This is a genomic window from Pseudomonas sivasensis, from assembly GCF_052938085.1.
Map to the genome: position 1 here is coordinate 1 of NZ_CP176442.1, position 112180 is coordinate 112180.

The 112180-nt window shown below is 60.4% G+C and carries 105 protein-coding genes and 3 pseudogenes (1 of these 108 cut by a window edge); 62 read left to right on the forward strand and 46 right to left on the reverse strand.

From position 1 onward, the window contains the following. Positions 1–205 precede the first annotated feature (205 nt). The 12 genes from tagH to tagQ all read left to right on the forward strand — a co-directional run bounded on the left by tagH (position 206) and on the right by tagQ (position 17193). On the forward strand, positions 206–1537 hold the full coding sequence (tagH, locus tag ACKZ62_RS00005; protein WP_447096183.1) for a type VI secretion system-associated FHA domain protein TagH: 1332 nt from the start codon (positions 206–208) through the stop codon (positions 1535–1537). Between the two features lie 57 nt (positions 1538–1594). After that, positions 1595–2104, forward strand: a complete 510-nt coding sequence (gene tssJ / locus ACKZ62_RS00010) for a type VI secretion system lipoprotein TssJ (RefSeq protein ID WP_122681905.1) — start codon at positions 1595–1597, stop codon at positions 2102–2104. 18 nt (positions 2105–2122) lie between these two features. Next, positions 2123–3457 (forward strand): type VI secretion system baseplate subunit TssK, encoded by a 1335-nt coding sequence (tssK, locus tag ACKZ62_RS00015; protein WP_095185217.1) that lies wholly within the window; start codon positions 2123–2125, stop codon positions 3455–3457. A gap of 6 nt (positions 3458–3463) precedes the next feature. Continuing rightward, the gene (locus ACKZ62_RS00020) at positions 3464–4753 is read left to right on the forward strand and encodes a DotU family type VI secretion system protein (protein ID WP_447096184.1); all 1290 of its coding nucleotides are present in this window, start codon (positions 3464–3466) and stop codon (positions 4751–4753) included. Next, positions 4750–8250, forward strand: a complete 3501-nt coding sequence (gene tssM / locus ACKZ62_RS00025; RefSeq protein WP_032884431.1) for a type VI secretion system membrane subunit TssM — start codon at positions 4750–4752, stop codon at positions 8248–8250. The genes ACKZ62_RS00020 and tssM overlap by 4 nt, the downstream gene beginning before the upstream one ends. Then, the gene (gene tagF / locus ACKZ62_RS00030; protein WP_095185215.1) at positions 8247–8900 is read left to right on the forward strand and encodes a type VI secretion system-associated protein TagF; all 654 of its coding nucleotides are present in this window, start codon (positions 8247–8249) and stop codon (positions 8898–8900) included. Before tssM ends, tagF begins: the two co-directional genes overlap by 4 nt. Then, positions 8901–9620: a PP2C family protein-serine/threonine phosphatase gene (locus ACKZ62_RS00035; RefSeq protein ID WP_032884427.1), complete on the forward strand. Its 720-nt coding sequence runs from the start codon at positions 8901–8903 to the stop codon at positions 9618–9620. Next, positions 9617–12589, forward strand: coding sequence for a serine/threonine-protein kinase (locus ACKZ62_RS00040; RefSeq protein ID WP_447096185.1), 2973 nt, complete (start codon positions 9617–9619; stop codon positions 12587–12589). The genes ACKZ62_RS00035 and ACKZ62_RS00040 overlap by 4 nt, the downstream gene beginning before the upstream one ends. After that, positions 12589–13293, forward strand: coding sequence for an ABC transporter ATP-binding protein (locus ACKZ62_RS00045; protein ID WP_032884425.1), 705 nt, complete (start codon positions 12589–12591; stop codon positions 13291–13293). The genes ACKZ62_RS00040 and ACKZ62_RS00045 overlap by 1 nt, the downstream gene beginning before the upstream one ends. Then, positions 13293–14477: an ABC transporter permease family protein gene (locus ACKZ62_RS00050; RefSeq protein ID WP_447096186.1), complete on the forward strand. Its 1185-nt coding sequence runs from the start codon at positions 13293–13295 to the stop codon at positions 14475–14477. The genes ACKZ62_RS00045 and ACKZ62_RS00050 overlap by 1 nt, the downstream gene beginning before the upstream one ends. Next, positions 14470–16182, forward strand: a complete 1713-nt coding sequence (locus ACKZ62_RS00055) for a formylglycine-generating enzyme family protein (RefSeq protein WP_032884423.1) — start codon at positions 14470–14472, stop codon at positions 16180–16182. The genes ACKZ62_RS00050 and ACKZ62_RS00055 overlap by 8 nt, the downstream gene beginning before the upstream one ends. A gap of 84 nt (positions 16183–16266) precedes the next feature. Continuing rightward, positions 16267–17193 (forward strand): type VI secretion system-associated lipoprotein TagQ, encoded by a 927-nt coding sequence (gene tagQ, locus ACKZ62_RS00060; RefSeq protein WP_032884422.1) that lies wholly within the window; start codon positions 16267–16269, stop codon positions 17191–17193. A 70-nt stretch (positions 17194–17263) separates the two neighbouring features. On the opposite strand, the gene ACKZ62_RS00065 is transcribed toward tagQ, so the two are convergent. Beyond that, positions 17264–18109: a hypothetical protein gene (locus tag ACKZ62_RS00065; protein WP_095185212.1), complete on the reverse strand. Its 846-nt coding sequence runs from the start codon at positions 18107–18109 to the stop codon at positions 17264–17266. Between the two features lie 300 nt (positions 18110–18409). Here ACKZ62_RS00065 and ACKZ62_RS00070 point away from each other — a divergent pair, with 300 nt between their 5' ends. Beyond that, a complete protein-coding gene (locus ACKZ62_RS00070) occupies positions 18410–18784 on the forward strand; it encodes a hypothetical protein (RefSeq protein ID WP_003195530.1) in 375 nt (124 codons plus the stop codon). Positions 18785–18860: 76 nt separating this feature from the next. Here ACKZ62_RS00070 and ACKZ62_RS00075 read toward each other — a convergent pair whose 3' ends face one another. The 6 genes from ACKZ62_RS00075 to exbB form a co-directional block, all read right to left on the reverse strand. Beyond that, complete coding sequence (locus ACKZ62_RS00075) at positions 18861–20261, reverse strand: aminoacyl-tRNA deacylase and HDOD domain-containing protein (protein ID WP_032884419.1); 1401 nt, start codon at positions 20259–20261, stop codon at positions 18861–18863. A gap of 77 nt (positions 20262–20338) precedes the next feature. After that, positions 20339–22414 carry an ATP-dependent DNA helicase RecG gene (gene recG / locus ACKZ62_RS00080; RefSeq protein ID WP_032884418.1) on the reverse strand — a complete coding sequence of 692 codons (2076 nt, stop codon included), beginning with the start codon at positions 22412–22414 and terminating at the stop codon, positions 20339–20341. Positions 22415–22422: 8 nt separating this feature from the next. Continuing rightward, positions 22423–23343 carry a hydrogen peroxide-inducible genes activator gene (locus tag ACKZ62_RS00085; protein ID WP_003213305.1) on the reverse strand — a complete coding sequence of 307 codons (921 nt, stop codon included), beginning with the start codon at positions 23341–23343 and terminating at the stop codon, positions 22423–22425. Between the two features lie 139 nt (positions 23344–23482). After that, the gene (locus ACKZ62_RS00090) at positions 23483–24232 is read right to left on the reverse strand and encodes a TonB family protein (protein ID WP_032884417.1); all 750 of its coding nucleotides are present in this window, start codon (positions 24230–24232) and stop codon (positions 23483–23485) included. After that, positions 24229–24654 (reverse strand): TonB system transport protein ExbD, encoded by a 426-nt coding sequence (gene exbD / locus ACKZ62_RS00095; protein ID WP_032884416.1) that lies wholly within the window; start codon positions 24652–24654, stop codon positions 24229–24231. The genes ACKZ62_RS00090 and exbD overlap by 4 nt, the downstream gene beginning before the upstream one ends. Before the next feature lie 6 nt (positions 24655–24660). After that, positions 24661–25629, reverse strand: a complete 969-nt coding sequence (exbB, locus tag ACKZ62_RS00100; protein ID WP_032884415.1) for a tonB-system energizer ExbB — start codon at positions 25627–25629, stop codon at positions 24661–24663. Between the two features lie 189 nt (positions 25630–25818). Between exbB and ACKZ62_RS00105 the strand changes: the two genes are divergently transcribed. After that, entirely contained in the window at positions 25819–26670 is an 852-nt protein-coding gene (locus tag ACKZ62_RS00105; RefSeq protein ID WP_095185210.1) for an SDR family oxidoreductase, read from the forward strand. 26 nt (positions 26671–26696) lie between these two features. Here ACKZ62_RS00105 and ACKZ62_RS00110 read toward each other — a convergent pair whose 3' ends face one another. From ACKZ62_RS00110 to ACKZ62_RS00140, 7 genes are all read right to left on the reverse strand, one after another. Further along, entirely contained in the window at positions 26697–27419 is a 723-nt protein-coding gene (locus ACKZ62_RS00110) for a hypothetical protein (protein ID WP_447096187.1), read from the reverse strand. 77 nt (positions 27420–27496) lie between these two features. Beyond that, positions 27497–28237, reverse strand: a complete 741-nt coding sequence (locus tag ACKZ62_RS00115) for a hypothetical protein (RefSeq protein WP_099601755.1) — start codon at positions 28235–28237, stop codon at positions 27497–27499. Positions 28238–28293: 56 nt separating this feature from the next. Then, positions 28294–28674 carry a deaminase RidA gene (locus tag ACKZ62_RS00120; protein WP_003176922.1) on the reverse strand — a complete coding sequence of 127 codons (381 nt, stop codon included), beginning with the start codon at positions 28672–28674 and terminating at the stop codon, positions 28294–28296. 40 nt (positions 28675–28714) lie between these two features. Beyond that, entirely contained in the window at positions 28715–30820 is a 2106-nt protein-coding gene (gene spoT / locus ACKZ62_RS00125) for a bifunctional GTP diphosphokinase/guanosine-3',5'-bis pyrophosphate 3'-pyrophosphohydrolase (protein ID WP_032884411.1), read from the reverse strand. Positions 30821–30880: 60 nt separating this feature from the next. After that, positions 30881–31144: a DNA-directed RNA polymerase subunit omega gene (rpoZ, locus tag ACKZ62_RS00130; protein ID WP_017735757.1), complete on the reverse strand. Its 264-nt coding sequence runs from the start codon at positions 31142–31144 to the stop codon at positions 30881–30883. 167 nt (positions 31145–31311) lie between these two features. Next, on the reverse strand, positions 31312–31932 hold the full coding sequence (gene gmk, locus ACKZ62_RS00135) for a guanylate kinase (RefSeq protein WP_032884410.1): 621 nt from the start codon (positions 31930–31932) through the stop codon (positions 31312–31314). A 10-nt stretch (positions 31933–31942) separates the two neighbouring features. Continuing rightward, positions 31943–32806 carry a YicC/YloC family endoribonuclease gene (locus ACKZ62_RS00140; RefSeq protein WP_095185208.1) on the reverse strand — a complete coding sequence of 288 codons (864 nt, stop codon included), beginning with the start codon at positions 32804–32806 and terminating at the stop codon, positions 31943–31945. Between the two features lie 216 nt (positions 32807–33022). On the opposite strand from ACKZ62_RS00140, the gene rph reads away from it, so the two are divergent. Together rph and ACKZ62_RS00150 are read left to right on the forward strand one after the other, a co-directional pair. Further along, complete coding sequence (rph, locus tag ACKZ62_RS00145) at positions 33023–33745, forward strand: ribonuclease PH (protein ID WP_017735760.1); 723 nt, start codon at positions 33023–33025, stop codon at positions 33743–33745. A gap of 22 nt (positions 33746–33767) precedes the next feature. Continuing rightward, positions 33768–34136, forward strand: a complete 369-nt coding sequence (locus ACKZ62_RS00150) for a DUF4870 domain-containing protein (RefSeq protein WP_032884406.1) — start codon at positions 33768–33770, stop codon at positions 34134–34136. 58 nt (positions 34137–34194) lie between these two features. On the opposite strand, the gene ACKZ62_RS00155 is transcribed toward ACKZ62_RS00150, so the two are convergent. Then, positions 34195–34974 (reverse strand): catabolite repression control protein Crc, encoded by a 780-nt coding sequence (locus tag ACKZ62_RS00155; RefSeq protein WP_003195493.1) that lies wholly within the window; start codon positions 34972–34974, stop codon positions 34195–34197. Positions 34975–35056: 82 nt separating this feature from the next. Here ACKZ62_RS00155 and pyrE point away from each other — a divergent pair, with 82 nt between their 5' ends. Continuing rightward, complete coding sequence (gene pyrE / locus ACKZ62_RS00160; RefSeq protein WP_027608288.1) at positions 35057–35704, forward strand: orotate phosphoribosyltransferase; 648 nt, start codon at positions 35057–35059, stop codon at positions 35702–35704. Positions 35705–35766: 62 nt separating this feature from the next. Here the strand turns inward: pyrE and argB are convergent, their stop codons facing one another. The 4 genes and pseudogenes from argB to coaBC form a co-directional block, all read right to left on the reverse strand. Next, the gene (gene argB, locus ACKZ62_RS00165; protein ID WP_017735763.1) at positions 35767–36672 is read right to left on the reverse strand and encodes an acetylglutamate kinase; all 906 of its coding nucleotides are present in this window, start codon (positions 36670–36672) and stop codon (positions 35767–35769) included. Positions 36673–36691: 19 nt separating this feature from the next. Next, a pseudogene (locus tag ACKZ62_RS00170) lies at positions 36692–38113 on the reverse strand (phosphomannomutase/phosphoglucomutase); the annotation flags it as partial. A 240-nt stretch (positions 38114–38353) separates the two neighbouring features. Further along, the gene (gene dut / locus ACKZ62_RS00175) at positions 38354–38809 is read right to left on the reverse strand and encodes a dUTP diphosphatase (protein ID WP_447096188.1); all 456 of its coding nucleotides are present in this window, start codon (positions 38807–38809) and stop codon (positions 38354–38356) included. 5 nt (positions 38810–38814) lie between these two features. Continuing rightward, a complete protein-coding gene (coaBC, locus tag ACKZ62_RS00180; RefSeq protein ID WP_016970585.1) occupies positions 38815–40023 on the reverse strand; it encodes a bifunctional phosphopantothenoylcysteine decarboxylase/phosphopantothenate--cysteine ligase CoaBC in 1209 nt (402 codons plus the stop codon). 143 nt (positions 40024–40166) lie between these two features. Between coaBC and radC the strand changes: the two genes are divergently transcribed. Continuing rightward, the gene (gene radC, locus ACKZ62_RS00185; protein WP_032884400.1) at positions 40167–40841 is read left to right on the forward strand and encodes a RadC family protein; all 675 of its coding nucleotides are present in this window, start codon (positions 40167–40169) and stop codon (positions 40839–40841) included. A 27-nt stretch (positions 40842–40868) separates the two neighbouring features. Here the strand turns inward: radC and ACKZ62_RS00190 are convergent, their stop codons facing one another. Then, positions 40869–42461: an ABC transporter substrate-binding protein gene (locus tag ACKZ62_RS00190; protein ID WP_447096189.1), complete on the reverse strand. Its 1593-nt coding sequence runs from the start codon at positions 42459–42461 to the stop codon at positions 40869–40871. A gap of 458 nt (positions 42462–42919) precedes the next feature. On the opposite strand from ACKZ62_RS00190, the gene rpmB reads away from it, so the two are divergent. Continuing rightward, positions 42920–43153, forward strand: a complete 234-nt coding sequence (gene rpmB / locus ACKZ62_RS00195) for a 50S ribosomal protein L28 (protein WP_003176907.1) — start codon at positions 42920–42922, stop codon at positions 43151–43153. A gap of 11 nt (positions 43154–43164) precedes the next feature. Continuing rightward, complete coding sequence (gene rpmG / locus ACKZ62_RS00200; RefSeq protein ID WP_003176906.1) at positions 43165–43320, forward strand: 50S ribosomal protein L33; 156 nt, start codon at positions 43165–43167, stop codon at positions 43318–43320. A 72-nt stretch (positions 43321–43392) separates the two neighbouring features. On the opposite strand, the gene ACKZ62_RS00205 is transcribed toward rpmG, so the two are convergent. Beyond that, complete coding sequence (locus ACKZ62_RS00205) at positions 43393–43755, reverse strand: cupin domain-containing protein (RefSeq protein WP_032884397.1); 363 nt, start codon at positions 43753–43755, stop codon at positions 43393–43395. A 230-nt stretch (positions 43756–43985) separates the two neighbouring features. Between ACKZ62_RS00205 and ACKZ62_RS00210 the strand changes: the two genes are divergently transcribed. Together ACKZ62_RS00210 and ACKZ62_RS00215 are read left to right on the forward strand one after the other, a co-directional pair. Beyond that, positions 43986–45479: an aldehyde dehydrogenase gene (locus ACKZ62_RS00210; protein ID WP_032884395.1), complete on the forward strand. Its 1494-nt coding sequence runs from the start codon at positions 43986–43988 to the stop codon at positions 45477–45479. 151 nt (positions 45480–45630) lie between these two features. Then, positions 45631–46773: an MFS transporter gene (locus ACKZ62_RS00215; RefSeq protein ID WP_095185205.1), complete on the forward strand. Its 1143-nt coding sequence runs from the start codon at positions 45631–45633 to the stop codon at positions 46771–46773. 63 nt (positions 46774–46836) lie between these two features. On the opposite strand, the gene ACKZ62_RS00220 is transcribed toward ACKZ62_RS00215, so the two are convergent. Then, positions 46837–48402: a phospholipase D family protein gene (locus tag ACKZ62_RS00220; RefSeq protein ID WP_447096190.1), complete on the reverse strand. Its 1566-nt coding sequence runs from the start codon at positions 48400–48402 to the stop codon at positions 46837–46839. Positions 48403–48464: 62 nt separating this feature from the next. Next, positions 48465–49889, reverse strand: a complete 1425-nt coding sequence (locus ACKZ62_RS00225; protein ID WP_032884391.1) for an aminotransferase-like domain-containing protein — start codon at positions 49887–49889, stop codon at positions 48465–48467. Between the two features lie 166 nt (positions 49890–50055). Between ACKZ62_RS00225 and ACKZ62_RS00230 the strand changes: the two genes are divergently transcribed. Continuing rightward, the gene (locus ACKZ62_RS00230) at positions 50056–50280 is read left to right on the forward strand and encodes a YjiS-like domain-containing protein (RefSeq protein WP_122681917.1); all 225 of its coding nucleotides are present in this window, start codon (positions 50056–50058) and stop codon (positions 50278–50280) included. Here ACKZ62_RS00230 and ACKZ62_RS00235 read toward each other — a convergent pair whose 3' ends face one another. Further along, positions 50281–51573, reverse strand: coding sequence for an NAD(P)/FAD-dependent oxidoreductase (locus tag ACKZ62_RS00235; RefSeq protein WP_447096191.1), 1293 nt, complete (start codon positions 51571–51573; stop codon positions 50281–50283). Between the two features lie 115 nt (positions 51574–51688). Between ACKZ62_RS00235 and ACKZ62_RS00240 the strand changes: the two genes are divergently transcribed. Beyond that, positions 51689–52042: a YkgJ family cysteine cluster protein gene (locus tag ACKZ62_RS00240; protein ID WP_032884386.1), complete on the forward strand. Its 354-nt coding sequence runs from the start codon at positions 51689–51691 to the stop codon at positions 52040–52042. A gap of 28 nt (positions 52043–52070) precedes the next feature. Here ACKZ62_RS00240 and ACKZ62_RS00245 read toward each other — a convergent pair whose 3' ends face one another. Continuing rightward, positions 52071–52559, reverse strand: coding sequence for an Lrp/AsnC ligand binding domain-containing protein (locus ACKZ62_RS00245; RefSeq protein ID WP_003176896.1), 489 nt, complete (start codon positions 52557–52559; stop codon positions 52071–52073). A gap of 156 nt (positions 52560–52715) precedes the next feature. On the opposite strand from ACKZ62_RS00245, the gene dadA reads away from it, so the two are divergent. The 6 genes from dadA (at position 52716) to ACKZ62_RS00275 (ending at position 58816) form a co-directional block, all read left to right on the forward strand. After that, positions 52716–54017, forward strand: a complete 1302-nt coding sequence (dadA, locus tag ACKZ62_RS00250) for a D-amino acid dehydrogenase (RefSeq protein WP_032884384.1) — start codon at positions 52716–52718, stop codon at positions 54015–54017. Then, positions 53989–54342, forward strand: a complete 354-nt coding sequence (locus ACKZ62_RS00255; protein ID WP_017135862.1) for a RidA family protein — start codon at positions 53989–53991, stop codon at positions 54340–54342. Before dadA ends, ACKZ62_RS00255 begins: the two co-directional genes overlap by 29 nt. 80 nt (positions 54343–54422) lie before the next feature. Then, positions 54423–55496: an alanine racemase gene (alr, locus tag ACKZ62_RS00260; RefSeq protein WP_447096192.1), complete on the forward strand. Its 1074-nt coding sequence runs from the start codon at positions 54423–54425 to the stop codon at positions 55494–55496. A gap of 116 nt (positions 55497–55612) precedes the next feature. Further along, the gene (locus tag ACKZ62_RS00265) at positions 55613–56161 is read left to right on the forward strand and encodes a cupin domain-containing protein (RefSeq protein WP_003176893.1); all 549 of its coding nucleotides are present in this window, start codon (positions 55613–55615) and stop codon (positions 56159–56161) included. 181 nt (positions 56162–56342) lie between these two features. Next, entirely contained in the window at positions 56343–56756 is a 414-nt protein-coding gene (locus tag ACKZ62_RS00270) for a c-type cytochrome (RefSeq protein WP_032884380.1), read from the forward strand. A 137-nt stretch (positions 56757–56893) separates the two neighbouring features. Next, a complete protein-coding gene (locus ACKZ62_RS00275) occupies positions 56894–58816 on the forward strand; it encodes an acetyl-CoA hydrolase/transferase C-terminal domain-containing protein (protein WP_447096193.1) in 1923 nt (640 codons plus the stop codon). A 126-nt stretch (positions 58817–58942) separates the two neighbouring features. On the opposite strand, the gene ACKZ62_RS00280 is transcribed toward ACKZ62_RS00275, so the two are convergent. After that, positions 58943–59512: a xanthine phosphoribosyltransferase gene (locus ACKZ62_RS00280; RefSeq protein ID WP_003176890.1), complete on the reverse strand. Its 570-nt coding sequence runs from the start codon at positions 59510–59512 to the stop codon at positions 58943–58945. Positions 59513–59570: 58 nt separating this feature from the next. Further along, on the reverse strand, positions 59571–61580 hold the full coding sequence (gene rep / locus ACKZ62_RS00285) for a DNA helicase Rep (RefSeq protein ID WP_095185200.1): 2010 nt from the start codon (positions 61578–61580) through the stop codon (positions 59571–59573). A gap of 267 nt (positions 61581–61847) precedes the next feature. Between rep and ACKZ62_RS00290 the strand changes: the two genes are divergently transcribed. Further along, positions 61848–63521, forward strand: coding sequence for a putative bifunctional diguanylate cyclase/phosphodiesterase (locus ACKZ62_RS00290; RefSeq protein ID WP_032884377.1), 1674 nt, complete (start codon positions 61848–61850; stop codon positions 63519–63521). On the opposite strand, the gene ACKZ62_RS00295 is transcribed toward ACKZ62_RS00290, so the two are convergent. After that, positions 63518–64930: a NorM family multidrug efflux MATE transporter gene (locus ACKZ62_RS00295; RefSeq protein ID WP_447096194.1), complete on the reverse strand. Its 1413-nt coding sequence runs from the start codon at positions 64928–64930 to the stop codon at positions 63518–63520. The genes ACKZ62_RS00290 and ACKZ62_RS00295 overlap by 4 nt on opposite strands. 152 nt (positions 64931–65082) lie before the next feature. On the opposite strand from ACKZ62_RS00295, the gene ACKZ62_RS00300 reads away from it, so the two are divergent. Together ACKZ62_RS00300 and ACKZ62_RS00305 are read left to right on the forward strand one after the other, a co-directional pair. Continuing rightward, positions 65083–66003, forward strand: a complete 921-nt coding sequence (locus tag ACKZ62_RS00300; protein WP_032884375.1) for a LysR substrate-binding domain-containing protein — start codon at positions 65083–65085, stop codon at positions 66001–66003. A gap of 177 nt (positions 66004–66180) precedes the next feature. After that, on the forward strand, positions 66181–68157 hold the full coding sequence (locus tag ACKZ62_RS00305) for a methyl-accepting chemotaxis protein (protein WP_099601749.1): 1977 nt from the start codon (positions 66181–66183) through the stop codon (positions 68155–68157). A 3-nt stretch (positions 68158–68160) separates the two neighbouring features. Here the strand turns inward: ACKZ62_RS00305 and ACKZ62_RS00310 are convergent, their stop codons facing one another. Beyond that, positions 68161–69657 (reverse strand): YifB family Mg chelatase-like AAA ATPase, encoded by a 1497-nt coding sequence (locus ACKZ62_RS00310; protein WP_447096195.1) that lies wholly within the window; start codon positions 69655–69657, stop codon positions 68161–68163. A gap of 225 nt (positions 69658–69882) precedes the next feature. Beyond that, positions 69883–70143: an accessory factor UbiK family protein gene (locus tag ACKZ62_RS00315; RefSeq protein ID WP_095185195.1), complete on the reverse strand. Its 261-nt coding sequence runs from the start codon at positions 70141–70143 to the stop codon at positions 69883–69885. A 421-nt stretch (positions 70144–70564) separates the two neighbouring features. On the opposite strand from ACKZ62_RS00315, the gene glnK reads away from it, so the two are divergent. The 4 genes from glnK to sutA all read left to right on the forward strand — a co-directional run bounded on the left by glnK (position 70565) and on the right by sutA (position 73341). Then, a complete protein-coding gene (gene glnK, locus ACKZ62_RS00320) occupies positions 70565–70903 on the forward strand; it encodes a P-II family nitrogen regulator (protein ID WP_002555808.1) in 339 nt (112 codons plus the stop codon). A 34-nt stretch (positions 70904–70937) separates the two neighbouring features. Next, positions 70938–72275 (forward strand): ammonium transporter, encoded by a 1338-nt coding sequence (locus ACKZ62_RS00325; protein WP_032884369.1) that lies wholly within the window; start codon positions 70938–70940, stop codon positions 72273–72275. 211 nt (positions 72276–72486) lie between these two features. Next, positions 72487–72912 carry a secondary thiamine-phosphate synthase enzyme YjbQ gene (locus ACKZ62_RS00330; protein WP_032884368.1) on the forward strand — a complete coding sequence of 142 codons (426 nt, stop codon included), beginning with the start codon at positions 72487–72489 and terminating at the stop codon, positions 72910–72912. 102 nt (positions 72913–73014) lie between these two features. Further along, positions 73015–73341, forward strand: coding sequence for a dormancy-specific transcriptional regulator SutA (gene sutA, locus ACKZ62_RS00335; RefSeq protein WP_032884367.1), 327 nt, complete (start codon positions 73015–73017; stop codon positions 73339–73341). A gap of 106 nt (positions 73342–73447) precedes the next feature. Here sutA and ACKZ62_RS00340 read toward each other — a convergent pair whose 3' ends face one another. From ACKZ62_RS00340 to lptM, 6 genes are read right to left on the reverse strand one after another with little or no spacing between them, the layout of a single operon-like run. Next, positions 73448–74143 carry an HAD family hydrolase gene (locus tag ACKZ62_RS00340; protein WP_032884366.1) on the reverse strand — a complete coding sequence of 232 codons (696 nt, stop codon included), beginning with the start codon at positions 74141–74143 and terminating at the stop codon, positions 73448–73450. Then, positions 74140–75039, reverse strand: a complete 900-nt coding sequence (xerC, locus tag ACKZ62_RS00345) for a tyrosine recombinase XerC (RefSeq protein WP_032884365.1) — start codon at positions 75037–75039, stop codon at positions 74140–74142. Before xerC ends, ACKZ62_RS00340 begins: the two co-directional genes overlap by 4 nt. 2 nt (positions 75040–75041) lie before the next feature. Further along, entirely contained in the window at positions 75042–75758 is a 717-nt protein-coding gene (locus ACKZ62_RS00350; protein WP_032884363.1) for a DUF484 family protein, read from the reverse strand. A gap of 13 nt (positions 75759–75771) precedes the next feature. Further along, the gene (gene dapF / locus ACKZ62_RS00355; RefSeq protein WP_032884362.1) at positions 75772–76602 is read right to left on the reverse strand and encodes a diaminopimelate epimerase; all 831 of its coding nucleotides are present in this window, start codon (positions 76600–76602) and stop codon (positions 75772–75774) included. Positions 76603–76605: 3 nt separating this feature from the next. Then, positions 76606–77853 carry a diaminopimelate decarboxylase gene (lysA, locus tag ACKZ62_RS00360; protein WP_447096196.1) on the reverse strand — a complete coding sequence of 416 codons (1248 nt, stop codon included), beginning with the start codon at positions 77851–77853 and terminating at the stop codon, positions 76606–76608. 9 nt (positions 77854–77862) lie between these two features. Continuing rightward, the gene (gene lptM, locus ACKZ62_RS00365; protein ID WP_010207449.1) at positions 77863–78033 is read right to left on the reverse strand and encodes an LPS translocon maturation chaperone LptM; all 171 of its coding nucleotides are present in this window, start codon (positions 78031–78033) and stop codon (positions 77863–77865) included. A 238-nt stretch (positions 78034–78271) separates the two neighbouring features. On the opposite strand from lptM, the gene cyaY reads away from it, so the two are divergent. From cyaY to rnk, 3 genes are all read left to right on the forward strand, one after another. Then, a complete protein-coding gene (cyaY, locus tag ACKZ62_RS00370; RefSeq protein ID WP_032884360.1) occupies positions 78272–78604 on the forward strand; it encodes an iron donor protein CyaY in 333 nt (110 codons plus the stop codon). 2 nt (positions 78605–78606) lie between these two features. Next, positions 78607–78825, forward strand: a complete 219-nt coding sequence (locus tag ACKZ62_RS00375; RefSeq protein ID WP_081797581.1) for a DUF1289 domain-containing protein — start codon at positions 78607–78609, stop codon at positions 78823–78825. 131 nt (positions 78826–78956) lie between these two features. Further along, complete coding sequence (rnk, locus tag ACKZ62_RS00380; RefSeq protein WP_447096197.1) at positions 78957–79370, forward strand: nucleoside diphosphate kinase regulator; 414 nt, start codon at positions 78957–78959, stop codon at positions 79368–79370. Here the strand turns inward: rnk and ACKZ62_RS00385 are convergent. The 3 genes from ACKZ62_RS00385 to ACKZ62_RS00395 all read right to left on the reverse strand — a co-directional run bounded on the left by ACKZ62_RS00385 (position 79367) and on the right by ACKZ62_RS00395 (position 83010). Continuing rightward, on the reverse strand, positions 79367–82207 hold the full coding sequence (locus tag ACKZ62_RS00385; RefSeq protein WP_447096198.1) for a class I adenylate cyclase: 2841 nt from the start codon (positions 82205–82207) through the stop codon (positions 79367–79369). The two genes, rnk and ACKZ62_RS00385, sit on opposite strands and share 4 nt — an antisense overlap. 168 nt (positions 82208–82375) lie before the next feature. Continuing rightward, entirely contained in the window at positions 82376–82630 is a 255-nt protein-coding gene (locus ACKZ62_RS00390; protein WP_003195403.1) for a TIGR02647 family protein, read from the reverse strand. 95 nt (positions 82631–82725) lie between these two features. Further along, a complete protein-coding gene (locus tag ACKZ62_RS00395) occupies positions 82726–83010 on the reverse strand; it encodes a hypothetical protein (protein WP_032884356.1) in 285 nt (94 codons plus the stop codon). A 125-nt stretch (positions 83011–83135) separates the two neighbouring features. Between ACKZ62_RS00395 and ACKZ62_RS00400 the strand changes: the two genes are divergently transcribed. Beyond that, entirely contained in the window at positions 83136–83795 is a 660-nt protein-coding gene (locus ACKZ62_RS00400; protein ID WP_095185191.1) for a glutathione S-transferase family protein, read from the forward strand. Positions 83796–83831: 36 nt separating this feature from the next. Here the strand turns inward: ACKZ62_RS00400 and argH are convergent, their stop codons facing one another. Continuing rightward, positions 83832–85226, reverse strand: a complete 1395-nt coding sequence (gene argH, locus ACKZ62_RS00405; protein WP_032884354.1) for an argininosuccinate lyase — start codon at positions 85224–85226, stop codon at positions 83832–83834. A gap of 390 nt (positions 85227–85616) precedes the next feature. Here argH and ACKZ62_RS00410 point away from each other — a divergent pair. The 8 genes and pseudogenes from ACKZ62_RS00410 to ACKZ62_RS00445 all read left to right on the forward strand — a co-directional run. Further along, a pseudogene (locus ACKZ62_RS00410) lies at positions 85617–85733 on the forward strand (sensor histidine kinase); the annotation flags it as partial. Further along, positions 85730–86476, forward strand: coding sequence for a LytR/AlgR family response regulator transcription factor (locus tag ACKZ62_RS00415; protein ID WP_032884353.1), 747 nt, complete (start codon positions 85730–85732; stop codon positions 86474–86476). The pseudogene ACKZ62_RS00410 and the gene ACKZ62_RS00415, both read left to right, overlap by 4 nt. 138 nt (positions 86477–86614) lie before the next feature. Further along, a complete protein-coding gene (gene hemC / locus ACKZ62_RS00420; protein ID WP_447096199.1) occupies positions 86615–87556 on the forward strand; it encodes a hydroxymethylbilane synthase in 942 nt (313 codons plus the stop codon). Next, positions 87553–88314, forward strand: coding sequence for a uroporphyrinogen-III synthase (locus ACKZ62_RS00425; RefSeq protein ID WP_122756246.1), 762 nt, complete (start codon positions 87553–87555; stop codon positions 88312–88314). The genes hemC and ACKZ62_RS00425 overlap by 4 nt, the downstream gene beginning before the upstream one ends. Positions 88315–88332: 18 nt before the next feature. Beyond that, positions 88333–89448 carry a uroporphyrinogen-III C-methyltransferase gene (locus ACKZ62_RS00430; protein WP_447096200.1) on the forward strand — a complete coding sequence of 372 codons (1116 nt, stop codon included), beginning with the start codon at positions 88333–88335 and terminating at the stop codon, positions 89446–89448. A 5-nt stretch (positions 89449–89453) separates the two neighbouring features. Beyond that, a complete protein-coding gene (locus ACKZ62_RS00435) occupies positions 89454–90695 on the forward strand; it encodes a heme biosynthesis protein HemY (RefSeq protein ID WP_447096201.1) in 1242 nt (413 codons plus the stop codon). A 237-nt stretch (positions 90696–90932) separates the two neighbouring features. Continuing rightward, a complete protein-coding gene (locus tag ACKZ62_RS00440; protein WP_095185188.1) occupies positions 90933–91454 on the forward strand; it encodes a disulfide bond formation protein B in 522 nt (173 codons plus the stop codon). Positions 91455–91667: 213 nt separating this feature from the next. After that, positions 91668–92126 (forward strand): Rsd/AlgQ family anti-sigma factor, encoded by a 459-nt coding sequence (locus ACKZ62_RS00445; RefSeq protein WP_032884346.1) that lies wholly within the window; start codon positions 91668–91670, stop codon positions 92124–92126. Positions 92127–92180: 54 nt separating this feature from the next. On the opposite strand, the gene ACKZ62_RS00450 is transcribed toward ACKZ62_RS00445, so the two are convergent. Next, positions 92181–92858, reverse strand: a complete 678-nt coding sequence (locus ACKZ62_RS00450) for an FKBP-type peptidyl-prolyl cis-trans isomerase (protein WP_447096202.1) — start codon at positions 92856–92858, stop codon at positions 92181–92183. Positions 92859–93050: 192 nt separating this feature from the next. Here ACKZ62_RS00450 and ACKZ62_RS00455 point away from each other — a divergent pair, with 192 nt between their 5' ends. Next, positions 93051–94178 (forward strand): AlgP family protein, encoded by a 1128-nt coding sequence (locus ACKZ62_RS00455; protein ID WP_179179755.1) that lies wholly within the window; start codon positions 93051–93053, stop codon positions 94176–94178. Here ACKZ62_RS00455 and ACKZ62_RS00460 read toward each other — a convergent pair. After that, complete coding sequence (locus ACKZ62_RS00460; protein WP_447096203.1) at positions 94175–94642, reverse strand: TIGR02444 family protein; 468 nt, start codon at positions 94640–94642, stop codon at positions 94175–94177. The two genes, ACKZ62_RS00455 and ACKZ62_RS00460, sit on opposite strands and share 4 nt — an antisense overlap. A gap of 50 nt (positions 94643–94692) precedes the next feature. On the opposite strand from ACKZ62_RS00460, the gene ACKZ62_RS00465 reads away from it, so the two are divergent. The 3 genes from ACKZ62_RS00465 to ACKZ62_RS00475 all read left to right on the forward strand — a co-directional run bounded on the left by ACKZ62_RS00465 (position 94693) and on the right by ACKZ62_RS00475 (position 97899). Beyond that, positions 94693–96603 (forward strand): ATP-binding cassette domain-containing protein, encoded by a 1911-nt coding sequence (locus ACKZ62_RS00465; protein ID WP_032884341.1) that lies wholly within the window; start codon positions 94693–94695, stop codon positions 96601–96603. Continuing rightward, on the forward strand, positions 96603–97175 hold the full coding sequence (locus tag ACKZ62_RS00470; protein ID WP_032884339.1) for a mechanosensitive ion channel family protein: 573 nt from the start codon (positions 96603–96605) through the stop codon (positions 97173–97175). The genes ACKZ62_RS00465 and ACKZ62_RS00470 overlap by 1 nt, the downstream gene beginning before the upstream one ends. A gap of 91 nt (positions 97176–97266) precedes the next feature. Continuing rightward, positions 97267–97899, forward strand: a complete 633-nt coding sequence (locus tag ACKZ62_RS00475) for a LysE family transporter (protein WP_032884337.1) — start codon at positions 97267–97269, stop codon at positions 97897–97899. Positions 97900–98042: 143 nt separating this feature from the next. Here the strand turns inward: ACKZ62_RS00475 and ACKZ62_RS00480 are convergent. After that, a pseudogene (locus ACKZ62_RS00480) lies at positions 98043–98340 on the reverse strand (penicillin-binding protein activator LpoB); the annotation flags it as partial. A gap of 218 nt (positions 98341–98558) precedes the next feature. On the opposite strand from ACKZ62_RS00480, the gene ACKZ62_RS00485 reads away from it, so the two are divergent. Next, a complete protein-coding gene (locus tag ACKZ62_RS00485) occupies positions 98559–100454 on the forward strand; it encodes a cytochrome c/FTR1 family iron permease (RefSeq protein WP_032884334.1) in 1896 nt (631 codons plus the stop codon). Positions 100455–100456: 2 nt separating this feature from the next. Continuing rightward, positions 100457–100912, forward strand: a complete 456-nt coding sequence (locus ACKZ62_RS00490; protein WP_032884331.1) for a YaiI/YqxD family protein — start codon at positions 100457–100459, stop codon at positions 100910–100912. 58 nt (positions 100913–100970) lie between these two features. Here the strand turns inward: ACKZ62_RS00490 and elbB are convergent, their stop codons facing one another. Next, positions 100971–101636, reverse strand: coding sequence for an isoprenoid biosynthesis glyoxalase ElbB (elbB, locus tag ACKZ62_RS00495; protein WP_447096204.1), 666 nt, complete (start codon positions 101634–101636; stop codon positions 100971–100973). Positions 101637–101752: 116 nt separating this feature from the next. Here elbB and ACKZ62_RS00500 point away from each other — a divergent pair, with 116 nt between their 5' ends. Next, on the forward strand, positions 101753–102988 hold the full coding sequence (locus tag ACKZ62_RS00500; protein WP_447096205.1) for a sterol desaturase family protein: 1236 nt from the start codon (positions 101753–101755) through the stop codon (positions 102986–102988). Here ACKZ62_RS00500 and ACKZ62_RS00505 read toward each other — a convergent pair. Next, a complete protein-coding gene (locus tag ACKZ62_RS00505) occupies positions 102969–103604 on the reverse strand; it encodes a DedA family protein (protein WP_032884326.1) in 636 nt (211 codons plus the stop codon). The genes ACKZ62_RS00500 and ACKZ62_RS00505 overlap by 20 nt on opposite strands. Before the next feature lie 207 nt (positions 103605–103811). Here ACKZ62_RS00505 and hemB point away from each other — a divergent pair, with 207 nt between their 5' ends. Both hemB and ppk1 read left to right on the forward strand, forming a co-directional pair. Beyond that, a complete protein-coding gene (hemB, locus tag ACKZ62_RS00510) occupies positions 103812–104825 on the forward strand; it encodes a porphobilinogen synthase (RefSeq protein WP_447096206.1) in 1014 nt (337 codons plus the stop codon). 18 nt (positions 104826–104843) lie between these two features. Then, a complete protein-coding gene (gene ppk1, locus ACKZ62_RS00515) occupies positions 104844–107066 on the forward strand; it encodes a polyphosphate kinase 1 (RefSeq protein WP_095185182.1) in 2223 nt (740 codons plus the stop codon). Positions 107067–107193: 127 nt separating this feature from the next. Here ppk1 and ppx read toward each other — a convergent pair whose 3' ends face one another. Next, the gene (gene ppx / locus ACKZ62_RS00520) at positions 107194–108696 is read right to left on the reverse strand and encodes an exopolyphosphatase (RefSeq protein ID WP_032884523.1); all 1503 of its coding nucleotides are present in this window, start codon (positions 108694–108696) and stop codon (positions 107194–107196) included. A gap of 504 nt (positions 108697–109200) precedes the next feature. Between ppx and ACKZ62_RS00525 the strand changes: the two genes are divergently transcribed. The 4 genes from ACKZ62_RS00525 to ACKZ62_RS00540 form a co-directional block, all read left to right on the forward strand. After that, complete coding sequence (locus ACKZ62_RS00525) at positions 109201–109845, forward strand: DUF1120 domain-containing protein (protein ID WP_447096207.1); 645 nt, start codon at positions 109201–109203, stop codon at positions 109843–109845. Between the two features lie 63 nt (positions 109846–109908). Then, complete coding sequence (locus tag ACKZ62_RS00530; RefSeq protein ID WP_447096208.1) at positions 109909–110631, forward strand: DUF1120 domain-containing protein; 723 nt, start codon at positions 109909–109911, stop codon at positions 110629–110631. A 98-nt stretch (positions 110632–110729) separates the two neighbouring features. Continuing rightward, complete coding sequence (locus ACKZ62_RS00535; protein WP_081797568.1) at positions 110730–111446, forward strand: fimbria/pilus chaperone family protein; 717 nt, start codon at positions 110730–110732, stop codon at positions 111444–111446. 117 nt (positions 111447–111563) lie between these two features. Continuing rightward, positions 111564–112180 carry the 5' end (the start) of a fimbria/pilus outer membrane usher protein gene (locus ACKZ62_RS00540; RefSeq protein ID WP_447096983.1) on the forward strand. It continues 1777 nt past the right edge of the window, so only the first 617 of its 2394 coding nucleotides appear in the window; its start codon is at positions 111564–111566; the stop codon falls past the right edge of the window.

Consider the following 112180-nt stretch of genomic DNA (forward strand, 5'->3'; position numbering starts at 1 on the left):
CAGATGTGCGGTGCTTAACAACCTGCGCGACTGGTGGGTCGAACGGCGCACCGGGACAGGATTTTTGTCATAGAGCCCAGTTAAGATCAGCGATCATGCTGGCATCGGCCGGTTGTAGACGGTCGGAGGCACGATCTGATGGGGAACTCGCGGGATTCTCTGTCCCGTGAATCGCTCGCGCGCGAAGTATCAGCAAGGAGGCAAGATGTCGCTGTGTTTGACTATCACTAGTTATCACAAGATTACCCCAGGGCAGTGCGCCGAAAAGTCCATGAACCAGGGCTCGATGGCGATCGGCCGCAGTTCGGATAATGACTGGGTATTGCCTGATCCTGAGCGGCTGGTGTCTTCACAACATTGCGTAATTCAATACAAAGATGGCCGTTATTATTTAACCGATAACAGCACAAACGGTGTGGAGTTGGTTAACGCCGGTGTTCGCATGCGCCGGGGTAATAGCGAGCTGCTCCAAAATGGCGAGCTGATCCGCATCGGCGATTACGAGATTCAAGCGCGTATCGACTTCAACGTTCAGGTCGCCGATAGCCAGCCGTTTGCCGGTGAATCGCCGAACAGCTTTGAAGCGCTGATGGGGGCCGTGGTGAACGCTCCGGTGGCGACCCCTGTGATCGCGCCGCAGTTTCAGGGTGCCTCGTCGATGGACACCCTGCCGGACCTGTTCGACTTCCTCAGCCCCACCGCCGTGCCGCCGCCGACCGTGCCGGACCACGTGCCCTGCGAACAACACGACTTCCGTCCGCCGACACCTGTGGCTGTACCGGTGGTCGAAGCGCCCCCAGTGTCGGGCTCGGTGATTCCTGAAGACTGGGACTTGTTCGGCGACGCGCCAGCGCCGTTGGTCAGCGCGCCGCCACCCCCACCTCCAAACGCGCCGATCATCCCGCCGCCACCCGTGGTCGAGCCTATGCTCCCCGTGGCCGACAGCCAACAACCCGACCTCTTGCAAGCCTTCCTGCGCGGCGCTGGCCTCGACCAGTTGCGTCTGGACAACGCCCAAGCAGAAGCCCAGATGGAAAGCATCGGCCGCAGCTACCGGCTGATGGTCGAAGGCTTGATCGATGTGTTGCGCGCACGCGCCAGCCTCAAGGGCGAATTCCGCATGCAGCAGACGATGATCCAGCCTGCTGAAAACAATCCGTTGAAATTTGCCCCGAATGCCGAGGAAGCGTTACTGCTTTTGCTTCGTCATGGAAACCAAGCGTTTATGGCGCCGGACCTTGCCGTGCGGGACAGTTTCGACGACTTGCGTGCCCATCAGTTGGCCGTGATGGCCGGGGTGGAAGCCGCAATCAAACACCTGCTCACGCGCTTCGAACCGGCTCAGCTGGAGGAACGCATGGGCAAGCCCGGCGGGCTGTCGAGCATTTTCAACGGCTCGCGCCAGGCCCAGTACTGGCAGCAGTTCACCGAGCTCTACAGCAATATTTCCCGCGAGGCCCAGGAAGACTTCCAGGACCTGTTCGGCCGCGAATTCAGCCGAGCCTACGAAGAACACAGCGCACGACAGCGTCGCTAATCGCCGCGCCGCAACAATGGATCAACGGATAGCTAAGTACGTCATTGAGGACGCAGGATGATTCCCAGGTTTTTACTCGCAGTCGCCACCGCGCTGCTGCTGACGGCGTGTGCCAATGACGCCGTCAAACCCGAAGCGGCGGCCGAGGAGCAAGCGGATACCGCTGCGGTCGAGTTGCACTTCCACGCGATTTCCGGGCTTAACCCCGGCCCCAACGGCCAGGCCGCGCCGGTTCGGGTGCGCATTTTCGAGCTGAAAAACGCCGCCACCTTCGGCCGCTCCGACTACTTCGCCCTGGCGGACCGCGCCCAATCTACCCTCGGCCTGGACCTGCTGGACCAAGACGAAGTGATGGTCCAGCCCGGCCAACAACTGAGTATCCAGCGCGATCTCGACCCGTCCACGCGCCAGATCGGCTTGCTGGTGGGTTACCGCGAGTTGGACCGCGCGCAATGGCGCACGGTGATCAACGTGCCGGCGCGCCAGTACACCGAATACCAGATCAGCCTCGATGTGCGTGCCGTGCGCGCCGACGTCGTGGTTTCCCCATCCAGCCCTGCCCAATAACAAGCAATCGGAGCCCCCATGTCCTGGAACAATCGCGTGGTCTGGTCGGAAGGCATGTTCATCGGAACGCAGCACTTTCAGCAGCATGACCGTTACCTGGAAAACCTGATCGACGCCCGCAGCCGCCCGTTGGCCGCTGGTGCCTGGGGCTTTTCCGAGTTGCTGATCGACCAGGGCCTGCTGGCCCAGGGCAAGCTGGCCATCGTCTCGGCGCGTGGCCTTTTGCCCGACGGCACGCCGTTCAATATCCCCCAGGACGACCTGGCACCAAGCCCGCTGAACATCGACGACAACTTGCGCGATGGCCTGGTCTACCTGGCCTTGCCGCTCAAACGCGCGGGTGCGCGGGACACGGTTGACGAAGGTGAAGCGCTGGAAGCCGCACGTTACGTGAGCCAGGTGCGCGAAGTGCGCGACGACAACGCCCCGTTTGAAAACCGCGCGCCCGTGGCCGTGGGTTCCCGTGCCCTGCGCCTGCTCACTGCCCAGGATGGCATCAGCGATTACGCCGCCATCGGCCTGGTGCGTATCAAGGAAAAACGTGCAGACCGCGCCCTGGTGCTCGACGACACCTACATCCCTCCGGTACTGGACGTGGCCGCGAGCAAGCCGCTGACCGCGTTTCGCAGCGAACTGCTGGGCCTGTTGCACCAGCGCGGCGAAGCCCTGGCCGGCCGCGTGGTCGCCTCGGGCGCCGGTGGTGCGTCGGAGATTGCTGACTTCATGCTGCTGCAATTGGTCAACCGCGCCCAGCCGCTTATCCAGCATTTCAGCCAGTTGAGCCCACTGCATCCGGAGCGCTTCTTCAGCGAACTGGTGAGCCTGGCCGGTGAGTTCTCGACCTTTTCCACCTCGGGTCGTCGTCCCCAGGAATACCCGCAGTACCAGCACGATGACTTGGCCCTGAGCTACGCCCCGGTGATGGCGGCTCTGCGTGAAGCGCTGTCGATGTTGATCGATAGCAAAGCCACACCGATCCCGATTGTCGAGAAAGCCTACGGCATCCACGTGGCGATGCTCGCCGACAAAACCCTGCTCGACAACGCCAGTTTCATCCTGGTGGTGCGTGCCGATGTGCCTGGCGAAACCCTGCGCGGCCGCTTCGGCCAGCAGAGCAAGGTCGGCGCGGTGGAGCACATCCGCGACATGGTCAACCTGCAACTGCCGGGCATTGGCCTGGTGCCGTTGCCGGTGGCGCCGCGCCAACTGCCGTACCACGCGGGCAGCACTTATTACGAGCTGGACCGGGGCAGTGAGCATTGGCAGCAACTAAGCAACTCCGGCGGCTTTGCCTTCCATATCGCCGGGCAGTTCCCGGGCTTGAACTTGGCCTTCTGGGCGATCCGAGGATAATCCGCGATGCATCCCAATGATGACGACCGCACCCAGTTCATGCCCCGCCCAGGTGGCCGCGCGCCTGAACCTGTGCGCGCAGAGCCGGCTCCGCTGTCGATGCCGGCAGCACCGATGCTCACCGGCAAAAGCCAGGGCCTCAACTCGCTGGAAAGCGCCGCCGGCCCGCTGCTGGCTTTGCTGACGCGCCTGCGCAACACCATCGCCCACCCCGCGCCAGCTAGCCTGCGTGCGCAGTTGCTGGCCTACCTGCGTCAGTTCGAAGAGCGCGCCGAAGCCGCCGGCGTGGCGCGCAACGAAGTGCTGCTGGCCCGTTATGCGCTGTGTACCGCCCTTGATGAAGCCGTATTGAGCACGCCATGGGGCAGCACCAGCGATTGGGGTAAGCAAAGCCTGCTGATCACTGTGCACAACGAAGCCTGGGGCGGCGAAAAAGTCTTCCAGTTGCTCGACCACTGCCTGCAAAGCCCACGGGAACGTCTGTACCTGCTGGAGCTGTTGTACCTGTGCATGTGCCTGGGTTTCGAAGGCCGCTACCGCGTGATGAACGACGGTCGCAGCCAGTTGGAAGCCCTGCGCGAGCGCACCGCTGCGGCGATTCGCAGTGCTCGTGGCGAGCATGAGCGCGAGCTGTCGCCGCACTGGCGTGGGGTGACCGTGGCCCGTGATCGCCTGGCGCAATTTATGCCGCCGTGGATCGCCGTAGCCATTGGCGTGGCGCTGTTGTTGGCGTTGCTGTTCACCTTGCGCATGCTCCTGGCGTCGCAGGCGGAGCCGGTGTTCAAGAATATCCATGCCCTTGGCGAGATCCCGGTGCAGGCCATCGACCGTCCGGTGGCGCAGCCTAAAGTCATCGAGCGGCCGCGTTTGGCGGGGTTCCTGGCTGAAGACATCAAGGCCGGTCGCGTTGCCGTTGAAGATAAAGTCGACCGTTCCGTGGTCACCATTCGTGGCGATGAACTGTTCGCATCGGCCAGCTCCAGCATTGTCGATGACTACCAGCCGCTGATGCTGCGCATCGCCGATGCCATTCGCAAAGTGAAGGGCCAGGTGCGCGTGACCGGCCACAGCGACAATCGTCCGATTGCCACGCTGCGCTTCCCGTCCAACTGGGCGCTGTCCGAAGCACGGGCCAAGTCGGTGCTGGAAATCCTCGCGGCCAAGACTGGCCAAGCGGATCGCTTCAGTGCCGAGGGCAGAAGCGACACCGAGCCGTTGGCCACCAACAGCACAGCCGAAGGCCGCGCCCGCAATCGTCGGGTTGAAATCACCGTATTGGCGGAGGGCGTCGAGTGAAGGCGTTTTTCAGTTTTATGATTCGCTGGGTGATCCCGCTGCTTGGCCTGATTGCCTTGAGCCTGATCATCTGGTTTGTCGGGCCGTTGCTCGACGTGCTGATGCCGGAAGGGCGCCGTTGGGCGCTGATTATCCTGGTGTTCGCGGTGTGGATCGCCTACCGCGTGTTCCGCATCATCCAGGCGCGGCGCCAAGCGGCCGAAGTGATGCGCAGCCTGGCTGCCGAAACCCCGGCCGACCCCAACAGCGTGGCCACTGCCGAAGAGCTCACCACCCTGCGCCAGCGCATGGACGAAGCCCTGGCGCTGCTGAAAAAAGCCAAGCTCGGCGGTGACGAGCGCCGCAATCTCTATGAGCTGCCGTGGTACGTGATCATCGGCCCGCCGGGTTCGGGCAAGACCACCGCGCTGGTCAATTCCGGTTTGCACTTCCCGTTGGCTGCGCAGTTGGGCGCCGGTGCGGTGCGTGGCGTCGGCGGTACGCGCAACTGCGATTGGTGGTTCACCGATCAAGCAGTATTGCTCGACACCGCTGGCCGCTACACCACTCAGGACAGCAACTCCACGGTGGATAAAGCCGCGTGGCTGGGCTTCCTTGACCTGCTGAAAAAGCAGCGTTCACGCCGCCCCATCGACGGCGCGTTTATCGCCATCAGCCTCTCGGATTTGCTGCTCGGCACTGATGCCGAGCGCGCTGCCCATGCGGCCGCGATTCGCCTGCGCATCCAGGAGCTGTACACCCAATTGGGCGTGCGTTTCCCGATCTACCTGATGCTGACCAAGCTCGACCTGGTGCCGGGTTTCATGGAGTACTTCGACAACCTGAGCAAGGAAGAGCGCGCCCAGGTGTGGGGCATGACCTTTGCCCTGGACGACGGTAAAAACAGCGCCAGCCCTCTGGCCCATCTGCAAAGCGAATTCGCGGGTCTGGAGCAACGCCTCAATGAGCGTTTGGTTGAGCGTCTGCAACAGGAGCGCGACCCGGCGCGGCGCGACCTGATCTACGGCTTCCCGCAGCAGTTCGGCGCGTTGAAGGATTGCCTGCAAAGCTTCCTCGAAGGCGTGTTCAAACCCAACGCCTTTGAAGAGCGCGTGTTGCTGCGCGGTGTGTATTTCACCAGCGGTACCCAAGAAGGCAGCCCGATTGACCGACTGATCGGCGCCATGGCCCAGAGCATGAACCTGGACCGCCAGCACCTGGCACGGCAGAGCGGCACCGGGCGCAGTTACTTCATCGAAAAACTCTTCACCGCGGTGGCGTTTGCCGAGCGTGGCTTGGTGGGGGTGAACCCGAAGGTCGAGCGGCGGCGCAAGTGGATTGCGCGCGGCGTGCTAGCGGCCACCGTGGCGTTGGTGGTGGTGGTCAGCGGCCTGTGGTGGGTGAGTTATCGCGCCAACCAGGCGTATATCGCCCAGGTCGACCAAAAGGTCGCGCCGTTGGGCCAGACCGTGCAGAACCTAAGCCCGGCGCAGCGTGAAGTCCTCGCCGTACTGCCGTTGCTCAACGCGGTGAAGAACCTCGCGGGCGACTCGCCGAGCTGGTCCGAAGGTCTTGGCTTGTATCAGGGCGACATGCTCGAAGCCGAATCCGCCAGCGTGTACCGCAAGTTGTTGATCGCGGTCTTCGCGCCACGCTTGGTGACGCGCATCGAGGAGCAGCTGCACGGCGGTGGCAATTCCGATTTCCTCTACGAAGGCCTCAAGGCCTACCTGATGCTCGCCGACAGCGAGCATTACGACCCGGACTTCATCAAGGCCTGGATCGCCCTCGATTGGGACCGCAACCTGCCGCGCGACCTGCCGGCCGATCAGCGCCAGGCGCTGACCGGGCACTTGCAGGCGCTGTTTGATCGTCACCCTCCGAGCGCACGCCTCGATCCGCGCTTGATTGATGACCTGCGTCGCCAGTTGCAACAGCTGCCGGTGGCCCAGCGCGTCTACGACCGGGTCAAACGCCAGAAACTGCCTGAAGGCATCCCGGACTTCCGTATCAACGAAGCCGCCGGCCGCGATGCCGCGCTGGTGTTCAGCCGTAAAAGCGGCAAGCCGTTGGGCGAGCCGTTGAGTGGTTTTTTCACCGCCAAGGGCTATCGCCAGGCATTCCTGCTGAGCAGCCTGAACCAGACCGGCACCTTGGCTGAAGAGCAGTGGGTGTTGGGCCGCGAGCAGGCCGATCAGCAGAACGTGGTCAGCCTCGCCGCCGATGTGCGTCGCCTGTACTTCCAGGACTACCAGCGCCAGTGGGATGCCTTGCTCGCCGACATCGACTTTGTGCCGATCACCAGCGTGGCCCAGGCGGCCGATGTCCTGCGGGTAATTTCCGGGCCGACTTCACCGCTGAAAAAGCTGCTGGTGGCGGTGGCCAAGGAAACCGATCTGCAAACTGAAGAACGCCAATTGGCCGCCAAAGGCGTGCCGGTGGAAGGCGGCGTCGACAAGCTCAAGGAGCGCCTCGGCAGCCTGCTCGGCCAGGAGCAACCGACGGCCAATGCGCCGGCGGCAGCGGATGATCCAGTCACCGCGCACTTTGCCGAACTCAACAGCATCGTCAGTAAAAATGAAGGCGAGCCAGCCGCTATTGATGGCTTGTTGTCGGACATGAACGCGCTGTATGTGCAGGTCAGCGCCATGGTCGGTGCCAGTGGCGACGCGTTGCTCGGTGAGGCGAAGAACCAGGCGGCGGCTGCTGCCACGCGGGTCAGCCTGAACGCCGAACGCCAGCCGCCGTTGGTGCAGGGCATGGTCAAGTCGGTGGTCAACTCCACCACCAACAGCATGATGGGCGGGGTGCGTAACCAACTAAACGCGGCATGGGTCAGCGAAGTGGTCAACGTGTATCGCCAGTCCCTGGCGGGGCGTTATCCGATGTCGCCGGGCAGTGCGCGGGACGCCACGCTGGATGACTTCGGGCAGTTCTTTGGTGTGGGCGGGGTGATGGATAACTACTTCCGCAAATACCTGCAGCCGTATGTGGACACGTCTGCGCAGACTTGGCGCTGGCAGCCGGGCGCGGCGCAGAAGCTGGGGATCTCGCCGGGTGTGCTGCAAACCTTCCAGCGCGCCGCGACAATCCGCGATGCGTTTTTCCGCTCCGGGGGCACGCAGCCCATCGTCCGTTTCGAACTCAAACCGGTGTCGATGGACCCGACCATCACCCAGTTCCTGCTCGATCTCGACGGCCAGCAACTGAGCTACGACCACGGTCCAAGCCGCCCGGTGGCGATGCAATGGCCGAACCCTGGCAGCATTGGCGTGGTGCGCATTTCCATCATGCCGCCATCGGCCAGCGGCCGTTCGGGCGTAACACTTGACGGCCCATGGGCGTGGTTCCGCCTGTTGGAGCAATCGGACCTCACCGCTGGCAACTCGCCGGACCGCTTCAACCTGCGGCTGCGGGTCGACGGCGCGAGCATCGCCTACGAGTTGCGCGCCAACAGTGCTTTCAACCCGTTCAAGAGCCGCGTGCTCAGTGGCTTCAGCCTGCCGGAGCGGCTATGACGACACTGGGTTTCTACGGCAAGTTGGCCAGTCGCGGGGATTTTGTCAGCCGCGCCTTGCCCCAGAGTTTTGTCGGTCCGTGGGACAGTTGGCTGGCCGCGGGTTTGCTGGCCAGCCAGAACAGCCTGGGCGGTGATTGGCTCAACGTTTACCTGGTCAGTCCGCTTTGGCGTTTTGTACTGGCGCCGGGCGTGTGCGGGCCGGATGCGGCGGCGGGTGTGGTGATGCCGAGTATCGATCGGGTCGGGCGCTATTTTCCGTTGGCGGTGGTGGCCTTGCTTGATCACGACACCAATCCCGCCTCACTGGTAGGCGGGCCGGACACGTGGTTCGAGCATGCCGAAGAGCTCTTGCTCAGCACGCTGGACACCGGCGCGACCTTTGAAAGCTTCAACGATGGCCTCGATACCCTCGGCTTTCCAGCCAGTGAGCCGCGCGCGGTCGATAGCCGTTTCGCGGGCCTGCAAAGGGTGTCCGCCACCGTGCCCCATGGGCGCATGACCGCGCTCGCCGAACAGGCCTGCGAAGGCGCAAGCCTGTGGTGGGGCCGAGGCTCGGAACGTATTTCCCCTGGTTTATTACGGTGTCAGGGCTTGCCTGCCGCCGGTGATTTTGCGCAGTTTTTGCTCGGACAAGAAGGTGTGGTGTAGATGGGGGCGACGTACAAATCCGCGAGCAAAAGCCATGTGGGCATGGTGCGCCAAGTTAACGAAGACGCGTGCCTGGACCTGCCGGAAAACCGCCTGTGGGTGGTGGCCGATGGCATGGGCGGGCATGCGGCAGGGGACTATGTCAGCAGCCTGATCGTCGACAGCCTGCGCAGTGTGCCGTTGGGCCGCTCCCTGGACGAATACTCCGCGGCCCTGCGCAATGACCTGATCCGCATCAACGCCGCCGTGCGCGAAGAAACCGCCAATCGTGGCGTGACCATGATGGGCAGCACCGTGGTCGTACTCGCCACGCGTGGCTTGCGCGGTGTATGCCTGTGGGCTGGTGACAGTCGCCTGTACCGCCTGCGCGATGGCGTGCTCGAAGGTATTTCCCGCGACCACAGCTACGTGCAAGACCTGCAAGACAGCGGCCTGCTCAGCGAAGCCGACGCTCGCGTGCATCCGCGCGCCAATATCGTCACTCGCGCCATTGGCGTGGAAGCCCAGCTTGAAGTGGCGGTGGTCGACCTGTTGATCGCCCCCGGCGACAGCTACCTGCTGTGCAGCGATGGCCTGAACAAGACCGTCGAAGACCATGAAATTCGCGAAGTGCTCAGCCACGACGCGCCGGATGAAATCGTGCGCAGCCTGGTGCACCTGGGGCTCAATCGCGGCGCGCCGGACAACATCACCGCCATCGTTGTGAAGGTATCGGCATGAACATTGTGATTCCTGGCTACGACATCGAAGGCGAGATCGGCGAAGGCGCCATGGCCAGCGTGTACCTGGCGACCCAGCGCTCGCTGGAGCGCAAGGTGGCATTGAAGGTGATGGCGGCGGCATTGGCAGCCGACCCGAGCTTCTGCGAGCGCTTTCTGCGCGAGGGCAAGACCCTGGCGCGCCTGTCGCACCCGCATACGGTGACCATCCATGACATCGGCAATGTCGGTGAGCTGTATTACATGGCCATGGAGTTCCTGCCCAACGGTACGCTCAAGGAGCGTATCGCCGCGGGTATGACGCCGGAACAGGGCGTGACATTGATCCGCCAGATCGCTTCGGCGCTGGGGTATGCCCACGCTCAAGGATTGGTACACCGGGACGTCAAGCCGGCGAACATCCTGTTCCGCGCTGACGGTACGGCGGTGCTCTCGGACTTTGGCATCGCCAAGTCCCTGGACGACCGCACCCAGTTCACCCAGGCCGGTTTCGCCGTCGGTACGCCGAGCTACATGAGCCCGGAACAGGCGCGGGGCCAGGAGATCGACGGGCGCGCCGACCTGTATGCGTTGGGCGTGGTGCTCTATGAAATTCTCGTCGGCAAGCTGCCGTATAGCGGCACCGACGCGCTCTCCACCGCGCTGGCGCACCTGACCGAACCGTTGCCGGAATTGCCGGTGCACCACGGTCGTTATCAGGGCGTGTTGCGTAAGTTGTTGGCAAAGGATCCGGCCGAGCGGTTCCCGGATGCAGCGGCGTTGCTGCTGGCGCTGGACCAACTGCCGGCGGATTCGCCGGAAGCCACGCTGGTTCGACCACTGCCGATCCCGGTGAGTTTTGACCTGGCGGGTATCACGCCGGAGTCCATCGAAATTCCGACAGCCAAACCCGAGCCAGTGCGCCAACCGGTGGTGCCGCCGACGCAGCACAGCGAGCAGCGTCGGGGGCCTGTGTTGGCGCTGGCAGCAGTGGCTGTGGCGGTTGCCCTGGCGATTGGCGGCGCTTCCTATTGGTGGCTGAGTGGCGATGATGAACCGGCCAAACCATCGGCCGCCGTAGTCCCCGCAGCAACACCCCCAGCAACACCTGCAGCGGCAGTGGTTGAGGCGGATGGCGGTCAACGTCCGCTGTTGATGGCGGGCAAGAAAACCCTGTTCCAGCGCGTCCTCAGCAAGCCGGGCGCGAAGCTTTCGGATGAGGCAGGCAGCGCGGCTGGCAAGGCGCTGCCGGCGTTCTCGGTGCTTTACGTGTACCAACGCAAAGACATTGAGGGGCAACCGTGGGTACGCGTCGGCACCGCCACCGATGGGCGCAGCGACGGTTGGTTGCCGGCCTCGCAAGTCAGCGACTGGAAACAAAGCCTGGTGCTCAAGTTCACCGAGCGCTCGGGCCGTGCGCCGGTGATGTTCCTGCGGCAATCGGGGGAAGTGGAAAAGCTGCTCGCCGACCCGGCCGCCGCCCAGAGCGCGCTGGCCAAAGCGCAGAAAAACAGCGAAGACAACGGGCAAATTCTTGCCCTGGAACCGACGGCCAGCGCCGTGCCGCAGAACCAGTTTTACCTGTTGCCGATCTTTGACTCCAAAGAGAGCTTCGACGAAAACGGTCAGCCGGTGCAGTTGCTCAATGTCGCTTCCATCGACCCCGGCAGCAGCGCCGTGGCCAAGCCCGCCACGCCGGTGATCAACGCCAATGCCGATGCCTTCCGCACTGCGGTGGTGCTGGTAGTGGATACCACCGTGTCGATGCAGCCGTATATCGACCAGATCCGTGACGTGGTTCATGAGCTGCAAACCCGCATCGCCGAACGCGGCGAACTCGATAGCGTCAGCTTCGGCATGGTCGGTTTTCGCAGCAGCATCAAGAAAACCCCTGGCCTGGAATACGTGGCCAAAACCCTGATCAGCCTCGACCAGGGGCGTGATCCACAACGCTTCCTCGACATGGCGCGGCAAGTCAAAGCGTCCAGCGTTTCCAGCCATTCGTTCAACGAAGACGCGTTTGCCGGGGTGATGCAGGCTGTGGACGGCATGGACTGGTCTGGTTATGGCGGGCGCATCATTCTGCTGGTCACCGATGCTGGCGCGCTGCGCAAGAACGACCCATTCGCCGCCACCCAGATGAACGAAGCCGAAGTGCGCCAGGCCGCGCTGGGCAAGCAGATCAAGATTTACGCTCTGCACCTGCGCACCGACGCCGGCAAGAAAACCCACGCTGGCGCCGAGAGCCAGTACCGCATCCTCACCGCCGACGCCAACCCGCAGATCGGCGACTTGTACACACCGGTGCCCGGTGGTGATGTGCGTAAGTTGGGTGAGCGTGTCGACGAGATCGGCAGCGTGTTCGCCAACCTGGTGCATCAAGTGCGCAGCAACACGCCGCAACCGGTCCCGCTGCTCAGTTCGGCACCGACCTTGGCGGATAAATCTGCCGCCGTTGGTTACGCCATGCACATGGACTTCCTCGGCCGCAAAACCGCGAGCCAGGCGCCGCAGCTGGTTAGCGCCTGGACTGCCGATCGCGACCTGACCAACCCGGCGCTGCCGGCGTTCCAGGTGTGCGTGATGCTGACCAAGTTGCAGCTCAACGATTTGCAGCAGTCGCTGAAACTGATCGTCGACGCGGCGCGCAAGACCCAGACGTCACCCAAGGATTTCTTCCAGGAAATCGCCAGCGCCTCTGCCTACATGAGCCGCGACCCGCAAGCCCTGCGCAAGGGCGGCAACTTGGCCGATGGCGGCATTCTCGGCGAATACCTGGAAGGCCTGCCGTACCGCAGCAAATCGCTGAACATGACCCAGGACTTGTGGTTGTCATTGAGCGTGGCCGAGCAGGAAGACTTTATCGACGAGCTGGATTCGAAAATCCGCCTCTACGAAACCTTCCATAACGACGTGGCCAACTGGGTCCGTTTCGGCGATGCCGAGCCGGGCGATGCGTTGTACCGCGTGCCGTTGTCGACGCTGCCGTAATGCTGACCCTGAGCGCGGTGCACAAGAGCCGGGGCGTCGGTAGCCAGCGCTATAGCCTGGTGATCCCGGCGCTGGCGCTGCGCGCGGGTGAGCAAGTGGCGATCGTTGGGCCCAGCGGTTGCGGCAAGAGCACCTTGCTGGATTTGCTGGCGTTGGTCCTGGCGCCGGATCAGGTGGGGCACTTCGAATTTAATGCGATCGACATTGGCAGTCTGTGGCGTGCGGATCAGCAATCGCGGCTGGCGCAGTTGCGCAGCCAGCACTTGGGCTACGTGCTGCAAACCGGTGGCCTGCTTGGCTTTCTCGATGTGCGCGGCAACATCGCCCTGTCCCGGCAACTGCTGGGCTTGAAAGACGATGGCAGTGTGGCGCGCCTGGCCGAGCAGTTGGAAATCAGTGACCAGTTGGCGAAGAAACCCTCGGCGCTGTCGGTGGGCCAGCGCCAGCGCGTGAGCTGCGCCCGAGCCCTGGCCCATGCACCGCAACTGGTGCTGGCGGATGAGCCGACCGCGTCCCTTGATCCGTTGAATGCCGAGCGGGTGATGCACGCCCTGTTGGCCCAGGCCCATGAGCACCGCGCCGCCTGTGTGATCGCCACCCATGACGAACCTCTGGCCCGTGCCAGTGGCTTGCAGATTAGGCGTATCAGTTGCCGCCGCGATGCTGACGGTGGCGTCACCGCCACCCTTGGGGAGGCGTGCTGATGCGCATCCCCTTGATCGCTTCCCTGGCCTGGCAGGATTACCGCAACGACGCGTGGCTGTCGGCCTGTTCGGTGCTGGCATTGGTGGCGGTGATCGCGCCGTTGCTGGTGTTATTCGGCCTGAAATTTGGACTGGTTAGCAGTTTGACCGAACGTTTACAGACCGACCCCGCCACCCGTGAAATTATTCCGTTGGGCGGTGGTCGATTCAGCAGCGCATTGATTGAGCAGCTTGCCCAGCGCCCCGATGTGGCGTTTGCCATACCGCGTACGCGGCAGATTGCGGCGACGGCGCAGGTGGGCGCGCTGACGTTGGAGATGCTGCCGACAGCGCCGGGTGATCCGTTGTTGGGTGCGCTGGTGCTACCGCATGGCCTTAACCAGATCGTGCTGAGCCACACCGCTGCCGAGAAGCTTGCAGCGCGGCCTGGGGATCTATTGGAAACCCGCTTTGCCCGCCAGGTGGCAGGACGTGTCGAGGAGCAGCGCACAAAGGTACAGGTGGTTGCGGTACTGCCGCTGGAAGCCTTCGCGCGGGACGCTTTGTTCGCCGATCTGGCCCTGCTGGAAGCGGCGGAAGATTACCGCGATGGTCGCGCCGTCACGGCGTTGGGATGGACGGGCGAAGAGGTGGCGGTGGGTGAACAGCGGGTGTACCCGGCGTTTCGCCTGTACGCGCGCAATCTCACTGATGTAGAAACCCTGCGGGTGTATTTCGCTGGGCAGAACGTGTTGGTATCGACCCAGGCGAACACCATCGCCCAGGTGCAGTCGTTGAGCCGCAACCTGTCGATCGTATTCTGGGTCATCGCCGGGCTGGCGTTGGCGGGGGCGTTTGCGGCGATCTTCGCTGGGGCATTGGCTGCCGTGGCGCGCAAGCGACGGGAATTGTCAGTGCTGCGCCTGTTGGGGTTTTCCACCGGCGGGTTGTTGTTGTTTGTAGTGGTGCAGGCGCTGTATAGCGCAGGGTTTGCGGCCGTGCTCAGCGCCGGGCTGTATGGCTTGGCCGAAGCAGCGTTGAACAAATTATTTGCGCAGGTGCCGGGCGAGTACGCCAGTCATCTGCTGGCGCGTCATTACGGCATGGCCCTGGTTGCAGTCCTCGGCGCCAGCGCCGTGGCGGCGGCGTGTGGTGGCTGGCGAGTGGCGCGTATCCAGGCTTCTGAAGGAATCAGAGATGTATAAGTTACTGGGCGCCGTCGTGGCGCTGAGCCTGGCCTCGATGGCCTGGGCCGATGAAGCAAGCGATAAACTGGACAACCCCAAACCGTTGCCGGATGACGTGAGCCTGCCGCTGCCATGCGAGGGCAACATGGTGTTCCGCTACGCCTACGTACTGGCCCAAGGCACGCTGGATGACCGCGAAATCAGCCTCGGCTACCCCTTCGCCGAAGGCGAGGCCGGTTACCAGCAGTCGTTTATTTCCGGCTATCGCCGCGACTTTATCAACGGCCAGTTCACCCTCAAGGATTTGCCGAAAGACTGGAACAAAGTCATCGCGCCGTTGATGCCGAAGACAGACGCCAAGACCCCACTCAAGCCGATGCTGTACTTCATCGGCAAGTACGAAGTGACCGCTCGCCAATACGCCCAAGTGATGGCCCAGGCGCAGTCCCTGGCCAGTGGCGAGCCGGCGCCGGCCTGCGATGCGCCGACCGGTATGGCCGGGCGTTTGCCCAAGGTGAAACTGTCGCGGTTTGAGGCCGAGCGGTTCTCTGCGGTGTACAGCGCCTGGCTGATGAAGTACCACCGCGACTTGCTACCGGTGAGCGGGCGCGGTTCGTCGGCGGAAGACGGCGGCCTTGGCTTTGTGCGCTTGCCCACTGAAGTGGAGTGGGAGTTTGCCGCACGCGGTGGCCAGGCGGTGAGCCGTCAGGATCTGGAGGGGCGTCTGTTTCCTCGTCGCACTGAAGGCAGCGAAAGCGATGGCCCTCTGGGTGATTACGCCGTGTTCAACCAAGTCGCCGGCGGTACTGGCCAGGCGGCGCGTCTGATGCCCATTGGCACCAAATTACCCAACCCAATTGGCATGTTCGACGTGATCGGCAACGCGGCGGAAATGGTCCAGGAGTCTTTCCAATTGGTCCATGCCGGTCGACGCCAGGGCACTTACGGCGGCTTTGTGGTCAAGGGCGGCAACTACCTGGAAGGCGAGGGCACGCTGTTCACCGGCATGCGCCGCGAATACCCGCTTTTCGCCGCCGACGGCACCGAGCAAAGCAATGAAACCACCGGTTTCCGCGTGGCGATTGGTGCGTTGTCGGCCCCGCGTTCACGTTACAAGGAGTTGTTTGCGCAGTGGCAAAAGGAAGGGCGCCTGGCCGCGCTGACCGACGCCATCGATGACGCCCAAGACCCGACCAAACGCCTGGACAGCATCATCGCCGCCAGCGTCGACCCCAAGCTGCAAGCCGAATTGGGGCTGGTCAACGAAGAGCTCAAGCGCAACGTCTCGCTGATCGCCCAGCAACGCGAAGAAGCGGCGGGCAACCTGATTCAGTCGGCTGCATTGGTGGCTGAGACCATCAGCAACTACAACATCCGCCTGGCCAACCTGCAGAAGAGCCGCCAACAGTCTCTGGACAATAAGGATGAGGCCAGCGCGAAGCTGTTTGATATGGCCATTGCCAACGGCCGTAGCGCCCTCGACGGCGCGGTCGCGATTTACATCGATAACTTGGCGACGGGCACGCGCTACACCGATGCGGTGATCCAGGCGCAGTTTCAAAGGATCAAGGAAGAGTTGGATCGCAAGCCAGTGCTCGGCAAGAGCCTGGTGACGCGCGCGACACTGTTCGTCCGCCATGTCGGCAACTACCGCAAACAACAGCGGGCTGACCCGGCGACGATCTTGAAGGAATTGCTCGCAGCGAGCGGTCAGCGGTCTTGATCGTTGGCTGTATAGCGAGCTTGGAAGGGACTCAGGCGGCAGTTGCCGCGCTGGGCAAGTCAAACTTAGAAGAGAACACAACCTATGCTTTTTTCCCGTAAGGCGGTTTCCAAGCGTCACCTGTTGCTGATTGCCGCTGGCTTCAGCACCGTGCTGACAGGCTGCGCCACATCGCCGGCCTCCAAGGTGGCGTCCAGCACCAAGGTCGAGTACTACCCCAACTGCTACGAGCCGGTGCAGCACTTGCGCGCCACCGATTCGAACATGACCAAGTCGGTTGTCACCGGCGCGGCCATCGGCGCGGCCGGCGGTGCACTGCTGGGCGCCCTGACCGGTGACTCCGAAAAGCGCGGCCGTAATGCTGCCATTGGCGCAGCGGGCGGCGCCCTCGCCGGCGGCGCGGCGGGTTACTACACCGAGCGTCAGAAGCAGATCGCCGACGACAACCAGCGCATTGCTTCGTATGCGGCTGACGTAAACAAAAGCGCCTCCGACATCGACCGCAGCACCGCGTATGCCAAAGCGTCGCAACAGTGCTATCAGAGCGCGTTCACCAAGCTGGTGGCTGACCGTAAGGCCAAGACCGTCAACGACACCGAAGGCCGCAAGCGCCTGGCGGAAATCGTCTCGGGCTTGAAGGAGTCCAATGACCTGATCGTTGCAGTCAACGGCAAGGCCAGCGAAGACCTGAACAACTACACCCAGGCTTATGAGAAAGACCTGCAGCAGGTTGGCGTACAGCGTGCCGACGTGGTCACCGTGGCCCAGGCCGATTCAAAACCCGTTGTGACACCGGGCAAGAAGAAAGGTACAGGCACTAAACCGCCGAAGAAGCCGCCTCTTCCAACCGTCCCAACAGAAGCAGTGAGCACCGAAAAAACCTTCCAGACTGCCCAGACCAAGCAAGATGAGAGCAAGAAGGTCGCCAGCGCCGGTAAAGCGCAGATCGAAGGCACTTGCCGCGATCCAAACCTGGCCGACTGGGCGCCGGTGCCTTGCCCTAACGTTTAAGGGCGGCGCGTTGTCCTGACGCATTAACGCCAGTCGATAGTGGAATGATCGGCTGGCGGTTTTTGTGTATCTATGAGGCCGTCGGGGTCAGCCCGGCGATATCAAATTTGCCGTTTTCAAATTGGACAGTGGGTTGGCCGGGAACGAGAGCCTTGAAGCTCAGTTGGCCGCTCAGTCTTTGCGAGTCGGCATCGTACGTGTAAGTGACGGTTCCTTCGGTAGCCCGGTGTACGCCCGCAAATAATAACGTCGCAATCGCTGATTCCCCATTTTCGTTGTTGGTAATTGGCAGTGACGTTTCCCCTAGTTTTGATTTTGGAATGTGCAGGTAAACCCGCTTGTCGCCGTGCTTGTCAGTCACCGCGAGCACTTCGAGAAAGTGCGGGTGATTTTTAGGCTCTACAAACTGCATGCTCAGGATAGTTGAGTCAAAGGTATAGCCATCCGGGTCGACGGTGCCGCGCAGATACCCCTTAGTGTCTGTATCAAGTGATTGGCTGAATGTGACCTCACCCTCGGTTAACTCGGCTTCCTCACCACCAGACCCTACGCTTTTTACGGTGCAATCAAAGCTACCCTCGACCTGCTGCAACGATGCGTTCTCCTTGAGTCTGAATTCACCGGAAATGTCTTGGTAATAGTTCAGCAAGTTTGTATCCGGCGGAAGATAGATCAGGCCGACGATGTTTCCCGCTTGACCATCAAGCGTATAAGTACCCGGCGTGGCACCCAGGGCGACTTTCACGTCGAGGGAATAAATACGAAAGGGTGAAAAGGCATTCTGACTGGCATAAATCACCATATAGTTGTCTTTTACCGTAGCCCTGGTGATTTGTGAGACAAATTGATGAGTAGCACCGGACTGTGTGATTTTGACCCTTACTTGTCCCGCTCGAGTTGTTGTATTAGTTGTCATGCTGGCGCGCTCCTTTATACAGACTCTCTAAGGTTTAGTACTGGGCCAGACTAGTGCGCGTGCAGATCAGGGGATACTGTGATCCTTCACAGGTAATTAGAGTTTTTTTGAATACATGGTATTCGGGAATGGAATCAACGCGATATTGGCCGAGCGGACTTTAGAGGCTGAATTTAGACTGTTCAGTCATTGCGTGGCAGTAATAAAACGCAAGGAGGTGAACTAAAAAGCGATAGTGGCGTTCCCCAAAAGAATCGCTAAACTGCGCGAGCCGTTCACCTTTGCGAGGTCTGTGAGTTTATGAAATTTCGTCTTCTCCTCTGGGTGCTGGGCCTGATGATGGGCAAAGCCAGCCGGACCAATCCCGCCTTCCAGCAACAGTTGGGTGATAAAGACCTGGCGTTCCAGTTGCAGACCCTCGACGGCAAGGTTGCCCGTCACTTCATCGTCAAAGACCAACGTATTACCAGCCGCTCAGGGGTTCATCCTGCGCCGGCGTTCGCCATTGCGTTTAAAGATGCCGCGTACGGCTTCGCCACGATGCAGGCGAAGAACAAGCAACTGGCGTTCATGACGGGGATTCAGGACAAGTCGATCCAGATCAAGGGCAACCCGGCGCTGGTGATCTGGTTCCAGGGGTTGACCAAGTATTTGAAGCCGAAGAAAAAGAAGTAGGCGTTCAGGGAAACCAAGTTGGATTCATCGGGGGCAAGTCGCACCGCCCCCGATAGCTATCTGAGAGGCGACAGATTCAGTTTTGAGTGAACTGGGACGCCAACTCACGCAACAGCACTTCTGCATCCAGCACCTTGCTCACCACTTCTTCAGCCTTGTCACGGCTCAACCCCAGGCGCTCCAGCAACGCATCCGGGATCGCCTCATCCGGCCCAGAACCAATCCCTCGGCTGCGCAACAGGCGCACAGCCAGGCAAACCAGATTCGGGTATTCGGCATATTGGCCGTCGTAGGTTGGGTCGTGCTGAAAGCGCAGGGCGGTGGACAGTTCGTCCGGCATGTCCCAGTAGCGCATCAACCAGGCACCGATCTGCTCGCGACTGATGCCCAGCAAATGTTGCTCCACGTAGCTGTGGCACAGATGCGGGTTGACCTCCAGGTGGCGGCAGATCAGCGAGAAGTGCGGCGGGAACACGTGGGCCAACAGCAGGTAACCGAAGTTATGCAGCAGGCCGGCCAGGTAGGTCAGGCCTGCTTCCGGGCGCTGTGCGCGGGGCATGGCGCGGGTCAGGCCTTCGATCACGGCGGCGGTGTAGATCGACTGGTGCCAGTACGGCGTGGCCTGGTGAGGGTGGTCTTTGGGCAGGCTCAAGGTCTTGCCGAGGGCCAAGCCCAGTGCCAGGTTGATCACCAGATCGAAACCCAGTACGCGCACGATGGCGTCCTCTACTGAACGGATCTTGCCGGGCGACGCGTAGTACGGTGACGCGGCCCAACTGACCACTTGGGCCGCCAAGGCCGGGTCGGTCTCGACCACGCCGGTGATGTCGTCGATGGTGGCGTTAGGGTCGACGCGCAGCTTGATGATCTTCTGCGCGGTGTCAGCCAGTGGTGGAATCTCGATGGTCGCTTCCAGGCGCTGCTGGATACGGCGAGCGGTGAACGCCTGCATCGCCTGGGTGATTTCCTCACGGTCATCATTGGGGCGGTCGAGGTTCGGTCGGATATTACTCAGCGGCTCGCCGAAGTTTGCGGCGCTGGCTTTGGTGAGCATGGTCTTGAACGCATCGCTGGCGATCTCCAGCAGCAGCCCTGGCTCGCCCGAATGCACCAGCAGGCTCGGCTCGTCGAGCAGGCTGCCTTCGTACAGGCACGGCGAGCTGGTGAGTGCCGGCAGGCCTGGCAGCAGGCTCAGCTCATGCTTGTCCAGCATACGCTTGACGCGATCCGGCGACACCGCGATGAGGCGGCGACCGGTGAGTTCGGCGAGGCGGTTGAGGTCGAGCAACTGGTTTTGGGGGAACAGCACCATCAGTGCACCCACCGCATCTTCCAGCAGCACAGCCTGCACCTTTTGCGCAGGATTCAGGCCAGGGTGTTCAGCAACTTCCGTGTAGGGGATGGCGAGCTTTGCGAGCAGAGCCCGGATGACCGGTGGGGCGGTCAGCGGGGCTGTGGCGAGGGCAACTTCTGACATGGCCTGATCCAATTTCTTACAGTCATCGGAGTATAACCAGCTTGATACATTTGTAGGTCGCTTAAGTGAGTCAGGCGTCACACTTGGCCGTATTGCTGCCCATGGCGTAGCCAGCGATCCAACAGCGGGCTGACGTGATCCGGCCAGCGCTCCATCAGGGCCTGTGCCGCATCGCGCACGGCGGGCAGCAGGTCGGCGTCGCGCATGAGGTCGGCGACTTTGAATTGCAGCAGGCCGGTCTGGCGGGTGCCGAGCATTTCGCCGGGACCGCGCAGTTCGAGGTCTTTTTCGGCAATGACGAACCCGTCGTTGGTCTCGCGCATGATGCCCAGACGCTGGCGACCGATCTGCGACAGCGGCGGGTGATACAGCAGCACGCAGTGGCTGGCCGCGCTGCCCCGGCCGACGCGGCCGCGCAGTTGGTGCAGTTGCGCCAGGCCCAGGCGCTCGGGGTTTTCGATGATCATCAGGCTGGCGTTGGGCACGTCCACACCGACTTCGATCACCGTGGTGGCCACCAGCAGTTGCAGGTTGCCGGCCTTGAAGTCGGCCATCACGGCGGCTTTTTCGGCGGGCTTCATGCGCCCGTGGATCAGCCCGACCTTGAGTTCGCCGAGGGCACTGGTGAGGTCTTCATAGGTGGTCTCGGCGGCCTGGCAGGTCAGTTCTTCAGACTCTTCGATCAGCGTGCACACCCAGTAAGCCTGGCGCCCTTCGGCACAGGCGCCGCGTACCCGTTCGATCACTTCGACACGCCGGGTATCGGTGACCAGCACGGTGTTGACCGGGGTGCGGCCGGGCGGCAGTTCGTCGAGGATCGAGGTGTCGAGGTCGGCGTAGGCACTCATGGCCAGCGTGCGCGGGATCGGCGTGGCGGTCATGATCAACTGGTGCGGGTTCATGCGACCGCCCACGCCTTTCTGGCGCAAGGCCAGGCGCTGCTGCACGCCGAAGCGGTGTTGTTCGTCGATGATCACCAGGGCCAGGTTCTTGAACTTCACCTCCTCCTGGAACAGCGCATGGGTGCCCACCACCATCGGGGCGCCGCCGGCGATCTGCTCCAGTGCCGCTGCGCGGTTCTTGCCCTTGAGCTTGCCCGCCAGCCACGCGACTTCCAGGCCCAAGGGTTCGAGCCAGCGCTTGAAGGTGATGAAGTGCTGCTCGGCGAGAATCTCGGTGGGTGCCATCAGCGCCACTTGGTAACCGGCTTCCAGCGCCTGCAAGGCGGCGAGGGCGGCGACCACTGTCTTGCCTGCACCCACGTCACCCTGAATCAACCGGAGCATGGGTTCTTTTTGGCTGAGGTCGTAGGCGATTTCATTGCCTACACGTTGCTGGGCACCGGTCGGCGCGAAGCCAAGATTGGCCAGGTATTGCGCAGGCAGGCGCGTGGCCTTGGGCATCGCTGGGGCGCGCAGGGAACGCATGCTTTCGCGCAGGCGCTGCTGGGACAGTTGATGAGTGAGCAGTTCTTCGAAGGCCAGGCGGTGCTGGGCCCAGTGGTGACCCAGGGCCAACTCGTCGACGTCGGCGTCGGCCGGCGGGTGATGCAGGTAGCGAATTGCGTCGTCCAGCGGCGCCAGTTGGTAGTCGCGAGCCAGCTCCAGTGGGAGCCAGTCGGGCAGGCTTTTCGGGCCGAGCATGGTCAGGGTCTGCGTGCACAGTTGGCGCAGGCGTTGCTGGGTCAGGCCTTCGGTGAGCGGGTAGATCGGCGTGAGGGTGGTGTCCACCGGAGGCGGTTCGTCGCCGGTGATCGCGCGGTATTCCGGATGGTAAATCTCCAGGCCCGAGGCACCGGGTCGCGCCTCGCCATAGCAGCGCACGCGTGTGCCGCGTTTGAGGCCTTCCTTCTGCGCGTTGCTGAAATGGTAGAAGCGCAGGCTCAGACCGCCGGTGCCGTCCTGCAGGCGCACGACCAGGCTGCGGCGCTTGCCCATGACCACGTCGGCCCCGCTGACGGTGCCTTCCACGACAGCGTCTTGCCCTGGGCGCAACTGGCCGATGGGCACCACGCGGGTGCGGTCCTGATACCGCAAGGGCAGGTGGAACAATACGTCCTGGAGGTTTTCCAGCCCGACCTTGGCCAGCTTCTCGGCCATGGCTTCACCGACACCCTTGAGTGCCGTCACCGACACCTGCGACAGCTCAGTCATACGGCTACTTAGCTCGCAGCAGGCGGCTTGGCCACCGAACACAGGCGGATCGAGTCGGCGAGGATCTCAATGGCTTTAGGCCGTGGGAAGCTGGCACGCCAGGCGATTGCCACGGTGCGGAAGGGCACCGGAGGTGTGAGCGGGCGTACTGCAATAACGCCGGGGGCGTAGTGATGGCTATCCACCGCTGACAGCGGCAGGATCGAAATGCCCAGGCCGGAAGCGACCATATGGCGAATGGTTTCCAGGGAGCTGGATTCCACGGTGGTGTGCTTGGCGCCGTCGTTGCCTTTGGTCAGCGTCGGGCAGGCTTCCAGCACTTGGTCGCGGAAGCAGTGGCCCTCGCCAAGCAGCAGCAGGCTCTTGTCATTGAGCAGGCCGGCGTCGATGGTGTCTTTCTGCGTCCACGGGTGGGAGGCGGGCATCAGCACGTAGAACGGCTCGTCGTAGAGCGGCAGCGTGAGCACGTCGGCCTCGTTGAACGGCAGGGCGATGATGATCGCGTCCAGCTCGCCGTTGCGCAGTTTGTCGCGCAGCACGTGGGTGAAGTTTTCTTCGATATACAGCGGCATCTGCGGGGCGACGCGGTGCAGTTGCGGGATCAGGTGCGGGAACAGGTACGGGCCGACGGTGTAGATGGCGCCGACTTTCAGCGGAGCGGTCAGCTGGTTCTTACCGGCCTGGGCCAGCTCGCGAATGCTTTGCGCTTGTTCCAGGACTTTCTGGGCCTGGGCAACGATGCCCTCGCCCACAGGGGTAAGGCGCACGGCGCTTTTGCTGCGCTCGAAAATCAGCACACCGAGTTCGTCTTCAAGCTTTTTCACGCCCACCGACAACGTCGGCTGGCTGACGTGGCAACGCTCGGCCGCATGGCCGAAGTGCTGCTCTTGGGCGAGGGTAACGATGTAGCGTAATTCTGTAAGAGTCATAGCAGGCGTCCATGAAGTTGCGGGCCAAGCATACCGGCTGCAATCGATAGACGCACGTTATCAGAAGTTTGTTGGGGATTGAGCGGAGGATTTTGCTGTTTGCTGAGAATGGCAAGGGTTGCCCCTTGCCACAGTCATATCAGCGGCGACGCTTTTCGATGTTGTACACGAATGGTGCAACGATCTCGACACTGCCGCTTTTCACCATGTCGGCCGGTGGCTTGGGCAGCGGTTGGGCACGACGGATCATGTCCAGGGTTGCACGGTCCAGGTCAGCGTTGCCGGAACGGCCCACCAACTCGTAGGACAGCACGTTGCCTTCGGCATCGACCACGAAGCGCAAGCGGTTCAGGCCTTCCTTGCCACGGGCCTGGGCACCTGGCGGGTACTTTTTGTACTTCTGCAAATGCGCCAGCAGGGTGCCTTCCCAAGAGGCCTTGGCTGCAAGCTGCTGCGGCGACGGGCCTGGAGCCGGCTGCGCCGATTTTTCGGCCGGCGCTTTGGTCGGCGGAGCATCGCTCGGCGGATCCTCGGAAGGTTTCTCCTTGGGTGGCTCGATCTTTTTCTCTACCGGCTTGGGCGGCTGAGGTTTGGGCTTGGGCTTGACTGGCTTGGGCACCTGGATCGTCGGCTTGGGTGCCTCGGCCAGTTTCGGCAAAGGCAACTCTTCCACCGGTGCGGGCGGTTGCGGTGGCGTGACCACTTTCGGTGGAGCCGGTGGCGGCGGTGCTGGCATCGGCGCCAGGTCAATGACCATGGCGGCCGGCGGCAGCTGCACAGTGCGCGGCGCCGACCAATGGAGCGCGATAGCAATCGCGACGGCGTGCACGCCCAGCACGACGGCAAGGCTGGTGCCATAACGCGTCAGTTTGTGGCGCGTCGTGATCATTTCTTGGCTGCCGTCTCAAGTCCGACCAAGCCTACCTTGAGGTAGCCGGCTGCCCGCAGGGCATCCATCACGCTCATCAGGTCGCCGTAGTCCACGCCCTTGTCGGCCTGGAAGAAGATCGTCGTGTCTTTCTTGCCTTGGGTCTTGGCGTCGAGGACCTGGCCCAAGGTTTCAGCTTTGACTTCTTCTTCGCCCAGGAACAGGCGTTGGTCCGCCTTGACGCTGAGAAACACCGGTTTCTCGGGCCGCGGCGCAGGCTTGGCGCTGGACGCGGGCAGGTCGACCTTGATATCCACGGTGGCCAAGGGAGCGGCCACCATGAAGATGATCAGCAGTACCAGCATTACGTCGATAAACGGCGTGACGTTGATTTCGTGGTTCTCGACGAGTTCATCGTCGCCTTGATTCAAATGCAGGCCCATGGCCGATTACCCCACTTTCACCATGTGCGGTTGCGAGCTGCGCTCGGTAGGCAGGTGATCGAGGTCGCGGCTGACCAGCAGCAGGACTTCTGCCGACGCGTCGGATACCTGGGCTTTATAGCCGGCAATCGAACGGGCGAAGACGTTGTAGATCACCACCGCAGGAATTGCAGCAACCAGGCCCAGGGCGGTTGCCAGCAGCGCTTCGGCGATGCCGGGGGCAACGACGGCGAGGTTGGTGGTCTGGGTTTTAGCGATGCCGATAAAGCTGTTCATGATGCCCCACACGGTACCGAACAGACCGACGAACGGCGCGGTGGAACCGATGGTGGCGAGTACGCCGGTGCCGCTGCTCATGTTACGGCCGCAGGCTGCTACCAGTCGCTCCAGGCGGAACGCCACGCGCTCTTTGATGCCTTCCTTTTCACGGGTGTTGGCCGACAGGCGCATTTCTTCCAGTGCGTCATGCACTAAGGTATTGGCCAGGGTGCCCTTTTTGGTCGCGCTCTCGCTGGCTTCCTTGAGGGTAGTGGCCTTTTTCAGGTGGACGATTTCAGTACGCAGACGGCGCTTGGCACCCAGCAACTCGAAGCCTTTGGCGATCCAGATGGTCCACGTGATGATCGAAGCGATGGCCAGACCGATCATCACGGCCTTCACCACGACGTCTGCGTTCTGGTACATGCCCCACGGCGACAGGTCATGGGCCATGCCCAGAGTGTTGTCTTCTTCCAGCACGACGCCAGTTTCGTCGGTGGCGGCTGGGGCAGCAGCCTGGGCTGGATCGGTGGCGGCTGGAGCGGCCGGGGCAGCAGCGTTTTGCTCGACGGCCGCCGGCGTGGCTGGGGCGTTGGCATCAGCGAATGCGGCGGTCGGCGCCAGCAGCACGCTGAACAGCATCGCAGCAATCGCGCGCCAGGCGCGGGACGGGCTGTGAAGCTTGGTTGGCGAAGCGGGGGTGGTATTACGTGTCATGCTGGCCGGACCTGAGAAGAAAAAATGAGTGATCGTCCTACCAGACCCTAGGCGGCCGAGGACAAATGGGCGGTCATTATTGCAAGTAATTCTTGTTAACAAAAGTAATACAGTAACTTTATTTGTGCTTTTTCTGGCCGCTGGTCAGCCGAGAAGGCTAACCTAGACCTTTGAGAATGGAGTTTTGTGATGTCTGCACCTTCTGTTGTGATTGCCGGATGCGGCGATGTGGGTGGTCGCCTGGCTAGCCAATTGCTGGCCTCGGAATGGGAGGTTTATGGCCTGCGACGCGACATTTCGCGTTTGCCCAACGGCGTGATCGGCATTGCCGGCGACCTCTTCAACAAGGATTGCCCCGACACCTGGCCCATTGGCGGGGTGGATTACCTGGTGTATTGCGCTGCCGCGACGGATCACGATGAGGCCGGTTATCGCGCGGCCTACGTGCAAGGATTGCAGCATGTGTTGGAGTGGCTAAAAGATTACGGTCAGGAACCCAAGCATTTGTTGTTTGTATCCAGCAGTAGCGTATACGGGCAACTGAATGGCGAGTGGGTCGACGAAACCTCTGAAACCAAGGCGAAGGGCTATTCCGGGCAGGTCATGCTGGAGGCCGAACAGGTCGCACTCAATAGCGGCATTCCTGCGAGCATTGTGCGTCTGACCGGCATTTACGGTCCGGGCCGCGAGTGGCTTCTGACCCAGGTACGCCAGGGTTATCGCGTGGCGATCGATCCACCTTTATATGGCAACCGCATTCACGCGGACGACGCGGCGGGTTTGCTGGCCTTCTTGTTGCGCCATGTGGAGCAGGGTGGTTCGCTGGATAAAATCTATATCGGCGTCGACGATGCGCCGGCTCCCTTGGCCGAGGTGGTGGCCTGGTTGCGTGACTACCTGGGCGTAACGGAGTGGTCCGAGGACGCCAGCGTGCGGCGTGCTGGTAGCAAGCAATGCAGCAATGCTCGCATCAAAGCGCTGGGTTGGGTGCCGACGTATCCGAGCTATCGAGAAGGGTATGCGGCCATTCTAAAAGGCTGAAGCCCCTCCCCACCGTTGGATCTGTGTTATTGCTGTTCTAGCAGCCATTGGCGCGGGCCGGGCGTGAACGTGGGTATTTCGTCGCTTTGCGCGCCGTTGATTGCCTGGAGGATTTCCATCTGCTTGCCCTTGCGCACGAAGATCCAGGTATTACCGACGTCTCCATTGGTCAGGAAAAGGGTGTTATTGCCTGCGCCTTGGGAGGCGCAGTCACCGTCCAGGCATAGTTCGTATCTGTCCGTTTTTGCAAGCCCTGAGACCTGGCCATCCGCGGTGAACGTTACAGTTTCACCTGTTCCTGGCCCCTCGATGATGCGCCATTTTCCACCCATGTAAGCGGCGTTCAGGGCCCTCCTGAAAGTGCTGCCCCACCTTTCTTCGGTTTTAGCGGTGTCGATAGGGCGGCTGAACACCTGTTCCTTCATATGCTCTTTGCCCAGTTGGATGAGCTGTTTGCCGTCGAGGCGCAGTGCGTCACTGCTATAGCCGCCATAGTCGACGGTCCAGGCGTCAGGGGATGTTTGCAACAGGTTGCCTTCGGCCATTTCGAAGCCGCTGCTCACCTGCGCCTTGCCGGCGTGGATATCGATATTCCATTCCAGATTTGAGCCCTGAGTGTTCAGCGGTTGGCTCAACGCAGCGGCATCAAGGATTGTCTGGTTGATCCAGATGCCGCTGATATCCGTTTTCGGCGACGTATGGGTGCATCCGCCAAGCAGTAGCAGGCCGAAGGTAAGCAATGCGCGCATGGAGCCATCTCTGAGGGTAAGAAACCGTGGCGCAGGCTAAAGAAAAAGGAGCCTTTGGGCTCCTTTGTTCTGTATCACTATTTTTCCAGCAACCACTGACGTGGCCCAGGCGTAAACGAAGGCACCTCATCGGTCTGTGCAGTGTTGATCGCCTGGAAAATTTCCAGCTGTTTGCCTTTGCGGGCAAAAATCCATGGGTTACCCACGCCGTTCAGTTGCAGCCACATGCTGTCGTAGCCGCCGCTCATGGATGCGCAATCACCTGCCAGGCACAGTGAGTACCGATCGACGCCCGGTAAGCCGGCGACTTTGCCGTCAGACTGGAATTGCACCGTGGCCCCGCTGCCGAAGCCGTCGGTGATCTTCCAGTCGCCGCCCATATAGGCCGCATACAGCGCACGTTCGAAGTTCGCGCCCAGCGGCGCGCCTTCCGGGGCTGGATCTTTGGCGCGAGCAAACAGCTGTTCGGGCTCATTGTCGTTCGCCACTTGCAGCAGTTGTTTGCCTTTGCGCTTGAGCTCAGTGGCGGAGCTGCCGTAGAAATCCACGCTCCAGGCGCCGGATTGCTCGCCGAGCAGCTTGCCTTCGGCAACCTCAAAACCGTTGTAGTAGCGCGCCTGCGCCGCCTTGGAGTTGACCTCCCACTCGAGGTTCGGGCCAAAGCTCTGCAGTGCTTCGCGCAAAGGGCCGCCTTTGGCTGCCGCATCGATGGCGACCTGGTTGATCCAGGTGCCGCTCACATCCAGGTCGGCCGGGTTGCTGGCGCAGCCGCCGAGCATCAGGGCGAGCAACGAAGTGGCTACAAGCGCTTTGCGCATCATGAAATCCTTTTAAAACGAAGTCGGCGCGGCCTGTGAGGGCTGCGCCGGGTGTTTTACTCGATGACCAGAATCGCGTCCATCTCAACCTGCGCGCCCTTTGGCAGAGCAGCAACGCCGATGGCGGCGCGGGCTGGGTAAGGCTGTTCGAAGTACTTGCCCATGATCTCGTTGACCTTGGCGAAATGGCTCAGGTCGGTAAGAAAGATGTTCAGCTTGACGATGTCCTTGAACGAACCGCCGGCAGCTTCGGCGACGGACTTGAGGTTCTCGAAAACTTGCACGGTCTGTGCTTCGAAGCCTTCCACCAGTTCCATGGTCTTCGGGTCCAGAGGGATCTGGCCGGACATGTAGACAGTGTTGCCCGCCTTGATTGCCTGGGAGTAAGTACCGATGGCGGCCGGGGCCTTGTCGCTGGTGATAACAGTCTTGGTCATGAATGACTCCTTGTAATGGGGCGATGACTTATCTGAACAGCTATGCGCGCATACGGGTGATGCGGATCACGCCGGTCAAGGCACGCAGCTTCTTGATCACGCGGGCCAGGTGCACGCGGTCGTGCACGCTGACCACCAGTTGGACAACGCTGATGCGACCATCGCGTTCGTCCATGCTGATTTTCTCGATATTGCCGTCGGCCGCGTTGACGCTGCTGGCCAGCAAGGCGATCAGGCCGCGCTGGTGTTCCAGCTCCACCCGCAGCTCAACGTTGAATTCGCCGGTGACATCCTTGGCCCACGAGAGCTGGATGCATTTTTCCGGGTTGTGGCGTATTTCGGTGATGTTGCGGCAGTTGTCCAGGTGCACGACCATGCCTTTGCCTGCGGAAAGGTGGCCGACAATAGGGTCGCCCGGGATCGGCGTGCAGCACTTGGCGTAGCTGAGTACCAGGCCCTCGGTGCCGCGAATTGCCAGTGGGCCTTCGGGGCTTGGCAACTGCTCGCCTTCGCCAAGCAGGCGGCGGGCGACCACGTAAGCCATGCGGTTGCCCAGGCCGATATCTTCCAGTAAGTCTTCGACGGTTTCCTGGCGATACTCGTGGAGCATCGCTTGCACACGCTCCTGCGGGATCTTATCCAGAGCGCTGTCGAAACCGTTGAGCACCTTGTTCAGTAGGCGTTCGCCGAGGCTGATGGACTCGGAGCGGCGCTGCAGTTTGAGGGCGTGACGGATGTGCGTACGTGCCTTGCCGGTGACCACGAAGTTGAGCCACGCCGGGTTCGGGCGTGCGCCAGGCGCGCTGACAATCTCCACGGTTGAGCCGCTTTGCAGCGGCTCGGACAGTGGAGCCAGGCGACGGTTGATCCGGCAGGCGATGCAGCTGTTGCCCACGTCGGTATGCACCGCGTAAGCGAAGTCGACCGCCGTGGAGCCTTTGGGCAGCTCCATGATCCGGCCTTTGGGCGTGAACACGTAGACCTCGTCCGGGAACAGGTCAATCTTCACGCTTTCAATAAATTCCAGGGAGTTGCCAGCACGTTGCTGCATTTCCAGCACGCCTTTGACCCATTGGCGGGCGCGGGCATGGGTGCCTTTTGGCTGCTCGTCGCCACTGGACTTGTACAGCCAGTGGGCGGCGATGCCGTTGTTGGCCATCTCTTCCATTTCTCGGGTGCGGATCTGGATTTCTATCGGCACGCCATGCATACCGAACAGCGTGGTATGCAGTGACTGATAGCCGTTGGCCTTGGGAATCGCGATGTAGTCCTTGAAGCGGCCCGGCAGGGGTTTGTACAAATTATGTACAGCGCCCAGCACGCGGTAACAGGTATCAACCTTGTCGACGATGATCCGGAACGCGTACACGTCCATTATCTCGTTGAAGGCCCGACGCTTGCCGCGCATCTTCTTGTAGATGCCGTAGATGTGCTTCTGCCGCCCGCTGACTTCGCCCTCGATTTCGTCGATCGCCAGGCAATGGCTTAGCGACTCTTCGATCTTGTTGACGATTTCCTTGCGATTGCCACGGGCACGCTTGACCGCTTGGTAGATGCGCGCCGAACGCATCGGGTGCATGGCCTTGAAGCCGAGGTCTTCGAACTCGATACGAATGGCGTGCATGCCCAGCCGGTTGGCGATGGGCGCATAGATTTCCAGGGTTTCCTTGGCGATGCGCCGACGTTTTTCGCCGGACAGCACTTCCAGCGTGCGCATGTTGTGCAGCCGGTCGGCCAGCTTGACCAAGATCACCCGGATGTCCCGGGCCATGGCCATGGCCATCTTCTGGAAGTTTTCCGCCTGGGCTTCAGCCTTGGTTTCGAAGTTCATCTGGGTCAGTTTGCTGACCCCGTCGACCAGTTCGGCCACGGTTTCGCCAAATTGCGCACTGAGCGCTTCCTTGGCAATACCGGTGTCTTCGATCACGTCATGCAGCATCGCGGCCATCAGGCTCTGATGGTCCATGTGCATGTCGGCCAGGATATTCGCCACCGCAAGAGGATGGGTGACGTACGCCTCACCGCTTCGGCGGCGTTGGCCGTCGTGGGCTTGTTCGGCGTAGAAATACGCTCGGCGGACCAGGTTAACCTGGTCGGGGCCGAGGTAGGTCGATAAGCGATCGGCGAGGGCGTCTATGCTCGGCAAAGTGTGAACTCCTGCCGAAGGCTGTGACTCCGCGCCGTGCTACGTCGACCAGGCATAGGCTTAGACGGCCTCGTTGGACTCGTCCTCGAACGCTGCAAACAGCGGTTCGTCTTCAACGATCTCAGCGTTGGCGATGAACTCGTAGCTCATCAGGCCTTCAGCGATTTCACGCAGGGCTACAACGGTAGGTTTGTCGTTTTCCCACTGGACCAGGGGCTCTTTGCCGCCAGTGGCCAGTTGACGGGCACGCTTGGTAGAGAGCATGACCAGCTCAAAGCGGTTTGCCACGTGGTCTAGGCAGTCTTCAACGGTTACGCGGGCCATGATATTCCTCGGAGCGAATGCAAGATGCGCGCTGCCCGGTTGGGCGAGCGGACTGAGCAGTTTAAAAAATCACCAGCGTTTAGGGAAGCGCTGATTTTTCGCAGGCCCTCGCAAAACCGCTACAAGGGCCAATGTAAAGCCCTTACAGCCGTTTTGGGAAGACCCAATCAGCCAAGCAGTTCGGCCAGTAATTTGCCGAAACGCTGCTGTTGACGCTTTTGCTGGAGCTGATTCGTGCGGAAAATCGCCTTCAGGTCGTCCAGTGCGTGGGAAAAATCGTCGTTAATGATCAGGTAGTCGTAGTCGACGTAGTGACTCATTTCACTGACGGCTTCACGCATGCGGCCTTCGATGATCTCGTCACTGTCCTGACCACGATTGGTCAGGCGCTGATGCAAGGCTTCGAGCGACGGCGGCAGGATGAAGATCGAGCGTGCCTTGGGCATCAGCTGGCGAACTTGCTCGGCGCCCTGCCAGTCGATTTCCAGGATCAGGTCGTGGCCTTCGTCCAAGGTCTGCTGCAGGTGGCTCTGCGAAGTGCCATAGAGGTTGCCGAACACTTCGGCACGCTCCAAGAAGTCGCCGTGCTCAATCATTTTGACGAACTCGGTACGCTCGACGAAGTGGTAGTGCACGCCGTTCACCTCGCCCGGGCGCATGGCACGGGTGGTGTGGGAGACCGAGATGCGAATCTGCTCGTCAGCGTCGGTCAGGGCCTTGACCAGGCTGCTCTTGCCCGCGCCCGAAGGGGCGGAAATGATGTAAAGGGTGCCGGTGCTGTGGGTCATGTAGGTTGCCTTACTCAATATTCTGTACTTGTTCGCGCATTTGCTCGATCAACACTTTGAGGTTGACGGCAGCCGTTGTGCTGCGCGGGTCAAATGCCTTGGAGCCGAGTGTATTGGCTTCGCGGTTGAGTTCCTGCATCAGGAAGTCCAGGCGCCGACCGGCGGCGCCGCCGGATTTGAGCACGCGACGCACTTCGAGGATGTGGGTGCTCAAGCGGTCCAGCTCTTCGGCGACGTCGCTCTTTTGGGCCAGCAGGACCATTTCCTGCTCCAGGCGCGTCGGGTCGAGGTCGGCCTTCATGTCGGTGAAGCGGTCGAGAACCTTCTGACGTTGGGTGGCGAGCATCTGCGGCACCAGCTCGCGCAAGATGACCACGTCTGCTTCGATCGAAGTCAGGCGCTCGTTGATCAGGCGTGCCAGTTCGGCACCTTCGCGTTCGCGGCCGGCCTTGAGCTCCTTCAAGCCCTGATTAAACAGGGCGAGGGCTTCGGCATTGAGGGCTTGCGGATCGGAGGCGTCGGCCACCAGCACCCCGGGCCAAGCCAGCACTTCCAGAGGGTTCAGCGCTGCGGGCTGCTTGATCAGGCCGGCGATGGTTTCGGCGGCAGCGACCAGTTGCGCGGCGCGCTCGCGGTCTACCTGCAGCGGCTTGCCGGTGGTTTCTTCGGTAAAGCGCAGGGTGCATTCCAGCTTGCCGCGGGAGATGCCCTGGCGCAGTGCCTCACGCACGGCGCCTTCGAGGTCGCGGAAGGATTCCGGCAGGCGCAGGTGCGGCTCCAGGTAGCGGCTGTTGACCGAGCGCAGTTCCCAGCTCAGGGTGCCTTGGGCGCCTGCTTTTTCGACGCGGGCGAAGGCGGTCATGCTGTGCACCATGGAGGTACCTCGCGATGCAGTCCCGCAAACACGGGCTGATGGGTAAATTGAAGCCGACAGGCTGCGAAGGCGCAGGATTGTAGCGCAGTGGGGCGAGTGCGCCCAAACAATGGGCGATAGGCTGACCATTCGTAACCAGATTTTTAGAAGTGCCCCGAATCGGCTCGCGGCTCTATAATGCTCGGCAGTTTTTCGTCCTCAGTACAGGTATCCCCTATGAAACGTCCAAGTGGTCGCGTTGCCGATCAGCTCCGCTCGATCCGCATCACCCGCAACTACACCAAACACGCCGAGGGATCTGTACTGGTCGAGTTTGGCGATACCAAGGTTATCTGCACCGTCAGCGTTGAAAATGGCGTGCCGCGTTTCCTTAAAGGCCAGGGCCAGGGTTGGTTGACCGCCGAATACGGCATGCTGCCGCGCGCCACCGGTGAACGTAACCAGCGTGAAGCCAGCCGTGGCAAGCAAGGCGGCCGCACCCTGGAAATCCAGCGCCTGATCGGTCGCTCCCTGCGTGCAGCCCTGGACATGTCCAAGCTGGGCGACGTGACCCTTTACGTCGACTGCGACGTGATCCAGGCCGATGGCGGCACCCGCACTGCATCCATCACTGGCGCGATGGTGGCCTTGGTCGACGCACTGAAAGTGATCAAGAAACGTGGCGGCCTGAAAGGCGGCGACCCGCTCAAGCAAATGATTGCCGCTGTATCGGTGGGTATGTACCAGGGCGAGCCTGTGCTGGACCTGGACTATCTGGAAGATTCGGCTGCCGAGACTGACCTGAACGTCGTGATGACCAGCACCGGTGGTTTCATCGAAGTGCAGGGCACCGCTGAAGGCGCGCCATTCCAGCCGGCCGAGCTGAACGCCATGCTGGCCCTAGCCCAGAAAGGCATGACCGAGATCTTCGAACTGCAGAACGCCGCACTGGCTGACTAAGCCGACTTCAAGGAGAAGCGCCATGAGTGACAGTCAATTGCCGGTTCCGGCACCGACCAAGGAAGTTCGCCAATGGGCGATGTTGTGTCACTTCGCGGCGTTTCTGGGGTTGGTATTCCCCTTTGGCAGCCTGTTGGGGCCGTTGATCGTGTGGCAGATCAAGAAGGATATGGACCCGCTTATCGATGATCAGGGCAAGGAAGCCCTGAATTTCCAGATCACAGTGGCCATCGCCTGGCTGGTCTGCATGGTGCTGGGGTTTGTGGTGATCGGCTTTGTGTTGATGCTGGTGCTCGTGGTTGCGGCGCTGGTGCTGACGATCATTGGCGGCGTTAAAGCCAACAACGGCACAGCCTACCGATACCCATGGACCTGGCGTTTGGTCAAATAGTGATCGCCCACAAAAAAACCGACAGCGATGTCGGTTTTTTTGTGCTTGGAGAAAGACCTTAGATGGTCAGTGTCCAGTCGTAGTCCACGATCAGCGGCGCGTGCTGCGAGAAACGCGGTTGGCGCGGCAAACGTGCACTGCGTACGAACCGGCGCAGACCTGGGGTCAGCAACTGGTAGTCGAAGCGCCAGCCCAGGTTGAGCATTTCAGCCTGTTCATTGTCTGGCCACCAGCTGTACTGGTCGCCTTCGCGGCTGACTTCACGAAGGGCATCCACATAGCCCATGTTGCCGACAATCTCGTCCATCCAGGCCCGTTCCGGCGCCAGGAAACCTGGGGATTGCTGGCTGTCGCGCCAGTTCTTGATATCCAGCTTTTGTTGCGCCACGTACAGCGAGCCACAGTAAATGTACTCGCGACGTTTACGCCGCTGTTTATCCAGATAACGGGCGAAATCGTCCATTAGCTTGAACTTCTGGTTCAAGTCTTCATCGCCGTTCTGCCCCGAAGGAAGCAGCAAGGTCGCGATGCTGACCTTGTCGAAATCGGCTTGCAGGTAGCGCCCGTAGCGGTCGGCTGTCTCGAAGCCGAGGCCGCTGATGACCGCCTTGGGTTGCAACCGCGAGTACAAAGCCACGCCACCTTGGGTGGGCACTTCGGCATCGCAGGCATAAAGGAAGTAGCCATCCAGTTGGAAGGCTGGGTCGTCCAGTTCAAAGGCGGAGGCGCGGGTGTCCTGCAGGCAGATGACGTCGGCATTCTGAGCTTGCAGCCAACTGAGCAAACCACGCTCGACTGCAGCCTGAATACCATTAACGTTCACACTGATGATCCGCATAAATGGCCCCAAAAATCGCGTGCGTGTATGATACACGCCGTCTACCTAATTAGCTAAATCCGTGGTATCTGAGGCTTTTTTCATGCAGGCGTATCAACGCGATTTCATTCGTTTTGCCATCGATCGCGGGGTTTTGCGCTTCGGTGAGTTCACCCTCAAGTCCGGGCGCACCAGTCCGTACTTCTTCAATGCGGGCTTGTTCAACTCGGGTTCGGCCCTGGCTCAGTTGGGGCGTTTCTACGCGGCAGCCATTGTTGAAAGCGGTATTTCCTTCGACGTGCTGTTTGGCCCGGCCTACAAGGGTATCCCCCTGGCAGCTGCAACAGCCGTGGCCCTGGCGGAACACCATGGGCGCGATCTGCCATGGTGCTTCAACCGCAAGGAAGCCAAGGCTCATGGCGAAGGCGGCAGCCTGGTGGGCGCGCCGCTGACCGGCGACGTGCTGATCATTGACGACGTAATCACCGCCGGCACCGCCATCCGTGAAGTGATGCAGATTATCGCTTCCCAAGACGGCGCCAAGGCTGCTGGCGTGCTGATCGCGCTGAACCGCCAGGAGCGCGGCAACGGTGAGTTGTCGGCGATCCAGGAAGTGGAGCGTGATTTCGGTATTCCGGTGGTAAGCATCGTTTCGTTGAACCAGGTGTTGCAGTTCCTGGAAGATGATCCGCAGCTCAAGCAGCACTTGCCGGCAGTTAAGGCGTATCGCGAGCAGTTCGGCGTTCAGTAATCGCCGAACCATAAAAAAGCCCCGCTCAACCAAGTTGAGCGGGGCTTTTTGTTTTCAGCGTTTTAAGGGCGCTTGCGGTTGCTGATCAGCGTACCCACACCTGTATCGGTAAAGATTTCCAGCAGGATTGCATTCGGTACACGGCCATCAAGGATCAGCGAGCTGCCAACGCCGCCTTGCACTGCTTCCAGCGCGCAACGGATCTTCGGCAGCATGCCGCCGTAGATGGTGCCGTCGGCGATCAGTTCGTCCACCTGTTGAGTGGTCAAGCCGGTCAGCACCTTGCCTTCCTTGTCCATCAGGCCGGCGATGTTAGTCAGCAGCATCAGCTTTTCAGCCTTCAGCGCCTCGGCGACCTTGCCGGCGACGAGGTCGGCGTTGATGTTGTAGGACTCACCGTTCGCACCCACGCCGATCGGCGCGATCACCGGGATGAAGTCACCCTTGACCAGCAGGTTCAGCAGGTCGGTGTTGATGCCGATCACTTCGCCTACCTGGCCGATATCGATGATTTCCGGCTGGGTCATTTCCGGCGTCTGACGGGTAACGGTCAGTTTTTTCGCGCGGATCAGCTCGGCGTCCTTGCCGGTCAGGCCGATGGCGCTGCCGCCGTGGCGGTTGATCAGGTTGACGATGTCTTTGTTCACCTGGCCGCCGAGGACCATCTCCACCACGTCCATGGTCTGCGCGTCAGTGACACGCATGCCATCGATGAAGTGACTCTCGATCGACAAGCGCTTGAGCAGGTCGCCGATCTGCGGGCCGCCACCGTGCACCACCACAGGGTTGATCCCCACGGCTTTCATCAACACGATGTCGCGGGCAAAGCCGGTTTTCAGCTCTTCGCTTTCCATGGCATTGCCGCCGTACTTGATCACCAGCGTCTTGCCGACGTAGCGTCGAATGTAAGGCAGCGCTTCGGACAGGACCTTGGCGGTGTTGGCAGCGGCTTCGCGTTCGAGGGTCATTCAGGGCTCCGGTAAAAAATCAGAACGGTAATTGGAGATCAGGGGCAACACGTTTCAACTGGGCGTGGAACACGTCCTTGATGCGCTGCAACTCAGCCTCGGTATCCGCCTCGAAACGCAGCACCAGCACCGGTGTGGTGTTGGACGCGCGAACCAGGCCCCAGCCTTTGGCGTAATCGACTCGCACACCATCAATGGTGGTCAGGTTGGCGCCTTCGCCCCATTGCGCGTCGTGCAGTGCGTCAATGATGCTGAATTTGCTCTCCTCGGTCACATGGATATTGATCTCTGGCGTAGAAATATCATTCGGGAAGGTCTGAAACAGCTCTTCGGCAGTGGATTTTTCCTTGCTGAGGATCTCCAGCAGACGAGCGGCGCTGTAGATACCGTCGTCAAAACCGAACCAGCGCTCTTTGAAGAACACGTGACCGCTCATTTCACCGGCCAACAGCGCGCCGGTTTCCTTCATTTTCTTTTTGATCAACGAGTGACCGGTCTTCCACATTAGCGGGCGGCCGCCGTATTCCTTGATCAGCGGCGTGAGGCGGCGGGTGCACTTCACGTCGAAGATGATTTCGGCGTTGGGATTGCGCGCCACTACGTCACGTGCGAACAGCATCAGCAGGCGGTCGGGGAATACGATCTCGCCGGTCTCGGTCACCACACCTACGCGGTCACCGTCACCGTCGAAGGCCAGGCCGACATCGGCGCCGGTTTCCTTGACCTTGGCGATCAGGTCCACCAGATTTTCTGGCTTGCCTGGATCCGGGTGGTGGTTGGGGAAGTTGCCGTCAACCTCGCAGAACAACGGGATTACTTCGCAGTTCAGGGCTTCGAGCAGTTGCGGCGCGATCACACCGGCCGCGCCGTTGCCGCAGTCCACTACCACTTTGAGGCGGCGGGCGAGCTTGACGTCGCGGGTGATTTCGTCGGAGTAGCGCTGCAGGATGTCGACTTTGGTGATGCTGCCTTTGCCGCTGGTCAGGTCGTTGGTTTTCAGGCGGGTATGCAAGGCCTGGATCTGTTCGTTAGCCAGGGTGTCGCCAGCGATGACGATCTTGAAACCGTTGTAATCCGATGGGTTATGGCTGCCAGTGAGCATCACCCCGGACTTGCCGGCCAGGACGTTGGCGGCGTAGTACAGAGCTGGCGTTGGTACCAGGCCGACGTCGCTGACATGGCAGCCGGCGTCTGCCAGGCCCTGGATCAGTTGCTCCACCAACTCCGGGCCGGACAAACGACCGTCACGGCCGACCGATACGTTGGGTTCATCCTGAGCCAGGCTCTGGGCGCCGATGGCGCGGCCGATCCAGTAGGCCGTTTCGGCAGTCAGGGTCTTGGGCACCACGCCACGGATGTCATAGGCGCGAAAGATGCTGTCGGGGAATGTCGGGGCTACTCGGGCTGCGGTACTCATCGCGGGGGGAAACTCCATCTGAAGGGGGCAAGGCTGGCCTTAAAGTGGCTGACCGGCAGGCTCAAACTGAAGGGTATGACGGTGTTTTCGGCAGAGAGTTCGTGGTGCAAAAATGCCATCGGCGTTTGGAAGTCAGGCTTATTTCTGCGTAATACGTTGATTTAGCTAGGGAAATCTCGCTGATAAATTCCGCGCATTCTTCATCCTGAAAAGCCATGCGGTGGCGTCTGGCCGGGCAAAAGCACCCGGCCACGTTCAGCTTAGTCAGAGACTGCCTGAATGCCCAAAGCCGCCTGCACCACGTTGGGTTTCGTCGAATTCCTGCACCAGTTCGAGGTGCGCCTGTACCACCGGCACAAGAACAAGCTGGGCAATGCGCTCGCCGACCACGATGTTGAATGCGGTTTGGCCGCGGTTCCAGCACGACACCATCAACTCGCCTTGGTAGTCCGAGTCGATCAGGCCTACCAGGTTGCCCAGCACGATGCCGTGTTTGTGGCCCAGGCCGGAGCGCGGCAGGATCAGTGCAGCCAGACCAGGGTCGCCCACGTAGATCGACAGGCCGGTAGGGATCAGGACGGTCTGTCCCGGCTCAAGCAGGGTGTCTTGCTTGAGCATGGCACGCAGGTCCAGGCCGGCAGAGCCTGGGGTGGCGTAGGCCGGCAGTGGGAATTCGGTGCCGATGCGTGGGTCGAGGATCTTGGCTTGCAAAGCGTGCATGGAAATTAAACCTGGTTCAGCCGTTGGGCGATAAAAGAGATCAGTTGGCGGGCAATCTTGCCCTTGCTGGTCTGGGCGAAAAGGGTCGCGTGCAGGTCGCGGTCAATCACGCTGCAGGCGTTTTCCTCGCTGTTGAAGCCGATGCTCGGGTTGGCGACATCATTGGCAACGATCAGGTCGAGGTTTTTGTCTTTCAATTTGCGTGCGGCGTAGTCCAGCAGATGCTCGGTCTCGGCGGCGAAGCCGACGCTGAACGGGCGGTCAGGACGTGTGGCGATGGTGGCCAGGATGTCCGGGTTGCGCACCATTTGCAGGAGCAGGCCGTCGCCGCTTGTAGGGTCTTTCTTGAGCTTTTGCGGGGCGACGACTTCCGGGCGGTAGTCCGCAACCGCTGCCGAGGCGATAAAAAGGTCGCAGGGAATAGCCGCTTCGCAGGCCGCGAGCATGTCTCGGGCGCTGACTACATCGATTCGCGTGACGCGATCAGGGGTCGGTAGATGTACCGGTCCGGTGATCAGCGTGACGCGGGCGCCTGCCTCGACCGCGGCTTCTGCCAGCGCAAAGCCCATTTTTCCTGAGCTATGGTTGGTGATGTAACGCACCGGGTCGATGTTTTCCTGGGTCGGGCCGGCGGTGATCAACACGTGCTTGCCGGTCAGGGCCAAGTGCTGGAAGCACTCGGCGGCACACAGGGCCAGGTCGGTGGCTTCGAGCATGCGGCCCATGCCCACGTCGCCACATGCCTGGCTGCCCGATGCCGGGCCGAACACCTTGAGGCCACGGCTTTGCAGGAGTTGGGTGTTGGCCTGGGTGGCCGGATCGCGCCACATGGCCTGGTTCATAGCGGGGGCAATGGCGACGGTGGCGTCGGTGGCCAGTACCAAGGTAGTCAGCAGGTCATCGGCGATACCTTGGGCCAGGCGGGCGATCAGGTCGGCAGTGGCCGGGGCGATCAGCACCAGGTCGGCCCATTTGGCCAGTTCGATGTGGCCCATGGCGGCTTCGGCCGCCGGGTCCAGCAGGTCCAGGTGAACCGGGTGGCCGGACAGGGCCTGCATGGTCAGGGGTGTGATGAACTCGCTCCCGCCACGGGTCATGACCACGCGCACTTCGGCACCTTGGTCCAGGAGCCTGCGAACCAACTCTGCGCTCTTGTAGGCGGCAATGCCGCCGCCGACGCCGAGAACGATGCGTTTCCGATACAGACGCTGCATTGGTTTGCCTTTCCAGTTCAGTGAAGCCAGTTCAGTGGTGCGTGCGATCTCCCCTCCCCAGGTGAAATCGCACGCAAAAAAGAGGGGCTACGATAACACAGCGTCTGCCCCGCAACAGCGGCGCACATGTACAGGGAGGTGGGATGAGTATTCGTGATTGGCCGGCGGCAGAGCGGCCCAGGGAGAAGCTTTTGGCGTGGGGCGCGGCGAGTCTGTCGGATGCTGAACTGCTGGCAATCTTCCTGCGCACCGGTGTCGCAGGTCGGAGCGCGGTGGACCTGGCGCGCCATCTGCTGGCGCAATTTGGCGGCTTACGCCCGCTGCTGGAAGCAAGCCAGGCGCTGTTCAATCAGCAACTGGGCTTGGGGCCGGCGAAGTTTGCCCAGTTGCAGGCGGTACTAGAGATGTCCCGGCGGCATATGGCCGAACAGTTGCGCAATGAATCGGCACTGGAAAGTCCGGAAGTCGTGCGGGGATACCTCAAGGCGCTGTTGCGTCATGAGCCCCACGAGATCTTTGGCTGCCTGTTTCTCGATTCAAAGCATCGGGTGTTGGGCTTCGAGGCGTTATCCGAGGGCACCATCGACGCTGCTGTGGTGTACCCCCGGCAAGTGGTCAAGCGCGCGTTGGCTTACAACGCGGCGGCGTTGATCCTTTGTCATAACCATCCTTCGGGAAGCGTGGAGCCGAGTGCAGCTGATCGAAAATTGACCAAAGTCCTGCAAAAAGCGCTGGAGATGGTGGATGTGCGGGTGCTGGATCACATCATCGTGGGAGATGGTGATCCGTTATCGATGGCGGAATACGGATGGATGTAACCCCACCCTTTCAGGTGGGGTTACGGTTCAGGGCTTGACGCTGACCTTCGAGAAATCCTGGCGCCCGAACGGACTTACTTGATAGCCGTCGACACTCTTGCGCGCGAGGGCGAACGCCGTCGGATGCGCCAGCGGCAGCCACAGCGCCTGCTGCTGGATTTGCGCCTGGGCCTGTTGATACAGCTTGCTGCGCACCCCTTGCTCGCTGGTGGTTTTGCCGGCACTGATCAGTTTGTCCAGCGCCGGGTCGCAGTAGCGAGCGAAGTTGGTGCCTGACTTCACTGCTGCGCAGGAAAACTGCGGGGTCAGGAAGTTATCCGGGTCACCGTTGTCGCCGGCCCAGCCCATGAACAGCAGGTCATGCTCGCCGGCTTTGGCGCGGCGAATCAGTTCGCCCCATTCGATCACTCGGATCTCGGCCTGGATGCCGACTTTGGCCAGGTCGGCTTGCAGCAATTGCGCGCCGAGGTTTGGGTTAGGGTTCAGCAGGCTGCCAGTGGGACGTGTCCAGATGGTGGTCTTGAAGCCGTCCTTGAGCCCCGCGCGATTCAGCAGGGCCTTGGCCTTAGCGAGGTCCTGTGGATAACCCGGCAAGTCCTTGGCGTAGCTCCAGGTGTTGGGAGGATAAGGGCCGTTGGCGGCTTCGGCGGTGCCTTCAAATACGGCTTTGAGGTAGCTGGCCTTATCGAAGGCCAGGTTGATCGCTTGACGTACTTCGGGTTTATCCAGGGGAGGGTGCTGGCTGTTGATCGCCACGAATGCAGTCATGAATGCAGCGGTCTTTTCCACCTTGAGGGCTGGGTCTTTCTCTGCCTCGCCTACATCCAGGGGTTTGGGCGACAGGGCGATCTGGCACTCATCGCGGTGTAGCTTCTGCAGGCGCACGTTGGCATCCGGCGTGATGGCGAAGATCAAGTTATCCACAGCCGGTTTGCCGCCGAAGTAGTCCGGGTTGGCTTTGTAACGAACCACAGCGTCTTTCTGGAAACGGCTGAAAATGAACGGGCCGGTACCAATCGGTTGGCTGTTGAGTTTCTCCGGCGTGCCGGCCTTGAGCAACTTGTCGGCGTATTCGGCCGAGTAAATCGAGGCGAAGCCCATGCTCAGGGCTGCGAGGAAAGTGGAGTCGGCATGATCCAGAGTGAAGCGCACCGTCAGCGGGTCGAGGGCATCGATCTTCTTGACCAGTGTTGGCAGTTGCAGAGACTGGGCGTGAGGGAAGCCGCTTTGGGCGATCTTGTGCCACGGGTTGGCCGGGTCGAGCATGCGTTCAAAGCTGAAGCGCACGTCTTCGGCGGTCAGGCTGCGGCTTGGGGTGAAATACTCGGTGCGGTGGAACTTCACATCCGGGTGCAGCTTGAAGGTGTAGGTCAGGCCGTCCGGCGACACTTCCCAGCTGTCCGCCAGACTTGGCACCAGCTTGCCGCTGGCGGCATCGAAGTCCACCAGGCGGTTCATCAGTACGTCGGCGGAGGCGTTGGTGGTGGTCAGCGAGTTGTATTGCACCACATCAAACCCTTCAGGGCTGGCCTCGGTGCACACGCTCAGGTTGGTGGCGGCAGAGGCCAGCGGCGCGATAAAGAGAGGGGCAAGCAACAGCGGTAGGGCAGCGAGGCGCATATTCGGTTTCCTTTGCAGATCGAAGGCCCATCTGCGAGTGCAGTCTGGAAAAGTCCTACCGTAGTGCTCTGATTGATAAATGACTAGCCCATTTTTGCCTGTGCTTTTGGCTCAAATGCTGTTTTGATGGCGCCTCAGATTGTTTCGCCGTGCACTTTACGGTGCGTGCGGGCGCTGAAAATCATTCTGTGCGACGAGCGGTCGGCTGTTGTATCGGCCCCTCCTGGCAACGGTTCAGGCGTCAATGGTCGAGATTTACTCCGGTAAAAACGCACTCGCTGTTGTTGCACCAAGGTCTTTCTGGTATAAAGCAGCGCTCTTTTCTAGGGGCCCGGTTCCTTCGCTTGTAGGTGTAGCCGGTAAGACCCTAAAGAAACGCGGCGCCTGGCGCCAAATGACTGAGAGATTAAGCGGCCAACCCATGCCGGGTTGGGCATGTGGTTTTAGAGGGCTGAGGCATGTCGAGAGTCTGTCAAGTTACCGGTAAGGGTCCGGTGACTGGGAATAACATTTCCCACGCAAATAACAAAACCCGTCGTCGTTTCCTGCCGAACCTGCAGCATCACCGCTTCTGGGTTGAAGAAGAGAAACGTTTTGTTCGCCTGCGTGTATCTGCTAAAGGCATGCGTATCATCGACAAGCGTGGCATCACTGTCGTGCTGGCCGAAATCCGTGCCGCTGGCAAGATCTAAGGAGCTCTATCATGCGTGAATTGATTCGAATGATCTCTAGCGCCGGTACTGGTCACTTCTACACTACCGACAAGAACAAGCGTACTACCCCGGACAAGCTCGAAAAGAAAATGTTCGACCCGCGCGTTCGCAAGCACGTGATCTACAAAGAAGGCAAAATCAAGTAATTGATTTTCTTCCTTGTGAAAAAAAGCCCGTCTCTCACGAGTCGGGCTTTTTTTTGCGTGGAATTTGGTTGATCAGGTCTTCTGTTCAAACACCACGTAGATCTTGCGGCATGGTTCCAGTACTTCCCAGGTGCCGCTGAAGCCAGCAGGAATCACAAAGCGGTCGCCGGCGCGCAAGGTCTTGGCATTTCCCTCGGCGTCGCGCAGCACGGACACACCCTGCACGATTTCGCAGTACTCATGCTCGGTGTAGCTGACCGTCCACTGCCCGACATCACCTTCCCAGACCCCGGCGCTCATCTGGCCGCATGGGCTGTTGTAGTGGTTGTAGACCGTTTGTTCGGGATCGCCCTTGAGGATTTTTTCGGCGGCAGGGCGATAGCGGTCGGGGGCGGTGGTGGCTTGGCTGAAGTCGACGATGTCCTGGATGCTCATGTGCGTGTCCCGTCTGGCCTGGGGTTGAAGTGCCCAAAGTCTATGTTTATTAAAATGAACATCGCAAGGGCGTTTACCCGCGTTATGTCAAATATATTGAAACATCCCCAGCCGCTGGTTTAGGGTGGCAGCTGCCTTTGAGCCGAATAGTTGGTTGGCGGGCAAGCATTCTTTGAGGCTGCCGGGGGACATCGCCTGGCCCTTGTATTCAATAAGAGGAGGACACTCGCATGACCACCCTGACCCGTGCCGATTGGGAACAACGTGCCAAGGATCTGAAGATCGAAGGCCGCGCCTACATCAATGGCGAGTACACCGACGCTGCTTCCGGCGACACCTTCGAATGCATCAGCCCGGTCGATGGCCGTCTGTTGGCCACTGTCGCCAGCTGTGACGCCGCCGACGCCCAGAGCGCAGTGGAAAATGCCCGCGCCACCTTCAATTCCGGTGTCTGGTCGCGCCTTGCGCCGGCCAAACGCAAAGCCACCATGATCCGTTTCGCTGCGCTGCTCAAGGCCAATGCCGAAGAGCTGGCACTGCTTGAAACCCTGGACATGGGCAAGCCAATCAGCGATTCCCTGAACATTGACGTACCCGGCGCGGCGAATGCCCTGAGCTGGAGCGGCGAGGCCATCGACAAGATCTATGACGAAGTCGCCGCCACGCCGCACGATCAACTGGGCCTGGTGACCCGCGAGCCGGTCGGCGTGGTTGGCGCCATTGTGCCGTGGAACTTTCCGCTGATGATGGCGTGCTGGAAACTCGGCCCGGCGCTGTCCACCGGTAACTCGGTGATCCTCAAGCCTTCCGAAAAATCTCCCCTGACGGCCATCCGCATCGCGGCCCTGGCTGTTGAGGCCGGTATTCCGAAAGGCGTTTTCAACGTGCTGCCGGGCTACGGCCACACCGTCGGAAATGCCCTGGCGCTGCACATGGACGTCGACACGCTGGTATTCACCGGTTCGACCAAGATCGCCAAGCAACTGTTGATCCGCTCCGGCGAGTCGAACATGAAGCGCGTATGGCTGGAAGCTGGCGGCAAGAGCCCTAATATCGTGTTCGCCGATGCGCCGGACCTGCAAGCTGCCGCCAACTCCGCAGCCAGCGCCATTGCCTTCAACCAGGGCGAAGTCTGTACCGCGGGTTCGCGCTTGCTGGTGGAGCGCTCGATCAAAGATACATTTCTGCCGCTGGTTATCGAGGCCCTCAAGGCCTGGAAACCTGGCAACCCGCTGGACCCGGCGACTACCGTCGGCGCGGTGGTGGATACCCAGCAGATGAACACCGTGCTGTCTTACATCGAAGCGGGTCACACCGATGGCGCCAAACTGGTGGCCGGTGGTAAGCGCATCCTGGAGGAAACCGGCGGTACCTACGTGGAGCCAACGATTTTCGATGGTGTGACCAACGCCATGAAGATCGCCCAGGAAGAGATCTTCGGCCCAGTCCTGTCGGTAATTACGTTCGACAGCGCCGAAGAGGCTATCAAGATCGCCAACGACACGGTGTATGGTCTGGCCGCAGCCGTGTGGACTGCTGATATTTCCAAAGCGCACCTGACCGCCAAGGCCCTGCGCGCCGGCAGCGTGTGGGTCAACCAATACGACGGCGGTGATATGACCGCGCCGTTCGGTGGCTTCAAGCAGTCGGGTAATGGTCGCGACAAGTCGCTGCACGCGTTCGACAAATACACCGAGCTGAAGTCGACCTGGATCAAGCTCTAAGCAACACCGCAGGCCAAATGTGGGAGGGGGGTTGCCCCCCGATAGCCGTGTGTCAGGCACTAAAAGTGCCCAATGATTCACCGCGATCGGGGGCAATCCCCCTCCCACACTGCTTTGTGTGTCCTCAAGAATTATCCACAGGAGTGTGGCAATGCGTTGGGCGACCTATTTCGCCGTGTTGGCCTCGGTACTCAGTGTCGGTCTGGCCCTGGGGGTGAGCATGCCGCTGGTGTCCCTGCGCCTGGAAGGCTGGGGTTACGGCAGTTTCGCCATTGGCGTGATGGCCGCCATGCCGGCCTTCGGTGTATTGCTCGGTGCCAAGGTCTCCAGTCGGCTGGCCTCCTGGCTCGGCACTGCCAACCTGATGCGCCTGTGCCTGTGGGCCGGGGCTGTGTCCATCGGTTTGCTGGCGATTCTGCCCAGTTACCCCGTATGGCTGGTGCTGCGGCTGATGATCGGGGTGATTCTGACCATTGTGTTTATCCTCGGCGAAAGCTGGATCAACCAACTGGTGGTGGAGCAGTGGCGCGGCCGCCTGGTGGCGTTATATGGCTGCAGTTATGCCCTGAGCCAGCTCTCGGGCCCACTGCTGCTGGGCCTGATTGGCACCGACCATGACTACGGCTTCTGGGTCGGCGTTGGCCTGTTGCTGGTGGCGCCGCTGTTGCTGCTGGGACGCTCAGGTGCGCCCACCGCTGACTCGTTCAGCGTGACCTTCGCTGACCTGTGGCGCTTTTGTAAGAGCCTGCCGGCGATTGCCTGGGCGGTGGCGCTGTTCGCCGCGTTCGAGGCAATGATCCTGACGCTGCTGCCGGTGTATTGCCTGCAACAGGGTTTTACTGCCGAGATCGCCTTGGCGATGGTCAGCACAGTGGTGGTCGGCGATGCGCTGCTGCAATTGCCCATCGGTGCGCTGGCCGACTACCTGCCTCGACGTACGCTGTTTCTGAGCTGCGCGGTGCTGTTACTGGCGTCCAGCCTGGCGATTCCGTTGACGTTGCACACGCTGTTGATCTGGCCGATATGGGTAGTGTTCGGCGCCAGTGCTGGCGGGTTGTTTACCCTCTCGTTGATCCTGATTGGCGAGCGCTATCGTGACGATGCGCTGGTGCGCGCCAATGCCCATATCGCTCAGTTGTGGGGCATCGGGTGCCTGGTCGGCCCGCTGGTGGCCGGTGCGGGCAGCCAGTGGATCAACGGGCATGCGCTGCCGCTGTTAATGGCAGCCGGGGCGTTGGGGTTGGTGGTGCTGTTGCTGCGCCAGGGCGCATTCGGTACCGCACAGCCAGCCTGATTTGAAAGGCGATCGAATGTGGAAGGGGGGCAAGCCCTCTCCCGCATTCGATCTTCATTGTGCTTAGAGCATGCGTTCCAGGCCGACCGAAGTGGCAAACCAGGCATTGAAGCGCCGCCACCAACTGCCAGGTTCGCGGGTCAGGGTGTGCCGTTGGCCGTTATCTTCGGTCACCCACACCACGTTGCCGTCCTGCAGTTTCGCCTCATAACTCAAGGCGGGCGCCATGCCTTGCAGCGCGAGTTTGCGCACGTGTTCCGCCAGTTCGGGGCTGTCCACCAGGACACCGACTTCGGTGTTCCACAGCACAGAGCGTGGGTCGAAGTTGAACGAGCCGATAAACGATTTCGTCCGATCAAAGATCATTGCCTTGCTGTGCAGGCTGGAATCCGAACCTCGGAAGGTGCCCCGGCGAAACAAGTGCGGGCCGCTGCCACCCCCGTCGCCCGGTTGGCGGCGCAGTTCATAGAGTTTGACTCCGTGCTCCAGCAGCGCCTTGCGATACGGCGCATAGCCACCGTGCACCGCCGGCACGTCGGTGGCTTCAAGGGAGTTGGTCAGCAGGCTCACGGACACACCCGCGTCGGCGCGCCCCGTTAGGTACACCAGTCCTGGCTGCCCCGGTACGAAGTACGCCGAGATCATTATCAGCTCTTGGTTGACACCCTCCAGCTCCGGCGCCAGCTGGGTGGTCAGCAGCAGGCGTGGGTCTGGGTCGGCCTTGGACAGCACCTTGCTCGGCGCGTCCCACAATGCCTGATTCCAGGCCCAGATCAGCTCGCGACGCCAGATGTCCATGCGCGGTTGGGTCTGGTAGGCGCGCAGGCGGTTGTACAGCGCGTGATTCTGCTGGCGCGACTCGGCCAACGACGCCTCCAGGCGCACGCGCGCGACGGCCAGGTCGCCTTTGGAGGGGCTGTTTGAGACGAAGTCGTCGATGGGTTTGCTCAGCGCGCTGTTCCAGTACTGATCGAAACTGTGCCCGAGCTGCTCGGCCACCGGCCCGACGCTGAGCATGTCGATATCGGTGAAGTTCAGATTGGGCTCGGCGTCGAAATACTCATCCCCCAGATTTCGCCCGCCGACGATGGCCACGCTGTTGTCCGCCAGCCACAACTTGTTGTGCATGCGCCGGTGTTGCAGCGACAGGTCGAACAGGCGACCCATGGCCCGCGTCACACCCGTGCTGCGCCCCAGGTGCAGGGGGTTGAACAGGCGAATTTCGATCTTGGGGTGGGCGGCGAGGGTGGCGATGATTTGGTCGAGGCCGTCGCTGGTGGTGTCGTCCAGCAGGATGCGCACGCGCACGCCACGGTCGGCGGCTTTGAGCAGTTCATCTACCAGCATGCGCGTACTGATGCCATCGTGGACGATGTAGTACTGCAGATCGAGGCTGGTCTGGGCGTTACGGATCAGCTCGGCGCGGGCCATGAAGGCTTCGCTGCTGTTGGGCAGCAGGCGGAAACCGGAGCGCCCTTGGTAAGGCGCGGCCTGGGCCTGGATCGAGCGGCCGAACGACGACTGTGCAGCCGGCAGTGCGTCGCTGGGGATGCGCTCAGTGCTCACCGTGGCGCAGCCACCCAGGCTCAGTGCTCCCAGCAGGAAAAGCGGTAAAAGCCGTCGAATCATCAAGGGAGGCGCTTCCAGATCAGAGCAGTTGTTGGCATATGACGGCAATTTCCCGCGAAAGGTCAGTCGGTCGACTCGGCCAACATCTTTATCGCGGCGGCACCGACCTTGCGTACCGCTTCTTCAATCTGCGGGGTTGGTTTAGCACCGTAGTTCATGCGCAGGCAGTTGCGGTACTTGCCCGACGCAGAAAAGATACTGCCTACCGCAATCTGTACACCCTGTTCCACCAGCACCCGGTTGAGCTTGAGGGTATCGAAGCCTTCCGGCAATTCCACCCAGAGCATGAAGCTGCCTTGGGGACGGCTGGCGCGGGTGCCCGCCGGGAAATAGCGGCTGACCCAATCGAGCATCAAGTCGCGATTACGCTGGTATTGAGTGCGCATCCGCCGCAAATGAGGTTCGAAATGCCCGCCCTTGAGAAATTCGGCAATCGCGATCTGCGGTTGGGTCGCGGTGGAGCCGGTGCTGATGTATTTCATGTGCAGTACCCGCTCAAGGTAGCGCCCCGGTGCTACCCAGCCAATACGCAGGCCCGGCGCGAGGGTTTTCGAGAAGGAGCTGCAGAGCAGCACTCGGCCGTCTTCGTCGAAGGATTTGATAGTGCGCGGGCGCGGGTAGCTGTAGGCCAATTCGCCATAGACGTCGTCTTCGATGATTGCCACGTCAAAGCGTTGGGCCAGGGTCAGCAGTGCGCGTTTGCGTGCCTCCGGCATGATGTAGCCTAAGGGGTTATTGCAGTTGGGGGTCAACTGGATGACCTTGATCGGCCACTGCTCCAAGGCTAGTTCCAGTGCTTCAAGGCTGATGCCGGTGATGGGGTCGGTGGGAATCTCCAAGGCTTTCATGCCCAGCCCCTTGAGGGTCTGCATGGCGCCGTGAAAGCTCGGCGAGTCCACCGCGACGATATCGCCAGGATCACAGATAGCGTGGATGCTGGCGGACAGCGCCTCATGGCAGCCAGTGGTGATTACGATGTCTTCGGCGGTCAGTTGGCAGCCTGAATCCAATGACAGCCGTGCGATTTGCTCACGTAATTCCATACAGCCGAGGATGTTGTCGTAGTACAGCCCGGGCAGATCCTGACGCCGGCTTACGCGCGCGAGGCTGCGCAACAAGGGCTTCAGGGTGGGCGACAATACATCCGGCATGCCCCGGCCCATCTGTATGACGTCTTTGCGTGGCACGGCGCGAATCAGTTCCAGCACTTGGTCCCACTGAGAGATTTCCACCGGCCGCTGTGCTGGCCGGCCCACCTCCGGTAATGCTGGCAGCTCGCGGCCGACGGGTACAAAGTAGCCGGACTTGGGCTTGGGCATCGCCAGACCGTTGTCTTCCAGCACGCGATAAGCCTGTTGCACGGTGCTCAGGCTGACCCCGTGTTCCACGCTCAAGGCCCGTACAGATGGCAATCGATCACCGGGGCGATAGAAGCCCTGTTCGATACGAGTGCCCAGCAATTCGGCGAGGTTGACATAGAGGGTCATGACGGTCGCTCCCAATGGACCAGTACAGATAGGGGGAAAATACAGGATTCAGCCGCTCAGAGGCAGTGTCTGTATGGATTTAATAAAGGTGGGTTGAATCTGTAATGGTTTTTGCCGATCGCCCATTCTTGTCACTCAAGGCAACACGCCACTGAGGGGCAACAAAATGAACGGCATGAGCGATGTGAGGCTGGCATTACACAGTCAGGAACTGGAAGCAGGGCAGCAGCGGGCACTGTCTGTGCTGACGAGTAACCGCTGGAGCCTGTTCTGGCATCGTCGCCATACCCGCAAGGCCCTGCTGACGCTGACCTGCGAGCAATTGCAGGATATCGGGCTGACTGTCGAACAGGCACGCCAGGAAGGCTTGAAGCCTTTCTGGCGCGGTTGATCACACCAGCTCTTTGAGGCGGTGCCAGAGCATCCCCAGCGCCAGAAGCGGCGAGCGCAGGTGCTTGCCGCCGGGGAAGGTGATGTGCGGCACCTTTGCGAACAGATCGAAACGCCCTTGCTGCTGGCCGCTGATGGCTTCGGCCAGCAGCTTGCCTGCCAGGTGCGTGGCGTTTAGGCCATGGCCCGCGTAGGCCTGGGCGTAATACACGTTGGGTTGATCCGCCAACCGGCCGATCTGCGGCAAGCGATTGGCGCCGATGCCGATCATGCCGCCCCACTGATAGTCGATTTTTGCGTCGGCCAACTGTGGGAATACCTGTAGCATTTTCGGTCGCATGTAGGCGCTGATGTCCTGGGGATCACGACCGGAGTAGTGGCACGCCCCCCCGAACAGCAGGCGACGGTCGGCGGACAGGCGGAAGTAGTCCACCGTCACTCGTTGGTCGCACACCGCCATGTTTTGCGGCAACAGGCTGGCGGCCTGAGCTTCGCTCAAAGGTTCGGTGGCGATGATGTAGCTTCCGGCGGGCAGCACTTTGCCGCTCAGGTGCGGGTTGAGGCCGTTGAGGTAGGCGTTGCAGGCCAGCACCAGAGTCTTGGCACGCACATGGCCGTGGGCGGTGTGCACCTTGACCTCGGGGCCGTAGTCGATGCGCGTCACTTCGGACTGCTCAAACAACTGCACGCCCAACCCCTGTGCGGCGGCCGCTTCGCCGAGCGCCAGGTTCAGCGGGTGCAGGTGGCCTGAACCCATGTCGATCATGCCGCCCACATAGCGGTCGGAACCGATCACACTGCCCATCTCGGCGGCTTGCAGCAGGCGCACCTCATGGCGATAGCCCAGGCTGCGCAGTTCTTCGGCGTCTTCGGCCAGGCCGTGCAGGTCACGAGGCCTGTTGGCAAGGTCGCAGTAGCCCCACGTAAGGTCGCAGGGGATCTGGTAGCGCTCGACACGCTCGCGCACGATCTCCACAGCCTCCAAGCCCATCAACTTCATCTCGCGCACGCCATCGGCGCCGATCACGTTGGTGAACTGGTCCAGGCCGTGGCCGACGCCGCGAATCAGTTGCCCGCCATTACGCCCGCTGGCGCCCCAGGCGATCTTGCGCGCTTCCAGCAACACCACGCGCAAGCCGCGCTCGGCCAGTTCCAGGGCGGTGTTTAGCCCGGAAAACCCCCCACCGATAACACACACGTCGGCAGTCACTTCGCCTGTCAACGCCGGGTAATCGGGTTGCGGCACGCTGCTGGCGGCGTAGTAGGAAGCGGTGTGCCGGGCGCTGGCGATCATGGGCAGAATCCCTGTTTGGAAAATTTGACGCAGGATACAACGGTCGGACGAAGCTGTCTGCGCAGGGCGTTTTGCGTCAGAATCCACGCCTATTTGCCGTTCGGTACGTGTTTCGATGAGTTGCAACAGTCAGAAAGTCAGCGCATTGCGCCGTCAGATTCCTTCGTTCGAGTGCGTCCCCGGTTGTCACGACTGCTGTGGGCCGGTGACCACATCGCCCGAGGAAATGTCGCGCCTGCCGCGTAAGACCGCCGCCGAGCAGGACGCGGCCATGGACGAACTGAACTGCGTGCACCTAGGGCCCAACGGCTGCACGGTGTATGACGAACGGCCGCTGATCTGCCGGTTGTTCGGTACCACCTCGACCTTGCCGTGCCCTAATGGGCGGCGGCCGGTGGAGCTGATTCATCCTCGGGTGGAGAAGCAAATCCATGAGTACATGGCGAGCACCCGGCAAGTACTCGTCTAGTGGGTGAGCTCGATCAAAATTGCGTCGGTTAGTCAGGAATCGGCAGGTTCAGGCTCTCTTTCACCTCCTCCATCACGATATAGCTCTTGGACTCCCGCACATGGGGCAGCTTGAGCAGAATGTCCCCCAGCAATTTGCGGTACGACGCCATCTCGGAAATCCGCGCTTTCACCAGGTAATCGAAGTCGCCGGACACCAGGTGGCATTCCAGCACATGGGGCAGTTTCAGTACGGCGCGGCGGAACTCTTCAAAGGTGTCGCCGGATTTGTAATCGAGGCTGATCTCGACAAATACCAGCAAACTGCCCTTCAAATGCTGGGGATTGAGCCGCGCGTTATAGCCCATGATGATCCCTTCACGCTCCAGCCGGCGGACCCGTTCGGTGCATGGCGTGGTCGACAACCCGACCTTTTCCCCCAGCTCTGTGAACGAGATACGCCCGTCGGTCTGCAGGATGCGCAGAATGTTGCGGTCGATCTTGTCCAGTTCCCGTTTGGTCTGGGTGTTGGTACGCATAGGGGATACGCCTCTGTGAAAAGGGTTTTTGCCGAGAATTGTCGCCAAATATAGGCATTTATATAGTGAAATGCACTGGTGATTGCTTTTTATACTGCGCCCATCATTGCTCGAATAACACACGTCAGCGGCTAAGCCCGCGATGAGGATATAAAAATGCGCGTTCTGGTCTTGGGTAGCGGCGTCATTGGTGTGACCAGTGCCTACTATTTGGCTCGGGCTGGCTTTGAAGTCGTTGTGGTCGACCGTCAGCCCGCTGCTGCCATGGAAACCAGTTTCGCCAACGCCGGCCAAGTGTCCCCAGGCTACGCTTCGCCATGGGCCGCGCCAGGTGTGCCGCTCAAGGCCATCAAATGGCTGCTGCAACGCCACGCACCGCTGGCGATCAAGGCCACGGCCGATATCGATCAATACCTGTGGATGGCGCAGATGCTGCGCAACTGCACCGCCAGCCGTTATGCGGTGAACAAGGAGCGCATGGTGCGCTTGTCGGAGTACAGCCGGGACTGCCTCGACGAATTGCGCGCCGAGACCGGCATTGCCTACGAAGGTCGCAGCCTGGGGACTACTCAACTGTTCCGCACTCAGGCCCAGTTGGATGGCGCTGCCAAAGACATCGCTGTATTGAAAGAATCCGGCGTGCCCTTCGAACTGCTCGACCGCGCCGGCATTGCCCGCGTTGAGCCGGCCCTGGCCAATGTCACCGATATCCTCGCAGGTGCCTTGCGCCTGCCGAACGACCAGACCGGCGACTGCCAGATGTTCACCACCCGCCTGGCCGAGATGTGCAAGCAGTTGGGCGTGGAGTTTCGTTTTGAACAGGACATCCAGCGCCTCGACCGCGCCGGTGACCGCATCAACGGCGTGTGGATCGACGGCAAGCTGGAAACCGCCGACCGCTATGTGCTCGCGCTCGGCAGCTACTCGCCGAAGCTGCTCAAACCGCTGGGAATCAAGGCGCCGGTTTACCCGCTCAAGGGCTACTCGCTGACAGTGCCGATCACTAACCCTGCGATGGCGCCGACTTCGACCATTCTTGACGAGACCTACAAGGTCGCGATCACCCGTTTCGACAACCGTATTCGCGTCGGAGGCATGGCTGAAATAGCCGGTTTTGACCTGTCGCTTAACCCGCGTCGGCGTGAAACCCTGGAGATGATCGTCAACGACCTTTATCCTCAGGGCGGCGATCTGGCAACCGCCGAGTTCTGGACCGGCCTGCGCCCGACTACACCCGACGGCACACCAATTGTCGGTGCCACCCCGTTCAAGAACCTGTTCCTGAACACCGGCCACGGCACCCTCGGTTGGACCATGGCCTGCGGTTCCGGTCGTTTGCTGGCTGATCTGATGGCTAAGAAAACCCCGCAGATCAGCGCCGCAGGCCTCGATATTTCCCGTTACGGCAACCACCAGGAGTCCGCACAACATGTCAATCCAGCGCCAGCTCACCAATGAGCGCATGAGCCAGATCGTAGTCCACAGCGGTACCGTGTATCTGGCCGGGCAAGTCGGCGACGACATGAACGCCGGGATTGAACAGCAGACCCGTGAAACCCTCGCCAATATCGAGCGTTTGCTGGACCTGGCCGGCACCGACAAGACCAAGCTGCTGTCGGTGACGATCTACCTGAAAGACATCGACGCCGATTTCGCCGGCATGAACGCGGTGTGGGACAAGTGGCTGCCAAAAGGCGTCGCTCCGGCCCGCGCCACTGTCGAGGCCAAATTGTGCGAACCAGAAATCCTGGTAGAGCTGTCCGTCGTGGCCGCGCTGCCTTAAACAACGATCCCTCTCCTGGTGCCGAAGCTGTTGGTCGGTACCGGTTTTTTCTTCACTTAGCCGCCTAGAAGCCTGCCGCCATGCGTCCTGCCCGTGCCCTGATCGACCTCCAAGCCCTGCGCCACAACTACCAACTGGCCCGTGAAATTACGGGGGCCAAGGCCCTTGCCGTGGTCAAGGCCGACGCCTACGGCCATGGTGCCGTGCGTGTGGTCCAGGCGCTGGAAGCCGAGGCAGATGGGTTTGCCGTGGCATGCATCGAGGAAGCCCTGGAGCTACGTGCCGCCGGTATTCGGGCGCCGGTGCTGCTGCTGGAAGGTTTCTTCGAAGCCGACGAGTTGCCGCTGATCATCGAGCATGATTTGTGGTGCGTAGTGCATTCTTTGTGGCAACTGGAGGCGATCGAACAGGCCAAACTGAGCAAACCCCTGACCATCTGGCTCAAGCTGGATTCGGGCATGCACCGCGTCGGCCTGCATCCAAAGGATTATCACGAGGCCTACCAGCGCCTGCTGGCCAGCGGAAAAGTCGCGAAAATCGTGTTGATGAGCCACTTTGCTCGCGCCGATGAACTCGATTGCGTCAGCAGCAACGAGCAAGTCGCGGTGTTTGAGGCGGCGCGCCAAGGCCTGGCGGCCGAGGTCAGCCTGCGCAATTCGCCGTCGGTGCTGGGCTGGCCGAGCATGACCAGCGACTGGGTGCGCCCCGGCATCATGCTTTATGGCGCGACGCCGTTTGGCGAAGACCACACCATCGCCGCACGTCTGCAGCCGGTGATGACCCTGGAATCGAAAGTGATCTGTGTACGCGAACTGCCGGCCGGCGAGCCAGTGGGCTACGGCGCCCGGTTTATCACGCCTAAACCGATGCGTATCGGCGTGGTTGCCATGGGTTATGCCGACGGCTACCCGCGCCACGCGCCTACCGGCACGCCTGTGTTGGTGGCGGGGCAGCGCAGCCAATTGCTGGGGCGCGTGTCCATGGACATGCTGTGCATCGATCTGACCGACGTCCCTGAGGCAGGTCTTGGCTCTACGGTGGAGCTGTGGGGCAAGAACATCCTCGCCAGTGACGTCGCGGTTGCCGCTGAGACCATTCCCTACCAGATCTTCTGCAACCTGCGCCGGGTGCCAAGGCTCTATTCCGGCGCTTGACGGTCAGGCACGAACACAGCTTCCTGGGATTTAGGCCCAAGTGTTGTAAATACTGAACGCTGTCGCCATGATAACGCTCAATTACAACAAAGCCTGAATCCTAGGAGGCTCCCGCATTGGACGTCGGCGAACGACTGCAATCCATCCGCAAGCTGAAGGGTCTTTCCCAGCGTGAACTCGCCAAGCGCGCGGGCGTCACCAACAGCACCATTTCGATGATCGAAAAAAATAGTGTCAGCCCCTCGATCAGCTCCTTGCGCAAGGTGCTGGGCGGCATCCCCATGTCCATGGTCGAGTTCTTTTCCGAAGAGATCCTCCAGGAAATACCGACACAGATCGTCTATAAAGCCAATGAGCTGATCGACATCTCTGACGGCGCCGTCACCATGAAACTGGTGGGTCGAGCGCACCCGAGCCGGGCCATCGCGTTTCTCAACGAGATCTACCCACCGGGCGCCGACACTGGCGAAGAAATGCTCACCCACGAAGGCGAAGAAACCGGGATTCTGGTGGAAGGTCGCCTTGAATTGGTGGTCGGTCTTGAAACTTTTGTGCTCGAAGCTGGCGATAGCTACTACTTTGAAAGTACCAAGCCCCATCGTTTTCGTAATCCGTTCGACGTACCGGCGCGACTAATCAGCGCAGCCACACCCGCGAACTTTTAAGAATAGAGGCGTCCTGCCAGCGTTGCAGAGACACCCGAGCTGTATTCCGCGAGGCTGAATCTCCCTTTATTTAATAGGGTTGTTTCGGCCCGGCGGGCTAACCGTTATACTTTCGCCGCCTGCGAAACCGTGGCCGCAGGCGTGAATAGCCACCATTGAGGGTGAACGCGTGAACCTAATTATGAAAATGCTGGCTGCACCAGCAACCGTACTGGCCCTATGGGCTGTGAGCGCACAAGCTGCGACCAATGATGACATTGCCAAGCGTCTGGAGCCGGTGGGCCAGGTCTGCGTCCAGGGCGAGGAATGCAAAGGCATGGAAGTCGCCGTGGCAGCGGGCGGCGGCGGCGGCGCGAAAACGCCGGATGACATCATCGCCAAACACTGCAACGCGTGCCACGGTACCGGCCTGCTGAACGCGCCGAAAATCGGCGACACCGCCGCCTGGAAAGAACGCGCCGACCACCAGGGCGGCCTCGACGGCATCCTGGCCAAGGCGATCACCGGCATCAACGCCATGCCACCTAAAGGCACCTGTGCTGATTGCTCGGATGAAGAGCTTAAAGGCGCGATCAAGAAGATGTCCGGCCTGTAACCTGCCGATCTTCGCCAAAAAAGCCGCTTACGAGCGGCTTTTTTGTGCCTGTGATTTACCCGTCGAGGCTGTTCTTTGCAGCAAAGACCCGGCAAGCTCGGTCCAACCCCTAATCATGGAATGTTCAGGAGGGTCGGATGGTGCAGTTGTGTTCAATCGAGCAAGCAGTTGACGACGTATTGGCGCGTTTGCCAGCGCATATTCACATGGGCATGCCGCTGGGCCTGGGCAAGCCCAATCTGTTCGTTAATGCGCTGTACCGGCGTATCGCCAAGCTGCCGGAGCGGGCGCTGACGATCTATACCGCGTTGAGCCTAGGCCGTCCGACAATGGGTGATGGCTTGCAGAAGCGCTTTCTTGAACCCTTTATCGAGCGGGTGTTTGGGGATTACCCGGAGTTGGAGTTTCTCGCCGCGCTGCATTCAGACAGCTTGCCGAAGAATATCCACGTGCAGCAGTTCTTCATGCAGCCCGGTAGTCTGCTGCACAGCACGTCGGCCCAGCAGGATTACGTCAGCAGCAACTACAGCCACGCCGCCCGCGATATCAACGCCGCTGGCCTGAACCTGGTGGCACAACTGGTCGCGAGCAGCGCGGAGCACCCGGACCGCCTGAGCCTGAGCTGCAACCCCGACATCACCCTCGACCTGCTGCCCATGATCGCCAAGCGCCGTGAAGCGGGCGAAACCGTTTTGATCGTTGGGCAGGTTCACACCGATTTGCCCTACATGCCCGGCGATTCCGAGTTGGGCATGGACGCGTTCGACTACCTGATCGATGCTAAGGACAGCACCACACTGTTCTCCACGCCGAACATGCCGGTGGGGTTTCAGGACCATTTCATCGGCCTGCATGCCAGCACTTTGGTGCGCGATGGCGGCACCTTGCAGATCGGTATTGGCTCCATGGGCGATGCGTTGACCGCCGCCTTGCTGGCGCGCCAAGCCGATAACGAAGCTTACCGCCTGCTGCTGACGGATCTGGATGTGTATCAGTGGGCACCGCTGATCAGCCATGAAGGCGGTGTCGATCCCTTTGCCCGTGGCCTTTACGGTTGCAGCGAAATGTTCGTCAACGGCCTGCTGGTGCTGGCGGATGCGGGGATTATCCGGCGCAAGGTCTACCCGGATGTGGCCACTCAGGAACAAGCCAACGCCGGTTTGCTGGACGATGCGGCGCAGCCCGATGGGGTATCAATCCACGGTGGCTTCTTCCTCGGGCCACGCAGTTTTTACCAGCGTTTGCAGGAAATGACCCACGCCAAACGCCTTGAATTCAACATGACCCGCATCAGCTATATCAACGAGCTGTACGGCCAGGAAGAACTCAAGCGTTTGCAGCGCCAGGATGCACGGTTTATCAACAGCGCGATCACGGTGACGTTGCTGGGCGCAGGCGTGGCCGACCAGTTGGAGGACGGCCGCGTGCTCAGCGGCGTGGGCGGGCAATACAACTTTGTGGCTCAGGGGCATGCGCTGGAAGGCGCGCGCTCCATCCTGATCCTGCGCAGTTGGCGTGAGTCGGCGGGGGAGGTCAGTTCCAATATCGTCTGGGAGTACGGACACTGCACCATTCCCCGGCACCTGCGGGACATCGTCATCACTGAGTACGGCATTGCCGACCTGCGCGGGCAGACGGATGCCAAGGTCATTGAGGCGTTGCTCAACATCACTGACTCACGCTTCCAGGCCGACTTGATTGAGCAGGCGCAAAAGGCTGGCAAGTTGCCCAAGGGTTTCCAGATGGATCCGCGCTTCACCGACAACACGCCGGAGCGGCTCCAGGGTATCCAGGCGCGGCATCGGCGTTTGTTCCCGGAGTATCCGCTGGGCAGCGATTTCACGGACGAAGAGCGGGATCTGTTGCGCGCATTGAACTGGCTCAAGAGCAAATTCAAGCTGACGGAAATTCTGGAGTTGGGCAAGGCGGCGCTGGATGCACCGGAGCCGGAGGCGTTTCCCGAGCACCTGAAACGGATGTGCCTGGATAAGCCGGAGGGGTTGAAGGAGGATCTGTATCAGCGCTTGTTACTCGCCGGCCTGCAGGCCACCGCGCACTAACAGACAAAAGAGGGCAAATGTGGGAGGGGACTTGCCCCCGATTGCGGTGTATCAGTCACCGAAAATATTGGCTGACCCACTGCTATCGGGAGCAAGCTCCCTCCCACATGTTGAGCGGTGTCGGCTTCAGATGAAGGTAACCACGCCACCGGCCAGCGATTTCACCCGCGCCAGCGACTCAACCCGATAACCCTGCGCATCCAGCTCTGCACGGCCACCCTGGAACGACTTCTCAATCACAATCCCCAAACCGGCAACGGTCGCACCGGCCTGCTTGATGATCGAAATCAGCGCCTGGGACGCCTTGCCGTTGGCCAGGAAGTCATCGATCACCAGTACACGGTCGCTGCTGGTCAGGTGACGCGGCGAGATGGCCACGGTGCTCTCGGTTTTCTTGGTGAAGGAATACACCGTTGCCGACAGCAGGTTTTCGGTCAGGGTCAGGGACTGCTGCTTGCGGGCGAAGATCACCGGCACGCCCAGGTTCAGGCCGGTCATGATCGCCGGCGCAATGCCCGAGGCCTCGATAGTGACGATCTTGGTGATGCCCGAGTCCTTGAACAGTGCGGCGAATTCATCACCAATCAGCTTCATCAGCGCCGGGTCGATCTGGTGGTTCAAAAAGGCGTCGACTTTGAGTACCTGATCGGAAAGCACGATGCCTTCTTCGCGAATTTTCTTGTGCAGTGCTTCCACGGAAAGCTTCCTCTAATGGCGCGGTCTGCGCCGAAAGTAGATTAAAAAGTAGTCGATTCTAGCGCTTTAACATCGCGCGTATGTCCGCCAGGGCGGTGTTGCCGCGTACGGCTTTCACCTCGGTCGGGGTGTCGTCATTGCCTTCCCAGGCCAGGTCATCCGGCGGCAGTTCATCCAGGAACCGGCTGGGGGCACAATCGATGATCTCGCCGTATTGCTTGCGCTTAGCGGCAAAGGTGAAGGCCAGGGTCTGACGCGCGCGGGTAATGCCCACGTAGGCCAGACGGCGTTCTTCCTCGATAGTGTCGGCTTCAATGCTGGAGCGGTGCGGGAGGATTTCTTCTTCCATCCCCATGATGAACACGTAGGGGAATTCCAAGCCCTTTGAGGCATGCAAGGTCATCATCTGCACACCTTCGGCGCCGTCTTCCTCTTCCTGCTGACGTTCGAGCATGTCGCGCAGTACCAGCTTGCCGATGGCGTCTTCGACGGTCATCTCGCCGTCTTCGTCTTTTTCCAGGGTGTTCTTCAGCGCTTCGATCAGGAACCAGACGTTGCCCATGCGGTAATCCGCAGCTTTGTCGCTGGAGCTGTTGGTGCGCAGCCAGTTTTCGTAGTCGATGTCCATGACCATGCTGCGCAGGGCGCTGATCGGGTCTTCGCCGGCGCACTGCTCGCGAACCTTGTCCATGAAGCGCTTGAAGCGCGCCAGGCGATCGGTGAAGCGCGTGTCCAAGTGCTCGCCCAGGCCGATCTCGTCGGTGGCGGCGTACATCGAAATCTTGCGTTCGGTCGCGTAGTTGCCGAGTTTTTCCAGGGTCGTCGAGCCGATTTCCCGGCGCGGCACGTTGATCACGCGCAGGAAGGCGTTGTCGTCGTCCGGGTTAACGATCAACCGGAAGTAGGCCATCAGGTCTTTCACTTCCTGGCGTCCGAAAAAGCTATTGCCCCCCGACAGACGATATGGAATCTGGTGGTGCTGCAACTTCAGCTCGATCAGCTTGGCCTGGTAGTTACCGCGATACAGGATCGCAAAGTCGCTGTAGGGCCGATCGGTACGCAGGTGCAATGTGAGCAGCTCGACGGCGACGCGCTCGGCTTCGGCGTCTTCGTTGCGGCAGCGGATTACGCGGATCTCATCGCCGTGGCCCATCTCACTCCACAGCTGTTTTTCAAACTCGTGGGGGTTGTTCGAGATCAGCACGTTGGCGCAGCGCAGGATGCGGCTGGTGGAGCGGTAGTTCTGCTCCAACATCACCACTTTCAAGGACGGGTAGTCGACCTTGAGCAGCATCAGGTTTTCCGGGCGGGCGCCGCGCCAGGCGTAGATCGACTGGTCATCGTCGCCCACCACGGTGAACTGGTTGCGCTTACCGATCAGCAACTTCACCAGCAAGTACTGGCTGGCGTTGGTGTCCTGGTATTCGTCCACCAGCAGGTAGCGCACCTTGTTCTGCCACTTTTCGAGGATGTCGGCGTGTTCCTGGAACAGCTTGACCGGCTGCAGGATCAGGTCGTCGAAGTCCACCGCATTGAACGCCTTGAGCGTGCGCTGGTAGTGGGTGTAGACGATGGCCGCGGTCTGTTCCTTGGGGTTGCGCGCGTTTTCCAGGGCCTCGGGGGGGAGGATCAGGTCGTTTTTCCAGGCGCCGATCATGTTTTTGATCTCGTCGACGCCGTCGTCGCCTGCGTATTCCTTCTGCATGATGTCGGTCATCAGGGCCTTGACGTCGGTCTCGTCAAAGATCGAGAAGCCCGGTTTGTAGCCCAGCCGAGCATGCTCCTTGCGGATGATGTTCAGCCCCAGGTTGTGGAAGGTACACACCGTGAGGCCACGGCCTTCGCCACCCTTGAGCAGGCTGCCGACGCGTTCTTTCATCTCGCGCGCGGCCTTGTTGGTAAAGGTCATGGCGACGATGTACTGGGCGCGGATGCCACAGCTCTGGATCAGGTGCGCGATCTTGCGGGTGATCACGCTGGTCTTGCCGGAGCCAGCACCGGCGAGCACCAATAGAGGGCCGCCGACGTAGTTCACGGCTTCTTGCTGCCGGGGATTGAGTCGGGACATACAGAATTCAGGGAGTCGTTGTTCAAAAGGGCGGGCATTTTAACAGGCTGGCAAGATTCTGCTGCTCTGGATCGACGGTGTGACGTACCACTCGATCTAAATTTGCCGGTTTTGCTACTTTGCCGCAGGATGTCGAGGCTTTTAGCGGTTAAAACAGCGACAAATGCTTACACCTGCGTATTTGATAACCCCTATCATTGGTCATTATCAGGCCGCACGTCATAATGCCCGCCGCCAACGAAACTTTGCAGAGTCTAGGGAGCTAGCTTGTCTACGCCTGTCGAACCCTTGCGTTTGCTGCTACTGGCCGATACGCCTGAGTGGGCAGCGTTGTTGCGCGAGTGCCTGGCGCCGATGGGCGATGGGGCTGTGCTGATCAGCGCGCCAAACTGGGACTCGGTAAGTCGTCTGTTCGAAGATGACACCAGCGCCGTGCTGTTGACCACGCCCAGCCTGCAACCCGGCCCTGGCCGTTGCAGCTTGTCGTGCGTAGTGTTGTTGGAGCAGGAACCGTTGGTTTCTCCGCTTGGCGTGAGTGATTGGCTGATCCGTGATGCATTGGACGCCGACACACTGCGCCGCTGCCTGCGCCATGTTCGTGAGCGCGGCTTGCTGGAAAACACCCTGCAACGCCTGGCCGAACAAGACCCGCTTACCGGTATCGCCAACCGCCAGGGCTTCCAGACCCTGCTGGCGGCGCGGCTCGCCGAGAACGAGGGCCGTGGCCTGGCCCTCGGTCACCTTGACCTCGACAACTTCCGCCACGCCAACGATGCCCTCGGCCACCAGGCTGGCGACCGTTTGATCCTGCAAGTGGTCTCGCGGCTCAAGAGCCAGCTCGAAATCGGCGACCAATTGGCACGCCTGGGCAGCGACGAGTTCGCTTTGCTGATTGATACCCGCCGCGCACCCCAGCGTGCAGAGTGGATGGCCGAGCGCATCACCGAAGCCATGGCCGAACCGTATTGGGTGGATGGCGAAAGCCTGCTGATCGGTTGCAGCCTGGGCGTGGCCCATGCCCGCGCCCGCGCTGGCGCCGACCCATTGATGTGGCACGCCCATATCGCCATGCAGCAAGCCAAGAGCACTCAAGGCTGCACCTTCCATATCTTCAACGAGCGCATCAACCGCAACGCGCGCAGCCTGGCCGACCTGGAAAGTGAACTGCGCCGCGCCTTGCGCCGGGATGAGTTGGAGCTGCACTACCAGCCGCGCCTGGACCTGGATGACGGCCACATTGTCGGCCTCGAAGCCCTGGTGCGCTGGCGCCACGGCGAGCGCGGCCTATTGCCGCCCAGCGAATTCGTCCCCCTGGCCGAACAGAGCGGCCTGATCGTGCCGTTGGGCTACTGGGTGATCTCCCGCGCCCTACGCGATATGCAGGACCTACGCGAGCGCGGCCTGCCGCCGTTGCACATGGCGGTCAACCTGTCGTTCCGCCAGTTTCAGGACAGTCAGTTGCTCTCTACCCTCAGCCGGCTGATTGCCGAGCGCGGTGTGGAAGCGCAATGGCTGGAGTTCGAGCTGACCGAAACTGCCGTGATGCGCCGCAGCGATCTGGTCAAACAGACCATGGATGCCCTCGGGCGGCTGGGTGTGCGGTTTTCTTTGGATGACTTCGGCACCGGTTTCTCGTCGTTCGTGCACCTCAACAGCTTGCCGATTGCCTTGTTGAAAATCGATAAGAGCTTTGTCGGTGGCATGGAAGAGCGCGAAGAGAATCGCAAGCTGGTGCACGCGATGATCAATCTGGCGCACAACCTGAATCTGGAAGTGGTGGCTGAGGGCGTGGAGACTCCGGAGCAGTTGGCGCTGCTGAGGCTGTTTGGCTGCGATCAGGCTCAGGGTTACTTGATCAGCAAGCCGCTACCGTTGCCGGAGTTGGTGGAATACCTGACATTCGGCAAGGGCCAGCAGACGCTCGCTGGCGAAGTGTTCTAATCCGGCTGAGTGGCCCGGAACCCTTGGCGGGTTTCGGGTACTGCACCTTCCTGGCCAATCATGCGCTTCATCTTCGCTTCAAACGCCCAAGTCAGGCTGACTGCCGCACACGCCAGCCCCAGCGCCAATCCCCACCACACGCCGGTCGGCCCCCAGCCTAGGGTGAAAGCCATCAACCACGCCGAAGGCGCGCCGATTAACCAGTAGCAACCCAGGCCCACCAGGAAGGTGGTCTTGGCATCCTTGAGCCCACGGATGCAGCCCATGGCGATGGTCTGGACGCCATCAAACAGCTCGAACCAGGCCGCGACGGCCAGCAGGCTGACGGCAAGCACGATCACCTCGTGGAATGCCGGGTCGTCATGGTCGAGGAACAGGCCGATCAGCGGGTCGGAAAACAGCCACAACACTACGGCAAATCCCAGCATCACCGCCGCGCCAAAACTGATGCCGACACGACCGGCCATGCGCGCTTGCAGCAACTGCCCGGCGCCATAGTGCTGGCCGATGCGCATGGTCACCGCATAGGACATGCCCGCTGGCACCATGAACGCCACCGAGACGATTTGCAGGGCAATCTGATGCGCCGCCAATTGCGTACTCCCCATGGTGCCCATGCATAGCGCGGCGAAGGCAAACAGCCCGACTTCTACTGCATAGGTGCCGCCAATCGGCAGGCCCAGACGCCACAACTCGCGCAAGTACTGGGTGTTGAGGCGCAGCAGGCCGGCGCTCAGCGGGTAAGCGGCGTAAGCGCGGTTGCTGCGGATGTACCACATCAGCGTCAGGGCCATGCCATTGGCGACGATGGCAGTGACCAGGCCAATGCCCATCAAGCCGAGCTTCGGCAGGCCGAACATACCTTCGATCAAGGCGTGGTTGAGCAGGTAGTTCAGCACCGTGCCGCCGAGGCTGATCACCATCACCGGAGTGGCTTTGCCAATGGCGCTGGTGAAGCCGCGCAAGGCCATGAAACTCAGGTAGCCGGGCAGGGCGAACGGCAGCATGGTCAGGAATTGCCCCGCCGACTGCACATTGGTATCAGTCTGGCCGAACATCAGCAGCACCGGCTTCAAGTTCCATAACAGCAGCGCGGCCGCCAAGGCCATCAGCCAGGCGAGCCAGAGCCCGGCCTGGGTCAGGCGAGTGGCACCTTCGATGTCGCCAGCGCCGTGACGGATTGCCACCAAGGTGCCCACGGCGGCAATCACTCCGATGCAGAAGATCGACACGAACGAATAGCTCGCTGCGCCCAGGCCACCACCGGCCAGCGCTTCAGGGCTCAGGCGAGCCATCATCAAAGTGTCGGTCAGTACCATCAGCATGTGCGCCAACTGTGAGGCAATCAACGGCCCAGACAGCCGCAGAATGGCCCAGAGTTCGTTACGCGCTGGATGCTGCATGATCATCACACTCAGAAAGTCAGAGGGTTGGAGAGGGTTGGATTCTCGGCCCTCTCAGCTCATTGCACAAAGGGATAAAAGCGATCATCTACATGATTAAAACTCATGCCTGACTGATTCTGGTACGGTTTCGGCATCCTGCTGTCGGAGCTTTCCTCATGTCTCGTCGTCTTCCTCCTCTTTATGCCTTGCGTGCATTTGAAGCGGCCTCCCGGCATAACTCCTTTACCCGCGCCGCCGAGGAACTGTCGATTACCCAAAGTGCGGTGAGCCGACATATCCGCACGCTGGAAGAGCATTTCGCCTGTCGCCTCTTCCAGCGCAGCGGCCGTAACCTACAGCTCACGGAAGCGGCGCGCCTGCTGTTGCCCGGTGTGCGCGAGGGGTTCGCGGCGCTGGAGCGGGCCTGCCATACCCTGAACGCCGAAGATGACATCCTGCGCATGAAAGCGCCGTCGACCCTGACTATGCGGTGGTTGTTGGCGCGCCTCAGTCGCTTCCGCGCATTACAGCCAGGCAATGAAGTGCAATTGACCAGCGCCTGGATGAATGTGGATGAAGTGGATTTCAACCAGGAGCCGTTCGACTGTGCGGTGCTGTTGAGCTACGGGCACTTTCCGGCGGATTGGGAGGCCAGCTATTTGTTTCCTGAGCTGTTGATACCGGTGGGCGCGCCGAATCTGTTGGACGATGGGCCATGGGATGTAAATCGACTCGCCGGTGCCGAGTTGCTGCACCCCACGCCCGACCGCAGGGACTGGCGCAATTGGCTGGAGCGCATGGGGCTTTCGAATCAGGTTTCGCTCAAGGGTGGGCAGGTGTTCGATACCCTGGAGCTGGGCATGATCGCCGCCGCTCGCGGTTATGGCGTCTCCATGGGCGATCTGCTGATGGTGGCCGAGGATGTGGCGCAGGGACGTTTAAGCTTGCCGTTGCCGACGGCGGTAGCGAGCAGGGAAAATTACTATTTGGTGTGGCCGAAAACCCGTCCGGGCGGCGAGCGCTTGCGACGCTTGGCGGATTTCCTCCAGAGCGAAGTGCAGGCCATGGTTTTGCCCGATGTCGAACGGCTTGATTGAATAATTCTGGCTCTATCACGCAACCGTTTGCGTGATACCCCTGCGATTCGCTCAAGTATTGCAAAGCGCCGCCGAAGTAGGGGTGTTGGAACCATCGTGCACCAACGTTTCCCACCAGATAATTTGCCGAGCAGCGCTATGAGATCAGGATGATCCTGGCCTCGGCCAGGAGCTTTCATGTCTCAACCTCGCGCCCGGATCGCCTCGCAGTTAGGTCTTGCATTAGCCGTGATTTTGGCTGTCGTCATCAGCGGCAGTACTGTTTTCGCCTTGCGTTCCCTTGACTCCGCCAACCTCGATACCCGCGAGGAACACTTGGCCAGCGAGGCACGACTGCTGGCCGACCAACTCAATACCTTCCACAGCACGCTGCGCGAGAGCACCCAGCGTCTGACCGGATTGTTTGAAAAGCGCTTCAGCGCCGGGTTGCGTGTGCAGGCTGATCAAATGGTCGCGGTGGCTGGGGTCCAGACGCCGAGCCTGTTGCTGGGCAGCGAAGTGCTCAATAACAACTTCACTGAAGTCGATGAGTTCAAGCAGATGTCCGGCGGCGTGGCCACGGTGTTCGTGCGCAGCGGCGACGACTTTGTGCGCGTCAGCACTTCCCTGACCAAGCAGGACGGCAGCCGCGCCATCGGCACTGTGCTTGACCGCCAGGGTCCGGCTTACCAGCGCGTGCTCGGTGGTCAGGCGTATATCGGCCGCGCGGTGTTGTTCGATCGCTCCTACATGACCCAATACAGTCCCGTACGAGACAGCAGCGGCAAAGTGATCGCTGTGTTGTTCATCGGCTTTGACTACACCGACGCCCAGGCCGCGCAGTTTGAGAACCTCAAGCGCTTCCGCATCGGTCAGACCGGCTCCCTGGCGTTGCTCGACGAGCAGAAGCGTTGGCTGGTACCGCCCGCGGGTGTGCAGGCCTTGGACCAGTCGGTTGCGGTGATGCTGGACCTGGCCAAGACCCCAGGCAAAGGCCGCTTCTGGAGCGATAAGAACGAAGACTTCTACAGTGTTTCGGTACCGTTCGACGGCGGTCCTTGGGCCGTCGTCGCGAGCATGCCGAAAGCTGAAATCCGTGCAGTGACCTGGGCGGTCGGTATTCGCCTGGTGATCGGCAGCATACTGGCGATGTTGCTGGCGGTAGGCGCCACGGTCTGGTTGCTGCGCAGCAAACTGCAGCCGCTGAGTGATCTGGTGCGCCAGGCCGAAGCCTTGGGCGCGGGGGACTTGAGTGCGCGCCTCAACGTGTCCAGCCATGATGAAATCGGCCAACTGGCCCGTAGCTTCAACCAGATGGGTGAAGCGCTTTCGACCATGGTTTCCCATATCCGCAAGGCGGCCGAAGAGGTCAACAGCCGTGCACAGGCACTGTCCGGGTTATCCGGCGGGGCCTATGACGGCATGGAGCAGCAGTCTGGCGAAATCACCAGCATGGCTGGTGCGGTGGAAGAGTTCAGCGCCACTTCGCTGAATATCGCCGACAACATGGGCAACACCGAGCGTCTGGCTCAAGAGAATGCCCAGCAAACCCGCATCGGCCGCACCTCGATGCAGGAGGCGTCGTCGTCGCTGGAACATATCGCGACCGCGCTGAATAGCACGGCCACGGTGATCAATACCCTGGGCCAGCGCTCCCAGGAAATCGGCGGCATCGTCGGTGTGATCACCTCCATCGCCGAACAGACCAACCTGCTGGCACTGAACGCCGCCATCGAGGCTGCTCGCGCAGGTGAACAGGGCCGTGGGTTTGCCGTGGTCGCTGACGAAGTGCGTAACCTGGCCTCGCGTACCCGCGAAGCCACCGATGAAATTTCCGGGATGATCCAGAGCATTCAGCGGGAAACCGGCAACGCCATCAGCACCATGGAGCACGGCAACACGCTGATGCAGGAAGGCCTGTCGCGTAACGCCGACGTGGCGTCGGCCCTGGCACGTATCGACGAGCAGAGCCGTTCGGCCGGTCAGCAGTTCGCGGCGATCACCACGGCGACTCAGGAGCAGAGCAGCACCGCGACATTGCTCAGCAGCAATTTGCAGAGCATCGCACTGGCCAACAGCGAGCAGCGGGAAGTGGTGTCGAACCTAGCGATTACGGCCAAGGAGCTCGAGACGTTGGCGGCGGGCTTGCGTCATGAGGTGGATCGCTTTCGCTGAGGCTCAATTGAGGGAGGCCGGACGGTACTGCAAGGCCTCCTTCAAATGGTCCCGCGTGATGGCATCCACCTGATCCAGGTCCGCCAATGTGCGTGACACTTTGAGCAGCCGATGAGCCGCACGCAGCGACAACGTCAGTCGCTCGCAGGCGCTTTCCAGCCAGCCTTCATCGGCTTTCAAAAGTTGGCAGTGCTCACGCAGCCTCGGCAGATCAAGAAAGGCGTTGGCACAGCCTTGGCGCTGTTGCTGGCGCTCCCGAGCCTCGGCCACCAGGGCTGAAGCCGTTGCCGTCGTATCTCCAACCTGCAGGGTTGGATTCAGCGCAGTTGTTTCCCGCGCCACGGTGAGGTGCAAGTCAATCCGATCCAGCAACGGTCCAGACAGCTTATTGCGATACCGCTGGACCTGCTCCGGCGTACAGCGACAACGCCCAGTGGGTTCGCCCATATACCCGCAAGGGCAGGGGTTCATCGCTGCCACCAGTTGAAAACGCGCTGGGAAACTCACACGGTCGCGGGCACGGGAAATCACGATATGCCCTGACTCCAATGGCTCACGCAAAACCTCCAGCACCTTGCGATCAAACTCCGGTAATTCATCCAGGAAAAGCACGCCATGATGCGCCATGGTGATTTCCCCAGGCTGCGGTTTCGATCCACCGCCCACCAGTGCGGGCCCTGACGCAGAGTGGTGCGGCTGACGAAACGGCCGGTGCGGCCAATGGCTCAGCGGTGCGAGGCTGACCACCGACTGAATTGCCGCCACTTCCAGGGCCTCCTGCTCGCTCAGCGGAGGCAGCAAACCGGGCAAGCGGCTGGCAAGCAAGGTCTTGCCGGTGCCCGGTGGCCCGCTGAACAGAAGGTTATGTGCGCCCGCTGCTGCAATCAACAACGCCCGCTTGGCGGAGAGTTGGCCTTGCACTTCGCTCAAATCCGGGTAGGGCTTGTTCAGGTACAACAAACCATCGGATTTATAGGGCTCAATCGGCACTTGTCCGTTGAGGTGCGCCACAACCTGCAGCAAGTGATCCACGGCAATCACCTTCAGCCCCGACGCCAGGCAAGCTTCCTCTGCATTCGCCCGCGGCACTATCACGGTGCGCCCAGCCTTGCGCGCCGCCAAAGCGGCTGGCAACACACCTTTGACCGCACGCACTTCGCCGGACAACGCCAACTCACCCAGGCATTCAATGTCATCGAGCATCAACGCTGGCACCTGCACACTGGCGGCGAGGATCCCCAGTGCAATCGCCAAATCAAAACGCCCGCCGTCCTTGGGCAGGTCGGCGGGCGCGAGGTTGAGCGTGATGCGGCGCGAGGGGTATTGCAGGGCGGAGTTGAGGATGGCGCTGCGTACTCGGTCCTTGCTTTCCTTGACGGCGGTTTCGGGAAGGCCCACCAGCGTGAGGGACGGGAGACCGTTGGCCATGTGCACTTCGACGGTGACGGCTGGGGCTTCTACGCCGATCTGGGCGCGGCTGTGGACGATGGCGAGGGACATGCTCGTTCCTTGAAAGAGAGGCCGCTTCCTGCGGGTTTTTCAAGGGTAGACGAGGGGTGGGGCTAGCGAGGGAGGGAGGTTTTACAGAACGTATCCAGAGAACGACGCAGAACAAATGTGGGAAGGGGCTCGCCCCCGATAGCAGTGGGTCAGTTGATAAATATGTCACTGACCCACCGCCATCGGGAGCAAGCCCCCTCCCACATTTTGGCTTAGTTGCGTCAGTTACTCGGCCGTTGGGGTTAGCCGCGCTTCCAGTTCAGCCACCTTCGCCTCCAGGCTCTCCAGCCGCGCACGCGTGCGGGCCAGCACCACCATTTGGCTATCAAACTCTTCCCGGCTCACCAGGTCGAGCTTGCTGAAACCGCTTTGCAGCAAGGCCTTGAACTGGCTTTCGATTTCATTGCGGGGCAGAGGGGTTTCGCCGCTGAACAGGCGAGAGGCGTGGCCGCTCAGGGCGTCGAGTAGGTCTTTGGGCGCGAGCATGGGAAATATTCCGGAAACTGTTGGCGGGCAGTGTATCACGCAGCGTCTATAGTCTTTTTCGCGGCCTGCAGCGCACGCTTTTCGCGCATCGGGCTGTGCGACGGCGCACTGTTTTCGTGCGCATTGCAGCTGCCAAATAGTCCTGTGGGTGAGGTTAAGTGGGCAAAGGACTGATTTCAGTGATTTTTACGGAGCTGGCAAGGTTTCTGCTTAGACGATCATGACCCATGCACTGATGCAGTCGCTGTGACGAATGCAGTGCGCCGACGGATCAGGGGTACAGGTTTCGTCACCAGTGGTTCGCTGGCGTCGCGAAGGCAACTGCCCTTGCGACGATGCGTTACAAAGCCAGGCACTGCGCTTAGACTTGAGACGGGTTTGTTTTCCTGGGGCAAGTCCACCAATTCGGGAGAGAGTTTTCATGAAGCTAGTCACTGCCATCATCAAGCCGTTCAAGTTGGACGATGTACGCGAGTCGCTGTCCGAGATCGGCGTGCAGGGCATTACCGTTACTGAGGTCAAGGGCTTCGGTCGGCAGAAGGGTCACACCGAGCTGTATCGCGGCGCGGAATACGTAGTCGATTTCCTGCCGAAGGTGAAGATTGATGTCGCCATTGACGACAAGGATCTTGACCGGGTTATCGAAGCGATAACCAAGGCCGCCAACACCGGCAAGATCGGTGACGGCAAGATCTTCGTGGTCAATCTGGAACAGGCTATTCGCATCCGTACCGGCGAAACCGATACCGACGCAATCTAAGCCGCCAAACCCCAACGCCCCAGGAGAAAACAATATGACTCTGCGTAAATTCGCAGGGCTCGGAGCCCTGTTGTCCATCGTAATGCCAAGCCTGGCCATGGCGGCAGACGAAGTGGCTGCTCCAGTCCTCAACTCTGGCGACACCGCCTGGATGCTGACCGCCACCGCACTGGTGCTGTTCATGACCATTCCCGGCCTGGCGCTGTTCTACGGCGGCATGGTCCGCTCCAAAAATATTCTGTCGGTGATGATGCAGTGCTTCGCCATCACTGGCCTGATCAGCATCCTGTGGGTCGTCTACGGCTACAGCATTGCGTTCGATACCACCGGTATGGAACAGGGTGTGGTCAACTTCAATTCCTTCTTCGGCGGCATGGGCAAGGCGTTCCTGGCGGGTGTGACCCCAGCCAGCATCACCGGGCCTGCGGCGTTGTTCCCGGAAGCGGTGTTCATCACCTTCCAGATGACCTTCGCCATCATCACCCCGGCGCTGATCGTCGGTGCCTTCGCTGAGCGTATGAAATTCTCTGCGATGCTGATCTTCATGGGTATCTGGTTCACCCTGGTTTATGCGCCAATCGCGCACATGGTCTGGAGCGGCAACGGCGGCCTGATGTGGGACTGGGGCGTGCTGGACTTTGCCGGCGGCACCGTGGTGCACATCAACGCCGGTGTGGCTGGGCTGGTGGCGTGCATCGTGCTCGGCAAGCGTAAAGGCTTCCCTACCACCCCGATGGCACCGCACAACCTGGGTTACACCCTGGTGGGCGCGGCAATGCTGTGGATCGGTTGGTTCGGCTTCAACGCCGGCTCCGCTGCTGCGGCCAACGGCACTGCTGGCATGGCGATGCTGGTCACTCAGATCGCTACCGCTGCTGCGGCGTTGGGCTGGATGTTCGCCGAGTGGATCACTCACGGCAAGCCAAGTGCACTGGGCATCGCCTCGGGCGTAGTCGCTGGTCTGGTAGCTGTAACACCAGCCGCCGGCACCGTTGGCCCGATGGGCGCTCTGGTAATCGGCCTGGTGGCCGGTGTGGTCTGCTTCTTCTGCGCGACCAGCCTCAAGCGTAAGCTGGGCTACGACGACTCCCTGGACGCATTCGGCGTGCACGGTATCGGCGGCATCGTCGGTGCGATCCTCACAGGTGTATTCGCAGCCCCTGCTTTGGGCGGCTTCGGCACCGTCACTGATATCGCGGCTCAAGTCTGGATCCAGTGCAAGGGTGTTGGCTTCACCGTGATCTACACGGCGATCGTCACCTACGTCATCCTCAAGGTGCTCGACATGGTCATTGGCCTGCGTGTTACCGAAGAGGAAGAGGCTGTCGGCCTCGACCTGGCGCAACACAACGAACGCGGCTACAACTTGTAAGTGCGCGTAAAAAAAATGCCCGGCTTGCCGGGCATTTTTTTGCCTGGTGTTTGTCAGTCGTAAGACGCTGTGCCGGTTTTTGCGCAAAGTTTGTGATCGGCCGCACACGGCACTTTTCAGTGTGCGAATGTCTTACAGGCACGTAGGCGTATTCGGCACTTTGTTTTTTCCCAGAGCGCGCTAGAATGCGCGCCGATGGGCGGAGAACTCTATGTGGCAACAGACCCTGATTACCCTGCGGGCCAAGCCCCGGGGCTTTCACTTGGTGACCGATGAGTTGCTTGCCGGCTTGCCTGAATTGAAGGCGTGTCGTGTGGGCCTGTTACACCTGTGGTTGCAGCACACCTCGGCTTCTCTGACCGTCAACGAGAATGCCGATCCGGCGGTTCGCCGTGACTTCGAACGTTTCTTCAACTTGCTGGTGCCGCAAGGCCGTGCCGGGTTCGAACACAATGACGAAGGTCCGGATGATCTGCCGGCGCACTTCAAGGCCAGTCTCCTGGGCTGCCAGCTGAGTTTGCCGGTCAAGGCCGGCCGCTTGGCGATGGGTACCTGGCAAGGTGTTTATCTGGGCGAGCACCGTGATCATGGCGGTGCTCGTAAAGTCCTCGCCACCTTGCACGGTGACGGGGCGTAAGCCACTGGTTATCCAGTGGATGTTGATTTTTCCCTGGCGGCCTCGACAGAGGGCGAAGCTGGGCTATAACTAATCTGCTTTTCGCAAGTCATGAGGTAGAACATGAGCGACGATGATCTGGAAAACGACGAACTCGAAGTAGGTGACGAAGACGACACCGAAGAAGGTCTTGAAGCTGCAGCGGAAGACGTTGCGGACGACGATGGTGGCGATGATGCGCCTGCCCCTGCGGCCAAAGGCAAAGCCAAGGCAGCTGTTTCGGTAGATGAATTGCCGAGCGTTGAGGCCAAGAACAAAGAGCGCGATGCTCTGGCCCGTGCGATGGAAGAATTCCTCGCTAAAGGCGGCAGAGTGCAGGAAGTCGAGGCTAACGTGGTGGCAGACCCACCCAAGAAGCCGGATAACAAGTACGGCAGCCGACCTATCTGAGGTCAGTCACCTGCTTGTAAGAAAAAGCCCGCCGTCGCTGCGGGCTTTTTCATGCTTGCTGATTTATTTGAGCTTCGTGGTGATCCCCATATTGGGATCTCTAGTACTACTGCCACTTGCGGAGTAATTCCGGCAGCTCCGTAAGGCTACGAATCTCCGCGTCGGGGCGTTTATCCCCCTCCCACACCTTGGCGCTGGGGTTAAACCACACGGCCCGCAGCCCCGCCTGCTGCGCCCCAGCAATGTCGTCCCCGGGATGGTCGCCAACATGCACCGCTGCGCTGGCATCCACTCCGCCGCGTTGCAGTGCTTCCTGGAACAGCCGCGCATCCGGCTTGGCAATACCAATATCTTCAGCGCGCAGCGCAAAGTGAAAGTAGTCAGCCAGGCCCACACGCTGCACATCGGCATTGCCATTGGTGATCACACCCAGCAGAAAGTGCTGGCGCAGCGCTTGCAACATCGGCTCGGCTTCAGGGAAGGGAGTGAGCTGATGACGGGCGTGAATGAACGCCTCGAAGCACACGTCTGCCATTTCCGTGGCTTGCGGCTGTGGATATCCGGCCTCCTCGAAGGCGTGCATCAGCACCCGGTGGCGCAACACGCTGATGCGGTGTTTGAGCTCCGGATGACGCTGCAGCACCTGTTGGCGCAGGCTGGCGAAATGCTCCAGTGGCAGGTCGCCGACGTTGGGGGCATGCACGACCAGCCATTCGCGCATCGACGCTTCGGCGCTGATGATGACGGGTACGTTGTCCCAGAGCGTGTCGTCTAGGTCGAAGGTGATCAGCTTGATACTCATGAGTCGCCGCCCTTGATGCGTTTGGCCCGTGGATGGGCGCTGTCGTACACCGTTGCCAGGTGTTGGAAGTCCAGATGGGTGTAGATCTGCGTGGTCTTGATATCTGAGTGGCCCAGCAACTCCTGCACGGCGCGCAGATCCTGGGACGATTCCAGCATATGGCTGGCAAAGGAGTGCCGCAGCATATGCGGGTGCAGGTTTTGACCCAGTTCGCGCTCCCCGGCGGCTTTGACCCGCACCTGAATAGCCCGCGGCCCCAGTCGCCGGCCTTGCTGGCTGATAAACACGGCGTCGTCCGCCGGGTTGGCCAACGCCCGCAGCGGAAGCCAGAGTTGCAGGGCTTCGCGGGCCTTCCTGCCCACCGGCAGCACGCGTGTTTTGCTGCCTTTGCCGAGTACTTGCACCAGGCCGTCTGCCAGGTCCAATTGGTCTAGGTTCAGGCCGGTGAGTTCCGACAGGCGCAGGCCCGAGGAATAGAAAAGCTCCAGGATCGCCTGGTCGCGGTGGGCGAGGAAGTCATCCTCTACGGCGCCATCGAGCAATTGCAGGGCGCGGTCGGTGTCCAGGGTCTTGGGCAGGCGCCGTTCGCCCTTGGGCGGAGACAGGCCGTTGGCCGGGTCGTGGTCGCACAGGCCTTCGCGGTTGAGGTAGTGATAGAGCCCGCGCACAGCCGACAGCAGGCGAGCCAGGCTGCGCGAGGATTGGCCCGTCTGGTGCAAGCGCGCGATCAGGCTGCGCAGGCTTTGGATATCCAAGGCCTTCCAACTGGTGACCTGCTGTTTTTCGCAGTAGGCCAGGACTTTGTTCAAGTCCCGCCGGTAGGCTTCCAGTGTGTGGGGCGACACCTGGCGCTCGTTGCGCAGGTGAGCGCAGTAAGCGTCCAGTTGCCGTTCCATGGCTAGCGCACCGCGCGCAGGGCGGTGGTGAAGCGCGGCAGGACGCGGCCCAACACTTCGGCGATATAGGTCAGGAACAGCGTGCCCACCGAGCTTTTGTAGTGCGCAGGATCACGGCTGGCGATAGCCAGCACGCCATGCAAGCCTTGATGGCTGAGGGCGACCACAGCTGTGGAGCCGATCTCCTTGAGCTGTTCGGGACCAAACAGGAAGTCCAGCTCATGCTCGCGCAAGGTGCCGCTGATGGTCTTGCCTTCGGACAACAGGCCGCCAATCGCGGTCTGTGCGTCGCTGCCGCTGACCCAGCGGCCTACAGGCATCGGGTTGTCGCTGAATAGGATCAGGCTGACAAATGGCACTTGGAAGTCCTGGCGCAGGCTGTCTTCCACGGCGATCACGGTTTCTTCCAGGCTGGTGGCGTCCATCAGCGCAAGGATCAGGCGACGGGTTTTGTCGAAAAGGCGGTCGTTGTCGCGGGCGACGTCCATCAAGTGCGAGAGCTTATGACGCATCTCGATATTGCGCTCGCGCAGGATCTTCATCTGTCGCTCCACCAGCGACACGGTGTCGCCGCGCTGGTGGGGGATGCGCAGCGCCGGCAGCAGTTCTTCGTGCTCGACGAAGAAATCCGGATTCGCCTCAAGGTACGCCGCGACAGCAGCGGCCTCCAGACTTTCGCTCGGGGTTGCGGGTGCGGGTACTTGAGGCTTATCGGTCATTAGCTTGGCTCACTCATAGACGGACCTGTCCTTCGTATACACGCGAGGCCGGCCCGGTCATTAGCACCGGGTGGCCAGGGCCTGCCCATTCGATGGACAGGCGTCCACCGGGCAGGTCGATCAGCAGCGGCGAATCCATCCACCCCTGGCTAATCGCGGCCACGGCAGCGGCGCAAGCACCGGTGCCGCAGGCCTGGGTTTCGCCGGCGCCGCGTTCCCACACACGCAATTGCGCGCGGGAACGGTCGATCACCTGCAGGAAACCCACGTTGACCCGTGCCGGAAAGCGCGGGTGGTGTTCGATCTTCGGCCCCAGTTCATGTACGGGGGCATTGTTGATGTCGTTGACCCGCAACACGGCATGGGGGTTGCCCATGGAGACGGCCGCCAAGTCGACGATCTTGCCGTCGACATCGACTGCATAGCTGGTGGCCTGCTCGCTGGCCTGGAACGGAATATCCGCTGGCACCAAGCGCGGCGCGCCCATGTTGACGCTGATTTGGCCGTCGCTGCGAATATCCAGCTCGATCACGCCGCTCTTGGTCTCGACGCGGATCTGGCGCTTGGCGGTCAGGCGCTTATCCAGCACGAAACGCGCGAAACAGCGCGCACCGTTGCCGCACTGTTCCACTTCGGAACCGTCGGAGTTGAAGATCCGATAACGGAAATCCACCTCCGGGTTGCTTGGCGCCTCGACGATCAGCAATTGGTCGAAGCCAATCCCTGTATGCCGGTCGCCCCACTGTTTAGCGTGCTTGGGCAGGATGTGCGCGTGCTGGCTGACCAGGTCGAGGACCATGAAATCATTGCCGAGCCCGTGCATCTTGGTAAAACGCAGCAGCATGGCTTACTCCGGCAGCAGGCTTTCGCCAGCATACAACTCGGCTACCGTCTCGCGGCGACGCACTTCAAACGCTTGATCACCGTCCACCAGTACCTCGGCGGTACGGCCGCGGGTGTTGTAGTTGGAACTCATGACAAACCCGTAGGCACCAGCCGAATGCATGGCCAGCAGATCGCCTTCCTCCAGCGCAAGCTGACGATCCTTGGCGAGGAAGTCGCCGGTTTCGCAGATCGGGCCGACGATGTCATAGGCGCGAGCTTCGCTGTCGCGAGGCGTCACAGCGGTGACATTCATCCAGGCCTGGTACAGCGCCGGGCGGATCAGGTCGTTCATCGCCGCGTCGACGATGGCGAAATCCTTGTGCTCGGTGTGCTTGAGGTACTCGACCTGTGTCAGCAGCACGCCGGCGTTGGCGACGATGTAGCGGCCCGGCTCGAACATCAGCGTCAGGTCGCGACCTTCGATGCGCTCGCGCACGGCCTGGATATAGTCGGCAATCAGCGGCGGCTCTTCATCGCGATACCGCACGCCCACGCCGCCACCGAGGTCGATGTGGTGCAGGTAGATGCCGCATTCGCCCAGGCGATCAATCAGCGCCAGCAGGCGGTCGAGGGCATCTAGGAACGGCGGCAGAGTGGTCAGTTGCGAACCGATGTGGCAGTCGACGCCCAGCACTTCCAGGTTCGGCAACTGCGCGGCGCGGATATACACGTCCTCGGCGTCAGCAATGGCGATGCCGAACTTGTTCTCTTTGAGACCGGTGGAAATGTACGGGTGGGTGCCAGCATCGACGTCCGGGTTGACGCGCAGGGAGATCGGCGCGCGTACGCCCATTTCGGCGGCTACGACCTGCAGGCGCTCCAGCTCGTCGGTGGATTCGATGTTGAAGCAATGCACACCGACTTCCAGGGCACGGCGCATGTCTTCGCGGCTCTTGCCGACGCCGGAGAACACGATCTTGTCAGCCTGGCCACCAGCTGCCAGTACCCGCTCCAGCTCGCCACGGGAGACGATGTCAAAACCAGCGCCCATACGCGCCAGGACATTCAGTACACCCAGATTGGAGTTTGCCTTGACCGCGTAGCACACCAAGTGCGGTACGCCGTCCAATGCGTCGGTGAAGGAGCGGTATTGAGCTTCGATGTGAGCGCGTGAGTACACGTACGTCGGGGTACCAAAGCGCTGGGCAATCGCGGACAGCGCCACGCCTTCCGCGAACAGCTCGCCGTCCCGGTAGTTAAAAGCGTCCATGGAGCTCCCTTATTCGTAGGTGTCGTGCTTATGCGCTTTGGATGGCTTTTGCGACGATTGCGCCTGTTCATTCGGGTCTTTGCTGTCATCGGGCAGGTACAGCGGGCCTTTTTGACCACAGGCACTAACGAGGCAAGCGACCGCGACGAGCGCAGCAAGGGAAGAGATCAGGCGCTTCATGGCGAAATCCTTGAATATGCATTAATTGCGCCCGAGTATACCGACCACCCGCCAGCTTGCCTATGCGCCGAAATACCCGTCCGGCGGGGGTTTGCCGACATGAAGGTGAAGCGGGCTACGCTGGCAGAGGATATTTCATACCGTCATCGGTAATGAAATCGGTATCCTTTGCAATCGGCGAGGCTCGCCCGTATCGTGCGGCGCTTGAGCAAAACCAGACACTTTTGAGGTTGCCACAATGAGTTTGACCGAAGCCCGTTTTCACGACCTGGTGGATGCGACCCAGCAGGCGCTGGAAGATATTTTTGACGACAGCGGCCTGGATGTGGACCTGGAAAACTCGGCCGGCGTGCTGACCGTCAAGTTCGAGAGTGGCCAGCAACTGATCTTCAGTCGCCAGGAACCCCTGCGTCAGCTGTGGCTGGCGGCGCGCTCCGGTGGCGTTCACTTTGACTACGACGAAGAAAGCGGCAAATGGCAGTGCGATAAGAGTGAAGAGTTGTTGGGCGAGATGCTCACGCGCCTGGTCCACGAATATACCGGCGCCGAGCTGGATTTCGACGAGATTTGACCGTGACTGAGCCTGCGCCCGTACGTCCGCCAAAGCCGCTGTTCAGTAATGTCAGCCCGGCGGTGCCGTCACCTTGTATCAGTTTGTGTCGTCTGGACGAGCAAAAAGTCTGCCTCGGCTGCTTTCGTCACGTTGAAGACATCCGCGAATGGCGCTCCGCCGACGATGCCCGGCGCAGGGTGATCTGCGCCGAGGCCGAGCAGCGCAGGGCGCACGCCTGAGGCTGTCTTGTTTATTTGTGACGCTGTGGTAGTGTCCGGGTACGCCTCAACTCATCGAGGCCCGCGAGAACCCCGCCTTTTTTTGGCGGGGTTTTGCTTTTTTGTGCAGAAAAAAGGAGTCTGCCTGAATCATGACCACCGCACCGTCCATCATCCTCACCCGTCTTGACGTGCAGCGTCTGGAGCAACTGATCGACCGCTTGGGCGACGAAACTCCCGGCGTCGAAGCGTTGCAAGCCGAACTCGATCGCGCCGAAGAAGTGGTTGGCCACGATGAAGTGCCTGCGGGTGTCGTGACCATGAACTCCAGCGTACATTGCCGTGAGCAAGGCAGCGGCAAGGACTACCACCTGACGCTGGTCTATCCGAAAGATGCCAATGCAGACGCCGGCAAGATCTCGATCCTGGCACCCGTGGGCAGCGCGTTGTTAGGCCTGAAAGTGGGCCAGCATATCGACTGGCCGGCACCTGGCGGCAAGACCCTCAAGCTTGAATTGCTCAGTGTTGAAGGCCAGCCAAAAGACGGCGGCGTCTTCACTCTCTAAATCTGGCTCAGCGCCTCGTTGAGCGACAGCTCCAGCTCGGCCTTGTAACGCAGGTAAAGGTTGCTCGGGCTCTGCACATCACCGAGCAGGCCCGATAGATCCAGGTCGGTGATGTAGCAACGGTAGCGCTCGGTTTCCCGGCGCTGTCCAACGATCTCCTGGGCGACCACGGCAAATAGCTGGTCGCCGAATTCCAATTCGGAAAACTCCCGCTGATTGCAGTACAGGGTAATGCCCACCTTGCCGTGTGCTGCTTTGCCGATAATCGCCTGCACGTCGTAAAACGGTTTGTTCGTTGGATTGTGCGGCGCCGGCCGAGGTTCGATCCCGCGGGCGCGTCCGCTTCCTGTCGGCAATAGTTGGTAATACAAGGTCTGCACCGCGCCCAGGGGTTGTTGCGTGTCCAGCGGCGACAACGCATCCCGCCGATAGATGATGGATTGCAGAAAGCGCTGCAAAGGCGCCAGCAGGCTCTGCTCATCATGAAACGGCAGGCGCTGCTGCCAGAGCGCGTTGAACTCATCCAGCACATACAGCTCGGCGAAATCCTCATTGACCCGGTAGAACACTTGCACGCAATCAGCCATGCCCATGGGCAGCAGCAGCGCCAGGTCGTGGTCTTCCAGGGCCATCGTGTCCAGATGCAGCGGGCTGTAGCTGGCCAGCTCCTCGCTGAGGTAGGCGATCAGCGCGTCCTGGGTTGCCAGTGACACATGGGTGGCTTGGCCCGGCATCAACTCCATTACGTGGTAGTGCTGCTGAACTTGCAGCAAGTAGCGGTGGTTGGACTGACCCAGCAGCAGGTTCTGCGCGGTGTCGAAGATTTCCTCCACGCGCTGGGCAATGAACTGCGCACGGTTATGACAGAAGCAGCGCACCCGCAGACGCGGCAGGCGGTCCGATGGCAGTTGGTTGAGGTAGTCGCGCAGGCAATCGAGCAAAGCGTGCGGGCCGTCGTAACGGCTGACCATCACTTCGTTCCAGCTGTTGAGCGTGACTTGGTCCAGGGTCAGCACCAGGTTATCGCGAACACCGGCATAACTCAGGGAGTCGGTGCGCTCGGTGGTCATCAGGATGTTCAGGTCGCGGTGATGCTTGAGCGGGTCGACGCCGACGTTGATCAGCAGCAACACTTCCTCGGGCGCCGCCGATCGCAGCAGGCTTATTTCATCGACGCTGGTCAGGGGCAGGGCGACCGTTTGTTGCAGGCTGCCAAGCAGGTTGAACAACTCGAATTCGGTCATGTCGCTGGTGCCGGGGTGCAGCGCCAGGCGCGTGCTGCTGTCGATTACACCGTTGCGATGGCACCACGTCAGCATTTCCAGCAGGTCGCGGCTGCGCTTGATCGGCGCAAAGTGTTCCCACTCCAGGGCCGTGAGGTTGCCGTTGTACAATCCCCAGTGATGCTGGCCGGGTTCCTTGCGGTTGGGCGACTGCACCAGGGTCAAGGTGTCTTCAGCCAGGTCCGGTGCGATGCCGGGGTTGATGAATTCGACCTTGCCGGCCTTGCGCTCAAAAGCGGCATACAGGCGCCGGCCCAGCACGTTAAGGTCGCGCTTGTTGATCAGGCTGACGGTTTGTTCGGTCCGGGCAAACTGGGTCAGGAAGCGATAGCTGTAGTTCAGCTCGCTGACCAGGGCGCGGCGTTCCGAGGCCACCTGACGCACTTTCCACTGGCTGCGGCTGTCCAGCAGGGCGAGTTGACGCTGGTCCCAGCTCCATTCGCGGGCCAGGCGCTCCAGCAACAGTCGCTGCCAACTGCTGGTGCGTTGGCCGGCGGTGAGCTTGCGATTGACCTTCAGGTACAGCGCGCGGCGTACCAATTCCAGGCGTTCGGGCTCGTTGCGTGCTTTGAGGTATTCCTCGATGCGGCGGTACACCACGATGTATGGGTCCAGCTCATCCAGGTCCATCTGGTTCGCGAACACCGCGCGCTTGAAGCGCAGGCTCAGGCAATGCACGTTGGGGTGTTCGCTGGCGTAGACCTCAGTCAGCAGCAGTTTGAGCACCGATTTGTAAGGTGACTCGATGCCTTTGAACAACTGCCATAGACCGGCTCCGATGAATTCGCCGGGTGGAATATGTGCCAGGTGGCCGAGGTCAAGGGTTTCATCGGCGCGGATAAACCGCTTGGAGAGCAGTGTGTGGGTGAATTCGGCGTAACGGGTCTCTTCGTATACCGGCACCAGCCACCAAATCGGCGTGCGCCCGGCCAACCAGATGGCAGTGCGGTAGAACTCGTCGAGCAGCAGGTAATGCTGGGTGGTACCGCAGTCGTCGGAGCTCAGTTGGGTGTCGCGCTCGCCGAGTACGAAGCGCGTTGGCTCGATCAGGAAGAAGTGTGCCTCGGCGCCCATGGTGAGGGCCCAAGCTTCAAGCAGTTGGCATTTCTTGCGCAGTTCGGCCAGTTCGTTTTCGCCCAGGTCGGGGGCGTGGCACACCCATACGTCCATATCGCTCTGATCCGCTTGGGCGAGGGTGCCAAGGCTGCCCATCAGGAATAGGCCATGGATAGGCTTGGGCTGATTGACCGGGCGCGGCTTGTAAGAGAACGAGCGGGTCAGGCGTTGGGCTTCGGCCAAGGCCTGAGCGTCGGGCTCGAAATTCGAAAGCCCGGCTGGCGTGCTGCCCGAAACATAACCGGGCAACAGCGGATGATTAACGTGAAAAAACAGTGGCAGGAGGGTCAGCACGCTTTGCTGGCGCGGCGTCAGCCCCTCGACGGCACGCGCCATGCGCCCCTCATTGAGGGCCATGAAGCGCGCGCGCAATTGGGCCAGCACCTTGCGGTCGATGCCTTCGTCCAAGTCAGGGCGGATTTCATGGGTGCGGGTCATGTCGAACTCGGTGGCTCGCAGGGCCCGACGTGGGCGGCCGTGTAGGAGTTTACAGCCAGTGGCGTAGGAGGTTTAGGGGGAAATGGTCTTTGACGCCAGAATTTTAACTGGCCCACAGCAACGCCCTTGGAATCCGCAGTGAGCGGACTCCATGGGCGGTATCGGGTATCAGGCTGCTTCTTTGGTGCTGGCAGTGGTCAGAATAGTCAGCAGGGTTTGGGCCTGCTCTGCGGCGTCCCGACCGAGGCTGGTCAGATAGCCCCCGTCTGGCTGGTCGATAAGTCCTTTGGCATGGAGGCGCTTGGCAGCGGCGATGGCAGTAGGAGCGGCGGTCTGATGGACCTTCAGACCTTCCTTGGTGCTGTCCAAGGGGAAGAGTACAAGGATTTCCAGTTCGGCAACCAATTCAGGGGTATACGACATAAGGACTCCAGACTTTCTAAAATTTATTAGAGGCTAGCAGGCCATAAGGTGAACGCACTTTGCCGAACTGTCCAGCGTGTTGCTGCGTGCCGGGATTATTCCTTTTCAGGCGGCAACTCAGGCAGCGCCCGCAGCGCGGTTTCATACCATTCGGTATTGAAGGCGCGGTCCTCGTCCAGCATCGCGTCGATCTCGAACGCCAGCACGTGGGCCATAAGATTCAGGATGTCTTCGCGTTCATAACCCACTAGGGTCAGTTTGTTGAAGGTCGCCTTGGCGGCGGGGGGATTGTCGCTTTCGATCTGGTTCTCGATCGCTTCGATCAGGGTGTTTTCGGTGAATTCTTCTTCGTCACTGTCGATATCGGTCGGCTCGCTCATGGCAGGCTCCTCAAGGAAAGGGCGCCAGTCTACCTCCATTCAGGCAGGTGATGCTGCTGGTCAGGCTGGGCGCCAAGATCTATAACTCTTGCAGCCAACCCCGCACACGGCCTGGAGGCTTTGCGATGCTCAAGCTCTACGGATTTTCGGTCAGCAACTACTACAACATGGTGAAACTGGCGCTGTTGGAGAAAGGGCTGCTGTTTGAAGAGGTACCTTTCTATGCCGGTCAAACCCCGGAAGCCCTGGCAATCAGTCCGCGCGGCAAGGTACCAGCGCTGGGCGTAAAGCAGGGGTTTATCAACGAAACCAGCGTGATACTCGAATACATCGAGCAAACCCAGGAAGGCCCTTCGCTGTTGCCGGCAGACCCATTCCAGCGTGCCCAAGTGCTGGCGCTGTGCCGGGAAATCGAGCTGTACATCGAATTGCCCGCCCGCGCGTGTTTTGCCGAGGCGTTTTTCGGTATGCCGGTGCCGGAGGCGATCAAGGAAAAATCCAAGGCTGAGTTGCTGCTGGGGATTGGTTCTTTAGGTCGGCACGGCAAGTTCGCGCCTTACGTGGCGGGGGAAAGTTTTACGATTGCGGATCTGTATTTCATGTACAGCGTGAACCTCGCCTGTGGCGTGGGCGAGAAGCTGTTTGGATTGGATTTGCTGGCTGAGTTGCCAAAGGCGAAAGCGTTGTTGGAGCGATTGCATGCCATGCCCAACGCCCAAAAGGTGGCAGCGGACCGGGAGGCGGCGATGCCTGCGTTTATGGCGATGATTGCGGCCAAAAAGTGATCAAGTGTGGGAGGGGGCAAGCCCCTCCCACATTTTTTAGCGGCTGGCGAGCAACGCCTGGCCGCGTACGACCGCTGCCTTCACCTGCGCGGGCGCAGTGCCGCCGATATGATTACGCGCATTCACCGAACCTTCCAGGGTCAGTACGGCGAACACATCCTGCTCGATCTGGTCGCTGAACTGGCGCAGTTCTTCCAGGCTCATTTCTGCCAGGTCTTTGCCGGTTTCCACGCCGTATTTCACTGCGTGGCCGACGATTTCGTGGCAGTCACGGAACGGCAGGCCACGGCGCACCAGGTAGTCCGCCAGGTCCGTTGCCGTGGAGAAACCGCGCAAGGCCGCTTCACGCATGATCGCGTGTTTTGGCTTGATCGCCGGGATCATGTCGGCAAAGGCACGCAGCGAGTCGCGCAGGGTGTCGGCAGCGTCGAACAGCGGTTCCTTGTCTTCCTGATTGTCCTTGTTGTAGGCCAACGGCTGGCCTTTCATCAGGGTCAGCAGGCCCATCAGTGCGCCGAATACGCGGCCGCTCTTGCCGCGGACCAGCTCCGGCACGTCGGGGTTTTTCTTTTGCGGCATGATCGAGCTGCCGGTGCAGAATCGATCCGGGAGGTCGATGAACTGGAATTGCGCGCTGGTCCACAGCACCAACTCTTCGGAGAAGCGTGACAGGTGCATCATCGCAATGCTGGCGGCGGCGCAGAATTCGATGGCGAAGTCACGGTCCGAGACGCCGTCCAGGGAGTTGCCGCCCACAGCGTCGAAGCCCAGCAGTTGCGCGGTGTACTCGCGGTCGATCGGGTAAGTGGTGCCAGCCAGCGCGGCGCTGCCCAATGGCATGCGGTTGGCGCGCTTGCGGCAATCGACCAGGCGCTCGTAGTCGCGGCTGAGCATTTCGAACCAGGCCAGTAGGTGGTGACCGAACGTCACAGGCTGGGCGGTTTGCAGGTGAGTGAAGCCGGGCATGATGGTGTCCGATTCGCGTTCGGCCTGCTCCAGCAGGCCTTTTTGCAGGCGAGTTATTTCGGACAGGATCAGGTCGATTTCATCGCGCAGCCACAGGCGGATATCGGTGGCCACTTGGTCGTTACGGCTACGACCGGTGTGCAGTTTCTTGCCGGTCACACCGATACGGTCGGTGAGGCGGGCCTCGATATTCATGTGCACGTCTTCCAGGTCGACGCGCCAGTCGAACGTACCGGCTTCGATCTCACCGCGGATGGTGGTCAGGCCGTCAATGATGCTGTCGCGCTCGGCGTCGGTCAGCACGCCGACTTTGGCCAGCATCGTCGCGTGGGCGATGGAGCCCATGATGTCGTGGCGGTAAAGGCGCTGGTCGAAGGTGACGGAGGCGGTGAAGCGGGCGACGAAGGCGTCGACGGGTTCACTGAAGCGGCCGCCCCAGGACTGGTTGGTCTTGTCGGTGCTCATGGATTCGCTCGTGGTCTGCTTAATAAAGAGGCGTGGAAGTCTGCCGGCGATAATAACAGGGTTGCCCGTGGAGGCGGTGCTGCGGGTCGTCGGCATTTTTATTTGTGTAAAGGATGGCTAAGTGCCTTGCCGCCGAACGCGTCCGGGAAGAGACTGGAGGTAGATGTTTATCGAAACGATATTTGACGATTGCGCAATATCGTTCCGGTGAGCGTCTACAGTTGGACTGATAGTGTGTGAATGCACCAAAGTCGGGTATTGCGGTCAGAGCCTGACTATCCATTTAAAAGGGGGGTATTCGGATTGTGTATCAGCAAACCCTACGACGATGCCCGATGGCAGCAGGTCTTGGGCGCTATTGAACAGGTCCGGGTAAATATGGGTGCCGCTGTCAGGGCACTTTTTGCCGCTCGCGCTAGTCTTAGCGTGGATCGCTGTGACGCAAGTCACCGCACCTGTCTACGCTATCCTTGTGCGAGACTCACGCAGGAATCCAGCGCTATATGAATGTCCTGATCGTTGATGACGAACCCCAAGCCCGCGAGCGACTGACCCGCTTGGTCAGTGAACTTGAGGGTTATACAGTCCTTGAGCCGAGTGCCACCAACGGGGAGGAGGCGTTGACGCTGATCGACAGCCTCAAGCCCGACCTGGTGTTGCTCGATATCCGCATGCCGGGCCTTGATGGCCTGCAAGTCGCCGCCCGGCTGAGCGAGCGAGAATCGCCACCCGCCCTGGTGTTATGCGCCGCGCAAGAAGAGTTTGCTGAGCAGACGCTGGAAGCCAGTGGCGTCAGCTTTGTGATTAAACCAGTGACTGCCGAAGCCTTGCTCAAGGCCATGAAGAAAGCCGAGCGCCCCAACCGCGCCCAACTGGCAGCCTTGACCCAGCCTGCCGCCCAAAGTGGTAACGGGCCGCGCAGCCACATCAGCGCTCGGACACGCAAAGGGATTGAGCTGATCCCACTGAGCCAGGTTGTTTATTTTATTGCCGATCACAAGTACGTGACCCTGCGACATGAGGCTGGCGAAGTGTTGCTCGATGAGCCGCTCAAGGCCCTTGAGGATGAGTTCGGCGAACGCTTCGTGCGTATCCACCGCAATGCGCTGGTGGCCCGCGAGCGGATCGAACGTCTTCAACGCACACCTCTGGGACACTTCCAGTTGTTCCTTAAAGGGCTTAACGGCGATGCTTTGATCGTCAGTCGACGCCATGTCGCGGGCGTGCGCAAAATGATGCAGCAGCTTTAGTTCGAGGGCTGTAGCGAGGCCTGCATTCCTTATCCCGGTGCGACGTGGCCAGGGAGGCCCCGCACTTGCTGATTCAAATCAAAGCGCATTTGCCTGAGCTGTTATTATCTGCCGTATCTATTCAGTACGGATTGATCCATGTCCTCTCGCGAAATCCGCATCGCCACCCGTAAAAGTGCTCTGGCCTTATGGCAGGCCGAATACGTCAAAGCACGCCTTGAACAGGCCCATCCCGGCCTCACGGTGTCCCTGGTGCCCATGGTCAGTCGCGGCGACAAGCTGCTTGACTCGCCACTGTCGAAAATCGGGGGCAAGGGCCTGTTCGTCAAGGAACTGGAAACTGCGCTGCTGGAAAACGAAGCCGACATCGCCGTGCACTCGATGAAAGACGTGCCCATGGACTTTCCCGAAGGCCTGGGCCTTTTTTGCATCTGCGAGCGCGAAGACCCGCGTGATGCCTTCGTTTCCAACACCTATGCATCCCTGGATGAGCTGCCGCTGGGCAGCATCGTCGGCACCTCCAGCTTACGTCGTCAGGCCCAGCTGCTGACCCGCCGTCCAGACCTGCAGATCCGCTTTCTACGTGGCAACGTCAACACTCGCCTGGCTAAGCTGGATGCTGGCGAATATGACGCGATCATCCTGGCTGCCGCTGGTTTGATCCGTCTGGGTTTCGAAGATCGCATCACCTCCGCCATCAGCGTCGAAGACAGCTTGCCAGCGGGTGGGCAGGGCGCCGTGGGCATCGAATGTCGCACCGCCGACAGCCAAATCCACGAACTTCTCAAGCCGCTCGATCACCACGATACCGAAGTGCGTGTCACAGCCGAGCGAGCTCTGAACAAGCACCTCAATGGCGGCTGCCAAGTGCCGATTGCTTGCTACGCCGTGCTCGAAGGTGAAGGCCTGTGGCTGCGTGGCCTGGTCGGCGACCCTGACGGCGGCACCTTGTTAACGGCCGAAGTGCGCGGGCCGCAGCGTGATGCCACGGCCTTGGGTATCCAGGTCGCTGAAGAGCTCCTGGATAAAGGCGCTGGTGCCATTCTGCAAAAAGTCTACGGTGAGGCCGGTCCGCAGTGAGTGGGTGGCGAGTGCTGCTGACGCGGCCTGCAGAGGAATCGACCGCCCTGGCGGCGTCGTTATCTGAAGCCGGCATTTTCAGCAGCAGTTTGCCCCTGCTGGACACTGAGCCTTTACCCATCACGCCCGAGCAACAGGCTGTCTTCCGTGACCTGCATCGCTATTGCGCGGTGATCGTGGTGAGCAAGCCCGCTGCGCGCCTTGCCCTGCAGCAGTTGGCTCATCATCCCAAACCACAAATGCCTTGGTTCAGCGTCGGCGCCGGAACTGCGCAGGTACTGTCCGATCAGGGCCTGAACGTTCACTATCCCCAAAGCGGCGACGACAGCGAGGCCTTGCTTCAATTACCGGCGTTGCGCGAGGCTATCGCGTGCCGCGATTCACGGGTGTTGATTCTGCGTGGCGAGGGCGGTCGAGAGTTGCTGGCGGAGCGTTTGCGCGAGCAAGGTGCTAGTGTCGACTATCTGGAGTTGTACCGCCGTTTCCTGCCGACCTATGACGCCGGTGTGCTGGTGCAACGCATCCAGTTGGAACGCTTGAACGGCCTGGTGGTCAGCAGTGGGCAGGGTTTTTTGCACCTGCAAGCCTTGGCCGGCCCCGATTGGCCACAGGTGGCACAGCTGCCGTTGTTCGTGCCCAGCCCACGAGTCGCCGAGATGGCACGGGCTGCTGGCGCAGAAAAAGTTGTGGATTGTCGCGGCGCGAGTGCCGCGGCTTTGTTAGTGGCGTTACGGAGTCATCCCGTTCCCACTCTCTGATACGCAAAGGACGGATACGTGAGCGAAACAGCCTTGCCTAAAGATGAAACCCAACCCGCACTCGATGCGCCGGTTGAGTCACCGGTCACCACGCCGCGCCGTGGCAATGGCCTGGCAGTTGTCGCCTTGCTGCTTGGCGCCGTGGGTGTTGCTGCCGGAGGTTGGGGGATCTGGCAGGTCCGCGCCCTGCAAGCCAGCAGCCAGCAGCAGCTGGGTCAGGTGCAGACCCTGGATGACCAATCCCAGTCCCTCAAGCAAAGTCAGCAGCAAATGGCTACGCGCTTGGCCCAGTTGCCGGGCGCTGACGAGCTGGAAGAGCGCCGCCGTCTGGTCGCCCAGTTGCAAGGTGATCAGCAGCGCCTTAACCAGCGTCTGGAAACAGTGCTGGGGGCCAGCCGGAAAGATTGGCGCCTGGCCGAGGCCGAGCACCTGATCCGTCTGGCGAGCTTGCGGCTGTCCGCCCTGCAAGATATCAACAGTGCCCAGGCGCTGGTGCAGGGTGCCGACGAGATTCTTCGCGAGCAGAGCGATCCAGGTTCCTACGCTGCGCGAGAACAATTGGCCAAGAGCCTGGCCGCGTTGCGCAGTACCGAGCAGCCGGACCGTACCGGGCTCTATCTGCAATTGGCAGCCTTGCGTGACCAGGTTGTGCAGTTGGCAGCCATTGCCCCTGAATATCAACTCACCGAGCCCTCTGGGCAGGGGCGTCCAAGCACTGATACGGATAGCCGCTGGAGACAGTGGTGGGAGCAGATTTCCCGTTACTTCCGCATCGACTTCAATCCCGACGATAACATTCGACCACTGCTCGCCGGTCAGGGGCTGAACCAAGTTCGCCTGGCCCTGAGTCTGGCGCTGGAGCAGGCGCAATGGGCGGCGCTCAATGGAGAGTCGGCGGTGTACAGCCGTTCGCTGGGCGAGGCGCGCAGCGTGTTGCAGGACAACTTCAACCAGGACAATCCGCAGAGCAAGGCGATGCTGGCGCGTATCGCCGAGCTTGAGCCAAAAGCTGTGTCGGTAGTGACACCGGACCTGGCGGCGAGTCTGGCTGCGGTGCAGGCGTACCTAGAACGTCGTCATGTGTCTGCTGACGAAGCTAAGGCGGCGGCTGGCAAGCCGGCGATCCAGGAGTAGAGCCGATGAAGCGTTTCTATGTGATCCTGGTGCTGGTGGTTGCGATCGCCCTGGCACTCGCTGTGGGCATTTCGAAACACACCGGCTATGTGCTGATTACCTATCCTCATGTGCTGCATTACGAGTCGAGCCTATGGGCGACCGTGGTAGCAGTGTTTGCCATCGGCCTCGCCATTTACCTGATTCGCGTGTTGCTGAGCCTGGTGACCACCTCCGGTGGCGTGGTCAACCCGTGGTCTCGGCGTAACCGCAGTCGCCGTGTGCAGATCGCCATCGAACAGGGCCAGATGGACCTCGCTGAAGGCCGCTGGGCCAGCGCTGAGCGTCATCTGCATCGTGCAGCTGAAGCTGAGCGCCAGCCTTTGTTGTACTACCTGGGCGCGGCCCGTGCGGCGAATGAGCAGGGTCGGTATGAGGAGTCCGACGGTTTGCTGGCGCGTGCGCTGGAGCGTCAGCCCCAAGCGGAGTTGGCGGTCGCGTTGAGCCATGCGCAATTGCAGTTGGACCGTGGCGATACTGACGGCGCGTTGACGACCTTGCAGGTCATGCACGAGCGTCATCCCCATAACGCCCAGGTATTGCGCCAATTGCAGCGTTTGCACCAGCAGCGAGGCGACTGGTCTTCGGTCATCCGACTGCTGCCGGAGCTGCGCAAGGACAAAGTGCTGCCTGCCAGCGAACTGGCCGAGTTGGAGCGCCGTGCCTGGGGCGAGAACCTGAGCCTGGCTGCTCATCGCGAAGAGCAGGGCGAAGCGGGTTTGCAGTCCCTTGAGCGGGCCTGGCAGCAACTCACTTCGGCTCAGCGTCAGGAGCCGCAGTTGGTGCTGGCTTACGCCGAGCAACTGCGCCAGCTGGGCGCCGATGCCAAGGCGGAGGAGGCGTTGCGCGGTGCTATCAAGCGCGGCTATGACAGCCACCTGATTCGCCTGTACGGCCTGCTGCGCGGCGGTGACCAGGCCCGGCAATTGAAGTTTGCCGAGGGGTGGCTCAAGGATCATCCGAGTGATGCCAGCCTGCTGCTGACGTTGGGTCGTCTGTGCTTGCAAAACAGCCTGTGGGGCAAGGCACGGGATTATCTGGAAAGTAGCCTTCAAGTGCAGCGTAATCCTGAGGCGTGTGCCGAGCTGGCGCGGTTATTGGCCCAGTTGGGTGATACCGAGCGCAGCAACCAACTGTTCCAGGAAGGTTTGGGTCTGCTGGATAACCGCTTACTGGCCTCTCCGCTGCCAGTTCCTACCCGGTCTTGATGTAGGAAAGGAATGGAGGGTTTGCTCAGATACGTCTGAGAGTTAGCCCTTCAATGCCCAGCAGATGCTGGGTTTTAAGCGTTCTACTGCAAACTCCTACACTGGGATGCTCGAAGTCTTTCATACTTATGCGGGATATCCCTGCGATCTCACAGAACTGTCTGCTCTGTCGCGTATTGAAAGGGGTCGGGCCTTTCCTCTACCGTAACGACCTATCTCTCGCTGTGCGGATAAAGCATGTCTTTGGCCCCTTCACGCTCCTTGTTTTTTCTTGCGTTCATGGCGGGTGCGCTGACGTTGGGCGCGTCCTTCTATCTTGAGTTCGGTGCATCGTTACGCCCGTGCTTCCTGTGCCAGATACAACGGGCCTTTCTGGCCGCATTCACGCTCATCAATCTGGTTGCCGCTATCCATTCATCCAGTCGATCCACTTACTACCTGTACGGGCTGACGAGCATGGGATGTGCATTGTTGGGTGCCGTTACCGCTGTGCGTCAGGTGCTGCTGCAAAATGCCGCACCGGATCAGGCCGCCGATTGCTGGCCCAGCCTGAGCCACATGATCGATAACCTCTCGGTGTGGCAGGCCTTACGATTGGTGGTCGAGGGTACCGTCGATTGTGTGGAAATAAGCTGGACGCTGTTCGACTTGAGCCTTCCCGAATGGAGCCTGTTGTTCTTCCTGGGCATGCTAGTCCTCGGTGTCATACAGTTTTCACGGCTGTATTTGAGCCGTCCCCTGCGTCCGGTAGGGCGCTGAACGAAGGTCGCGGTTTGTAGGATGGGATTAAACACTTGTATGAACTTTCTCTCCTGCGTACCTTGAAGCCATAGTCGTGCGGGCATAATCTGGCCCGCACGCGTTATTAAAACCGTTTGCTTGTCAGATGCGGCCTTGTCCCGCTGCGGCTTACTCCTTGAAGTGTTGCGCGGGCATCAGGCGGCAGCGCCCCTATAGGGAAGAGAGATCATCATGCTGGAAAGTTGTCAGAATGCTCAGGAACGCTGGGGTGGGGTGCACAAGCTGATCGACAGCTGGTTGAAGGCACGTCACGAACTGGTTCGGGCCTTTGATGCTCTCGGCGCCAAGCCTGAGGCACTGGGTGAGAATCGCGAGCCGTTGCAGGATTTCTGTGGTGTCTTGGTGGACTACGTGTCGGCCGGCCACTTCGGCGTCTACGAGCAGCTGACCAAGGAGGCCGAAGCCTTCGACGATCAACGTGGTCTCGACTTGGCCGAAACCATTTACCCACGCATTGATGTCATCACCGAGAAGCTGCTGGCGTTCACCGACCTGTGTGATGCCGGAAACTGCGTTGCCGAAAAATTCAAGGAGTTGGGCGCGCTGTTGCATGAGCGCTTCGAACTGGAAGATTGCTTGATCGAAGTGCTGCACAATGCCCACAAGGAAGAGCCAGCCACTCAGGCTTGATCCTCAACGGTGATTTAAAAAAACGGTGCGCATGACGCACCGTTTTTTATTGGATCATTGGCGAGTGCCGAGTAACTCGATCTCGAATACCAATGGCGTGTAAGGCGGGATCAACTCGCCCGCGCCGTCGGCACCGTAAGCTTGGGCGGATGGAATCACCAGGCGCCATTTCGCTCCCACCGGCATCTGTTGTAACGCACTGCTCCAGCCGCTGATCACACTGTCCAGGCGAAACCACTGGGGCTGTGTGCTCTGATCGAAGACTGTGCCATCGGGTAACCGCCCAACGTATTTCACTTGAACCTGATCATTAGCTCCAGGTTTGCTGCCGCTGCCGGGTGTCAGTTCCGTGAGCAGGATTCCGTCAGCTAATTTGCGCACCCCTTTTGCCGTTTTTTCCTTGGCTAGAAACTGCTGTTCAGCTGCGAGCGACTTTTCACTTTTGGGTGCTTGGGCGTCGGCTTCGGCCTGCGCTTCATGCTGGGCAAGAATCTGTTCGATGCGCTTGTTATCCAACGCCAGCGGCTTGCCTTGATAGGCTTGATTGAGGCCCTCGATCAACGCCTGGATCTGCAGGTCCGGCACTTCCTGGCGCAGGCGTTCACCGAGGCTGGCGCCCAGGCTGTAGGCAAGGTCGTGCTGCTCTTGGTCTGCCGTTTTGGAGGGTGATTGCTCGCCCGCATTGGCTACGGAAATTGCCAAGCCCAGAACAAGAAAAAGGTAACGCGACATGGGCATTCTCCCGCCGAAAGTGCGACGGATTATGCCAGTGTGAAAGGGTAAAAAGTGTCGCGTGTTTTCGATATATCGATAAGAATTTTCGTACCGTGCAACGCAAGGCAAACGATACTGTCAACATGCCCTAGCGGCGGTAAGAGCAGAGGGCTAGTATGAGCCGCACCCACGTCAGCCAGGAGGTAAACCATGTCGGCCAAACAGAAGCCTGTTAATACCCCGTTGCACTTACTCCAACAACTGTCGAGCAGCCTGCTCGAACATCTGGAAAGCGCGTGTTCCCAAGCGTTGGCCGATGCAGAAAAACTGCTCGCCAAGTTGGAAAAACAACGCGGTAAGGCGCAAGAAAAGCTGCATAAATCCCGTACCAAACTGCAAGACGCCGCCACCGCCGGCAAGGCCAAGGCACAAGCCAAAGCCAAAGACGCTGTCAAAGAACTTGAGGACCTGCTGGACGCCCTCAAGGATCGCCAAGCTGAAACGCGCGCGTACATTTCCCAACTCAAGAAAGATGCTCAGGAAAGCCTGAAATTGGCCCAGGGCGTTGGTCGTGTTAAAGAAGCCGTGGCGAAAGTGCTGGGCGCTCGTACACCTGCAAAAGCAGTTGCAGCGAAGGCACCCGCCAAAGCCGCCGCCAAGCCAGCTGCTAAGGCTGCTGCTGCAAAACCAGCCGCTAAGCCAGCTGCTAAGACTGCTGCTGCAAAACCAGCCGCCAAGCCAGCTGCTAAGACCGCTGCTGCAAAACCAGCCGCCAAGCCAGCTGCTAAGACTGCTGCAAAACCAGCCGCCAAGCCAGCTGCTAAGACTGCTGCTGCAAAACCAGCCGCCAAGCCAGTTGCTAAGACTGCTGCTGCAAAACCAGCCGCCAAGCCAGCTGCTAAGACTGCTGCTGCAAAACCAGCCGCCAAGCCAGTTGCTAAGACTGCTGCTGCAAAACCAGCCGCCAAGCCAGCTGCTAAGACTGCTGCTGCAAAGCCAGCCGCCAAGCCAGTTGCTAAGACTGCTGCTGCAAAACCAGCCGCCAAGCCAGTTGCTAAGACTGCTGCTGCAAAACCAGCCGCCAAGCCAGCTGCCAAGACTGCTGCTGCAAAACCAGCCGCCAAGCCAGCTGCCAAGACTGCTGCTGCAAAGCCAGCCGCCAAACCAGCTGCTAAGCCTGCCGCTGCAAAACCAGCTGCAAAACCAGCTGTTAACCCTGCTGCTGCAAAACCAGCAACAACTGCAACCGCCCCGACAGCCTCCACCGCTCCAACAGCACCGGCCAGCAGCACTCCTGCACCGGCAGCATCGAACACCACCCCAACCAGCGCTTCCTAAGTGCCGGTGGCCACGGCGCGCAAGTGTTGCAGCGCGTCGTGGTCAAGGTTGTTGGCCGCCTCAGCCCCCAGTCCTTCAAGCCATTTCTGACCCCCGCTCACCTCTGCGCTCATCCAGTTCTGCGCCAGCGCCTCCAGGCGTGTCAGTAGCCCGCGCTCCGCCTCCAACTCCAGGGCTTTGACCCGCTCCCGTAACGCCGCCAGCTGTTCGTCCTGCTGTGCCAACGTCTGCCATTGCACGCGCACTTGTCGCAAGGGCTCGATGACTTGCTTCTGCCACGGCCCGGCTATCTGTGTTAACGCTTGAATGCGCTCGCAGGTCAGCGCCACGCCACGATGTTCCAGCCATGCCCCACACAGCAGCAGGCACACATCCGCTCCTTGTTCCTGCAAGCGCAGACAAGCGGCTTCCACGCCCGGACGGGCGTAAGTCGAGAGGGCAAAGCTCCACAGGTCAGCGCACATATTCACACCCAAGCCAGCGGGCAACGAAGCTGGTAGACTCCGCCGCCATTATGATCCGACTTCAAAGCCTAACATTACAGCGTGGCCCGCAACGTCTTCTCGAAGACGCCGAGCTGACCCTGCACGCCGGTCACAAAGCCGGCCTGATCGGTGCCAACGGCGCCGGCAAATCCACGTTGTTTGCCCTGTTGCTGGGTGAGCTGACCCCGGATTCCGGGGACTGCTTGCTGCCCGCCGACTGGCGCATCGCCCATATGCGCCAGGAGATCGACACCCTGGACCGCATCGCGATCGACTACGTGCTCGATGGCGACCTGCGTCTGCGCCAGGTGCAACACGACCTGGCCGAGGCCGAGAAAGCCCAGGATGGCGCCGCACAGGCCCGCCTGCACGCGGAACTCGACAGCGCCGACGGCTACACCGCCGACGCCCGCGCCCGCAAGATGCTTGCCGGCCTTGGCTTCACCAACGAGCAGATGGACCGGCCGGTCGCCGACTTTTCCGGTGGCTGGCGCATGCGCCTTAACTTGGCCCAGGCGCTGATGTGCCCCTCGGACCTGTTGCTGCTCGACGAACCAACCAACCACTTGGACCTCGATGCGATCCTGTGGCTGGAAGACTTCCTCAAGAGCTACCAGGGCACCTTGCTGCTGATTTCCCACGACCGGGATTTCCTCGATGCTGTGGTCGACAACATCGCCCACGTCGAACAGAAGAAGATCACCCTCTACCGTGGCGGCTACACCGCGTTCGAACGTGCGCGTGCCGAGCGCCTGGCCCAGCAGCAGCAGGCGTTCGAGAAACAGCAGGCGCAGCGTGCGCACATGGAAAGCTACATCGCACGGTTCAAGGCCCAGGCCACCAAGGCCCGTCAGGCCCAAAGCCGGATCAAGGCGTTGGAGCGCATGGAAGAACTGTCGGCGGCCCACGTCGACTCGCCATTCGACTTTGTGTTCCGCGAGTCGGTGAAGATCTCCAGTCCCTTGTTGGACCTCTCGGATGCTCGCCTGGGTTATGGCGAAAAAACCATCCTGGAAAAGGTCAAACTGCAGCTCACGCCAGGCGCGCGCATCGGTTTGCTCGGCCCCAACGGCGCGGGCAAGTCGACCCTGATCAAGAACCTCTCGGGCGAACTGCAACCTTTGGCCGGCCGCCTGACTCGTGGTGAGAACCTGGTGGTGGGCTACTTCGCCCAGCATCAGTTGGACTCTCTCGATTCCAAGGCAAGTCCGTTGCTGCACCTGCAACGCCTGGCGCCGACTGAGCGCGAGCAAACCCTGCGTGATTTCCTAGGTGGTTTCGACTTCCGTGGCGCGCGTATCGATGAGCCGGTGCTGAACTTCTCCGGTGGCGAAAAAGCCCGCCTGGCCTTGGCGCTGATCGCCTGGGACCGCCCAAACCTGCTGCTGCTCGATGAACCCACCAACCACCTGGACCTGGAAATGCGCCTGGCGCTGACCATGGCCCTGCAGGAGTTCAGCGGTGCGGTGCTGGTGGTGTCTCACGATCGCCACTTGCTCAAGAGCACCACCGATAACTTCCTGCTGGTCGCAGATGGCAAAGTCGAAGAGTTCGACGGCGACCTCGATGACTACGCACGCTGGCTGACGGATTACCGTCTGCGTAACGCGCCGGTCAGCAACACACCGGTTAACCCGGATAAGACTGACAAGAAGGCTCAACGTCAGGCTGCTGCTGCATTGCGCCAACAGTTGGCGCCGCATAAGCGCGAAGCCGACAAGCTCGAAGCCGAGCTGGGCAAGGTTCACGAGCGCCTGGCCAAGATCGAAGCCAGTTTGGGCGACAGCGCTGTATACGAGGCGGCCCGCAAGGACGAGCTGCGTGACCTGCTGGCCGAGCAGGCCAAGCTCAAGGTCCGTGAAGGGCAGTTGGAGGAAACCTGGATGGAAGCCCTCGAACTGCTTGAAACCCTGCAAGCGGAGCTGGAGGCGCTGTCCTGATGGAGGCGTTGCAGTTGCCGATACCCACGCAATGGGTCGAGCCCGCGTGGATCGGCGTACAAATCCTGCTGATCCTGCTGGGCGCATACCTCGCCCAGCGTTTCGTTGCCAAAGGCCTGACCCGTTTGGGTGAGCGCTACCCGTTTCCGCCGCAACTGTTGATGCCGCTGCGCGGTGGCTTGCGCTGGCTGATCATGGGCAGTGCGCTGATCTTCGTGCTGGGTCGCCTGGGCGTGTCCGCCACGGTGTTGTGGACGGCGCTGTCGGGGTTTGTTGCGGTTGCCGCCGTAGCGTTCTTCGCGATGTGGTCGGTGCTGTCGAACCTGCTGTGCGCGATCTTAATCTTCACCGTTGGGCCGTTCCGCATTGGTGACATCGTCGAGCTGGTGGATACGGTCGACAAGCCGGGGGTGAAAGGCCGTGTGGTGGCAATCAATCTGCTCTACACCACGCTGATCGAAGTGGCGGAAGCCGGCACCGACAGCGCGATGGTGCAGGTCCCAAACAGCCTATTCTTCCAACGCTCTGTACGACGCTGGCCAGGCACCCATGTGTTTCCTGGTGACCGCTAGCATTCACCGCGCGTAAAAATCTATAGCCAGCCTCTGGTCGGCGGAGTTAGCTTTAGGCACAACAATCGCTGACTCTCTCCCGAGGTGTGCAATGGCACTCGATACGTGGCTGGCCTTTTTCCTGGCCAGTTGGATCATCTCCCTTTCCCCTGGCGCCGGTGCCATCGCTTCGATGTCCAGCGGCCTGCAATATGGTTTCGTGCGCGGTTATTGGAATGCCATTGGCCTGCAATTGGGCCTGGCGATGCAGATTGCTGTGGTGGCGGGCGGCTTGGGTGCCATTCTGGCGGCGTCGTCGACCGCGTTCTATGCGATCAAATGGTTTGGTGTGGCGTACCTGGTGTACCTGGCTATCAAGCAATGGCGCGCCTTGCCCATGGACATGACCGATGACGCGGCGCCACGTCCGATCGGCAAGCCGATGGCGATGATGTTCCGTGGCTTTCTGGTCAACGCCAGCAATCCAAAAGCCCTTGTGTTCATGTTGGCGGTACTGCCGCAGTTCGTGAACCCGCAGGCGCCTTTGCTGATCCAGTATCTGATCCTGGGCGCGACGATGATCAGCGTCGATATGATCGTGATGGCGGGATATACGGGATTGGCGTCAAAAGTGCTGCGGCTGTTGCGTACGCCTAAGCAGCAAAAACGTGTTAACCGCACGTTTGCCGGATTGTTCGTTGGGGCTGCGGGTTTCCTGGCCAGCTTGCACCGCGCCACGGCATAACTGAAGAAACGGGGTCAAAAGTGTGGGAGGGGGCTTGCTCCCGATGGCGGTGTCTCGGCTACAGCTAAACTGACTGAGACACTGCTATCGGGAGCAAGCCCCCTCTCACATTGGGTTTGTGTCGCCCAGAGGATCACCGCTCTGCGCAAAGTCTCCGGCGCTTCATTCCTAGGCACGTTATTACGCAACACCGGTAGGTTGGGCGCTTGATGCCCACCACCCAATTGCTCCACATCCTCTCCGAGTGCCTTTGCCACTTCTTTCATCCCATTCGGGCGGTTCAGGCTAACGCGCACATTGCGGCTGTTCACCAGCTTGGTGTCCTGGCCTTCACCGTGGTGGTAAATGCCGAGGTGATCTCAAGGGTGCGTGTGTTGACCGGCTGAAATCCTCCACCAGCGTCAGGCCCAGTACGGTTGAGTGGCTGTGGGAGTTCTCCAGAGCATGGCCAGATCCTCGCGAAATCGTCCCTACCGGTTAATAGCTGTTACCTGTTTGAGTGAACCGATTTGGAGCCCATATGGGTAAGCCATGCCGAAGTGCCACTATTCGACTGCAAAAATCCAGGGTCCTTATCCGCACCCCATCACTTACACCTTGAGTCAAACCGGATAAGCCTTAACAATGTGTTACTTCGTATTTCCCTTTGAGATTCGTTCATGACTGCCCCCTTCCGTTTTCTCGCCTGGCTGATGTTGCCGGCGTTGATGTCGTGCAGCTCCAACCTGTTGGCGGCAACTGCCGAAGGCGCGCCACAAGCCCTGCATTTGCTGGACTACATTGGCGCTGACTACCCGCCGACGGTGGAGGCGGGCAAGGTAGTGGATGATTCGGAATTTCGCGAGCAGGTGGAGTTTCTCGGGGTGTTGCAGGGGTTGGTGGCGGACTTGCCGCAAAGACCCGAGCGTGCCGAGCTGGTAAAGGGCGTTGATGAATTACTGTCAGCTGTCAACGCGCATGAGGATGGCGCGACCGTCGCCCGGCAGGCCCGTCAGTTGGGCGCCAAGTTGGCCGTCGCTTATGAAGTCAGTCAGGCCCCGGCCATCACGCCCGACCCGACGCGCGGTGCACCGCTCTATGCCCAGCATTGCTCGGTGTGCCACGGCACTGCCGGCGCCGGTGATGGCCCGGCGGGCGTGGGCCTCACACCGCCGCCTGCCAACCTGCGGGATGCCGCGCGCCTGGATCGTCTGAGCCTCTACGCGATCTATAACACCCTGGGCCTGGGCGTCGAAGGCACTGATATGCCGTCCTTTGCCGATCAGTTGGACGACCGTCAGCGCTGGGACCTGGCGACCTACATCGCTGGCTTCACCGCTGACCCGGCTGCGGCAAAAAGTGAGCAGCCCTTCAACCTCGCCGATCTGGCTCGTCGAACCCCCAACGAAGTGTTGGCCGCAGACGGCCCGGCCGCTGCCGCAACCTTCCGCGCCCAGCGTGCGCAACCACCGCAGGTCAAGCGTGGCCCGGCCCAGTTGCTCGACTACACCGCAACGACCTTGGACAAGAGCCTCGCCGCGTTCCGTAATGGCGACCACGAACAAGCCTACGACCTGTCCGTAGCGGCTTATCTGGAAGGTTTCGAGCTGGTGGAAAGCTCCCTGGATAACGTCGATGCTAACGTGCGCAAAGATACCGAGAAGGCCCTGATGGCCTACCGTCAGTCGTTGCAGGATGGCTTGCCGATTGAGCAGGTGCAGCAGCGCCTGGACGTGGCCAAGGGCAAGCTCACCGAATCCGCCGGTTTGCTGGGCAGCGACGGTTTGAGTTGGTCGTTGAGCTACATCTCAGGCCTGCTGATCCTGCTGCGCGAAGGCCTGGAAGCAATTTTGGTGCTGGCAGCGATCCTTGCCTTCCTGCGTAACACCGGCCAGCAATCGGCGGTGCGTAGCGTTAACGTCGGCTGGGGCCTGGCGTTGCTGGCGGGCTTGGCCACCTGGGCATTGGCGGCGTATGTCATTGATGTCAGTGGGGCCCAGCGCGAATTGCTTGAAGGCTGCACGGCCCTGTTCGCCAGTGTCATGGTGCTGTGGCTGGGCGTCTGGATGCATGATCGCCGCCATGCAGCGGCGTGGCAGGACTACATCAAGAGCAGCTTGGTGGGCGGTGGTGGGCGTTTTGGTTTCGCGGTGCTGGCGTTCTTCTCGGTATACCGCGAGTTGTTCGAAGTAATCCTGTTCTACGAAACCCTGTGGCTTCAAGCCGGCCCGGCCGGGCACAACGCTGTGCTGGCGGGCGGTGCAACGGCGCTGGTGCTGCTGGTGGGCCTGGCTTGGGTAATCCTGCGCGGTTCGGCGAGGTTGCCGCTGGCGCTGTTCTTCGGCATCAACGCGGCGCTACTGTGCGCGCTGTCGGTGGTGTTCGCCGGACATGGCGTCAAGGCGTTGCAGGAAGCCGGCATATTCGGCACGCGGCCAGTGGCATTCTTTGATTTCGACTGGCTGGGTATCCACGCCGACGCGTATTCGTTGAGCGCCCAGGCCTTAGCGATCCTGGCGATTGTGGTGCTGTATGGTCGCAGTCGTTTGGCCGAAAAACGCCGCGTGACGGCTTGACCATGCGGGTATGGATTGACGCCGATGCCTGCCCTCGGGCGGCCAAGGACCAAGTGGTGAAGTTTGCCCTCAAACGCCAGTTCGAGGTGGTGCTGGTGGCTGGGCAGAGCCAGATCAAGCCGAGCTTTGCCTGCGTGAAGCTGATCGTGGTGCCCAGTGGTCCGGACGCGGCGGATGATTACTTGGTAGAGCACGCCGTGCCCGGCGAACTGGTGATCTGCAGCGATGTGCCGTTGGCCGACCGCCTTGTGAAAAAGGGTGTCACGGCGCTCGACCCGCGGGGCAAGGAGTTCAGCCCCGCGAACATGAGTGAGCGGTTGGCGGTGCGTAACCTGTTTACCGATCTGCGTGAGCAAGGCCAGATGGGCGGTGGGCCGCCGCCCCATAGCGAGAAGGATAAGCAGGCGTTCGCCAACTCGCTCGACCGCATCCTCACCCAGTTGATGCGCCCCGCCTGACTTCCGTACCTCGCCCGGGGCAAGCCCGCTCACCACAATCTAGTGTTGTGTGAGCGGATCAGTCGTTTTCGTGGGTCAGTTCCAACACCCGATCCACCAGCTTGTTGATGCCTGAAGCCACCTCGCTGATGTTCTTGCCGAGCATATAGGCCGGCGTACTCACGAGCTTGCGCGCCGTGTCTTCGGCGATATCTTCAACCGCGCACTCCTGATGGGAGGCGCCCATTTTGTCCAGGGCTGCGACGGTGTCGGTGTCGTTGCCGATGGTGCAGGTCACCCCTGGGCCGTAGATTTTTGCGGCCAGGGCCGGTGAGATGCAGATCAGCCCGACCGGCTTTCCGGCTTCGGCAAAGGCTTCAGCCAGTGCCAATACTTGTGGATTAACGCTGCACTCTGCGCCTTTCACAGCAAAGTCCGACAGGTTCTTCGCCGCACCAAACCCGCCGGGCACGATCAACGCATCGAACTCTTCGGCATTGGCCTGTTTGATGTCCTTCACCTCGCCTCGGGCAATGCGCGCCGACTCCACCAGCACATTACGTGACTCAGGCATCTCTTCACCGGTGAGATGGTTGACTACGTGCAGCTGTGGAATGTCGGGGGCATAGCATTGGACCTGAGCGCCGCGCTGGTCCAGGCGCAGCAGGGTGATCACGCTTTCTTGGATCTCTGCGCCGTCATACACGCCGCAGCCGGAAAGGATCACTGCAATCTTTTTGCTCATGGGCATTTCTCCTGGGGTCTTGGCGTTAAATGTCTACTAATTTGTAACCTGTTGCCAATGGGATCTCGCGTCGCTGCACCTAATCTTGATGCCACAACAATAGACCGGACTAGCTCATGGACTTCGTGCCTTACGCGGTACCGTTTTTCATCGCCCTGATCGTGGTGGAATTGCTCGCTGACCGTTGGCGCGGTCAGCGCAACTACCGGGTCGCGGACGCCATCAACAGCCTCAGCACCGGCGTGCTGTCCACCACCACGGGGTTGTTGACCAAGGGCGTCGGGCTGCTGACCTACGCATTCGCCCTCAAGCACTTGGCGCTGATCGAACTGCCTGCCCAGAGTGTCTGGACCTGGGTCTTCGCCTTTGTGCTCTACGACTTCTGCTACTACTGGCTGCACCGGATGGGGCACGAGCGCAATATCCTGTGGGCCGCGCACTCGGTGCATCATCAGAGCGAGGACTACAACCTCAGCACCGCCCTGCGCCAGACCAGCACCGGGTTTCTGCTGAGCTGGATTTTCTACCTGCCCCTGGCCGTGCTCGGTGTGCCGTTGTTGGTATTCATCAGCGTCGCCTCGCTCAACCTGCTCTATCAATTCTGGGTGCACACCCGTCATGTGCCCAAGCTCGGCTGGTTCGAGTGGTTCTTCGTCACGCCATCCAATCATCGGGCCCACCATGCACAGAACGCTCTTTACATGGATCGCAACTACGGCGGTGTGTTCATTCTTTGGGACCGGCTGTTCGGCACCTTCCAGGAAGAAGACGACAACGAACCGGTGGTTTTTGGTGTGACGACCCCCTTGGCGAGTTGGAACCCGCTGTGGGCCAACTTGCAGTTTTATGCGCAGCTTTGGAGCGATGCGCGGCGTACCGAGAGTAAGTGGGACAAGCTGCGCATCTGGTTCATGCGCACCGGCTGGCGCCCTGCTGACGTGAAGGCCAAATACCCCCTGGCCAAGCCTGACTTGAGCCAGTTCCGCAAATTCGACGTGCCGCTGGACGCGCGCCAACAGGTGTACATCGCCGTACAGTTTGCTGCGTATGTGGGGTTTGGCAGCTATTTGATGAATTTCGGCGAGGGTTTGCCCGCCACCGCGCTGATTGTGGGCTGGGGCGCGATGGCGTTTGGGTTGTTTACGTTGGGCGTGGCTCTGGAGAATCGCCCGTGGACCTTGAAGGCTGAGCTGGTACGGCTGGCATTGAATGTACCGCTGGTGTGGCTGGCACCGCAGGTGGGGCTGTGGCCGGCCAGCCACTTGGGCTGGCTTGGGCTGCTGAGTTATAGCCTGCTCAGCGTGATCGGCCTCTACTGCTGTAGAAGCCGGCTTACTCGACTGGTGTCTTAGGCGCTTCGATCGAGGCAGGCTCGGCCGCGAGCCGGGCCTTGGCATCTGCACAGGCCTGGCGGGCGATTCGAGCGTTCTTGAAGCGGCGCCGCAGCCACAGGCCAAAGCCTAGTAACAACAACGCGCCGAGCACCCACAATTCGTACTTTTTGACGCTGCCGAGCATGCCTTCCAGTACTGCGCCGAAGTGATAAGCCGCCGCACCCAAAGCCGCTGCCCAGATGGCAGCACCAATCCCGTTGAGGATCAGGTAGCGCAGTGGCGGGTAGCCCGACAGACCAATCGCGACCGGCATCACCGTGCGCAATCCGTAGACGAAGCGGAAACTCAGCACCCAGATATCCGGGTGTTTGCGGATATGTTCCAGTGCTTTGTCGCCCATCAGTTGCCAGCGCGGCTTGCGTGCCAGCAGTTTGCGGCCGTGCTTGCGCCCCATGTAATACCAAAGCTGGTCGCCGGCGTAGCTGCCAAAGAAGGCAACGACCACCACCAGGTTGATATCCATGTAGCCACGGAACGCCAGGAAGCCTGCGAGCACCAGAATGGTCTCGCCTTCAAAGAACGTCCCGAGGAAGAGGGCAAAGTAGCCGAAGTCATGCAGAAATTGTTGAAGCATGGTCTGGGTGCTGGCGAAATGAACGCGCAGCCTACGCCTTCGTGAACATTCATGAAAGTATCGAGATGTGTCACGAAGTGAACAATTCCTACATAAACGACGAATGCGACTACAGGTCGCATCGATAAGCACAACTGTCATACCTTCGTCATAATGGCCGCTTATAACTGCAACGCTCGCCCGTAAACCCGGGCTCAGGAGTCTGTCGTGAGCTTTACCCCTGCCAATCGCCTGTTCCCAGCCACTCGTCTGCGTCGCAATCGCCGTGATGATTTTTCTCGCCGTCTGGTTCGTGAAAACGTACTGACGACGAATGATCTGATCCTGCCGGTGTTTGTGCTCGATGGCGAAAATCGTCGGGAAGCCGTTGCGTCGATGCCGGGGGTGGAGCGTCTGACCATTGATCTGCTGCTGGAAGAGGCGGCGGGTTGGGTCGAACTGGGGATTCCGGCGTTGGCGCTGTTCCCGGTCACGCCGGCTGAACTCAAGTCCCTCGATGCGGCCGAAGCCTGGAACCCGCAAGGGATCGCCCAGCGCGCAACACGTGCTCTGCGCGAGCGTTTCCCTGAGTTGGGGGTGATCACCGACGTGGCGTTGGACCCGTTCACCACCCACGGTCAGGATGGCATCCTGAACGAAGACGGCTATGTTCAGAACGACATCACCGTCGATGCGTTGGTCAGGCAGGCCTTGTCCCACGCCGCGGCAGGAGCCCAGGTGGTCGCACCTTCGGACATGATGGACGGCCGCATCCAGGCGATTCGCGAAGCCCTGGAGCTGGCCGGCCACGTCAATGTGCGAATCATGGCCTATTCAGCGAAGTACGCCAGCGCCTACTACGGCCCGTTCCGGGACGCGGTGGGCTCGGCACTGAATTTGGGCAAGGCCAACAAGGCCTCTTACCAGATGGATCCTGCCAATAGCCATGAAGCCTTGCACGAAGTGGCGGCCGATCTGGCCGAAGGCGCCGACATGGTGATGGTCAAGCCGGGGATGCCGTACCTGGACATCCTTTGGCGGGTCAAAGATGAATTCAAGGTGCCGACCTTTGTCTATCAGGTCAGCGGCGAATACGCCATGCACATGGCTGCAATACAGAATGGATGGTTGAGTGAAGGGGTGATTCTGGAATCCCTGACGGCCTTTAAACGTGCCGGAGCTGATGGCATTCTGACCTACTTTGCCGCCCGCGCCGCCCAATTGCTTAGAGAGCAACAATAGCCCTCACAGGAACACTCGATGAATACCGAAGGACTCTCCGAAGTTGCAGTAAAAGACGCTCACCCGGTGGTTGAACAAGTCGCCGAGACCCCGCCGGAGCTGGAACCGGCTCCGCCTGCCTTGGTGGCCGAAGTACCAGCGCCGGCGCCAGTGCCGATGGTGACCAACCTGGATGACAGCAGCCTTTACATCCACCGCGAGCTGTCGCAACTGCAATTCAACATCCGCGTGCTGGAACAGGCGCTGGATGAGTCCTACCCGTTGCTGGAGCGGCTGAAATTCCTGCTGATTTTCTCCAGCAACCTGGACGAGTTCTTCGAGATCCGTGTTGCCGGCCTCAAAAAGCAGATCACCTTCGCCCGCGAACAAGCCGGCGCCGACGGCCTGCAACCGCACCAGGCGTTGGCGCGCATCAGCGAGCTGGTGCACGGCCATGTGGACCGCCAATACGCGATCCTCAACGACATCCTGCTGCCGGAGCTGGAAAAACATCAGGTCCGCTTCATCCGTCGCCGTCACTGGACCACCAAGATCAAAACGTGGGTGCGTCGCTATTTCCGTGACGAGATCGCGCCAATCATCACGCCGATCGGCCTCGACCCGACGCACCCGTTCCCGTTGCTGGTGAACAAGAGCCTCAACTTCATCGTTGAGCTGGAAGGTATCGACGCCTTCGGTCGCGATTCCGGCCTGGCGATCATCCCGGCGCCGCGTTTGCTGCCACGGATCATCAAGGTGCCGGAAGAGGTGGGGGGCGCTGGCGACAACTATGTATTCCTGTCCTCGATGATCCACGCCCACGCCGATGATCTGTTCCAAGGCATGAAGGTCAAGGGCTGCTACCAGTTCCGCCTGACCCGTAACGCCGACCTGGCGCTCGACTCCGAAGACGTCGAAGACTTGGCCCGTGCCCTGCGCGGCGAGCTGTTCTCGCGGCGCTACGGCGATGCGGTACGCCTGGAAGTGGCCGACACCTGCCCGAAACACCTGTCGGACTACCTGCTCAAGCAGTTCAACCTGGGCGAGACCGAGTTGTATCAGGTCAACGGTCCGGTGAACCTGACGCGTCTGTTCAGCATCACCGGCCTGGACAGCCACCCGGAGCTGCAATACACGCCGTTCACGCCGCAGATCCCGAAACTGCTGCAAAACAGCGAGAACATCTTCAGCGTTGTGAGCAAGCAGGACATCCTGCTTCTGCACCCGTTCGAGTCCTTCACTCCGGTGGTCGACCTGCTGCGCCAGGCCGCCAAGGACCCGCACGTGTTGGCCGTACGCCAGACCCTGTACCGCAGCGGCGCCAACTCGGAAATCGTCGATGCCCTGGTGGACGCTGCGCGCAACGGCAAGGAAGTCACCGCGGTGATCGAGTTGCGTGCGCGGTTCGACGAAGAATCCAACCTGCAACTGGCCAGCCGTCTGCAAGCGGCCGGCGCGGTGGTGATCTACGGCGTGGTTGGCTTCAAGACACACGCCAAGATGATGCTGATCCTGCGCCGCGAAGCGGGTGAGATCGTGCGCTACGCCCACTTGGGTACCGGCAACTACCACGCTGGCAACGCCAAGCTCTATACCGACTACAGCCTGCTGACTTCCGACGACGCCTTGTGTGAAGACGTCGGCAAGTTGTTCAGCCAGTTAATCGGCATGGGCAAGACCTTGCGCATGAAGAAGCTGCTGCACGCGCCGTTCACCCTGAAGAAGGGCATGCTCGACATGATTGCCCGCGAAACCCAGTTCGCCCTCGACGGCAAACCGGCGCACATCATTGCCAAGTTCAACTCGCTGACCGATCCGAAGATCATCCGCGCGCTGTACAAGGCCAGCCAGTCCGGCGTGCGTATCGACTTGGTGGTGCGTGGCATGTGCTGCCTGCGTCCGGGCATTGTTGGCGTGTCGCACAATATCCATGTGCGTTCGATCATCGGCCGCTTCCTGGAGCACACGCGGGTGTTCTACTTCCTCAACGGCGGCGAAGAGCAGATGTTCCTGTCCAGTGCCGACTGGATGGAGCGCAACCTGGATAAGCGTGTGGAGACCTGCTTCCCTGTAGAGGGCAAGAAGCTGATCATGCGGGTCAAGAAAGAGCTGGAAAGCTACCTGACCGACAACACCCACAGCTGGAGCCTGCAATCCGACGGCCGTTACGTGCGCAACACGCCGACCGGCAACCAGAACCCACGCAGTGCGCAGGCGACGTTGCTGGAGAAGTTGGGCAGTCCGATTCTGTCGGTGAACTAAGCACCGACGCGGTCTGAAAATGTGGGAGGGGGCTTGCTCCCGATGAGGGAGTCTCAGTCAACAGATTCATTGACTGGTCTACCGCCATCGGGAGCAAGCCCCCTCCCACAGTTGTTTTCGGTGTTCTCTATCGCAGGTTCAGGCTGAACCCCACTCGTGTCAGCCACTCCGCTTCCTGGGCGAAGTCCGCCTGGGTCAGTTGGTTCTCATCCAGCCAGCCTTTCGGGAACACGACATCCAGGCTCTCGCCATTGGCGCGCAGGCTCACCTGGGGCATTTCCTGGGTGCCGCGAATGTGGTGGAACAGGATCGCGAAGCGCAGCAGTACGCACAGGCGGATCAGCTTGATGCCTTCATCACCGAACTCGGCAAACTTATCCTTGGGAATATTGCGACGATGACCGCGCACCAGCAGTGCGAGCATCTGCTGGTCTTCCCGGGAGAAACCGGCCAGGTCGGAGTGCTCGATCAGGTAGGCGCCGTGCTTGTGGTAATGGTAGTGGGCGATATCCAGGCCTACCTCATGCACCTTGGCGGCCCAGCCCAGCAGCTCTCGCCATACGCCGTCTTCCAGGTCCCAGTCCTCGGCCACTTGGTCGAACGCGTGCAAGGCTTTGCGTTCCACACGGGCGGCTTGTTCCAGGTCGACGTGATAACGCTCCATCAGCGAGCTGAGCGTGCGCTCACGTACGTCCTCGTGGTGATGGCGGCCCAGCAGGTCGTAGAGCACACCTTCGCGCAGGGCGCCGTCACAGTGGTCCATGCGTTGCAGTTCGAGGGCGTCGAAGATGGCTTCGAGAATCGCCAGGCCGGCCGGGAAAATGGTGCGACGGTCGGGCTTGATGCCGTCGAAGTCGATTTTCTCGGCGTCCCCCAGTTTGAATAGCTTGCGCTTGAGCCACGCCAGGCCTTCGGCGTTGACCTCACCCGTGCCATGGCCGCCGGCCTTGAGTGCCAGGCCGATAGCACGGATGGTGCCAGACGAGCCGATGGCCTCATCCCAGGTCAGGCGGTGCAGGGCGTGTTCGATACTCATGATTTCCAACCGCGCTGCGGTGTAGGCCTGGGCGTAGCGCGCCGGAGTGATCTTGCCGTCCTTAAAGTAACGTTGGGTATAGCTGACGCAACCCATCTGCAGGCTTTCGCGCAGCAGCGGTTCGAAACGCTGGCCGATGATGAACTCGGTACTGCCGCCGCCGATGTCCGCCACCAGACGCTTGCCGGGGGTGTCGGCCAAGGTGTGGGACACGCCTAGATAGATCAGGCGCGCCTCTTCACGGCCGGAGATGACTTCTACCGGGTGGCCGAGGATTTCCTCGGCGCGGCGGATGAATTCGCCGCGATTGCGCGCTTCGCGCAGGGCATTAGTGCCGACAATCCGCACCGCGCCCAGGGGCATACCGTTAATCAGCTGCGCAAAACGCTTGAGGCAATCGAGCCCGCGCTGCATGGATTCTTCATTGAGCTGGCGGGCGTCGTCGATCCCGGCAGCCAGTTGCACTTTCTCGCCGAGCCGTTCAAGGATGCGGATTTCGCCGTTCTGGGCCTTGGCCACGACCATGTGAAAGCTATTGGAACCCAGGTCTATGGCGGCGATCAGGGACAGATTCTTGGCTTGGGATTGCGGCATGGTTTGGGGGTCTCGGTCGATAACCTGACCATCGTGCCACGATCGACCGCTGGCGCCAACGCGTAGCGCCATAGGATTTCCAATCAGGGCGTCAGCGGAAATTGCCGATGCGGGTTGTAGGAGATTTTCATGACGATTGCATTACAAAGTTAACAGATGCCGTAGTCCTTGATTTCCGGGGCTTTATTTATGGGATTGGTAACTAATTCCTACATGCTTCTGTATTAGTCCTCCAAGTTGTTGTTTTGATTCGCACAACGAATATTCCAGTGTGGAATGGCTGCCGCTGAGTACTCTTACAATCATTGATATTTTTTCCGGTTTAATTGAAGGGGTGGAGTGTTAATACTTCGGTCCGGCGATTTTGCCTAGGTGTTATTTATTTATAGTTGAGCGTTCGGTGTGGGCGGCTTTTAAATGTGGGTTTGTAAGATTGGCTTTTAGATAGTTTGAGTTTTTAGTTGTACGCGGATAAATGATCTTTGATAGTAAGGTGGACTGTATATGAAAAATAAAAGTGCTTTGTTTGGGGGCGTGTTCCTTGCAGTTGCTTGCCTGAGCGTTCAAGCTGCGGACTTACGTGTCAAAGGCTCCATTGCACCTTCCAGTTGCAGTTTTACACTCACAAATTCGACCATTGATTATGGCAAAATCAATCCGAGCTCTTTAAGCGCCACCCAATATAATCCGTTACCAAACAAAAGCACTCCGTTCGTCATAAAGTGTGCTGCACAAGCTCGGGTCGCTATAAGTGCAACGGATAATCGTGCGGCAAGTAAAGTGGGTGGCATAACACTTCAATATGGCTCGCAGTACAATGATAACTATAACTACGGGCTTGGTGATACCGGTAATGGTGAACATATCGGCGGTTATATTTTATACATGAGAAGTTCGGTGGCTGATGGCAAGGCTGTCAATATTATGCAGTCATTCGACAATGGTGGCGTTTGGCGCGGTATCGCCGGTGCCATGGCGCAAACTCCTGTCTTGACCAGCTGGTGGTCGGGTGACCTTACACCGCTGAAGTTTTCCACGCTGTCCGGTACGCTAAACGTTCGGGCCATTCTTAATAAGACATCCGCTCTCAGCCTCAGTAATGAAATCAAGCTGGACGGTCATGCCACGCTGGAACTGAAGTACATCTGAACATAACTACCCTAATGGTCAACTGGGGCTGATTGCTTTTCGGCGGGGCGACGGCGCTCTGCAGTGAATTTTTTCAGTGCCAGGCCTATGGGCGAGTTTTATCTGTGGCTATCCATTTTTTTGTTAAAGGTGATAAGTTTGAAAAATAAAATTATTGTAATGATGGGTGTATGTTTGGCTGCGACGGGGCTCAATGCCCAAGCAGCTGATGTCCGTGTTAAAGGAACCATCGCGCCCGCAAGCTGCAGCTTTACGATAGTCAACTCGGTATTTGATTACGGTATGATTCGACCGAGTTCGCTAAGTGCCACCCATTACACAAAGTTGGATAAAAAAAGCACGCCTTTTACCGTCAAATGCGATGCGCCTACTTTGGTAAGCATCAAGACACAGGACAATCGTGCAAGCAGTAAAGTACCTGGTATGATGCGAAGTGCATTTAATCAGACCTATATTGACACCTTTAACTATGGGCTAGGCACGTCATCCAAAGGTGAGAAAGTTGGCGGTTACGTTATGTTCATGGCCAATACCGTTGCTGACGGTAAAACGGTCAGGGTTAATGGTTCGAACAATAACGGCGTTACTTGGTCCGTCGGCGACGGGGCCCTGGCACAGCCTCCGCATTTGACAAGCTGGGCGTCTGGGACCACTACGCCGATTAAGCTTTCAGTGGTTTCCGGAAACTTGCAAGTGCAAGGGGTTATCAACAAGACCTCTGCTTTTTCCGTCGGTGAGGGTATCAATCTTGATGGCCATGCCACCTTAGAGTTACGTTACTTGTAAGCAATGTTGAGTCGGTCAGCACACGTTGAGACTTTAGGTGTTTGAAGTTTTAACGTGTTCTGACTGTTTTGCTGTGTTCGAAGTAAAGGAAACGTCGGATGTGTATCGTCTCCAAGTCGAAGTTCTTTTTAGCGTTTAGCGTGTGCGTTAACTTTCTTTTATGCGGTGTGGCGTACGCCGATGGCATGGAGCCTGAAACCACTGTCATTGTGCTAAATGAGTCCGATGGTGAGGCCAGTATTAACGTCAAGAATACTGACGTCGGGCCTGCGCTACTCCATTCGGCTATTGAAGATGTTCCGGAAGACCTGGAACCCTTGGTGGTTGTCACTCCCCCGGTTGCAAGGGTGGATGGTGGCCAACTGCAAATGGTGAGGTTCATGTTGATTGGCAAGGAACCGCTCAAGACTCAGCGTTTGAAGCGTGTCACCTTCGAGGGTATCCCACAAACCCAGCCAGGCTCGGGTGCGACGATCGGTATCAGCCTGCGACAAAACCTGCCGCTGATTCTCCATCCCAAGGGACTGCCACAGCACAATGCGCCTTGGGAGTTACTGACCTGGCGCCTGCAGGGCAAAACGTTGAGCGTGCATAACGACAGTCCCTATGTCGTTCGTTTGGCCGCCGAGGTGCAACTGAACCCGCAAAAAGCCAAAGCCTATCTTTCACGCACCTATATCTTGCCGGGTGAGGTGCTGAGCGCTGAATTTTCAAGCGCTCACCCTGATGCCACGTCAGTCACCATCATGCCTGCCACTGTTTATGGATTTACCGTAGACAACTACGATGCCTTGCTCCTAGCCAACATGCCTTGACCTCGTATGGGAAAAATAAACGAGGTTACCGGCGCTGTTGGTAAAAAACGGTGTGGGGGTAAAAAGGCCGCAGCGCCTTTTAAGTTCAACCGAGTCAGTCTCTCAGCCTGCGTAGCGATGTTTTCTGGCGCCGCAGGTCACGTTTACGCGGGGCCCGGGGCGCACCCGCTGGAATTCGATCTGACTATCTTGCAGCATCGCGGACTCGATCCTTCGGTTGCCCGCTATTTTCGAGACGCGCCACGATTCACTGAAGGTGTTCGGGTTGTTGATCTGACGGTTAATGGTGATCGCGTTGGATTGACCGATGCGCGGTTCAACCATGAAGGGGCGTTGTGCTTTACCCGTGGCTTGCTGGTCCGAGCGGGGCTGCGTGTACCTGCTTCAGTGATAGATAAACAGGTTTCTGCTGACCAGGCCTGTCATGACTTCCTTACCGAGTTTCCCAGCACGGAATTGAACCTGCGTCCGGGCAACGAGGAGGTAGCGATCGTCGTTCCCACCCAGGCGATCCGTGAGCCGCAACGAGCCACTGGCCATTTCGCTCGAGGTGGAGCGGCGGGCTTGCTCAACTATGACGTGCAAGGCATCAACAGTCATTCGCGCGATGCCAGGGGCCGTTTTCTATCGGCGTCCACGGAGGTGGGGTTTAACGTAGGCGATTGGATTGCGCGCAGCCGTCAGCTCTATATCTCTACCGATGGTCGGTCTGGGGCCGAGCACCTGTACGCCTA

Bases quoted from the DNA above. Each gene is read 5' to 3' on its own strand.
- ACKZ62_RS00455 (WP_179179755.1), top strand. From the start codon at position 93,051: ATGTCGGCCAAACAGAAGCCTGTTAATACCCCGTTGCACTTACTCCAA.
- dadA (WP_032884384.1), top strand. From the start codon at position 52,716: ATGCGCGTTCTGGTCTTGGGTAGCGGCGTCATTGGTGTGACCAGTGCC.
- ACKZ62_RS00415 (WP_032884353.1), top strand. From the start codon at position 85,730: ATGAATGTCCTGATCGTTGATGACGAACCCCAAGCCCGCGAGCGACTG.
- exbD (WP_032884416.1), bottom strand. From the start codon at position 24,654: ATGGGCCTGCATTTGAATCAAGGCGACGATGAACTCGTCGAGAACCAC.
- rph (WP_017735760.1), top strand. From the start codon at position 33,023: ATGAAACGTCCAAGTGGTCGCGTTGCCGATCAGCTCCGCTCGATCCGC.
- ppx (WP_032884523.1), bottom strand. From the start codon at position 108,696: ATGCCGCAATCCCAAGCCAAGAATCTGTCCCTGATCGCCGCCATAGAC.
- ACKZ62_RS00050 (WP_447096186.1), top strand. From the start codon at position 13,293: ATGCGCATCCCCTTGATCGCTTCCCTGGCCTGGCAGGATTACCGCAAC.
- ACKZ62_RS00120 (WP_003176922.1), bottom strand. From the start codon at position 28,674: ATGACCAAGACTGTTATCACCAGCGACAAGGCCCCGGCCGCCATCGGT.
- glnK (WP_002555808.1), top strand. From the start codon at position 70,565: ATGAAGCTAGTCACTGCCATCATCAAGCCGTTCAAGTTGGACGATGTA.
- ACKZ62_RS00325 (WP_032884369.1), top strand. From the start codon at position 70,938: ATGACTCTGCGTAAATTCGCAGGGCTCGGAGCCCTGTTGTCCATCGTA.
- ACKZ62_RS00350 (WP_032884363.1), bottom strand. From the start codon at position 75,758: ATGACCGATAAGCCTCAAGTACCCGCACCCGCAACCCCGAGCGAAAGT.
- ACKZ62_RS00295 (WP_447096194.1), bottom strand. From the start codon at position 64,930: ATGATCATGCAGCATCCAGCGCGTAACGAACTCTGGGCCATTCTGCGG.
- ACKZ62_RS00470 (WP_032884339.1), top strand. From the start codon at position 96,603: ATGGAGGCGTTGCAGTTGCCGATACCCACGCAATGGGTCGAGCCCGCG.
- ACKZ62_RS00390 (WP_003195403.1), bottom strand. From the start codon at position 82,630: ATGTCGTATACCCCTGAATTGGTTGCCGAACTGGAAATCCTTGTACTC.
- tssK (WP_095185217.1), top strand. From the start codon at position 2,123: ATGTCCTGGAACAATCGCGTGGTCTGGTCGGAAGGCATGTTCATCGGA.
- ACKZ62_RS00445 (WP_032884346.1), top strand. From the start codon at position 91,668: ATGCTGGAAAGTTGTCAGAATGCTCAGGAACGCTGGGGTGGGGTGCAC.
- tagH (WP_447096183.1), top strand. From the start codon at position 206: ATGTCGCTGTGTTTGACTATCACTAGTTATCACAAGATTACCCCAGGG.
- ACKZ62_RS00465 (WP_032884341.1), top strand. From the start codon at position 94,693: ATGATCCGACTTCAAAGCCTAACATTACAGCGTGGCCCGCAACGTCTT.
- ACKZ62_RS00475 (WP_032884337.1), top strand. From the start codon at position 97,267: ATGGCACTCGATACGTGGCTGGCCTTTTTCCTGGCCAGTTGGATCATC.
- ACKZ62_RS00115 (WP_099601755.1), bottom strand. From the start codon at position 28,237: ATGCGCAAAGCGCTTGTAGCCACTTCGTTGCTCGCCCTGATGCTCGGC.
- ACKZ62_RS00210 (WP_032884395.1), top strand. From the start codon at position 43,986: ATGACCACCCTGACCCGTGCCGATTGGGAACAACGTGCCAAGGATCTG.
- gmk (WP_032884410.1), bottom strand. From the start codon at position 31,932: ATGACCCACAGCACCGGCACCCTTTACATCATTTCCGCCCCTTCGGGC.
- ACKZ62_RS00075 (WP_032884419.1), bottom strand. From the start codon at position 20,261: ATGTCAGAAGTTGCCCTCGCCACAGCCCCGCTGACCGCCCCACCGGTC.
- ACKZ62_RS00020 (WP_447096184.1), top strand. From the start codon at position 3,464: ATGCATCCCAATGATGACGACCGCACCCAGTTCATGCCCCGCCCAGGT.
- lptM (WP_010207449.1), bottom strand. From the start codon at position 78,033: ATGAAGCGCCTGATCTCTTCCCTTGCTGCGCTCGTCGCGGTCGCTTGC.
- ACKZ62_RS00230 (WP_122681917.1), top strand. From the start codon at position 50,056: ATGAACGGCATGAGCGATGTGAGGCTGGCATTACACAGTCAGGAACTG.
- rpoZ (WP_017735757.1), bottom strand. From the start codon at position 31,144: ATGGCCCGCGTAACCGTTGAAGACTGCCTAGACCACGTGGCAAACCGC.
- elbB (WP_447096204.1), bottom strand. From the start codon at position 101,636: ATGAGCAAAAAGATTGCAGTGATCCTTTCCGGCTGCGGCGTGTATGAC.
- ACKZ62_RS00085 (WP_003213305.1), bottom strand. From the start codon at position 23,343: ATGACTCTTACAGAATTACGCTACATCGTTACCCTCGCCCAAGAGCAG.
- ACKZ62_RS00110 (WP_447096187.1), bottom strand. From the start codon at position 27,419: ATGCGCGCATTGCTTACCTTCGGCCTGCTACTGCTTGGCGGATGCACC.
- dut (WP_447096188.1), bottom strand. From the start codon at position 38,809: ATGCACGCTTTGCAAGCCAAGATCCTCGACCCACGCATCGGCACCGAA.
- ACKZ62_RS00270 (WP_032884380.1), top strand. From the start codon at position 56,343: ATGAAAATGCTGGCTGCACCAGCAACCGTACTGGCCCTATGGGCTGTG.
- argB (WP_017735763.1), bottom strand. From the start codon at position 36,672: ATGACCCTCGAACGCGAAGCCGCTGCCAACACCGCCAAGGTCCTGTCC.
- ACKZ62_RS00225 (WP_032884391.1), bottom strand. From the start codon at position 49,889: ATGACCCTCTATGTCAACCTCGCCGAATTGCTGGGCACTCGTATCGAA.
- ACKZ62_RS00215 (WP_095185205.1), top strand. From the start codon at position 45,631: ATGCGTTGGGCGACCTATTTCGCCGTGTTGGCCTCGGTACTCAGTGTC.
- dapF (WP_032884362.1), bottom strand. From the start codon at position 76,602: ATGCTGCTGCGTTTTACCAAGATGCACGGGCTCGGCAATGATTTCATG.
- ACKZ62_RS00395 (WP_032884356.1), bottom strand. From the start codon at position 83,010: ATGAGCGAGCCGACCGATATCGACAGTGACGAAGAAGAATTCACCGAA.
- ACKZ62_RS00315 (WP_095185195.1), bottom strand. From the start codon at position 70,143: ATGCTCGCGCCCAAAGACCTACTCGACGCCCTGAGCGGCCACGCCTCT.
- ACKZ62_RS00205 (WP_032884397.1), bottom strand. From the start codon at position 43,755: ATGAGCATCCAGGACATCGTCGACTTCAGCCAAGCCACCACCGCCCCC.
- recG (WP_032884418.1), bottom strand. From the start codon at position 22,414: ATGACTGAGCTGTCGCAGGTGTCGGTGACGGCACTCAAGGGTGTCGGT.
- rpmB (WP_003176907.1), top strand. From the start codon at position 42,920: ATGTCGAGAGTCTGTCAAGTTACCGGTAAGGGTCCGGTGACTGGGAAT.
- rpmG (WP_003176906.1), top strand. From the start codon at position 43,165: ATGCGTGAATTGATTCGAATGATCTCTAGCGCCGGTACTGGTCACTTC.
- ACKZ62_RS00490 (WP_032884331.1), top strand. From the start codon at position 100,457: ATGCGGGTATGGATTGACGCCGATGCCTGCCCTCGGGCGGCCAAGGAC.
- radC (WP_032884400.1), top strand. From the start codon at position 40,167: ATGAGTATTCGTGATTGGCCGGCGGCAGAGCGGCCCAGGGAGAAGCTT.
- sutA (WP_032884367.1), top strand. From the start codon at position 73,015: ATGAGCGACGATGATCTGGAAAACGACGAACTCGAAGTAGGTGACGAA.
- ACKZ62_RS00300 (WP_032884375.1), top strand. From the start codon at position 65,083: ATGTCTCGTCGTCTTCCTCCTCTTTATGCCTTGCGTGCATTTGAAGCG.
- ACKZ62_RS00535 (WP_081797568.1), top strand. From the start codon at position 110,730: ATGTGTATCGTCTCCAAGTCGAAGTTCTTTTTAGCGTTTAGCGTGTGC.
- ACKZ62_RS00385 (WP_447096198.1), bottom strand. From the start codon at position 82,207: ATGACCCGCACCCATGAAATCCGCCCTGACTTGGACGAAGGCATCGAC.
- ACKZ62_RS00500 (WP_447096205.1), top strand. From the start codon at position 101,753: ATGGACTTCGTGCCTTACGCGGTACCGTTTTTCATCGCCCTGATCGTG.
- ACKZ62_RS00525 (WP_447096207.1), top strand. From the start codon at position 109,201: ATGAAAAATAAAAGTGCTTTGTTTGGGGGCGTGTTCCTTGCAGTTGCT.
- ACKZ62_RS00055 (WP_032884423.1), top strand. From the start codon at position 14,470: ATGTATAAGTTACTGGGCGCCGTCGTGGCGCTGAGCCTGGCCTCGATG.
- tagQ (WP_032884422.1), top strand. From the start codon at position 16,267: ATGCTTTTTTCCCGTAAGGCGGTTTCCAAGCGTCACCTGTTGCTGATT.
- ACKZ62_RS00460 (WP_447096203.1), bottom strand. From the start codon at position 94,642: ATGTGCGCTGACCTGTGGAGCTTTGCCCTCTCGACTTACGCCCGTCCG.
- ACKZ62_RS00070 (WP_003195530.1), top strand. From the start codon at position 18,410: ATGAAATTTCGTCTTCTCCTCTGGGTGCTGGGCCTGATGATGGGCAAA.
- ACKZ62_RS00505 (WP_032884326.1), bottom strand. From the start codon at position 103,604: ATGCTTCAACAATTTCTGCATGACTTCGGCTACTTTGCCCTCTTCCTC.
- xerC (WP_032884365.1), bottom strand. From the start codon at position 75,039: ATGGAACGGCAACTGGACGCTTACTGCGCTCACCTGCGCAACGAGCGC.
- ACKZ62_RS00255 (WP_017135862.1), top strand. From the start codon at position 53,989: ATGTCAATCCAGCGCCAGCTCACCAATGAGCGCATGAGCCAGATCGTA.
- ACKZ62_RS00045 (WP_032884425.1), top strand. From the start codon at position 12,589: ATGCTGACCCTGAGCGCGGTGCACAAGAGCCGGGGCGTCGGTAGCCAG.
- ACKZ62_RS00440 (WP_095185188.1), top strand. From the start codon at position 90,933: ATGTCTTTGGCCCCTTCACGCTCCTTGTTTTTTCTTGCGTTCATGGCG.
- ACKZ62_RS00245 (WP_003176896.1), bottom strand. From the start codon at position 52,559: ATGCGTACCAACACCCAGACCAAACGGGAACTGGACAAGATCGACCGC.
- ACKZ62_RS00340 (WP_032884366.1), bottom strand. From the start codon at position 74,143: ATGAGTATCAAGCTGATCACCTTCGACCTAGACGACACGCTCTGGGAC.
- ACKZ62_RS00065 (WP_095185212.1), bottom strand. From the start codon at position 18,109: ATGACAACTAATACAACAACTCGAGCGGGACAAGTAAGGGTCAAAATC.
- ACKZ62_RS00240 (WP_032884386.1), top strand. From the start codon at position 51,689: ATGAGTTGCAACAGTCAGAAAGTCAGCGCATTGCGCCGTCAGATTCCT.
- ACKZ62_RS00450 (WP_447096202.1), bottom strand. From the start codon at position 92,858: ATGTCGCGTTACCTTTTTCTTGTTCTGGGCTTGGCAATTTCCGTAGCC.
- ACKZ62_RS00140 (WP_095185208.1), bottom strand. From the start codon at position 32,806: ATGGTGCACAGCATGACCGCCTTCGCCCGCGTCGAAAAAGCAGGCGCC.
- ACKZ62_RS00150 (WP_032884406.1), top strand. From the start codon at position 33,768: ATGAGTGACAGTCAATTGCCGGTTCCGGCACCGACCAAGGAAGTTCGC.
- hemC (WP_447096199.1), top strand. From the start codon at position 86,615: ATGTCCTCTCGCGAAATCCGCATCGCCACCCGTAAAAGTGCTCTGGCC.
- lysA (WP_447096196.1), bottom strand. From the start codon at position 77,853: ATGGACGCTTTTAACTACCGGGACGGCGAGCTGTTCGCGGAAGGCGTG.
- tssJ (WP_122681905.1), top strand. From the start codon at position 1,595: ATGATTCCCAGGTTTTTACTCGCAGTCGCCACCGCGCTGCTGCTGACG.
- rnk (WP_447096197.1), top strand. From the start codon at position 78,957: ATGACCACCGCACCGTCCATCATCCTCACCCGTCTTGACGTGCAGCGT.
- pyrE (WP_027608288.1), top strand. From the start codon at position 35,057: ATGCAGGCGTATCAACGCGATTTCATTCGTTTTGCCATCGATCGCGGG.
- rep (WP_095185200.1), bottom strand. From the start codon at position 61,580: ATGTCCCGACTCAATCCCCGGCAGCAAGAAGCCGTGAACTACGTCGGC.
- ACKZ62_RS00485 (WP_032884334.1), top strand. From the start codon at position 98,559: ATGACTGCCCCCTTCCGTTTTCTCGCCTGGCTGATGTTGCCGGCGTTG.
- ppk1 (WP_095185182.1), top strand. From the start codon at position 104,844: ATGAATACCGAAGGACTCTCCGAAGTTGCAGTAAAAGACGCTCACCCG.
- ACKZ62_RS00275 (WP_447096193.1), top strand. From the start codon at position 56,894: ATGGTGCAGTTGTGTTCAATCGAGCAAGCAGTTGACGACGTATTGGCG.
- ACKZ62_RS00435 (WP_447096201.1), top strand. From the start codon at position 89,454: ATGAAGCGTTTCTATGTGATCCTGGTGCTGGTGGTTGCGATCGCCCTG.
- ACKZ62_RS00235 (WP_447096191.1), bottom strand. From the start codon at position 51,573: ATGATCGCCAGCGCCCGGCACACCGCTTCCTACTACGCCGCCAGCAGC.
- ACKZ62_RS00310 (WP_447096195.1), bottom strand. From the start codon at position 69,657: ATGTCCCTCGCCATCGTCCACAGCCGCGCCCAGATCGGCGTAGAAGCC.
- ACKZ62_RS00220 (WP_447096190.1), bottom strand. From the start codon at position 48,402: ATGATTCGACGGCTTTTACCGCTTTTCCTGCTGGGAGCACTGAGCCTG.
- tagF (WP_095185215.1), top strand. From the start codon at position 8,247: ATGACGACACTGGGTTTCTACGGCAAGTTGGCCAGTCGCGGGGATTTT.
- ACKZ62_RS00305 (WP_099601749.1), top strand. From the start codon at position 66,181: ATGTCTCAACCTCGCGCCCGGATCGCCTCGCAGTTAGGTCTTGCATTA.
- alr (WP_447096192.1), top strand. From the start codon at position 54,423: ATGCGTCCTGCCCGTGCCCTGATCGACCTCCAAGCCCTGCGCCACAAC.
- ACKZ62_RS00155 (WP_003195493.1), bottom strand. From the start codon at position 34,974: ATGCGGATCATCAGTGTGAACGTTAATGGTATTCAGGCTGCAGTCGAG.
- argH (WP_032884354.1), bottom strand. From the start codon at position 85,226: ATGAGCACCGACAAGACCAACCAGTCCTGGGGCGGCCGCTTCAGTGAA.
- ACKZ62_RS00035 (WP_032884427.1), top strand. From the start codon at position 8,901: ATGGGGGCGACGTACAAATCCGCGAGCAAAAGCCATGTGGGCATGGTG.
- ACKZ62_RS00330 (WP_032884368.1), top strand. From the start codon at position 72,487: ATGTGGCAACAGACCCTGATTACCCTGCGGGCCAAGCCCCGGGGCTTT.
- ACKZ62_RS00400 (WP_095185191.1), top strand. From the start codon at position 83,136: ATGCTCAAGCTCTACGGATTTTCGGTCAGCAACTACTACAACATGGTG.
- ACKZ62_RS00090 (WP_032884417.1), bottom strand. From the start codon at position 24,232: ATGATCACGACGCGCCACAAACTGACGCGTTATGGCACCAGCCTTGCC.
- cyaY (WP_032884360.1), top strand. From the start codon at position 78,272: ATGAGTTTGACCGAAGCCCGTTTTCACGACCTGGTGGATGCGACCCAG.
- ACKZ62_RS00040 (WP_447096185.1), top strand. From the start codon at position 9,617: ATGAACATTGTGATTCCTGGCTACGACATCGAAGGCGAGATCGGCGAA.
- ACKZ62_RS00105 (WP_095185210.1), top strand. From the start codon at position 25,819: ATGTCTGCACCTTCTGTTGTGATTGCCGGATGCGGCGATGTGGGTGGT.
- coaBC (WP_016970585.1), bottom strand. From the start codon at position 40,023: ATGCAGCGTCTGTATCGGAAACGCATCGTTCTCGGCGTCGGCGGCGGC.
- exbB (WP_032884415.1), bottom strand. From the start codon at position 25,629: ATGACACGTAATACCACCCCCGCTTCGCCAACCAAGCTTCACAGCCCG.
- ACKZ62_RS00190 (WP_447096189.1), bottom strand. From the start codon at position 42,461: ATGCGCCTCGCTGCCCTACCGCTGTTGCTTGCCCCTCTCTTTATCGCG.